Below are 93215 nucleotides of genomic sequence, written 5' to 3'. Positions count from 1 at the left end.
TGGGGCTCGCCGGGCACCCACCAGGCGCGCAACTGGCCGCGGGCCACGGCGAGCTCGACCCACAGCACGAAGAAGGGCCGGGGGGCGAAGTCGCGGATCTCGGCGTCGCGGCGTACCACCAGCCCCAGCACCGGGGTCTGCACCCGGCCCACCGAGAGTACCCCGTCGTGGCCGGCCTGTCGGCCGGTCAGGGTCCAGGCCCGGGTCAGGTTGATGCCGTAGAGCCAGTCGGCCCGGGCACGGGACTGGGCCGCCCGGTAGAGTGACAGGAAACGGCCGTTGTCCTCGATACGTCCGAGGGCGCGCTGTACCGCCGGTCGGTTGAGGTCGCTGACCAGCAGCCGCGACACCGGGCCCTTCCAGCCCAGGTGCTCGATCACCTCCTGCACCAGCAACTGGCCCTCGCGGTCCGGGTCGCCGGCATGGACGACCTCGCTGGCACCCTTCAGCAGCCGACGGATCACCGCCAGCTGGCTGCGTGCCTTGGGTCGCGGGGTGAGCTTCCACCGGTCGGGCAGGATCGGCAGGTGGTCGAGCCGCCATGCCTTGAAGGCCGGGTCGTAGGCATCCGGGGGGGCCTGCTCCAGCAGGTGCCCCAGGCACCAGGTGACCGTGGTCTCGCCGGCGACGATGGCTCCCTCCTCGCGGCCCTGGCGTCCGGGCAGGGCCTCGGCGATGGCCCTGGCGAGGCTGGGCTTTTCGGCGATGATCAGTCGCATCCTGGTTCTCACCGGTTCATGATATGGACATTCTTCCAGTATTCCATGGCCCTCGCTAGATGTAACATCATTCTATTCGTGTACAGTTCTTGTATCGAATGCCCTGTATCCCATCTCCGGGGAGCGACGATATGCGCGAACGCGGCCGTACCCGGCGCCTGCTGGGGCTGGGCGCCCGTACCGGTGGCGCCCTGCTGCGTACCCGGCTGGGCGGCCAGGCCGACTGGCGGGCCCTGGGCGAGGCCCTGTTCGAAGGGCTCTCCGAGCTCAAGGGGCCGGCCATGAAGCTGGCCCAGATCATGGCCCAGTGGGACGACCTGCTGCCCGCGGACCTCGCCGATGAGCTCGCGCGTCTCCAGCGCCAGGCCGAACCGATGCCCTGGGCCTCGATCCGCGAGACCCTGGCCGCCCAGTACGGGGACCTCGACGCCCACTTCCGCGACATCGAACGGCGTCCCTTCGCCAGCGCCTCCATGGGCCAGGTACACCGGGCCGTGAGCCGTGGCGGCGAGACCCTGGTGCTCAAGGTCCAGTACCCCGGACTCGCCGACGTGCTCGAGAGCGACCTGGTGCAGGTGCGACGCCTGATGCGGCTGGGGCGCTGGCTCAGGGTCCCGCAGGCCCGCCTCGATGCCCTGTTCGAGGAACTCGCCGCGAGCCTGCGCGGCGAGCTCGACTATCATGCCGAGGCCGAGGCGCTGGCTCGCTACCGGGCCCGCTATGCCCATCTCGAGGAACTGGTGATACCCGAACCGCTGCCGGAACTCTCGGGCCCTCGGGTGCTGGCCATGCGCCATGTGGCCGGCACGCCACTGCGCGAGCTGGAGGGGGCCGATCCCGAGGTGCGCCAGCGCCTGGCATCGGCACTGGCGGACTGGCTCACCGAGGAGCTCTTCACCCACGGCGAACTCCATGCCGACCCCCATGCCGGCAATTTCGCCGCCGACGCTCAAGGCCGGCTGGTGATCTACGACCTGGGGGCGGTGATTCCGGTGCCCGAGGCGCGGCTGGTGGCGATGATGAGGCTGCTCGAGGCCACGCTGGCCGGCGATCCCCTGGCCATGGACGAGGCGCTGCTGGCGCTGGGCGGGCGCCAGGGGCAGGGGGCGCCGCTGTCGCTCTATCGCGAGGCCGCCGAGGCCGTCACGCCCCTGTTCCGGCCTGGCACCCAGGACTTTGCCGATGTTCGCATCCATCGCCGCCTGCGTGAGCTCAGCCCCAAGGTCTGGGCCGTCATGGATCGGTTGCAGCCACCGGCGGATACCCTGCTGCTGTCGCGTACCCTCAATGGCCACTACTGGAACCTGGTGCGGCTGGGTGCCCGTCTCGACATGCACGCCCGTACCCGTCCGTTGCTGGCCTGGGCGCGGCGCTGAGTGCCTGCCCAGGACGCCACTGGACTGTTAGACTGTGCCGTTTTCTGTCTGCGGAGGCTGCGATGCTGGCGGTATGGGTGGAACAACTGCTGGGCTTTGCCTCGGGTGCCCTGGCGGCCATTCGCGAGGACGAACGCTATCCGACGCTGATGGCCTGGGCCCGGGAGGAGGGTGCCGGCCTGCTGGGCGGCAACCTGGCCCATGCCCAGGCGCTGGCACCGGAACTCTGGTCGCAGACGCCCCTGGAACGGCTCGGCTTCGCCTGTGAGCCCCTCGCCCGTCCGGGGCGCAACGAGCCTTGCTGGTGCGACTCGGGCCGCAAGACCAAGCACTGTTGCGGTGCCGTCTCGCTGCCCGGCCATGTGCCCGAACACCTGATGTGGATGCTCTCGCTGCGCGACTGGAAGGGCGAGGTGCTCAAGGCCGCGCTGGAGAGCGGCCGGGCCCCGGCCCAGGCCCTGCTCGAGGCGGGGCTGATCGCCGCGGAGAGCGGCCAGCGGGGGCGTGCCCAGCAGATCCTCGAGTCGCTGTTCGAGCGCGCCGACTGGTCGCGCCTGCCCGAGCAGGCCGAGCCGGCCTTCGAGATCCTCGTCGACCTCTACCAGGAGCGCGGCTTCCATCGCAAGCGCACCGCCCTGCTCGACGAGGTGCTCGACCGTGGGCCGCTGTTCCTGCGCGGGGTGGCACTCGAGCGGCTGTGCCTGATGCACCTCGACAACGACGACCTGGACAGCGCCCGGGCCGCCTTCGTGCGTGCCCAGCAGGCGCTGCCCGATTCGCCGACCCTGGCCTATATCGAGGCCATGCTGCTGCTCCACGAGGGCCACGAGCGGGAGGCCGCCGAGCGGGCCCGCTTCTGGTTCCGGCGCCTGGCTCGCCAGGGGGACCTGGACCCGGACCAGCTGCAGTTCCTGGCCGACCTGGCCGACAACCCCGGTGCCACCCTGGCCGAGCAGCTGCTCAACGCCGAGGAGGACCTGGCCGGGCCGCTGGCCTCGTTGCAGGCGCTGCTCGAGGCGCTGCCGACGGCGCCGCGGCTGACGATCCGGCGTTCCGACCAGGGCCGCCTGGAGTATCACGCCAGCGCCCGCGAGGACACCCTGTACGCCGCCTGGTTCGAGCACTTCCGGGTGCAGGTGGTGGGCGATGCACCGATGGGCTTCGACGACGATCCCTGGCCCCATGCCGCCGATTGGCTCGCCGAACTCTGTTCCCATCCGGAGTGGCTGGATTCGCCACGGGTGGTCCAGGGCCTGGCGCTGGCCCTGACCAGCCGTTTCGGGAGCCTGCCGTGGATGGCGCCTAGCCTCTTTGCCCCCCTGGCCGACCGGCTCGAGCGTTGGCTCGAGCAGGTCCAGGCCGCGGGTGACGGTACCCTGACCTGGGATGACGCCGACAACGCCGTGCTGCTGCGTACTGGCCTGGCCCTGGTGGTGGGCATGGAGCGCGGGGCCAGGCAGCGTTCCCGAGAGCTCGCCGAGCGTCTGCTGGTGCTGGACGACCAGGACGGCCTGGGGCTGCGCGAGCTGGTCCTCGATCAGTTGCTGCGCGAGGGGCGCGATCGCGAGGCCCTCGAGTTGAGCGAGCGGGCCCTCGAGGAGGAGTCGGAGGAGCCCGCCCCGCTGCTGGGGCTGCTGATGGGGCGGGTGCTGGCCCTCTATCGGCTGGCACGCCGCGAGGAGGCCCTGGAGGCCCTGGCGGCGGCCCGCCGCCACAACCCCCATGCCCTGGCCATGCTCTGTGCCGACAACCCGCGGCCGGTGACCACCGGCGGCGACGGTATCGCCGAGCCCGGCTCCCGGGCCGAGGCCTGGCAGTATCGTACCCTGATGCGCGACCAGTGGCGGGCCAGTCCCGGGGCACTGCAGTGGCTGCGGGAGCAGCTGCCCGGCTGATCGCTAGCCTCGCCGGGGCGTTGGTCAGGCCGCCCGGGCGGCGGGGGGGGGCACCAGCTCGCGGTCGCGGCTGATCCAGATCGCCAGGACGATGGCCGGCAGGCCGAGCGCCGTCGCCACGACGAAGAAGGTGGCGTAGCCCTCGGCCGCTACCACGATCCCGCCGAAGCCGCTGAGGAACTTGCCGGGCAGGGTCATCAGCGACGAGAAGAGCGCGTACTGGGTCGCGGTGTAGGCCCGTGACGTCAGGCTCGAGAGGAAGGCGATGAACACCGCGCTGGCCAGGCCGTTGGCGAGGTTGTCGCCGACGATCGCCATCACCAGCATCGGCAGGCTCTGGCCGGCCAACGCCAGGGCGGCGAACAGCAGGTTGGTGAGGGTCGCCGCCACCGCCCCCAGCACCAGGATCGGGCCGATACCGTAGCGGGCGACCAGCAGCCCGCCGAGGATGCCGCCGCAGATGCTCATGGCGATGCCGAAGACATTGGTGACGTTGGCGATGGTGGCCAGCGTAAAGCCCAGGTCGATGTAGAGCGGGTTGGCCATGGAGGCCATCGCCAGGTCACTGATGCGGAACACCGCGATGAACACCAGCAGCCACAATGCCTTGAGCCGATGGCGGCCGATGAAATCCGTGAAAGGGCAGACCACGGCGCCGATCAGCCAGGCGCCCAGGCGCCTGGTCGACTTGGGCTTGCCGCGGCTGGCACGCAGGAAGGCGCGCACCTTCGGCTCGTGGATCAACTGGGTGTTGAGCGACAGGCGGGCGGGCTCGGGGCGCACCAGCACGGTGATCACGCCGACCCCGACCAGGGCGGCCATGGCCAGGTAGGCGGCTTCCCAGGAGAGCGCCGAGGCGACGTACAGCGCTCCCGCGCCGGCGGCCAGCAGCCCCCCGCGATAGCCGATGATATAGGTCGAGGCCATGGCCGCCTGGACATCGTCGGGTGCCGACTCGATGCGGAAGGCGTCGATGGCGATGTCCTGGGTGGCCGAGCCGAAGGCCACCAACAGCGCGAAGGCGGCGACCAGCCCCAGGTGGCCAACCGGGTCGAGGCCGGCGAGCCCGACCAGGCCCGCGGCGATCATCGCCTGGGCCAGCAGCATCCAGCCGCGGCGCTGGCCGAAGGCCCGGGTCAGCAGCGGCAAGGCCAGGCGGTCGACCACCGGTGCCCAGAAGAACTTGATCGAATAGAGGATGCCGATCCACGAGAAGAAGCCGATGGCGGCAACCTCCACCCCGTCGCTGCGCAGCCAGGCCGAGAGCGTGGAGAAGACCAGCAGGAAGGGCAGGCCGGCGGAGAAGCCCAGAAACAGCATGGTGATGACCGGTGCGCGCAGGTAGATGGCCAGGGCGGCGCGCCAGCTGCGATGGGCCGTGGGGGTGAGCATGACGGGGTGCACTCCTTGCGAACCTCGGGCGACGGGGGGCACGCGGCTCGCCCCAACGATGTTAGACTGGAGAGTGACGGCCGGGCCGCTTCCCATGGGATCGATTGTTGCAGAGCCCCGTCAGTGATACCAGCATGCACCCGATCAGGAGTTCCATGAGCGAAGTCGACGCGAGTTCGGAATATGGCGATGACGCCGTACCCCACTGGTACGTGATTCAGTGCAAGGGCGGTGAATCCTTTCGCGCCGCGGAGCATCTGGGCAACCAGGGTTATGAGGTCTTTCATCCGGTACTCGAGGTGCAGAAGAAGCGCCGCGGCAAGCTCGAGTGGATCAACGAACCGCTCTTCCCCCACTACCTCTTCATCCGTCTCGACCGCCTGGTCAGCAACTGGCGGCCCATCCGCTCCACCCGTGGCGTGCTCCGGCTGGTCGGTTTCGGCGACATGCCACTGGCGGTGGACGATGGCCTGGTCGAGACCCTGCGCCACCACGGCGCCGACCGCCAGGACGCCACGGTCAACCTCTACTTCCGGGCCGGCGACGCGGTGGAGATCACCGAGGGGCCGTTCAAGGACCTGCAGGCGGTCTTCGCCAGCCACAAGGGCGAGGAGCGGGCCATCGTGCTGCTCAACATGCTGCACAAGCAGCAGCAACTGGAGATGCCGGTTTCCCAGTTGCGCCGTCGCTGAACGTCCCGCTCACTCCCGCCGCTCGTTCCAGCCTGCACAGGAGAGCCACCATGACGATCGCCCCCCAGCGGGTCGTGACCCTGCACTACATGCTCAGTGACGCCGACGGCAACGTTCTCGACGACTCCCGGGCCCGGCAGACGCCGTTGGAGTACCTCCACGGACACCACAACATCGTTGCCGGCCTCGAGCGTGCCCTGGAGGGGCGGGCTGAGGGCGCCGAGCTCAGCGTGACCCTGATGCCGGCGGAGGCCTATGGCCTGCGCAACGAGGCCCTGGTCCGAGAGGTGGGGCGCTCGGCCTTCCCGGTGGATGATCTGGTGCCGGGCATGCGCTTCCAGACCCCGGGTGACGACGGCCCGCAGGTCGTCACCGTGGTCGAGGTGCGCGACGACAGCGTGCTGATCGACAGCAATCACCCGCTGGCCGGACACACCCTGCGCTATCGTCTCGAGGTACTGGGCGTGCGGGAGGCCACCCGCGCCGAGCTCGCCAAGGGACATCCGCTGCCGCCGGGTACCGATCCCGGCAGCGTGGAAGACAGGAAACTCTCCTAGATCTGACCTGGGTCAAGGGAAAGCCCGTGTCGCCGACCCGCTCGGCGACAAACTTGACTCAGGTCAGAAACTCCCCGGCGGTGACGGACTACAGTCCTCTCAACACATCGAGACGGGAGGACAGCACCATGTATTGGGATGACGCCGTAGTCTTCGGACTGGTCACCGTCGCGATGATGATCGCTTTCCTGGGCGGCTGGATCGGATTCATCATTCGCGACCATCGCCGGAAGAAGCACTGAGCCAGCCGCTCATCGAGTCGTCAGGGGAGGGGGGGCAACCCCCCAGTCGCCGACCCATATGGGTCGGCTTTTTTTTTGCGAATGTGCAGGCCCCGAGGAAATGTCGGGCAAGGGCTGGCCAGGTGCCGTCGTCAGCTGGAGCGAGTCGGGCGCGACGAGTATCATGAACACTGTTCGATAACCAGGAGACAGTGTCATGAAAGCGCAGCGTCACGCTACCCCTCCCGACGAAGGCAAGCGCCTGAGCCGCCGCCGCCTGCTCGCCACCCTGGGCGTCGGCATCGCCGGCGCCTATGTGGCCCCGACCCTCTTCAGCCTGGGCCAGGCCCATGCCTGGCATGACGAGCCGCGCGACCGTCGCTACCGTCGATCCGGTTACAGCCGTCCCAGCCACTCGCGACCCAGCTACAGTCGCCCCAGCTACTCGCGACCGAGCTACAGTCGCCCCAGCGGCGGCTACCATCGCCACATCTACCATTACCATACGCATGACCATCGCCCCGACTACCTCGAGCCGAGTCGCTGGTGATGTCAGTGGGCACGCGGGTGCTTGACCTGGGCTTCGAGGGGCTGGGGGCGGTGCTGCGCCTGAACGACGCCCCCGAGATGCAGCCCCTGCTCGGCGAGGTCACGCCCGGTTGGCGGTCGTTTCCCCTGACGGCTCGCGGGCCGGCACCGGCGATCCGTCTGGCTCGCGACGCGCGGGGCGCCGGACAGGGGTACCATCAGCACTCGCCCGAGCTGCCCCGCGGGCTGCACCTGCCCACCCCGGTGGCCGCGGCCTGCAGCCTGGTCGCCGACCTGGTCGCTGCCTTCTTCACGCGTCATCCCGACCTGATCGGCCTGCACTGCGGTTCGGCGGAGGTCGCCGGCCGGCTGGTGCTTTTCCCCGAGTCGCACCGTGCCGGCAAGAGCACCCTGAGCGCGGCCTTCGCCGCCGCCGGCCACCGCGTCTTCGGCGATGACGTCCTGGCGCTGACACCGGAAGGCGAGGGCATGGCACTGGGTATCGCCCCGCGTCTTCGCCTGCCGCTGCCCCCCCGTCTCGATCCCCGCCTGCACGACTTCGCCGAGCGTCATGCCGGCCCCGAGGATGAGCGCTACCGCTATCTCGCCCTGCCGGCGCCCCTGCTGGCACGGCACGCCGAGCGTCGTCCCCTGGGCGCCATCGTGTTGATCGAGCGCGACGACATGCTGGCCGCGCCCGAGCTCGTCGAGCTGGCGCCCGGCGAGGGGGTGTTGCAGTTGCTGTGCCAGAACTTCGCCCATGGGCAGCCGAGCGAGACACTGATGGCTCGTTTCCTGCCGCTGATGGCCTCGCTGCCCTGCCTGTTGCTGCGCTACGCCGAGCCACTGGCGGCGGCACGCTGCCTGGCCGCACATCTGGCCGATCCGCCGCCCGGCCGAGGCACGGCGGCGGTATCCTTGACCGCTCATCACGCCGTGCCCCGCGCCGGGGCCAGGGTGCCGACCGGCCGGCGCTGGCGGGCACGGGCAGCCGTGCGCGACTACCCGCTCGGTGAGGAGCTGTTCCTGATTCACGGCCCGAGCGGCGCGATCCATCGGCTCAACGCCAGCGGTCGGGCGGTATGGGCCCTGCTGGCCTGCGAGGCGCTGACGGCCGGTGAGATCGCCGACCTGCTGAGTGAGCACTACGGCGGCGTGCCGGCGGAGAGGATCGAAGCCGACGTGTGCGCATTGCTGGGCATGCTGGCCGAGGCGGAGCTGATAGGGCCCGGCTGAGCGCCGGGGTCAGGCGTCGAGGCGGCGCAGGAAGATGTCCTTCGGTTCGGGGCGTGCCAGGTAGTAGCCCTGCATCAGCGTCACGCCCTGTCGACGCAGGAAGTCGGCCTGGTCGGCGGTCTCCACTCCTTCGGCCACCAGGCGCAGGCCCAACGCCCGGGCCAGGGCGATGATCGAACGAGCCAGGGGGGCGTCCTGCCGCAACTTGAGCGGGTCGAGAAAGACCTTGTCGAGCTTGATCTCGTCGACCTCGAGCTCCTGCAGATAGCGCAGCGAGGAGTAGCCGGTGCCGAAATCGTCCAGCGCGATCGACAGGCCCAGGGCGTGCAGGGAGGCGAGGCGCGGCATGACGCCGGGCGTCACCAGCAGCGACTCCACCACCTCCAGCACCAGGCGATGGGGCGGCAGGGCATGGGACTGCAGCAGGGCCTCGACGCGGGCCGGGAAGTCGGGGTCGCGCAGCTGCTGTACCGAGACGTTGACCGCCAGCATCAGGTCGGTGTCCCGTAGCGGGCCGGCCAGCAGCGCCAGGGTCTCTTCCAGGACCCAGTCGCCGATCGGCTGGATCAGTCGGCAGTGCTCGGCCTCGGCGATGAAGTCCCCGGGGCCGAGCAGGCCGCGCTCGGGGTGCATCCAGCGCAGCAGGGCCTCGGCCCCATGCAGCCGGCCGCCGGCTGCGAACTGGGGCTGGAGGTAGAGCCGGAACTCGCGCCGGGAGATGGCGTCGCGCAGCTCACGCTCGAGCCGGCTCTGGTGGCGTTGCCACTGCCCCAGGGCATCGTCGTAGAAGGCCAGTCGGTGACGGGCCTCGCCGCGTGCCCTCTCGAGGGCCAGCTCGGCCCGCTGCAGCAGGCGATCGATGTTCCGTGAATCTCGAGGGTAACCCGCCAGGCCCAGCGAGAAGTGCAGCGAGGCCGGGGCGTTCTCGTTGAGCCAGGGGTGGGCATCGAGCTCGTCGAGCAGGGTTTCCAGGCAGGCATGCAGGCCCGCGCGATCGTCGCCGGGCAGCAGCAGGCAGAGCCGATTGGCCGGAAGACGGGCCGGAACCCCTTGCAGTTCCGGGGTCGCGAGCCGCCGGCGCAACAGCTCGCCGACCTCGTGCAGGGCGGCATCGCCGAAGGCCGTGCCCAGGCTGTCGTTGATCTGGTTGAGTCCCTTGACGTGGAGGATGCCGACCAGGAAGGGGCCCCGTCGCCGCAGCGACTCGATGTGCTCCTCGAGCCCATGCAGGGTCGGCAGGGCAGTGATTTCGTCGTAGTGGAGCTGGCGGCGCAGGGTGCGCTCCACCTCGCGCCGGCGCAACGACTCGGCGAACTGGCAGAGCAGGCCCGAGAAGCTGGTCAGGGCGTTGATCTCGTCGGTGTGCCAGCGTCGTGGTCGGGAGGATTCGCAGCACAGCACGCCGCGCAGCTCGCCGGCCACGAACAGGCCGATATCGAGCATCGACGCGATCTCGTTCCGGCAAAGATAGTCGTGCAGGCCGGTCAGGCGCGGGTCGGCGGGGGCATCATCGGCCACCAGGGCCGGGGTGCGGTGAAGTTCGACCAGGTAGGCCTCGAGTTCCTCGCCGAAGAGCTCCTCGCCGACCGTCTCGGGGACGAGGCTGGCCTGGCAGATCAGACGACCGTCGTCCCCCTCCAGCAGCCAGAGGCTGATCCTGGGAATATCGAGCAGCTGCGAGCTGCATTCGAGCAGGGCGGCGATGAACTCCTCTTCGCTGGCGTCGCGCAGGTGCATGCCGCGCAGGTCATGCCAGGCACGTTGCTGGGCGGCCAGTCGCGACTGGGTCTGGCGCAGTTCCTCGACGGTCGCCAGACTGGCCCGGGCCTGGTGGCGCAGCCGCTGGAACAGCAGCGCGGAGAAGCCTCCCAGGCCCAGCAGGGTGATCAGCAGCCAGGGCATCGACCGACGCAACATCACGCTGCCGGGCTCGGAGGGGGTCCATTCCAGCCAGGCCAGGGGGTCGCCGGCCTGGGTGCGCAGTGGCAGGCGACCGGGTCGTTCGGGAGTGGCGGTGAGGTGCAGGTCGGGCAGGTTGGTGGCCTCGCGGAGTATCCGGGTGAGGCCGTCGTCGACCTCGAAGGCGAAGAGCAGCCGGTGGGGCGAGGGCGCCTGGACGTGATGGCTGCTTTCGGGGAGTACCGGTGCGGTGGCGAACAGCACCGGCCTGTCCTGCCAGAGGGCGAAGCCCGACGTCATGGGGGCCTCGTCGAGGCGACTCTGGGCCAACAGGGGCCCGTGGTCGGTCGTGGGGGGGCGAGGTTCGCCGCGTTGGACCTCATAGAGTACCTCCTGGTCGATTGACACCAGCAGGGCCAGGTCGATGTCCAGGTTGTCATGCAGGTTGGACCCCATCTCGAGCTCCAGCCACGCCAGGTCCGGGCCGTCGTCGGCGTGGATGGCCAGGTGGCTGAGATCCCAGATCGCGTAGTCCAGGACCTGGCCGATCAGTCGACGGCGGATCTGTTCGAGCTGGGTCTCGATCTGCTCGTGGGTGTGGCGGGCATGCTGCAGGTTCTGCTCGCGGGCGGCCCACAGCAGGATGACGAGTATCACCACCACGGCCAGCGCCAGCAGCGCGACGAGGCCCCGCCTGAGACGGCGGTAGTCGCGCTCGGTGCGGCTCAGGGCCCGGGCGATGCTCGAGGTCGGGTCGTCCTGACTCGCTTCCTTGCCGATGGTGTCGGGCATCCTTGTCTCGCCTCGGTCGATCTCAGCGCCGTGCCGCGGCTCGTGAACCGCCATCACCGGGCTGGCGCCAGTGGCGCTGCCAGGCATGCATGACCCGTTCCGGGTACCAGGTCTGTCCCAGGCTGCCGTTGTAGCGCGCCAGCGCCCGGGTCAGATCACCGCGTTCCACGGCCAGGTAGTGGGCGAGGATGGTGCAGCCGTAGCGCAGGTTGCGCCAGGGATCCTTGAGGTCATCGGCGGGCAGGCCCAGTTCGCGGATCCAGAACGGCATGATCTGCATCAGCCCCACGGCACCGGCGGAGGAGACGGCCTCTGCCTGGAAGGCGCTCTCCACCTGGATCACCGCCAGTACCAGCTCCGGGGGCAGGCCGGCCAGGCGTGCTTCCTGGTAGGCACGATGCAGCAGCTCGGTGCGCAGCGCGGGGTCCTTCACGAAGCGGGTCAGGCGAGGCTCCATGTCGGTGAGCCACTGTCGGGCGGCCCAGATCTCGGCCGGCGAGCGGGGGGCCTCCAGCGAGGCGTTCAGGGTGGTGCGCAGCGAGGCGGGGATCTCGGGCAGGGCCCGCACCAGCGGAAGCGGCTCCACCGCCGGAGAGGGCGCCAGGGCGCTCAGGAAGGTGTCGCCATCGCCGGCGTGGGCCAGTGGCAGCCCGGCCACCGCCAGCAAGGCGGCGGCCAGCCGATGCCTAGCGGCCGATGCGGTCACCGAGGAAGTCGAGGATCTGCTCTGCCGGCACCATGGTGGCGTCACTGTCACGGCGTCCCTTGTATTCGAGTTCACCCTTGTCCAGGCCACGATCGCCGACCACCAGGCGATGGGGAACCCCCATCAGTTCATGATCGGCGAACTTGACGCCAGGGCGCAGGTCGCGGTCGTCGAGCAGGACCTCGAAGCCGGCCGCCGTGAGTGCCTGGTAGAGTCGCTCGGACTCCTCGCGCACGCGCTGCGACTTGTGGGCGTTCATCGGCACCAGTGCGATGTGGAAGGGCGCGATGGCATCGGGCCAGATGATGCCGGCATCGTCGTGGTTCTGTTCGATGGCGGCGGCCACGACGCGAGTCACACCGATACCATAGCAGCCCATCCAGGGATGGGTGGCGCGGCCGCTGTCGTCGAGCACGGTGGCATTCAACGCTTCGCTGTACTTGCGACCCAACTGGAAGACGTGGCCGACCTCGATGCCGCGCTTGATGGCGAGCACGCCCTTGCCGTCCGGTGAGGGATCCCCCTCCACCACGTTGCGCAGGTCGGCGACCTTCGGCAGCGCCACGTCGCGCTCCCAGTTGATGCCGAAGTAGTGCTTGCCGTCGATGTTGGCGCCGGCACCGAAGTCGCTCATCAGCGCCACGCTGCGGTCGATGACGATCGGCATCTCGAGGTTCACCGGGCCCAGCGAGCCGGGGCCGGCACCCACCGCGGCGCGGATTTCCTCCTCGGTGGCCATGGTCAGCGGCGTGGCCACCTCGGGCAGGTGCTCGGCCTTGATCTCGTTGAGCTCGTGGTCGCCGCGCACCAGCAGGGCGATCAGGCCGCCCTCGGCGGCGCGAACCATCAGCGTCTTGAGGGTCTTCTCGATAGGCAGGCCGTGCTGCTCGACCAGGGCGGCGATGGTCTTGGCGTTGGGCGTGTCGACCAGGCGCAGCTCCTCGCTCGGCGCGGGGCGCTGGGGATCGCTGCCGGGGGGGGCCGGCAGTGCCTCGGCCTTCTCGATATTGGCGGCGTAGTCGGACTCGGTGGAGAAGACGATGGCGTCCTCGCCGGAGTCGGCCAGCACGTGGAACTCGTGGGAGTCGGTGCCGCCGATGGCGCCGGTGTCGGCCAGTACCGGGCGAAAATCCAGGCCCAGGCGCGTGAAGATGCGCACATAGGCATCGTACATCGCCTGGTAGGTCTCCTGCAGGGAGGCCTGGTCGACATGGAAGGAGTAGGCGTCCTTCATGATGAACTCGCGCGAGCGCATCACCCCGAAGCGCGGGCGGATCTCGTCGCGGAACTTGGTCTGGATCTGGTAGAAGTTGACCGGCAGCTGCTTGTAGCTCGACAGCTCGCGGCGCATCAGGTCGGTGATCACCTCTTCGTGGGTGGGGCCCACGCAGTAGTCGCGATCGTGGCGATCCTTGAGGCGCAGCAGCTCCGGGCCGTACTGCTCCCAGCGGCCGGACTCCTGCCACAGTTCGGCGGGCTGTACCGCCGGCATCAGCACCTCCTGGGCGCCGGCTCGGTCCATCTCCTCGCGCACGATGCGTTCCACCTTGCGCAGGGTGCGCAGGCCGGTCGGCAGCCAGGTGTAGAGGCCGGAAGTGAGGCGGCGGATCATGCCGGCGCGCAGCATCAGCTGATGGCTGATGATTTCGGCGTCGGCGGGGGTTTCCTTGAGGGTGGCGATCAACAGTTGGGTGGCGCGCATGGGTCCGGCGTTTCCTCGGGCTGTTCTTCTGGAGACGTCTTCTTCGGGAGAAGAGCGCAGGCTGGGCCGCAGCGTCGACGGCAATTGGCGCATTGTACGGCCAAGCCGGGGTGGCGGCAAAAGGCGGTGCTCGCCATGGGGCTCATGCCAGCGACTTTAGCCAGAACACCATGGGCTTGTCGGTCTCGGCCGGTTCGCCGATGTCCTTCCAGCGGAAGGTGGTGGCCAGCTCGGGGTGGCGTTCGTAGCCCCGCGAGTGCCAGAAACCGTGCAGCGGCACGTAGCCTTTCGGTTTCCGCGGGTGGTCATCGGGACGCTCGACGGCGCAGAACGCCACCGTCGCAAACCCCTGGCCCGCGGCATGGCGCTCCCGCTCGGTCATGAAGGCCTTGCCGATGCCGCGACCACGGTACTCGGGCAGCAGCACCGACTCGCCGTAGTAGAAGACCGTGGCCGGCTCGATCCCGGCACGCTCGAAGGGGGCGCGGAACGCCTCGACATCCGCGGCCAGCGGCATGCCGGTGGCCGCGCCGACCAGAGCGTCGCCATCGAAGGCGAGCACGAACAGGCTGTCGGCGCACTCGGCATAGCGGCGCAGGTAGTCCGCCTCGTAGTCGAAGTCGCCGTCGTAGAGATAGGGGAAGTCGCGAAACACCCGGATACGCAGGCGGGCCAGGGCCGCCAGATGGGGGGCAATGGCCTGGCCCCGGCAGGTGGTGAGTCGTGTATCGCCCATGCAGACCTCCGTGGAAGGGAAAACGCTCGTACGAACCTCGGCTATGGTAAGCTCTGGCCGATTTTGCCTGCCGATGCGTGTCCGGACAATGTTCGATATCGGCTGCCCGTTCACCCAGGAGGTGTGTGCATGAATCCTGTACTTCGTCGCGGCCTGACCGGCCTGGTTCTCGGTGTGTCGATCACCGCCCTGGCAGGCTGCGGCACCCTGTTCCACCCCGAACGCAAGGGTCAGGTCAGTGGTCGCATCGACCCGGTGGTGGCCATCGCCAACGGCGTGGGGCTGCTGTTCTTCATCGTGCCGGGAGTGATCGCCTATGCGGTCGACTTCTCCAACGGCACCATCTACCTGCCCAGCGACCGCACGTCCGCCGGCGTCGATACCCTCCGCCTCGAAGAGGGCATGGACGTGGCCCGACTGGAGCGGTTGCTCTCCGAGAAGACCGGCAAGCCGGTCAGCCTCGACGACGAGCTGGTGCGGGTCGAGGAGGTCGACTCCCTGGACGAGGCGCTGGCGCTGTTGCGCATGGCGGGCATCGACGACGAGGCGCGTCTGGCGACGATGTGATCCAAGCCTCGTCCGAGGCCGTTCACTCGCCGTGGCGTCGCTCGATGCCATCGAGGTCGGCGGGCCGGTACTTCTCCAGCAGCGCCCAGAGGATCGCCGCGGTCTCGGCGTCCGGCCGGCCGCGGTAGTCGGCGGGACGAAAGCGCATCTGGAAGGCCCGCAACACCGCGCGGGTCTGATGGTCGAGCTCGTCGGTCGCCTCGATCGGGTGGCCCCAGGCCCGCAGCGCCGCCTGGAGGGTGGCGAGTGCCGGCGGATCGGTCGTGAAGTCGGCCTGCCAGCGTGCCACGCTCTCCGCCTGCGGCCAGGCACCGATGCCGGCCTCGTACAGGCGCCGCCAGGGAAAGGCCGGGCCGGGGTCGATCTTGCGCGTCGGGGCGATGTCCGAGTGGGCGACGACATCCGTGGGGCGGATGTCGTGGCGCGCGATGATGTCCCGCGAGAGGGCGATCAGCGCCTCGATCTGCTCCTCGGGATAGGGCGCCCAGGCGATCTCCACGGCGGCATCCGGATTCTCTTCCAGCAGTCGCTCCACCTCCGCATAGGGCCGGTCCGGGCCGGTGTTGACGATCTCGATGCCGATGGAGGTGTCGTTGAGGTTGGTGCGATTCTGCCAGGCGCTGGCCCCGGCGTGCCAGGCGCGGCGTGACTCGTCCACCAACTGGAAGACCAGCGGCTCACCCCGCCGGCGGCGTGCCGGCAGCGGCAGCACATAGTGGGCGCTGACGTGGGGGCCGGTGAGGACGGCCAGCGACGCGGCCTCATCCACGTCGGTGTAATGCATCACCAGATGACGCACCCGGCTGTGGTGAGAGGGCGCGACACGGGAATGATCCACTACGTAGCCGTCGCGCGGCTCCAGCCGGCTCGGCGCGGCACAGGCGCCGAGCAGCAGGGCGAGGAGCAGGATGGCGGCGAGGGGACGCCACATGGTTCAGGTCTCCAGCAGCAGGCGTAGGGTCAGGCCCAGCACCAGGGTCGAGGCGACGCTCACCAGGGTACCCAGCAGCACGTATTCGGTCAGCTTGCGATCCTTGGAGTCGCGCAGGTCGCCGTAGCGCAACACCGACTTGGCGGTGAGCAGGAAACCCACCGCGGTGAGCTGGTCCAGCAGCACCAGGGAGAGCACCAGCAGGCGTTCGAGCATGCCGATGCGTGCACCGGCCTGGGCCAGGGTGCCGGTGTCCTCCAACTGGCTGCTCCAGCGCTTCATCACCATGGCGATGGCGAACGAGAAGGGGCGCGTCACGATCAGGTAGGCCGCGGCCACGCCGAGCACCGTGGGCGAGAGCAGCCAGGCACCGAGTGACTCGAGCGGCGCCAGGCTGCCGAGCCAGGCCAGCCACAACACGCACAGCACCACCAGGTGCAGCGCCTGGTCGAGCAGGAACCAGCGCAGCTTGCCGGGCAGCCTGGCCTTGATGAGATCGATCAGCCAGTGGCTGGCGGCAACCCCCAGGGCACCGGTGAGCACCGCCGGCAGACCGGGCGAGCCTGGCATGAGCTGGGCCGCGACCAGCAGCGTCAGCGCGGTGAGGCAGCCATGCACGGCGATGTGATAGAGCAGGTGGCGCGAGCGGTGCAACCGGCGTACGCGCTCCTCGACCCAGTGGCGCGGCTGCAGCACGAAGTCGCCGATCAGGTGGGCCAGTACCAGCCCCAGCAGCAGGGAGAGTTCGTTCGGGCTCATTGGCGTGCGTCCTTGTCGGCCAGGCGCGTCTCGAGATAGGCGAGGGTATCGCTGAGCAGCGGCCAGCGTGCCGCCCGCAGGCGCTTGTGCACGCTGGGCTGGCGGATGCCGAGCCGCTCGGCCATGGCCTGCTGGGACAGCTCCCGCTCGAGGCTCAGGTGCACCACCTCCGCCGAGTAGTGCGACCAGCTCGCCACCAGGTCGTCCAGGTAGCGCAGCAGCAGCGCCAGGCTACCATCGTCGGGTTCGTCGAGCAGTGTCAACGCGAGATGATCGGCGCATTCGCTCAGGGCGTCCAGGTGGCGACCCGACGCCACGAAGGGCTCGTCGTCGGCCTCGGCCACCCGCAGGTCGGCGTGCCATTCGGCCGGCCCCACCGCCACGGCGATGCGTGCGTCCCAGCGCTGCTCGGGTTCGGAGTGCTCGATCAGTGCGGCGCGCAGGGCGATGGCCGCCGTCATCGCATGCCGAGCGTGGGGCAGGGCGAGCTGGAAACCGTCGCCGCGAAAGCGCTCGGCGCGGCCCCCCTGGCGTTTGGCCAGGGCGGCCAGGGTGTCGTCCAGCACTCGATAGAGGTGTTGTCGATCGCTCACCTTGCGCGAGTCGATCACGTCGCCGGTGAGCACGGCGATGCGTTGGGTCTTGGCGTTTTGCTGGGGCATGCAGGCGCTCCTCGAGCAAGCGCCTTCAGTATAGCCATGCAAGGCTATGTCGCCAATCAATAACCCTTAAAGGCTATAAATAGGAAAAATAGCCTTTAAGGGCTATTTATCCAGTTCCCGCATGGCCATCTCCAGCCCTTCCAGCGTCATCGGGTACATGCGGTCGTCGATCAGCCGGCGGATCAGTTGGGTGGAGTGGGTGAACTCCCAGGCCCGCGGCGGCATGGGATTGAGCCAGGCCAGGCGCGGGAACTTGTCGGCCAGGCGCTTCAACCACACCGCCCCGGGCTCGTCGTTGAAATGTTCCACGCTGCCGCCGGGATGGGTCACTTCGTACGGCGACATGGCGGCGTCGCCGACGATCACCACCTGGTAGTCGCGCCCGTAGGTGTGCAGCACGTCCAGGGTGGGGATGCGCTCGCTGGTGCGGCGATAATTGTTCCGCCACAGCCCCTCATAGACGCAGTTGTGGAAGTAGTAAGGCTCCAGGTGCTTGAACTCCGAGCGCGCCGCCGAGAAGAGCTCCTCGCAGGTGCGGATGTGGTCATCCATGGAGCCGCCCACGTCGAGCAGCAGCAGCACCTTCACCGCGTTGTGGCGTTCGGGGCGCATGCGTACGTTGAGCAGGCCGGCGTCGCGGGCGGTGTCGCGGATGGTGGCGTCGACGTCGAACTCCTCCGCGGCCCCCTGGCGGGCGAACTTGCGCAGCCGCCTCAGGGCCATCTTGATATTGCGGGTACCCAGCTCGAGCGAGTCGTCGTAGTCGCGGAAGCGGCGCTCGTCCCACACCTTCACCGCGCGGCGATGGCGCGAACCGTCCTGGCCGATGCGAATGCCCTCGGGGTTGTAGCCATAGGCGCCGAAGGGGCTGGTGCCGCCGGTGCCGATCCACTTGTTGCCGCCGGCGTGGCGCTCCTGCTGCTCCTCGAGCCGCTCCTTGAAGGTCTCGATCAGTTTCTCCAGCCCGCCCAGCGACTCGATCCGGGCCTTCTCCTGCTCGGAGAGCTGCTTCTCGAACTCGCGGCGCAGCCAGTCGTCGGGAATCAGCGCCTCGATGGCGGCGTCGAGGCTCTCCAGCCCCTCGAACCAGGCGGCGAAGGCGCGATCGAAGCGGTCGAAATGGCGCTCGTCCTTGACCATCACGGTGCGCGCCAGTTGGTAGAAGGCCTCCATGTCGGCGAACACCACGCCTCGCTCCACGACCGCATGCAGGTCGAGCAGTTCGCGCAGCGACACCGGGACGCCGTGGCGCTTGAGGGTCTCGAACAGGCCGATGAACATCGCTCAGCGCCTCTGGTTGCCCTGGCGGCGCATCATGAACGCCAGCCGCTCGAGGAGTTGGGTATCTTGTTCATTCTTCACCAGCGCGCCGGCGAGCGGCGGGATCGCCTTCACCGGATCGCGGTGGTAGAGCGCCTCCCGGGCGAGCTCGTCGCTCATCAAGAGCTTCAGCCAGTCGACCAGCTCCGAGGTGGAGGGCCGCTTCTTCAGGCCCGGCGCCTGGCGCAGCTCGAAGAACACCTCCAGTGCCTCGCCGACCAGCTTCGGCGCGATGTCGGGGAAGTGCACGTCGACGATGGCGGCCATGGTCTGGCGGTCGGGGAACTCGATGTAGTGGAAGAAGCAGCGGCGCAGGAAGGCGTCGGGCAGCTCCTTCTCGTTGTTCGAGGTGATGACGATGATCGGCCGATGACGAGCGGAGATGGTCTCGCCGGTTTCAAAGACATGGAATTCCATGCGATCCAGCTCCTGGAGCAGGTCGTTGGGGAACTCGATGTCGGCCTTGTCGATCTCGTCGATCAGCAGCACCACCCGCTCGTCGGCGGTGAAGGCCTCCCACAGCTTGCCGGGCTTGATGTAGTTGGCCACGTTCTCGACGCCCTCCACGCCCAGTTGGGAGTCGCGCAGGCGGCTCACCGCGTCGTACTCGTAGAGCCCCTGGGCTGCCTTGGTGGTGGACTTGATATGCCAGGTGATCAGCCGGGTGTTAAGCGAGCTGGCCAGCTCCTCGGCGAGCAGGGTCTTGCCGGTGCCGGGCTCGCCCTTGACCAGCAGCGGTCGCTCGAGGGTCACGGCGGCATTCACCGCCTGCTTGAGGGCCTCGGTGGCCACATAGGTGGAAGTGGAATCAAACGCCATGGGTCGCGCCTCGGCTCGGTCGTCGGAAGGAGGATCAGGAAATCAAACGAGTGTACGTAAGGGGGGCGGCGGCGACAAATTACTGCCGCCGCGACGGGCGGTACGCCTCCACCAGGGTCGCCGGGTCGAGCTCGGCATGGCCCTGGTTGGCATGGGCGCGCATCAGCTGGGCGGCCAGGCCGCTCATGGGCGTGGCGCTGCCGCTGCGCTGGCTCTGGGCCACCGCCATGTCGAGATCCTTGAGCAGGGTACGCAGGTGCCAGGCCGGTGCCTCGAAGTCGCTTGCCGCCATGCGCGGCGTGAGGATCCGAAAGGGCTTCGAGTCGGCGAAACCGCCGGCGAGGGCCTCGGTGAGGCGACCGGCGTCGACGCCGCTGGCCTCGGCGAGCGCCACCATCTCGGCGATCACCGCGGCCTGGCAGCCGACGATCATCTGGTTGCACACCTTGGTGACCTGGCCGCTGCCCACCGGCCCCATATGGGTCACCCGGGCGGCGAGTGGGGCGAGAAGGGGGCGAAGGGCCTCGATGTCGTCGTTCTCGCCACCGCAGATGATCGCCAGCGTGCCGGCCTCGGCCCCGGCCACGCCACCCGATACCGGCGCGTCCACCCAGCGCATGCCGGCCTCGCTCTCGAGGCGGGCGGCGAAATCTCGGGTCGCGGCCGGGTCGCTGCTGGAGAAGTCGACCAGCAGCTGGTCGGGTCGGGCGTAGGCGGCCACGCCCTCGGTGCCGAAGACCACCTCGTCCACGACGTCGGTGTCGGCCAGGCAGAGCATCACCACGTCGACGCTCTCCACCAGTTCACCGATATAGTCCGCCACGCGTACGCCGGCGTCGCGCAGGTCATTGGCCTTCTCCGGCGTGCGATTCCACACGGTGACATCGAAATCGGCCTCCAGCAGCCGACGCGTCATGGGATGGCCCATCAGCCCGAGGCCGATGAAGCCGAGGCGAGGCTGGTTCATGTCGAGTCTCCGGTGCAGTCGGGGAGACACCCAGCATGCGCGACCGAGGGCATTTCCAGCAAGTGGCCGACCGCCAGCCTTCGCTGCGTGTCGATCCCCCCGGCGGATGCGCTACCATGACGCGGTGCGGCATCGAAACGGCTTTGCTGTGGTGCAAAAAACCACCGTGGTCACTGTGGAGCGCGGCGGCGGGTGATGATTGTCTCATTAATTATATGATTTAATGGGGATTTATTTCTTCTGGTATGGGGTTGGCATTGTGTAGGATAGACGGATACCGGACGCGGTTAGATCCCGACTCCGGTCTCCACGTCGTTTGCGGTCATGCCACTGTGCCGCAAGGGATGCAACGAGTGAGCTGGCGTGCTCCAACCTGGTCCCCTTCGGGGGGCCTTTTTTATGTGCCTGCCGGCACGGCGATGCTCGTCGGGGAGCCCGCCAGGCGGGTGGCCATGCCGCCATTCGAGCCGATGGGGCCGCTGCCGGCTCAGCGCGGAGGCCGGCAAGCGGTGCTTCTCGTCCCTTCACCGGATTGCCGCCCGAACTGCAGCTCGGCGAGATGACGGTAGAGCGGGCTGGTCTCGAGCAGTTCCGAATGGCGCCCGGCGGCAACCAGACGGCCCCCGTCGAGGACCAGAAGGCGATCGGCGGCGACCACCGTCGCCAGGCGGTGGGCGATCACGATACTGGTGCGCCCCTGCATCAGGCGATCGAGGGCCTGCTGTACCAGGCGTTCGCTCTCGGCGTCCAGGGCGCTGGTGGCCTCGTCGAGCAGCAGTACCCGCGGGTTCTTGAGCAGTGCCCGGGCGATCGCCAGGCGCTGGCGCTGACCGCCGGACAGCTGCACGCCACCGGGCCCCAGGGGGGTGTCGAAGCCGTGGGGCAGGGCCTCGATGAACGCCAGGGCGTTGGCGTCACGAGCCGCGTCGTGGAGTGCGTCCTGGCTCGCCTCGGGGTTGCCGTAACGCAGGTTCTCGGCAGCGGTGCCGGTGAACAGCGTCGGCTCCTGGGAGACCAGCCCCATGGCACGGCGCAGCGAGCGGGGTGCCAGGTCACGCAGGTCGATGCCGTCGAGCCGTAGCGTGCCGCTGTCGGGGTCATGGAATCGCAGCAGCAGGGCGAGCAGGGTGCTCTTGCCGCCGCCCGAGGGGCCGACCAGGGCGATCCGCTCGCCGGGACGGACATGCAGGTCGAGCCGCTGGAGTGCCGGTACCTCGCGGCCCGGATAGGTGAAGCTCACCCCGTCCAGACGAATGTCGCCGGCCACGGGGTCGGGCAGGGGGGTGGGGCTGGCCGGGGCCTGGATGCACGGCCGGGTATCGAGCAGTTCCAGCAGCCGCTCGGCGGCCCCGGCGGCACGCTGCACGTCGCCGGCGACTTCGGCCAGGGCGGCGACGGCCCCGGCGGCCAGCACCGCATAGAAGACGAAGGCGGAGAGCTGGCCGGCGGTCATGCCGCCGGCCAGCACCGCCTGGCCACCCTGCCACAGCATCACGCCGACGGCGGCGAAGACCACCAGCATGGCGATGCCGGTGAGCCAGGCGCGCTGGCGGGTACGCTCGACGGCGCTGGCGAAGGCCTCCTCGACGCGCCTGCCGTAGTCGCGTCGCGCCATGGCCTCGTGGTTGAAGGCCTGCACGGTGCGGATGCCGGCCAGCGACTCACCGGCGTAGCGGCCCAGCTCCGCCACCCGGTCCTGGCTGTAGCGGGAGAGCCGGCGGACCCGCCGACCGAACCAGAGGATCGGCAGCACCGTGGCCGGAATGCCGAGCAGCACGATGGCCGAGAGCCACGGCTGGGTGACCAGCATCAGGCTCACCGCCCCGAGCAGCATCAGCAGGTTGCGCAGGGCCAGCGAGACCGACGAACCGAACAGGCTCTGAAGCACGCTGGTGTCGGCGGTCAGTCGCGCCGAGATCTCGCCGGCTCCCCTGTCCCCATGGAGGGCGCTTTCGAAGAACCCCGGTTCCAGCTCGAGCAAGTGGTCGAAGACCCGGCGGCGCAGATCGGCGGCCAGGCGTTCGCCGATCCAGGTCACCAGGTAGTAGCGCAGCGCCGAGGCGCAGGCCAGTACGGTCACCACGGCGAGCATCATGACGAGCGCCTGGTTGAGTCGGGTGAGATCCTCGGCCAGGAAGCCCTGGTCGATCACCAGGCGCAGCCCCTGGCCGAGCAGCAACACGCTGGAGGCGGCGGCCAGCAGGGCGAGGCCGGCCAGCACCAGGCGCCAACGGTAAGGGCGCAGCAACCCCAGCAGTCGCAGCAGGATGCGCGGATCCGGCGGTAGGCTCATGAGGCGCCTCGAGCGGAGCGGTGGCGGGAAGGGGCACCTTAGCAGTGTCCGCCACGACATGCATGGCGAACCCGGTGGTGGCGCCGGCATCGCCCCCGGCCTCCGCGGGGGGGATGCCTTCGGCTGCAGATGCCGCGATTCGGGCTACCCCAGCAGCCGGCTCCAGCTGCCGTACTCGCCGCGAATCGGCCCGCGGCGCAGGCTGAGCGCGATCACGACCGCACCGCAGGCCAGGCTGTTGACGGTGGCCAGCATGCCGGCCCCGTGCAGGAAGGGCGTGAAGAACAGCATGGCAGCCAGCGGGATCAGCAGCCAGCGTGCCGGACGGGCCGCCTCGGCCATGGCGATGATGGATACGGTGATGATCAAGGCGCCCACCAGGTGGTCCCAGTTGGCCAGGGCGCCCTCGGCACCGAACGTGATACGAGTGACCATCAGCCAGGCACCGATCAGGATGCACAGCGCCAGGTTCCAGGGCAGGTTCACGCCGGTGCCGAGCGCGTCGCCGACGATGGCCCCCGGCTTGCGCTGGAAGTCCTCGTCCGGCGACTCGTCGGGGCCTTCGTCGGTGTCGCCGGTGAAGAAGATCTTGAGCACCGGGGCGCCGGCCTTGTGGCGCCGCTTGAGGAACTCGCCGGTGGCGACGAACTCGTTGAAGGCGTAGGCGATCTGCAGCAGCATCGCACCGGCCTGGATCAGGCACAGGGTGCACCAGGTGCCGATCAGGATCGGCTGGATGATGATGAAGGTCACCGAGACCACGCCGAGCGGCACGATCAGCACGCCGAACGAGGCGACGATCCAGGGCATGGTGCGCCAGCGGTTGGCGGCGCCGATAAAGCCGAGCAGGATCTCGAGCATGTAGACGATGCCGCCCAGCCCGGCATCCGGCACCGGCCAGGCCTCGGAGGCCTCGGAGGTGATGATGTCCTCGGTACCGTTGAGCCCGCCGCGGGTGCCGCCGAAGAACGGGTCCCATATCGCGTCGATGTGGCCGAGCTGGTAGGCGGCAAGATAGCGCGAGACGAAGAAGCCGACGAAGGCCAGCACGATGATCGGCATACGCTGGAACCAGCTCGAGGGGTTGTTGTTCCAGCCGGGCGGCATGGTGGGGCCGGTCATCGCCGCCGTGGGCGAGATCCCCGGCGCCGGTCGCACCAGGGCCGAGAAGCCGATGGCCAGGGTACCGACGATAGTGCCGTTGAGGTAGGCCGCGGCACTCTCGCTCCAGAACACCAGCGGGGCGAACAGCACCCATAGGCCAACGGCAGCGCAGGCAAAGCGTGCCCAGCTCAGCTTCAGCGACAGCGAGAGGGCGCCGAACAGCGCCAGCAGCAACCCAGAGGCCATGTCGCTGAAGGCCATGCCACCGCCGTAGCCCAGCGTGGCGGGGGAGGCCACCAGCCAGGCACCCAGGCCGACGTTGAAGAAGTGGGCCCACAGGAAGCGGTAGTGCTCGCGCTGAGTGTGGGCCTGGTAATCTTCCAGTACCCGCTCCGCATTCACACCTTTTTCCTCGGCCTCCTCGATCCAGTCGGGCGGGGTGATGCCGTTGGCCTCATACCAGTCGTGGGGGTCGGCGAGCAGGTTGTCGACCATGGCGTCGAGCGTGTCGAAGACCTCGTGGCGGGGCGCCCAGCCGAGCTGCTCGCGGGCACGGCGGATGTCGAGCTCGTAGTGGTCGTCGGCCATGTCGATCATGAAGGGCCGGATGAAGGGCTTCTCGCCCTTGTCGAAGTCGTCCGGCACCAGCGGCTCGCTTATTTCCTCGAGCAGCGCGCCGGTCTTGGCCAGCGGCTTGGGCATCACCACTGTCTTCCACGTCTTCTTGCCGTGGATCAGCTCGCCCAGGCGGTTCTGCAGTGCCTCGTAGCTGACGGCATGCTCCTCGCCGACGAGGATCTCGTTGTGCTCGGGCAGCTCGCGGCGCCGATCGATGGTGCGGCGGAAGGCGTCGATCATGTCTTCCTTGTGCACACAGGCCTGGCCGGCGTTGGTGTTGCCCGAGTAGAAGTGGCTCTTGAAGGTGTGCTCGTAGATGCGTGCGATCTGGTGCGACAGGGTGGGTACGCTGGTCTTCTCGTCGTACATGCCGGCCAGGCGCAGCAGCGTATAGGGCATCGTGGCATGTTCGCGGATCACCGCCTCGGTCTTGGCCTTGGATTGCGGGTAGGGCCAGGTCGGGCCGATCGGCGTGTCCTCGCTGACCCGGTGCCCCGGCACCTGCGGCTCGTGGACCAGCATGGTGCTGGAGTAGATGAAGCGCTCGACGCTCATGCCCTCGAGCGCTTCGAGCAGGTTCCGGGTGCCCTGTTCGTTGACTTTCTCGTAGAGCGGAGACTCCTCGCCGGTGAAGTCGAAGTAGGCGGCGAGGTGCACCACGGCGGCGATGTCCCTGCCGTGGCGGTCGCGGATCTTGTCCATCGCCTCCTTGATGGCATCGATGTCGGTCAGGTCGAACTCGTAGCTGTCGTCGGCCGCTTCGGCGAGCTGCATGTCCAGGCCGATGATCCGGTAGTCGCGCTTCAGGCTGCGCGTCAGGGCGGTGCCGATGCCGCCAGCGGCACCGGTAATCATCACCACCGGCCTTTGCCGAGTCGCTCGTTCCTCGTCCTGCATGGCAAGAGATCCTGCTGCCGACATGTGATAAGCCTTCATCACGACGCATGACGGTCTAGCACTCAAGCTAGTTCGAAACACCGTGACCCGGCAACCACAGCCCGGCGTCGCTGCCATCGTTTCAAGGAGAGTGGAAATGCGCCCGAGAATCCTCTCGGACCTGCACCTCGCGCCCGGCGGTTACCCCGGTGAATTCGAGCCGGCACGGTTCGTGCCGGACCGGCTCATCGAGTTCTGAGGCCGCCATCAGGCCTCCATGGCGGACAGCGAGGGGCCGTGGTGGGCGACCACCACACAGTTGCGGCCCCGGGCCTTGCCGTCGTAGAGGGCCTGGTCGGCACGCAGCAGGGCCGGGTCGAGCCGTGTCTCCCCGGGTTCGACCCGGCTGATGCCCACCGTCACCGACAGCGAATGCCGATCGGGCACCATCGGCAGCGACAGGCTGGCGACCCGCTCGCGCAACCGTTCGGCGATGGTCGTGGCGGTATACAGATTGGCCTTGGGCAGGGCGATGACGAATTCCTCGCCGCCATAGCGGCCGATGATGTCGGTCTCGCGCAGTACCGACTGGCAGCAGTCCGCCACGGTCGTCAGCACGATGTCGCCCACCGCATGGCCATGGCGGTCGTTGAGGCTCTTGAACAGGTCGATATCGACCATGCACAGCACCAGGGGGGAGTGGTCGCGCTGCGCGCGACGTAACTCCCGCTCGGCCAGCTCGAAGAAACGGCGGCGGTTGGCGATCCCGGTCAGGTCGTCGGTGCTGGCCATGTAACGCAGCCGCTCCTCCAGCTGGCTGCGTTCCTCGATCTCGGCCTGTAGCTGCCGATTGATGGCGCGCTCTTCCAGCAGCGAGGCGAACTGTTCGCGTTGGAGCCGGTTCAGGCGGAGCACGCTCATCCAGCCCAGCAGGTTGACGAACCCCAGCAGCAGCAGGCTGGTGGCCATCAGTCCGCCGGGAAGGGGATCCCACAGCGGCACGACGATGGAGAAGCCGGTGACCAGGTAGGCATTCCAGAGCAGCATCCAGGGCAGCCGGTTGGGCACGAACAGGTAGAGCGCCATGCTGGCGACCACGATCGAGGCGAGGTGAATACCGTCGGGGGCAGGTCGCAGCGGGATGGTCAGCAGCAGGGTGCTGATGCCGAGCAGGCAGATCAGGTTGATCGGCAGGGGGCGCTGCGCCAGGGCGGTTCGCTTCCTCAACGCGAGGGCCAGCAGGATGCAGGCCAGTGCCACCGATGTTCGCATGGTGATCAGCACGAAGAAGGCGCTGCCGAAGCCCAGCAGGTGGTAGTCGGCCACGCTGAAGGCGAGAAACAGGCCGGCGGCCACCCACAGGGCGTGGCGCATCTGGCAGGCGTCATGTGCCTGCATGGTACGGCGGAAGAGGGCTTCCAGGGCCGAGTCATGAAACTCGGCACGCCAGCTCAGTTCAGTCGAACCCCCAATGTCGGTCTTGCCAGCAGCCATGCGGCACATTCCTTGAGGTCGCGGCATCCACCTGGATCGGCAACGGTGTGCCGGATGCCTTCCGTCGTGTTGTGATCCTGCGGGTTTGGAGGGCGCCGACATCTAACTTGATTGAGGGCGCCGGAACAAGCATGGCCAAGAACGATGCGGTCTGCCAGCGACCCGAGAGGCCACTCGGGCAGAACTTAACGCAGCTTGTAAGAGAATGCCGACAGCCGATGGGTGAGCGGAGTACTAAGCCTTGTTTCTCATTATCGCCCAGCTTTTCCCGTCGGGTTAAACACTTGCGTCATGTGGGTGTGGTGTCCCTCGGATCGGGGTTCGGTAGATCGGGCTCAGACCGAGGATGAAAAAAATCAGGCGTGTCGATGGCCTCACACTTTGGTCCACTGGCGTGGACGTCATCCACCCTGCCGCTTGAGCTGTTCGCGTAACTGCTTGGGCACCTGCTTGATGATCAACCGGTCGGCGGCCTCGTCGTACTCGATGCTGGAACCGAGCAGGTGGGAGTCGAAGCTGATCGAGACGCCACCGGCGCGGCCGGTGAAGCGGCGGAACTGGTTGAGGGTCTTCCTGTCCGGCGGGATCTCCGGCGAAAGCCCGTAATCGGCGTTGCGGATATGGTCGAAGAAGGCCTTCGGCTGCTGCTCGTCGAGCACCTCCGAGAGCTCCTCCAGGGTCATTGGCTCACCGCGGCTGGCCTGGTCGCTGGCGTAGCCGATCAGCGCCTCGGTCTTCTCGCGACTCTGCTCCTCGGGCATGTCCTCGCTCTCGACATAGTCGCTGAAGGCCTTGAGCAGGGTACGGGTCTCGCCGGTGGCGTCGACGCCTTCGGTGGCACCCAGCAGGTCGGCGAAGCCCTCGGCGAGCTTGCGACCGCCGCGGTCGCGGGTCCAGGAGAGGTACTGCTTCGAGGGCGAGGCACCGCGCCACTGGCTCAGGTTGAGCCGCGCGGCCAGGCTCATCTGGGGCAGGTTCAACTGGTGCACCGGGGCGACGGCCAGGTCGTCGCCGATGCCGAAGCCCTCGCGATGGTGCAGCAGTGCCAGGGTCAGGTACTGGGTATCGCCCTGTCGGGTATGGGCCACCAGCAGGTGGCCGGAGAGCGACAGGTGGGCTGCGACCAGGGCGGTGATGCGCTCCCCCAGCTCACGGCTGAAGGCGACGAAGTCCCGTTCGTCATCGAGATAGGCGACCAGTGACGCGGGAAAGACAGAGGATCCGCTTCCGGCGTCTCCCTCGTCACCGTCGGCGAGAAAGTGGCCCCAGGCCTTGGGCTTGGCGTGGTAGGCCTTGTTGATGCCTTCCAGCAGGTCGTCCAGGGCAGGCGAGGGGGGCAGCTCGGCCGTGGCCGGGGCGAGCGTCGCCGGCGTCTCGCCGGTCTCCTTGTCGATGCGATGGACGATGCTGTGCAGAATCGGCATGGGGGCTCCTGGCGGGTTGGCGAGGCGCGATGATACCCGCCCTGGGGCTGTCGTCGAAACCCGGATCAGGGCTCATATCAAGAACCCCCGCGTCAGGGCTTCAGTCGATAGCCGCTCCTGAAGATCCAGGCCACCACCGCCAGGGCGACGCCCAGGAACAGCAGGATCATGCCCAGACTGATCACCGGGCTGACGTCGCTGATGCCGTAGAAGCTCCAGCGGAAGCCGCTGATCAGGTAGACCACCGGATTGAAGAGCGTCACCACCTGCCAGAAGGGCGGCAGCATGTCGATGGAGTAGAAGGTGCCGCCGAGGAAGGTCAGCGGGGTGATCACCAGCAGCGGCACCAGCTGCAGCTTCTCGAAGCCGTCGGCCCAGACCCCGATGATGAAGCCGAGCAGGCTGAAGGTCACCGCCGTGAGCACCAGGAACAGCAGCATCGTGACCGGGTGGTCGATCGAGTAGGGCACGAACAGGCGCGCCGTGACCAGCACGATGGCACCCAGGATCAGCGACTTGGTGGCCGCCGCACCGACATAGCCGATCACCACCTCGAAGTAGGACATCGGCGCCGAGAGGACCTCATAGATGGTGCCCGAGAAGCGTGGGAAGAAGATGCCGAAGGAGGCATTGGCGACGCTCTGGGTCAGCAGCATCAGCATGATCAGGCCGGGCACGATGAAGGCACCGTAGCTCACGCCGTCGACCTCGGTGATGCGCGTGCCGATCGCAGCGCCGAACACCACGAAATAGAGCGAGGTGGAGATCACCGGCGAGACGATGCTCTGCAGCATGGTGCGCAGGCTTCTGGCCATCTCGGCGAGGTAGAGGGTCTTGACGGATTGCAGGTTCATGCGCGCTCCCGGACCAGGCTGACGAAGATGTCCTCCAGCGAACTCTGGCGGGTATGCAGGTCCTTGACCCGCAGCCCCACCGCCTCGAGGTCGGCCAGCAGCCCAGAGATGGTCGAGCCGTCCTCCTGGCTGGCGGCGTCGTAGCTGTAGACCAGCGCATGGCCATCGTCGACGAGTGCCAGGGCATGGCCGGCCAGCGATTCCGGCACGGCGTCCAGCGGCTCGTGCAGGTGCAGGGTCAGCTCCTTGCTGCCCAGTTGGCGCATCAGGGCCCCCTTCTCCTCGACGAGCACGATCTCGCCGCGACGGATCACCCCGATGCGGTCGGCCATCTCCTCGGCCTCCTCGATGTAGTGGGTGGTGAGGATGATGGTCACCCCCTGGTCGCGCAGCCCCCGCACCACCTCCCACATCTCGCGACGCAGCTCCACGTCGACGCCGGCGGTGGGCTCGTCGAGAAACAGCACCTGGGGCTCGTGGGCCAGCGCCTTGGCGATCAGCACCCGGCGTTTCATGCCGCCGGAGAGCTCCAGCTGGCGGTTGCGACGCTTCTCCCACAGGGTCAGGGACCGCAGCACCTTCTCGATGTGGCCCGGGTCCTTCGGCTTGCCGAACAGCCCGCGGCTGAAGCTCACCGTGTCCCACACCGTGGTGAAGGCCTCGTTGGTCAGCTCCTGGGGGACCAGGCCGATCATCTGGCGGGCGGCACGGTAGTCGAGCACGTTGTCGTGGCCATCCACCAGTACCCGGCCGGCGCTGGCGTTGACCAGCCCGCAGATCACGCTGATCAGGGTGGTCTTGCCCGCGCCGTTGGGGCCGAGCAGGGCGAAGATCTCGCCGCGGCGGATCTCCAGGTCGACACTCTTCAGCGCCTGGAACCCCCCGGCGAAGGTCTTCGATACCCCCTCGACGCGGATCATCGGTGTCTCACTCAAGGGTGATGTCCCCCTCGAACTCGAGATCGAGTTCCAGGCCGGCGACCCTCACCCGCACACTCGCCGGCAGCGATTCGTCACCCTTGAGCCGGCCCTCGGCGAGTGCCTGCTGCACGGCCTGCTCGATCGCCTGCTGGGATCTCACGCCCACGTTCTTCAACAGCTTGCGGATGCTCTGATGGAAGGTATCGTCGTTCATCGGTGAATCCTGTTGGAGTGAGTGGCGAAGCATTCCCATCCTAGCGCGGGATGGTCGGCGATACACTGCCCATTACCCACAACGCCAAACGCCGCGCTGGTCTCCCCGGCGCGGCGTTCGAACGCTGTCGGCAGCGGCGGCTCACGATCGGCTGGTGATCTCCAGCAGGTGGTAGCCGAACTGGGTCTTCACCGGGCCGTGCACCTTGTTGAGCTCACCCGAGAACACTACCTCGTCGAACTCGCGGACCATCTGGCCCGGGCCGAAGCTGCCCAGATCGCCGCCCTGGCGGCTGGAGGGGCAGGTGGAGTTCTCGCGGGCCACTTCGGCGAAGTCGCGACCGCCTTCGATCTCGGCCTTGAGTGCCTGACACTTCTCTTCGCTGTCCACCAGAATATGACGTGCGGTTGCCCTGGCCATGTTGCTCTCCTGAAAGGTCGGCATGGATGCCGGTTGAAGGTCCGGGAAGGATAGCATGACGTTCCCGCCCCGGGTCGACATGCCCGCCCCTGTCTAGTCACCGCTCCCTATCCGTAGCCGCAGCGCCTGCAACCCGTCCAGCTCCATGCGTAGCTCATCGGAGAACAGCGGGTGGCCGGTGAGGCGGAGTTCCACCGTGGCCTCGGCGCCGCGGTAGGTGACGTCGGCCGAGACCGTCGCCCGGGTGCTCAGCGGGGCCAACGGGGTATAGTCGATACGCTCCACCTCGAGGGCGGTGAGGCCGCGGTCGGCCATCGCCTGCTCGACCTCCTGCTTGACGGCCACGCCGTAGTAAACGTAGAGCCCGCCATAGGCCAGGCCGGCGATGATGATGAGAGAGAAGAGTCGTCCCACGGTATGCTCCTTGTGGTGTAAGGGCGTGTCCTTGCGGAGCCGCTCGTTATACCACAACGTGGCGGCCTCCGGGTTGGCGCGGGAACCAGGGACCCTCGCGGATCACGCTGCATCCCGTCACCTCGTGGTTGTAGAGATAGAGCCAGGCGGGCCCGAATGCGGTCGTGTGAATGGCGCGGTCGAAATCGCCGTGCTTCGGATACCTGACGCGGTAGTCTTCCAGCCGGTCGAGCCCGGCCAGTTGCTGGGCCGTGACGCGAAAGACTTCGACCTCGATGCCCCGGGAGGGCTCCGGCTTGGCGCCCGGGAAGGGCCCGAGGTCATAGAGCGTGGCCGTGGTGAGGATATCCTTGCCCAGGAAGTCGGCGCCATGGAGCCAGTGGTGGTTGCGCAGCCCACGCTTCAGCGTGCCATAGACGGCTACCAGCGGCGTTCGGGTGACGGCGATGGCGGGGGTGTTCATGGTCCGGGCCTCCGGGAAGAGAGGGGATGTATCGAGGAATCACAGGGGCCGGCGAGATAGTCGACGTACCAGCGGTGGCGATGTCGATAGGCGGCGCTCAACTGGCCCCGACTATGGCTTCGCGCAGCACCTCGGGGGGCTGGGCACCCGACAGGGCGGTCTGGCCATTGATGATGAACATCGGCACGCCGCCGATGCCGAGCCGGCGGGCGTGGGCCAGCGCGCCACGTACCTCGGTCACCCCCCTCTCTGCTCTCGAGAAACGCTGGCACGTCCACGCCGTACAGGCCTCCGGCATCAGCGGCGTCGGCGAGCACGCGGGCATCGCCGATATCCTCGCCGTTCACGAAATAGCGCGCGAACAGCTCGTCGACCACCGACTGCTGCACGCCATGCCTGCCGGCCAGCCAGATCAGCCGGTGGGCAGCGAAGGTGTTGGGGGTGCGCGTCATGCGCTCGTGGTGGATCTCGATCCCGGCACCGCGGGCGGCCGCCTCCACCTGGGCATCCAGCGCCAGGGAGCGTTCCCAGGAGCCGAACTTGGCGGTGCGGTAGTCACGGCGCGACATGCCGCCCGGTGGCATCGCCGGGTTGAGCTCGAAGGGCTGCCACGCCACGCTGACGGCGATTTCGTCGGGCAAGTCGGCCAGGGCCAGCGCCAGGTGGCGCTTGCCGATGAAACACCAGGGACAGATGGCGTCGGAGATGACCGTGACGTCGACATGGGGCATGGTGGTTACACCTGCGGAGCGTCGTAGTCCACCGGCTCGTCGGTATAGACGCAGACGTTGGCGTCTTCGATGTCGCCGTCGGGGGATTCGAGGTGCACCTCGAAGAACGCGCGGATCTCGCGGCGCTGGCAGTGGGCCTCGAAGGCATCTCGGTTGGCCCAGATCTCGTGGAAGACGATGGGGTAGCTCTGGCCCCGGGCGAAGGGGTTGTCGATATGGCGCGTCACGGTATAGAGCAGGCAGGCGTCCTCGCGGTGGGCGTTGGGTTCCAGCGCCTGCAGCGCCCTGAACACGGCCTCTTCCCTGCCGGGCCTGGGCTTGAAACTGGCGGTGCAGTAGATCTTCTGTGACATGACGCCTCCTGATGGGTGAATGGAGGGGACGATATCACCTCGGTGGGCCGGACCGTAACCGCCGGCCCCTCCTGCCGAGTCCGGGACAACGCGCTATGCTGGTCCGGCGCGGCTACAGCATCGACCGACGGGGAGAACGACGATGTCGCCTGATCAGTGCCTGGGAATCCTGCTTCCCGAGGACGGGCCGACCGATTACGAGTGGTATGGGTTGGGCACGCCAGGGACTTCCGCCGCCGCGGACCTGCCCCGGATCGAGGTGGGAAAGATTCCGAGCGACGGGCACCATGAACCGGCGGCCTTGACGGCGCTGGGGGCGGTGGATCGACTGTCGCCGGTGGGTGAGACACTGGTCCGCCGCTCCGGGGCGCAGGCCGTCGTGTGGGCCTGCACCAGCGGCAGCTTCATCGGCGGGCTCGCGTGGGCCAGGGCCCAGGCAGACGCGCTGGGGAGGGCGCTGGGCGTACCGGTGACCAGTACGGCGCTCGCCTTTCATGAGGCGCTGTCGGCATTGGGCCAGCGCCGTGTGGATCTGCTGAGCCCTTACCCGGAGGACGTGACCCGTCGCCTGGTACAGTTCCTGGGGGAAGGTGGTGTGGACGTCGGGCATCTCGAGGTACTCGACTGCCCCTATGCGGCGGACTCGCATCGGCTCGACATCACCGAAGCGGTGCGCACCTTTGGCCGGGATCATGGGGAGTCCGGTGTGCCGCTGCTGGTTCCCGATACCGCGGTCAACACCCTGCGGTGGCTGGCAACGATGAACCGGCAAGCCGGGCGGGTGGTGCTGACCGCCAACCAGGTGAGCCTCTGGGCGGGCCTGAAGCGTCTGCGGTGGCCCCGAATGCCGGAGCGATACCTGGAGTGCCTGGCCCGGGCATGAGGTAGCCTTGATGTGCGGTGCCAGCGTCACCATCTTGGAGTCGACCTCACTTTCCCGCAGGAGCCGTGCCATGCCCGAATCATTGACCCTCGGATGCCCGCACTGTGGCGCCGTCAACCGCGTCGGTCAGGCACGGTTGCATGACGCCCCGCGGTGTGGCAAATGCAAGCGAGCACTCTTCACCGGTGAGCCGGTCGAGCTGACCGCTGGCAATTTCCGTGCCCTGGTCGAGCGCAGCGGACTGCCGGTAGTGGTGGATTTCTGGGCCAACTGGTGTGGGCCGTGCAAGACGATGGCGCCGATCTTCGCCGCAGCGGCGCGCGAGCTGGAGCCGCGGATCCGTTTCGCCAAGCTGGATACCGAGGCCGAGCCGGCACTGGCCGGGCGCTTCGGCATCCGCAGTATCCCTACGCTGATCGTATTCCGCGAGGGCCACGAGGTGGCTCGCCAGCCGGGCCTGTTGCAGGGGGCGCAGTTGCGACGCTGGCTGGAGCCTCATCTGCTGGCCTAGCCGGCACGGGCCGAGGCAGGCGGGCACCTCGAGCGTCATCGGCCCGACAACCTTCGCTCGGATTGGCTGTCTCGATCGGGTAGCCATCCAGGAGATATTCGATGATCCGATTCGCTCTGAGTGCCCTGGTGCTCACCCTGGGCGTCAACGCGGCATCCGCCCAGCCCGATACCGACGAGCCGGACCCGGGCACGACCGGCGCGATGACGCTGGAAGCGCTCGAGCAGGAGCCGATCACCTTCGAGCTCGACGTGCCCTATGCGCAGACCGACAATCCCCGTCAGCGTCTCGATCTCTACTTGCCGGAAGCCCCGGCCGACGAGCCACTGCCGGTGATCGTGTTCTTCCACGCCGGTGGCTGGTCCCGGGGCGACAAGGCCGATGGCGCCGCCCACGTGATGCCCTTCGTGCGCAGTGGCGAGTATGCCGCGGTATCGGTGGGCCATCGCCTGTCGGACGAGGCCACCTGGCCCGCTCAGCTGCACGATGGCAAGGCGGCGATTCGCTGGATCAAGGCGAATGCCGACGCCCATGGCCTGGACCCCGACCGGCTGGCCGTATGGGGCCGCAGTTCGGGCGGCCATCTCGCCCTGATGCTCGGCATGACCGGCGACGAGCCGAAACTGGAGGGCGATCTCGGCCCCTACGACGAGGTGACCAGCGAGGTCGCGGCGGTGGTGAACTTCTTCGGCGTGACGGACATGCTCGCCCTGATCGATCAGCCCAGCGACGTCGACCGGTCGAGCCCCGAGGCGCCCGAAGCGCTGCTGCTGGGCAGTGCACTGCCGGAGACCGAAGAGCAGGCCGTCGGGGCGTCGCCGGTGACCTATGTGAGCGACGGTGATCCGCCGGTGCTCACCCTGCATGGCGACGAGGACACCGTGGTGCCCTACGATCAGGCCGTTCGCCTGGACGTCGCCTTGACCGATGCCGGCGTGCCCAGCTACTTCATCACCGTGCCGGGCGCCGGCCATGGCGACTTCCCGGAGGAGGCCGGGAAGCGGGTGGCGATCTTCCTGTCCCGGGTACTGCTCGGCGAGGAGGGCGAGATTCCCACCGAACCGCTGGTGACGCAGTCGTCGAACGGCTGAGGCGTCGTCGGCGACATGCCGAGCCGAGATCGCGGAGGTGAGTGCCCGATGAAGAACCTGTTCGCATCGATTCCCGACGACCTCGACGACGAGCTGTTCGAGGAGATTGTGCGTGGCGAGACTGTCCGTGTGGAGCGCATCGTGTCACGCGGGCACCGCTCCCCCGCCGAGGGGTGGCATGACCAGTCATGGCACGAATGGGTGCTGGTGCTCGAGGGCGGGGCCATCCTGGCGTTCGAGGACGGCGAGGAGGTGACGCTCGGGCCCGGCGACCACCTGGAGATAGCGGCTCACCGGAAACACCGGGTCAAGTGGACGGCACCGGAGCGGGCCACCCTATGGTTGGCCGTCCATTATCCGGCATGAGGGCGCCCCCGGAGCGGAGCGCTCGTGCCGACTCTCGTGATCGTTGGAGGTGAATTCATGTTGCTTGAAGGTTCCTGTCACTGCGGTGCGGTACGCTTCAGCGTCGAGTCACCGCATCCCTATCCCTACCAGCGCTGCTACTGTTCGATCTGCCGCAAGACCGCGGGCGGCGGCGGCTATGCCATCAACCTCAGCGGCCGTGCCGACACCCTGAGGATCGAGGGAGCCGTGAACAAGAAGGTCTACCATGCCGTGATCGACGGCGAGGAGAGCCCCGGCGAGCGGCATTTCTGTGCGCACTGTGCCAGTGCGCTCTGGGTCTACGACCCACGCTGGCCGGAGCTGGTGCACCCCTTCGCCTCGGCGGTCGACACCGAGCTGCCGGTACCGCCCGAGCGGGTGCATCTCCTGCTGGAGAGCAAGGCCGGCTGGGTGGAACCCGCGGTGCGTGACGGCGACGAGTGTTTCGACGGCTATCCCGAGGAGAGTATCGCCGAGTGGCATGAGCGGCGCGGGCTGGTCCGCTAGCGGCCCGTCGCTGTGCGACAATGGTGCCGTCCCGGCGCGAGAGGTCGAGTGGTGTCGAGGAGACGAGGAGAGTTGCAGCATGGCGGAGCAGACCCCGGCCCCGGAGGGCATCCCGGTCGGCATCAGTGCCTGCCTGATGGGCGAGCCGGTGCGCTACAACGGCGGGCACAAGCGTTCACGTTACTGCCTGGAGGTGCTGCAGGCGCGCTTCCGCTTCGAACCCTTCTGTCCCGAGCTGGCGGCGGGCTTGGGCGTGCCGCGTGAGCCGATTCGCCTGGTGGGCGTCCCCGGCGAGGCGCCGAGGGTGGTGGGTACCCGGGATCCTGGCCTGGATGTCACCGAGGCCCTGGCCGAGGTGAGCGAGGAGTTCGTTGCCCGGCATCGCCATCTGCGCGGTTTCATCCTGATGAAGGGATCACCGAGCTGCGGGCTGGCGCGGGTCAAGGTCTACCACGCCAACGGCATGCCGAGCCATGCCGACTCGGGCGCCTTCGTGCGTGCCCTGCGCCGCCACTTCCCCGAGCTGCCGCTGGAGGAGGAGGCGCGCATGAACGATGCGGTGCTGCGCGAGAACTTCATCACCCGGGTCTACGCCTTCGACGACTGGAAGCGGCACGTGGAGGCCGACCCCGGCTACCATGCGCTGCTGCAGTTCCACAGCCGCCAGAAGTACCTGCTGATGGCCCACCACATGGAAGCCTACCGCGAACTCGGCCGTTACCTGGCCGGGGCCCATGCGCGACCGCTCGAGGAGGCGATGAGCCACTATCTCGAGCGCTTCATGGCGGCGCTGTCCCGCCCCGCCACCCGCAAGACCCACACCAATGCCCTGATGCATGTGATGGGCTACCTCAAGCAGGCGCTCGATGGTGAAACGCGGCGGGACCTGCTGCGGACGGTGGAGGACTACCGCCTGGGTCATGTGCCCCTGGCGGTGCCCATCCGCCTGATCCATCACTACGTGAAGCGCCACGGCTCGGACTATGTCCGCCGACAGACCTATCTGGACCCGCACCCCTATGAACTGGGCCTGCGCAACGCAATCTAGGAGTTCGAGCTCACGCCGTGCCGATTTCCCACGCCGACCGCCTCACGCGGCTCACAGCGCTGCTCGCCGAGTGGCAGGGTGTCTGGCGGCCGTTGCCGTTCCGGCACCGCCGGCCTCCCTGGGCCGGGCACCTTCCCGGGCTCGAGCAGGCGCTGCTCGCGCTCTCCGATGAGACCTGCGACAGGCTCCAGGCCGACCCCTTCGTGGCATCGCCGCTCTCGTCATGGCTGCCGGTGGTGGAGCTGGGCGAGCTGGTGGCGCTGCCCGAGCTGCCGGCTGGAGATACCGACCTGCCGGGTCCCTGGAGCCAGCATGTGGGCGGGCGCAAGTGGCGGCAGATCGAGGCCTTCGTCTCCCGGCTAGCCTGGTCGCCGGGCCAGTCGCTGGTGGAGTGGTGTGCGGGCAAGGGGCACCTGGCACGGACCCTGGCCCGCTGGCACGGGACCGAGGTCGCGGCGCTGGAGTGGCAGCCGCTACTGTGCGACGAAGGGCAGGCGTTGGCCGACCGCCTGGGCGCGGCGGTGCACCTGCAGCCACAGGATGTCCTGGCGTCGGACGCGGCCCGGTGGCTGACGCCCGACACCCACGTCGTGGCGCTGCATGCCTGCGGCGATCTGCACGTCCGGTTGCTGGAGCTCGCCGCGGAGCACGGTTGTGCGCTGACCCTGGCGCCGTGCTGCTACCAGCGCACCGCGGCCGAGCATTACCGGCCGCTCTCGCGGCTCGGCCGCGACCTGGCCGGCCGCCAGGGCCTCGAAGTTTCCCGTGACGATCTGGCCCTGGCCGTGCAGGAGACCGTGACCGCTCCGCGCCACGTGCGGCGGAGCCGCGAGCGGGCCGGTGCCTGGCGGCTGGGCTTCGATCTGCTGCAGCGGGAGCTGCGCGGTCGCGACGCCTACCTGCCGGTGCCGAGCCTCGCCCATGGCCGCCTGCCCGGGACCTTCGCCGGCTTCTGCCGCTGGGCGGCGGAGCGCAAGGGGCTGACGCTGCCGGCCTCCGTCGACTGGTCAACAGTCGAGCAGGCGGGGTGGCGGCGCCAGGCCGAGGTGCGACGGCTGGAGCTCGTCCGCCACCTGTTCCGTCGTCCGCTGGAGGTGTGGCTGGCCCTCGACCGACTGCACCTGCTGGAGGAGGCCGGCTTCACGGTGGAGCTGGGCACCTTCTGCGAGCGCGACCTGACCCCGCGCAACCTGCTGCTGCGGGCCACGCTACCTGCCAGGACATGCGGCACTCGAACGCCGCCCTCTTGAGCCGCTCAAAAGCGCGACGCCGGCAGCCAGACGTCGGCTCGCGCCCAGGCCTCCTCGAACTGCTCCTCGACGCTGGCGGCCGCTTGCTCCTGTCCCTGGGCGGCGAGGCTCTGCGCCAGGCCCTTCAGCGACCAGCCGTTGTCCGGGTGGATCTCCAGGGCTTCGCGGTAGACCGCCTCGGCCGCCTCGGGCCGATCCGCCTCGAGCAGTACCGCGCCGAGCACATGACGGGCCGGAATCGGCCAGGGCTCGGGCTCCCGATAGGGCAAGCCGTCTTCCAGGACGATCGCGTCGTGCAGCGCTGCCACGGCGTCTTCCTGCCGCCCGTCGGCCGCGGCGATCTCGCCGGCCAGGATGTGCTCGGCGATGCCGAGCAGGGCGCGGCGGTAGGCGGCGTCTTGCGGCGTCTCGTCGCGGACGCGGCGGATCGCCTCCAGCGCCTCCCCGGCCCCGGGTGGGTCGTCCGTGCGCAGGGCGGCAAGCCCACGGGCGAACTGTGCCATGGCGGACGGGAAGTCCTCTTCCGACACGGGCGCCCGCTCGAGCAGCGCCTCCCAGCGGCCGAAGCGGGCGAGTTGCAGCTCGCGGTGGAACGCCATGGCGGGGTGTTCGCGGGCCAGGTCCCGAGCGGCCGACAGGGCCACGCCGCTCTGCCCGTCCATCCAGGCCGCGAAGACCAGCATCGCCGTGTTGTGCGCCGCATAGACGCTGACCGCCTCGCCGTGCCGGGCGGCCTGGTCCATCATCCGCGCCTTCTGGTTGCCGCGCACGGCATCGCCGTAGCGGCCGATGTTCATGTAGATATGCGAGGGCATGTGCTGGATATGGCTCACGCCGGGAATGGCGTCGGCCAGCAAGTCCGCGCAGGCCTCGGCGCGCCGCGGCTCCCAGGCCTCCACCGCGTGGATGTACAGGTGGCAGGCGCCGGGATGCTCGAGGTCTGCCGCCAGAACGGCCTCCAGCTCCGCGATCGCCCTGTGCGCGACGGGATACGGCTGGCCATCCTCGTCAATCAAGTCCCAGGGACGCAGCATCATCAGCGATTCGGCATGGAGGGTGCGCACCTCGGGGTCGTTGCCGTGCGTCGCCGCGGCGGCGGCCATGGCCTCGGCGTAACCCTCGGCCGCCACGTCGTCGTCTGGGTGGTCCGGGTAGCGCGCGGCCATGGCCTCGATCAGCGCCAGTTCCCAGGAGGTGACGCCATCGGCCCGCTCCAGTGCCTGCCGCGCGGCCTGGGCGGCGTCTTCGTGGTCGCCAACGCCGCCGGGATTGTTCTGGTAGGGCCCCAGGGCCCAGGCCTCGCCCCAGTAGCACAGGGCGCAATCCGGATCATGCGCCTGGGCGGCCCGGAACGAGCGAGCGGCCCGTGCGCGGGCGAAACCGTAGGCCAGGCGGAGCCCCTGGTCGAAGTACGCCTGGGCCTGCGCCGACTCGGTGGTCACCGCCCGGCCGTAGTCGCCCCGGCCGACGTGGTGGGGCGCGGCGTCGCCCGCCTGGGCCGGCGGGAACGCACAGCCGGTCGTCGCGACCAGGACGACGCCGGCAACGGCTCCGGTGGTTGAGCGCCGCGTCGAGAAGGCGGTCAGGAATGGCATTGGCATGGTGTGTTCTCCCGCATCGTCGGCTCCTCTCATGGGCTCGGTGCACTGCCGCTCTACTCGCCCTCGCGCGTCGCCAGCCAGTCGCCGAAATAATCGTTGATACGGCCCAGGGTGCGGGCGTACCACGCCTCGTCCTTGGCCAGCGCCCGTTCGGCGTTCAGCGGATGGGTGGGAATGTGCAGGCGCATGTCGACGCCGCTGTCGGGGTGGGTGGTGACCTGGACGGCCGCCGAGCGACGGGCCGGGCCGTAGGGAATGCGCCGTGACAGCTCGGCGAGGCGCTCGGTGGTGGTGGCGAAGCGGATGAAGTCCCGGGCGGCCTCGGGGTAGGGGCTGCCGCGGGGGATCGCCCAGGTCTCGTGCTCCTGGACCTGGCCGTCCCAGAGGATCTCGATCGGCACTCCCCGGTTGACCATGGCATCGAAGAAGCGCCCGTTGTAGCCCGACGCCATGACCACCCGGCCTTCGGCCAGCAGCCGTGGCGGGGTATCGCCGGCCTCCCACCAGTGGATCTCGTCGAGCTCGCCGAGTCGCTCCAGCGCCAGGTTCAGGCCGCGCCGGGTGCTGAGCAGGCCGTAGAGCTCCTCCCGGGGCACGCGATAGGAGAGCAGGGCCCACTCCAGGTTGACCGCCGGGGTGCGTTGCAGGGCCCGGGGCCCGGGAAACTGCTGCTGGTCGAAGAGATCGGCGATGGTGGTGGGGCGCTTGCCGGGGAAGGCGTCACGCCGGTAGGCGACCACCGTGGCGAAGATGGTGTGGGTGATGGCGCAGCGGCCGAAGGAACCGGGCAGGAAGTCCTGCTCCGCCGGGGTGCCATCCGGGGCTGGGGCCAGCAGCGCGGGCGAGAGCGGCCGCAGCAGGCCCTCCTCGCAGGCGGCCATGGCCTCGCTGCGGGTCATGTCGATGACGTCCCAGGGCACCTCGCCGGCCTCGACGGCGCGACGCAGGCCGGCGAGCCCGCCGTCGTACTGCGCCACCTCGACCCGCCGGCCGGTGCTGGCCGTGTAGGGCTCGAAGAGCGCGGCCCGTTGGGCGCGCTCGTAGGCGCCGCCCCAGCTCAGCACGGTCAGGACCTCGTCGTTCGCGGCCTCGGCCGGCGCCGCGAACAACACCGGCCACAGCAGCGCCAGCCACAGCCGCGCCAGCCACGTCAGCGTCGACCCCGGCACACCGGCCGGCCGTCGGTATCGTTCAACCCGTGCCATGTTCCTCCCGTCGCATCTCGTCGCTGTGGCGCAGGTAGGCGCGGGCGATGCTCGCCTCGAAGACCACCCCGAGGAAGGCGTCCTGTGCGGCGGCGTCGACCACCGGCAGGGCCTCGCCGGTGACGTCCTGCAACCGCGCCATGGCGTCCCACAGCGAGGTGTCCGGCCGCAACAGCGGTCGCTGCGCGGCGGTGACCTCGGCCACCGCTTGCGGGCCCCCGCGTGCCTCGCGGGCGGCCTCCAGGTCGGCGAGGGTCACGCAGCCCCGGTAGCGTCCCCCGGCGTCGACCAGATAGGCCTCGCCGTGCCGGGCCTGGCCGAGGACGGTCACCGCCTCGGACACCGGTGTCTCGGGGAGCAGGGTAACGCACTCCCGGGTCAGGTGTTCGATCACCGGGGTGCTGCGCAGCACGGCACGCCCGCGCCCGGCCGAGAGGTCCAGGCCCCGTGTCTCGAGCTGGATGTCGAACAGCGAGCGGCCGAAGAGCTGGGCGGCGATGGGGCTGGCCAGGGTCACGCTGGCCAGGGCAGCGGTGGTCAGCGCATAGCTGCCGGTGAGCTCGAAGACGATCAGCAGCGTCGTCAGCGGTGCACCGATCACCGGTGCCGTCACCGCCACCATGCCGCAGACGGCGTAGAACACGAAGGTCTCCTGGGGCGCGCCGCTGAGCTGGCCGACCAGGCTGCCGCACAGGGCCCCGAACAGGGTGCCGATCACCAAGGCGGGGCTGAACACGCCACCGCTGAAGCCCATGCCCAGGCAGAGCGCCGTGGCGGCGATCTTGAGCCCCAGCACCAGCAGTAGCTCGCCGCTGCCGAAGGCACCGGCGATGGTGGCGAAGCGCAGGGTCTCCTGGCCCATGCCGAGGATGTCGGGCACCCAGAGGGCGGTGAGCCCGAGTAGCGCCCCGGCCAGCGCCGGGCGCAGCGGCGGGGCGAGCGGCAGGGTGCCGGCCAGGCGCGTGACGCCGAGGATCGCGCGCATGTAGGCGCCGGCGACCAGGGCGCCGAGGCCGCCGATGACGAGGAAGACGGCGAACTCCCAGGGCATGGGCACGGCGGTGTCGGCGACATGGAAGAGCGCCCCTCGCTCCAGCACGTTGGTGGCGATCACGTAGCCGACCAGGGCGGCCGCGGCCACCGGGGCGAAGGCACGCAGGGCGTAGTGGCGCAGCACCACCTCGTGGGCGAAGACGATGCCCGCCAGGGGCGCGTTGAAGGCGGTGGCGATGGCCGCGGCGACCCCGCAGGCGATGGCGATGTTGTCGTCCGAACGCCCCAGGCGCAGCAGCCGCGCCCCCAGCGAGCCGAGGGTGGCCCCCAGGTGCACCAGGGGACCGTACTGACCCACCGAGGCCCCCGAGCCCAGCGAGATCAGCGCGCTCAGGGCCGACAGGCCGCCGGCCCTGGCGGGCAGCCGGCCACGCCGGGTCTGGACGGCGGCGATCACGTCGGCGGGCGCGTGGGGGCGCCGTTCGGGGATGGCGAGGTGCAGCAGGCCGACGACCAGGCCGCCGAGCGCCGGGACCGCGACGGTGATGGCCATCAACGCCCCGGCGTGATCGAACATCATGCGGCTGCGCGGCGAGATCAGCAGCAGCTCGTTGAGTTCCAGCACCGCGGTGACGAAACCCACGGCGAACAGGGCGGCGATGGCGCCGATGATGGCTCCCAGGAATACCAGGCCGAGGAAACGGACGACCGCCAGGGGGCCCCGGCCGGGGCCGATGAGTGCCGGAGACGTGTCCATCCTCAAGGTGTAGGCGCGAAGGGCGCGCAGGGCAAGCACCGGCCCGCCGGCGGCCACGGGCCTTGGCTGCCGCTCGCGCCGGGGCTCCGGCGCCGTTCGCGTATCTGTACGTGCGGTCCGGCTGCTACTCTCTGGAACCATGACGCACACCAATGTCCCGCTCGACCCCGAACGCCTGCCCCGGCTGGAAGAGGCACCGCTGACGCCCGTGTCGCCTCGGCTGGCCCCCTGCCAGGCCCTGCAGCAGCTCTGGCGCTGGTGGCTGCTGGCCGTGCTGGCGCGCCTGGTCCCCCTCTCGGAGCCGCCGGTGGCCGACTGGCAGGGGCGGCTGGCCGTCGGCATCGCCGTCCTGGGGCTGGCGATGGCCGTGCTCGCCTGGTTCGAGGCACGGCGTCGCGCCTACGGGCTGCGTGAGCATGACCTCTGCTACCGGCGCGGGCTCTGGGTCCGGCGCACCCAGGTGCTGCCGCTGGTGCGCCTGCAGCACGTGGAGACGCTGAGCACCCCCCTGGAACGGGCCTTCGGCCTGGTGCGCCTGACCTGCTTCACCGCCGGTGGGCGTGGCGCCGACCTGGTCCTCGAGGGCCTGCCCGCCGCGCGTGCCGAGGCGGTCAAGCAGCACCTGCTGGCGCGCCTGGAGGCGGAGCCGGCCGCGCCGGAGGAGCAGGCGCCATGACCCGCGACGCCGCGGGGGAAGACGGGCTGGCCGAGTGGCAGCGCCTCTCGCCCTGGGCCATCGGGCTGACGCTGATGACCACCGGCGTGTCACTGGCCCGCGAGCACCTGCCGCTGCTGCTGGCGGCCGGGGCGGGCCTCGCGGTCAGCGACCGTGTCGGGTTGCGCGAGGCGCTGCTGGGCGGTGGCCTGCTGCTGGTGGTGGCGCTGCTGCTGAGCCTGCTCTACTACCGGCGTTTCCGCTTCCGCTTCGACGCCGACGCGCTGGTGATCCAGAAGGGGCTGTTCGTCCACCGGGAGTTCAAGGTCGCCGCCGGGCATGTGCAGCAGACCAGCGTGCAGCAGCCGGCCTGGATGCGCCCCCTGGGCGTGGTGCAGTGGGAGGTCGAGACCCTGGCCGGCGAGGCGGCGTCCATCTCCCTGCCCGGCATCCGGTGCGAGCTGGCCGAGGCGCTGGAGGCCCGCCTGGGCGGGGCCGCGTCACGCAGCGGCCCGACGACGACAGCGGACGAGCCGCCCGCGCCGCTGGAACGCTTCGCCATCACCCCCGGGGCCCTGGTGCTGCACGGGCTGACCAGCCGCTCGCTGATGGTGATCGCCGCGCTGCTCTCGCCCCTGGTGCGGCCGCTGGAGCGCTGGCTGCACGACCGCCTGCCGCAGCTCGACCTCTGGGCCTGGTTGCCGGCGTCGCCGCCGCTGGCGGTGGGGCTGGGGCTCGTCGCCGCGCTGGCGGCGCTGATGCTGCTCGCGGTGCTGGCCGCCTGGTGGCGCTTCCATGGCTATGTGCTGCGCGACGACGGTGAGCGCCAGGTCCAGATGAGCGGCCTGTTGCACCGCCGCTCGCTGACCCTGACCCTGCGCCGGCTGCAGGTGGTGGAGTGGGTGCAGACCGGGCCCGGTCGGGCCCTGGGGCGGGGCTACCTGGTCTGTCACCAGTTCGGGGCGATGGCGGGCGGCGAGGTCGCCGAGGCCCGGCGTTTCCTGGTCCCCGGCCTGACCGCAGCCCGGGCCGATACGCTGGTGCCATCGCTGTGGCCCGGCCGGGGCGCGTCGCCCTCGCTGACGGCGCCTCTGCAGCGGGTGGCCGGGCTCTATCGCCGGGTGCTGTTCCTGCGCCTGCTGCTGGCCATGGTCGCGGGGCTGGGGCTGCTCGCCGGGGTGGCGGGTGACGGGCTGGCCGGGCTACCGGCCTGGAGCCCGGGGCCGGTGCTGATGGGCCTGGTCGCCCTGGCGGCCGGGCTGGCGCATCTGCGCTGGCGGTCGCTGGGCTGGGCGTGTCGGGGCGACTGGCTGCGGGTGCGCCACGGCCTCTGGGGGCGGCGCACCAGCCTCTTTCCCGCCGCGCACCTGCTGTCGCTGCGGGTTCAGCAGAGCTGGCTGCAGCGCCGTCGCGGGGTGGTGACCCTGCGGCTCTACCTGGCCAGTGGTCGGTTGAGCCTGCCGTTCGTCGAGGAGCGGGTGGCGCTGGCACTGGCCAACCGGCTGCTGGCGAGCGTCGAGGGGGAGGCCACGGCGTGATGGCGGTGGCCGGCCGGAGTCAGGTTTCCCGTTCTCCCCGGGTCGCCCTCAGCAATACCCGGTCCATGCCCCGCGTGGTCAACAGCCGCTTCAGTACCGCGAACAGGTGGGTCGGCACGGTCACGCGGTAGCGCGCCCTGGGGCGCCGGCTCTCCAGGGCATGCAGAAGCTTGCCTACCACGGCATCGGCCCCGAGGGTGAAGGGCGCCGGTGGCCCTCCGCCGGCCAGGCGCGCCTCCACGCTGCGATAGGTTGCGGCGTGGTAGCTGCCGGCGGCATCGATGTTGTCGAGGAAGGCGCGGTAGGCGTTCTCCCGGAAGCGGCTGGTGATGGGGCCCGGCTCGATCAGGCTGACGTGGATGCCGGTGCCGTACAGCTCCTGGCGCAGGGTGTCGGTCAGGCCCTCGAGGGCATACTTGGAGCAGACATAGGCGCCGCGGTAGGGCAGGGCGGCAAAGCCCAGCACCGAGCTGTTCTGCACGATGCGCCCACCGCCCTGTTCGCGCATCGCCGGGATGACGCGGGTGGTGAGCTCATGGGTGCCGAGCAGGTTGGTTTCCAGCTGGGCGCGCAGCACCGCGCGGGAGAGGTCCTCCACGGCGCCCGGCTGGCCGTAGGCGCCGTTGTTGAACAGCGCCTCGAGGCGTCCGCCGGTGCGGCCGAGCACCTCCTCGACGCAGGCGGCGATCGACGCGCTGCAGGCCAGGTCCAGCGGCAGCGCCTCCAGGCCCTCGTCGCCCAGCCTGTGTACGTCGTCCTGGCCGCGGGCGGTGGCGAAGACCCGCCAGCCCCGCTGTCCCAGCGCGTGGGCGGCGGCGTGGCCGATCCCGCTGGAGCAGCCGGTGATGAGCACGCTCGGCGCCGAATCCCTGCGGTGTTCCATGTACTGGCTCCTTCCTCGATACCGGTCGAGGGCACTCTGGCGCTTGTCGCGGCATCGGGCAACCCCTGTCGGCTGTGGCGCCTGACAAGTGAAAGGCCCCGATAGCGTATAGACTGAGAATTGGCCGCATCTCTCATTATCCCTCGGTGGCGAGCTGGCCCCGTCGTGGACGCCGAGGAATCTCCGGATCTGCCGGCGACAGGGAGGGCGGTGCCGCCAGGGGCCGCAGGGAGCCAGTTTCCTATCCAGACGTGAGGAGGAGGCTGTCATGAAACGACTCATCGTAGGGCTTCTGGCGTTGGCCCTTGGGCTCGTGGCGCATCACGCGCTCGCCCAACGTCAGTTCCTGACCATCGGCACCGCCAGTGTGGTGGGCATCTACTACCCCGTCGGCGGGGCGACATCCCAGATCATCAACCAGGCCGATATCGGGCTGAGGGCCACGGTCGAGGCCACCGGCGGCTCGGCCTTCAATGCCCGGGCCCTGGCGGCCGGCGAGCTCGACCTGGCGCTGGCCCAGTCCGACGTGGTGTACCAGGCCTATGAGGGCGAGGCGGGCTTCGAGGGCGAGGCCGTCACCCAGCTGCGTACGGTGATGGGGCTGCATGCCGAGCCGCTGCATCTGGTCTGTGATCGTGACGCGGGGGTGAGCAGCGTACGCGATATCGTCGGCAAGCGGGTCAACATCGGCAACCCCGGATCCGGCATCCGCTTCACCGTGGAGCAGGCCCTGGAGGTGCTGGACATCAGCCTCGATGATTTCGAGGCCCAGAGCCTGACCGCTCCCGAAGGGGTGGACTTCCTGCGTGACGGTCGGGTCGATTGCTTCTTCTACACCATCGGTATCGGTGGGGCGGCCCTGCTGGATATCAGCACGTCCCAGGATGTGGTCTTCGTGCCCATGGACGATCCCGAATTCGAGCCCCTGGTCGAAGAGCTCCCCTACTTCGCCTTCACCGAGGTGCCGGCCGGCACCTATCGCGGCCAGGACGAGCCCGTCACCCTGTTCGGGGTGAAGGCGCTGTTCGTGACCACCACCGATCTCGATGAGGAGGTGGTCTACAACATCACCCGGACGATTCTCGACAACCTGGAGGACTTCACCCAGATCCATCCGGCCCTCAACTTCCTGACCGAGGAAGACTTCCTGAGCGGACTCGGGGCGCCGCTGCATCCCGGTGCCGAACGGGCCTATCAGGAGGCCGGGCTGCTCTAAGGGAGGTCGCCCTGCACGACGCGCATGGCCCGGGGCCGCGACCGGCGGCCCCGGGTCGGTGACGACTTGATCATGGGGGCCAGCATGGTCGAGAACCCTCCACCCCCGGGATCGCCGGATCCCGAGCCGGACGATTCCCGGCACGGGGGCCCCGACGCTCAACGGTCGCGGCTCGATCAGGAGGCCGCGCGCAAGGCGCGTGAACTGGTCGAGGAGCTCGAGACCGGGGCGCGGATGCCCAGCGGTATCCTGCTGTGGGCGATCGTCGCCCTGGCGCTGGCCTGGTCGCTGTTCCAACTGGGGGTGGCCAGCGTGCTGGCGGTCGACGTGGTCATCCAGCGGGCGATCCACGTGTGCTTCGGCATCACCCTGGCCTTCCTGGTCTTTCCCGCCATCCGTGGCCGCCAGCGGCCCACCGTCTTTCAGCGGGTGATGCTCGGCGGGATCAGCCTCGGGGTGGGCGCTACCTTCATGATGCTGATCTCGGTGGTCACACCCCTGAGCGTGCCGGGCTGGCTGGCGATGGGCGTGGGGCTGGCGCTCTGCGCGGTGGTATTGGCATCGCTGCGCCTGGAGCAGGTCCATCGGGTGCCCTGGTTCGACTTCCTGTTTGCCCTGCTGGCGGGGCTGGGCGCGCTCTACCTGGTGTTCGACTACCACGGCCTGCAGATGCGGCAGGGTCTGGCGATCCCCCGCGAGATCTGGATCGGCCTGCTGTTCATGCTGCTGCTGCTGGAGGCGACGCGACGCAGCCTGGGGCCGGCGCTGGCGGTGATCGCGGGGATCTTCTTCCTCTACCAGTTGGTGGGGCCACGCGGCGCCGTTCCCTGGCTGGCCGAGTGGGTGCCCGATCTGCTGGCCCATCGCGGCGCCAGCCTGCAGCGCGCCATCAGCCAGCAGTACGTGACCACCGAGGGCATCTTCGGCGTGCCGGTGGGGGTGTCCACCGCCTTCGTGTTCCTGTTCGTGCTGTTCGGCTCGATGCTCGACAAGGCCGGGGCCGGCAAGTATTTCATCGACGTCGCCAACTCCTTCCTCGGCCATATGCGCGGTGGGCCGGCCAAGGCCGCGGTGGTGGCCTCGGGGATGACCGGCATGGTCTCGGGGTCGTCGCTGGCCAATGTGGTGACCACCGGCACCTTCACCATTCCGCTGATGAAACGCACCGGCTATCCCGACTACAAGGCCGCGGCCTGCGAGGTGGCGGTATCGACCAATGGCCAGCTGATGCCGCCGGTGATGGGGGCGGCGGCCTTCATCATCGCCGAGTTCGTCGGCGTGCCCTATATCGAGGTGGTCCGGGCGGCGGTGATACCGGCCTTCGTGGCCTATTTCGCGCTGTTCTACATCATGCACCTGGAGGCGCTGAAGCTGGGGCTGCACGGCATCCCGCGGGACGAGCTGCCGCCGCGGCTCAAGACCTTCATCGGCGGCATCCACTTCCTGATTCCGGTGGCGGTGCTGGTCTACTACCTGGTGATCGTGCGGCGCACCCCCGGCTATGCGGTAATGGTGGCGATCCTGGCCCTGGCGGTGCTGATGCTGGTGCAGGAGCCGGTCAAGGCCTTCCTGCAGGGGCGCCCGCTGCTGCCGGCGCTAGGACGCGGGGCGGTCACGCTGTTCCACGGCCTGATCGCCGGGGCGCGCAACATGGTGGGTATCGCCGTGGCGGTGGCGGCCGCCGGCATCATCGTCGGCTCGGTCAGTCAGACTGGGGTGGGGCTGCGCCTCACCGAGATCATCCAGATCATCAGCGCGGCCATGGCCGGCGGCATCGGCCTGATCACCCTGCCGGTGGTGGAGTTCTTCGGCGGCAACGTGGGAACCTTCGACACCACCACCCAGTTCGCCATCGTGCTGCTGATCACCGCGGTGGCCAGCCTGATCCTCGGGCTGGGGCTGCCGACCACCGCCAACTACGTGGTAATGGCGACCCTCACCGCGCCGGTGATCTACAACCTGGGCAACGAGTTCGGTTTCGCCATCCCGCTGCTGGCGGCGCACCTGTTCGTGTTCTTCTTCGGCATCCTGGCCGACGACACGCCGCCGGTGGGGCTGGCCGCCTATGCCGCCGCCGGCATCGCCCGCAGCGATCCGATCCGTACCGGGGTGCAGGGCTTCGTCTACGACATGCGCACCGCCATCCTGCCGTTCATGTTCATCTTCAATACCCAACTGCTGCAGATCGATGTCGGCGGCTGGTTCCACATCCTGCATATCTTCGCCAGCGCCCTGGTGGGTATGCTGGCCTTCGCGGCGGGGGTGCAGGGCTTCGTGCGCATCCGCACCCTGATCCCCGAGCGGCTGGTGCTGCTGGGCGTCGCCTTCATGCTGATCCAGCCCAACTGGTTCACCGACATTCTCGGCGTCAGCCTCTACGCCCTGGTCTATCTGTCCCAATGGGTGCGGTTGCGGCTCCGAGCGGGTAGGGCTCGATGAGCGCGGCCGTCGGGAGGTGCCAGTGGCGCGTCAAGCAGGCATGACGGTGGTGGTCGGGCTCGTGGCGGGGTTGCTGGTGCTGGTCCTGCTGACGCTGGGGGGAGGCTACGGGATGATGTTCCAGATGCCAGGGGGTTCCTACCGGGGTACGCCCCCGCCGCTGGACGACGAGGGGCAGGCGCTCCGTGAGCGCCTTCGGGAGCACGTCCGGGTGCTGGCCGATGAGATCGGCGAGCGCCACTACTGGCGCCCTGAAGCGCTTCACGCCGCGGCCGATGCCATCGACCGGGCCTTTCGCGAGGCGGGACACCAGCCGGTGCGGCACGCCGTACCGACCCAGGCTTGGGTCTTCGACAATGTCGAGGTGCGCCTGCCGGGCAGCGGGGCGACGGACGAGATCCTGGTCATCGGTGCCCACTACGACACCGTGCGCGGCACCCCCGGCGCCGACGACAACGCCTCGGGCGTGGCCGTACTGATCGAGCTGGCGCGGTTGCTGGGCGAGGCCGACCTCGAGCGAAGCCTGCACCTGGTCGCCTTCGTCAACGAGGAGGCCCCCTTCTTCGCCAGCGAGGCCATGGGCAGCCTGGCCTACGCCCGCGAGGCCCGGGCGCGGGGCGACGACATCGTCGGCATGCTCTCCCTGGAGATGCTGGGCTACTACGTCGACGCGCCGGGCAGCCAGCGTCACCCGCCACTGCTGGGCCATTTCTATCCTCACCGCGGCGACTTCGTGGCCTTCGTCGGCAACCTGGGCTCACGGAGGCTGGTGCGTGATGCCGTCGGCGCCTTCCGCGAGCACGCCGAGATGCCTTCGGAGGGGCTGGCCGCACCGGAGCTGATCGGCGATATCCGCCGCTCGGATCACTGGGCGTTCTGGGAGGTGGGCTATCCGGCGATCATGCTCACCGACACCGCCAACTTCCGCAATCCCTACTACCACGGCCCCCACGACACCCACGACCGACTGGACTACGAGACCATGGCGCGGCTGACCCTGGCGCTGGCCAAGGCCGTGGAGACCCTGGCGCGGCGTTGAGGGACGGCAAGCGTTGAAAGTGCCGCTCTCGCCTCACGGCCATCTCGCCTACGGTGTGAAAACAGGTAACCGTCCGTGCCGTGGCACGCTCCAGCGGTGACGTGATGCGACGTGTCGTTCCAGTGGCTGCAGCCCTGTTGTTCCTTGCGGTGCTCGCCGTCGCGCTGCGCCCGGCCTCCACGGTCGCACCACGGCAGCCACCGACGCCGGGCGAGGGCATCGACGAAGCCGAGCTCCAGGGGCGGCGCGGTGCCCTCGTGGATCGGGTCGTGTTCACCCGGGAGGCGGACGTGGGCCGGGTCACCGGCCTGATCGAGGCCGGTTCCCATCAGGTCTTCACCCAGGGCATCTCCAGCACCACGGTGTTCAATCGCCTGCGCGACTCGCTGCATACCGCCTATGACCTCGCCTACGGCACCGCCAGCGAACTGACCCTCAACCCCGCCGGCCCGGAGCTGGCCACCGGTGAGCTCAACCCCTTCCATGTGCCGGCCATCCGTGAGGCGCTCAATCGGCTGATCGATCGTCGCTACATCGCCGAGGAGATCTTCGGGGGCCTCGCCGTCCCGCGCTACCTGCCGCTCTCCACCGCCTTTCCCGACTACGCCCGCCTGGCCGACGAGGCCCGTGAGCTGGAGCTGCACTATGCCCATGATCCCGAGGCCGCCCGCGACGTGATCCACCGTGAGATGGAGGCCCTGGGGGCACGCTTCGCCGGGGGGCGATGGTGGTACCGGGATGCCCCCGTGCGCCTGATCGCGCTGATCCGCACCGAGGACGAGCGGCGACGGATCGGCGACTACATCGCCAACCTGATGGAGGACCTCGGCTTCGCCGTCGAGCGGCGCTATCGCACGGCGGAAGAGGCCTCGCGGCTGTGGATCGCCAGCGACCCGCGGGCCGGACACTGGCATTTCTACACCGGCAGCTGGATCACCATCGTGATCCTGCGCGACCAGGCGGAGGGCTTCAGCTTCTACTACACCCCGCGGGGGCGCGCCGAGCCGCTGTGGCAGGCCTATCGGCCGGTCCCGGAGTTCGATGAGCTGGCCGACCGCCTGGAGCGGCGCGACTACCGCACCTGGGTGGAGCGTCAGGCGATGATGACCCGCGCCCTCGAGCTCGCCATGGAGGATTCGGTGCGGGTCTGGCTGGTGGACCAGCTCAATGCCTCGGCGCGGGCCGCCAACGTCGCGGTTGCCGTGGACCTGGCCGGCGGGCTGTCGGGATCGGCGCTGTGGCCCTACACCCTGCGCTACACCGACCGGGTGGGCGGGCAGATGGTGTTCGGCACCCCCAACCTGCTGACCGAGCCGTGGAATCCCGTGGCGGGCAGCAACTGGGCCTCCGACCGGATGATCATGCGCGCGACCGAGGATCCGATGGTGATTCCCGATCCCTTCACCGGGCTCTACCTGCCCCAGCGCATCGAAGGGGCCGAGGTGACCGTGGAGGCGGGGGTGCCGGTCGGTCGCACCCTCGACTGGCTGAGCGTGGAGAGCGCCGAGGAGATCCGGGTCCCCGAGGCGGCCTGGATCGACTGGGATGGCGACGCCGGCCGCTTCGTCACCGTCGGCGAGAAGCACCCGGAGGGCGTCACCGCGCGCACCCGGACGCGGGTGGCATACGAGGAGGCGCTGTTCGAGCGGCGCTGGCACGACGGTTCGACCCTGTCGCTGGCCGATTTCATCCTGCCGTGGATCCTGACCTTCGAGCGGGCCGACGAGGGGAGCCGGCTGTTCGACGTCGCCCACCTGGCCACCTTCGAGGCCTTCCAGCGACACTTCCGCGGCTGGCACATCGTCTCCCGCGACCCGCTGGTCGTCGAGGTCTACAGCGACCAGATCTACCCCGACGCGGAGACCATCGTGGCGGCCCGGGCGCCGGCGCCGATCCCCTGGCATACCCTGGCGCTGGGCATCCTGGCCGAGGGCAGCGACGAGCTGGCGTTCTCGTCGAACAAGGCCGACCAGCGGCGGGTGGACTGGATGAGCCTGGTGGCGGGGCCCAGCGTGCCGATCCTGGAGCGCCAGCTGCGCCGGGCGCGCGAGCGCGGCATCCGGCCCTATCCGGCGGCGCTCGGCGAGCTGCTCGACGCGGAGGAGGTCGCCGCACGCTACCGGGCGCTCGCCGACTGGTACGCCGAACGCGGTCACTTCTGGGTCGGCAATGGCCCCTTCGAGCTGCACTCGGTCCATCCCGTGGCGGGCAGCGTGGTGCTGCGTCGCTTCGCCGAGTTCCCCGACCCGGCCGACAAGTGGCTGCGCTTCTCCCGCCCGGCGATTCCCGAGCTCGACCTCGACGGTCCCCTGGTGGTGGAAGTCGGGGAGGCCGCCGCCTTTCATCTGGCCGTGACCTTCGACGGTGAGCCCTACGCCGCCGAGGACATCGAACAGGTGCAGTTCCTGCTCTTCGACGGCCGCGGCGAGCTGGCCCGACGGGGCGAGGCCGAGGCGCTCGACGACGGCCTGTGGCGCCTGGCGTTGTCGGCGGAGACGGTCGCGGCCCTGGGGGCCGGCGCCAACAGCCTGGAACTGGCGGTGACCAGCCGCCGGGTGGCGCTGCCGGTCTTCGCCTCGCACGTCTTCGCCACGGTACCGGCCGGCGGCAGGGAGGGGGCGCCATGAGCGATTCGCAGCGCATTCCGCCGCCGCGCCGGGCCCTGTGGCGCGACCTGCGCCATCTGCTGGCCTATACCGTCAAGCGGCTGCTGGCGCTGCTGCTCACCGTGCTGGTGAGTGTCTACCTGACCATCGTGATCGCCAACATGGGCGGCCGGGTGGATGAGCTGCGGCTGGTGCAGATCCGCAGCGAGGCCGCCGAGGCGGTGCGTGCCGATCCCGCCTTCCTGGACATGCCCGGCGAGGAGCGCCACGCGCTGATCGAGCGTCGGGTGTCGCTGGAGGTGGAGCGGTTGCGCCTGGACCAGCCCTTCCTCTTGCGCAGCGTCGACTATCTGCAGCGCGCCATGCGCCTGGAGTTGGGGCGTGCCGAGCAGATGCACAGCGACCGCGGCTCGCGGGAGGTCTACGACATCATCGTCGAGCGGTTGCCGGCGACCCTGCTGCTGTTCGGCAGCGCCAACCTGCTGGTGTTCTTCACCTCGGTGTTCGTGGCGCTGACGCTGTCGCGTCGCTACGGCAGCGCGCTCGACCGCGGCGTGATCGCGCTGGCGCCCACCTCGGCGGCCCCGGGCTGGTTCTACGGCATCTTCCTGATCCTGGTGTTCGCCTTCGTGATACCGCTGTTGCCGGCCGGCGGCATGGTCGCCGCGCCGCCCCCCGAGGGGCGCTGGGAGTACGCGGCCAGCGTGCTGCGTCATATGCTGCTGCCGCTCGCGGCGATGTTCCTGTCGTCGATCTTCGTCTCGATCTACTCCTGGCGCACCTTCTTCCTGATCCACTCCAGCGAGGACTACGTGGAGATGGCGCGGGCCAAGGGGCTGCCGTCGCACCTCATCGAGCGGCGCTACATCCTGCGTCCGACCCTGTCGCCGATCGTCACCAGCTTCCTGCTGATGCTGATCGGCCTGTGGAGCGGCGCCATCATCCTCGAGCAGGTGTTCAACTGGCCGGGGCTGGGCTCGCTGCTGTTCCGGGCCATCGGCCATCGCGATACCCCGGTGATCATCGGTGCCGTGGTGATCTTCGCCTACCTGCTGGCGGCGACGGTGTTCCTGCTCGACATCCTCTACGCGCTGCTGGACCCGCGCGTGCGCCTCGAGGGGGGACGGCGATGAACGGCGGACGGTGGCGCGACGGCTGGCGGGAGCTGCGCCGGTATCCGTCGGCCCTGGTGGGGATGGTGATCATCGCCGCGCTGGTGGGGCTGTCGCTCTACACCGTGGTGGCCATCCCGTATCCCGAGGCGCTGGACAAGTGGCGCGGCGGCGAGCCCTGGCGGCTGCACCCGGTGAATGCCGGCCCGGCGTGGGCCGACCGGCTGTCGGGGGGCCGCCAGGCGCGCACCCTGATCGTCGGCCGCGGCGCCGAGGTGGAGGAGGCGCCCTTCGCGGGGGGGCGTCGCCTGCGCATGGCGCTTGCCTTCGACTACGACTTCGACGGCTTTCCCAGCGAGATCAACCTCTTCCTACGTGCCGAGGGGCACGAGCAACGGCCCTTCGCGCGGCTGCTGTGGCAGGCCCCCGACGGGCGCGAGATCTCGCTGGGCGGGCACCGCATCGGCCGCGAGGATCGGGTCTCGATCTCCCAGGACCGTGCCCTGGAGCGTCGGCTGGGGGGGCGGGTGCCGCATATCGGCCTGCTCGCCGAGCCCGATGGCGAGGCCATGCCGCGGGTCCAGAAGGGGCGCCATGTGCTGCTGCTGGATGCCGTGGTGTTCGACGACCGGGCCGGCATCGACGCCGAACTGGTGCTCTACGGCCGCGTCCATGGCATCGCCGGCACCGATCACCAGCGTCGCGACCTCCGCCTGGCGCTGCTGTGGGGCACGCCGGTGGCGCTGGCCTTCGGGCTGCTGGCGGCGGTGGGCACCACCGTCACCACCCTGGTCATCGCCGCGGTGGGGGTCTGGTACCGCGGCTGGATCGACGCCGTCATCCAGCGCCTCACCGAGGTCAACATGATCCTGCCGGTGCTGCCGATCCTGGTGATGGTCGGCACCCTCTATTCCACCAGCATCTGGCTGATGCTCGGGGTGGTGGTGGTGCTCGGCATCTTCAGCGCCAGCATCAAGATGTACCGGGCGATGCTGTTGCCGATCCGCGAGGCGCCCTACATCGAGGCGGCCCAGGCCTACGGCGCGAGCAACCTGCGCATCGTGATGCGCTACATGATCCCGCGCATCCTGCCGGTGCTGATCCCCACCTTCGTCACCCTGATCCCGACCTTCGTGTTCCTGGAGGCGTCGCTGGCGGTGCTGGGGCTGGGCGACCCGGTGTTGCCGACCTGGGGCAAGGTGCTCAACGACGCCCAGTCGCAGAGCGCGCTCTACAACGGCTACTACTACTGGGTGGTGTCGCCGGCGGTGCTGCTGATGCTCACCGGGCTGGGCTTCGCGATGCTCGGCTTCGCCCTGGACCGGGTCTTCAACCCGCGGCTGAGGAGCCTGTGATGAGCGAACCGACCCTGCTGCGCGTGGCGGACCTCGCGCTGCACTATCGAACCCGGCGCGGCGTGGTGCGCGCCGTGGACGGCGTCGGCTTCGATCTCAGGCGCAACGAGGCGCTGGTGGTACTCGGCGAGTCCGGCTGCGGCAAGAGCTCGTTGGCCAGGGCCCTGATGCGGGTGCTGCCGCGCAACGTCCAGCATACCGGCGGGCGGGTCATGCTGGGCGAGACCGAGGTGACGGCGCTGCCCGACGAGCGTTTCCGGCGCGAGGTGCAGTGGTCGCGCATGGCGCTGGTGATGCAGGCCTCGATGAATGCCTTGAACCCGGTGGTGCGGGTGGGCGAGCAGGTCGCCGAGCCGCTGCGGGTGCTGCGCGGCTGGTCGCGGCGGCGGGCACTGGAGCGGGCGGCGGAGGTCTTCGGCCTGGTGGGGGTGTCCACCGACTTCCTGTCGCGCTACCCCTTCGAGCTCTCCGGCGGCATGCGCCAGCGCGCGGTGCTGGCCATGGCGCTGGTCGCCGAGCCGGAGCTGGTGATCCTCGACGAGCCCACCTCGGCGCTGGACGTGCTGACCCAGGCGGGCATCATGAACGCCCTCAAGCGGATCAAGCGTGAGCAGGGCACCAGTTTCATCCTGATCACCCACGACGTGGCGACCTCCAGCGAACTCGCCGACCGGGTGGCGCTGATGTATGCCGGCCAGTTCGTCGAGGTGGCCGACGCCGACGCCTTCTTCAGCCGGCCGGCGCACCCCTATTCGCGGATGCTGATGGCCAGCGTGCCGCGGCTGCGTCAGCGCAGCCGGCCCGAGGCGATCCCCGGCCAGCCGCCCAACCTGTTCGACCCGCCGAGCGGCTGCCGCTTCGCCGCGCGCTGCCCGCATCGCTTCGCCCGCTGCGCCCACGACCCCGAGGCGATCCGTCTCGGTGAGCGGCACCGGGTGCGCTGCTGGCTGCATGACGAGTCCACGCGACGAGGAGGGGCATGATGGCCCAGGCCGTCTTCCACCGGGAGCCTGCCGAGGCGCCGCTGCTCGCGGTCCACGACCTGCACACCTGGTTCGAGCTGCGCCAGTGGGGCTTCTTGCGCGTCGGCGCGGTGCACGCGGTGGATGGCGTGAGCTTCACACTCGCTCGCGGCGAGGCGGTGGCCTTCGTCGGCGAGAGCGGTTGCGGCAAGAGCTCGCTGGCCCGCACCCTGCTCGGGTTGCATCGGCCCACCCGCGGCGAGGTGCGCTTCGACGGGGGCTCGCTGGGCGACCTCGACGCCGGTGGGCTCAAGGCCTATCGCGCCCGGGTGGGCTATGTGCAGCAGGACCCCTATGGTGCACTGCCGCCGTTTCTGGACGTGGGGCGGATCCTCGCCGAGCCGCTGATCATCCATGGGGTCAAGGCGCGTGCCGAGCGCGAGCGGCGCATCCGCGCGGTGCTGGAGGAGGTGCGATTGTCCCCGGCCGAGGAGTACCTGACCAAGTTCCCGCATATGCTCAGCGGTGGCCAGCAGCAGCGGGTGGTGATCGCCCGGGCGCTGATCCTGGCGCCGGCGCTGCTCATCGCCGACGAGCCGGTGTCGATGCTCGACGCCTCGGTGCGCATCGAGATCCTCGACCTGCTGCGCGGCATCCAGGCCAGCCGCGGGCTGACCCTGGCCTTCATCACCCACGACCTCTCCACCGTGCGTCATTTCGCCGAGCGCATCTTCGTGATGTACGCGGGCCGGGTGGTGGAGAGCGCCGCCGTGGACGCCCTGCTCGACCATCCGCAGCACCCCTATACCCAGGCGCTGCTCGCGGCGATCGCCGATCCCGACGCGGCCAACGCCACCCGCCAGCGCGAGGTACCCGGCGGCGAGCCGCCGAGCCTCATTCATCCGCCCGCGGGCTGTCGCTTCCACCCGCGCTGCCCCCATGCCATGGCCGGTCTGTGCGACCACGACGAGCCCCCCGACTTCGAACCACGGCGGCGCCACCTCTCGGCCTGCTGGTTGCATCGGTGACCCGGCGGGCGGTCGCTCAGGGCGTGAGCTCCACTCGCAGCGCCGTGGTGTCGGCCTCCCAGTGTCCGGCGTCCAGGGTGTTGCCCTCGGCGTCCTGCACCAGATAGCTGCGGTGGCCGTGATGACGCAGGGCACGGCTCAGCCGCTCGAGGCCCGGGGCGTCGTCGGCGCTGAGCAGTCCGATCCGGGTGCCCGGCAGCGTCCACAGGCGGGCGTGACCGGCCCGCGCCAGGGAACGCGGCGGGGCCGGCAACTCGCGTTCCACCAGCCAGTCGGCCACCGCCGCCGTGGTGCCGATGACCAGCAGCGGGGCATCGCCGTGGCGATCGCCCGTGAACGCCTCCGCCTCGCGGCCCAGTACCCGCCGGCCCAGGGGGGCGAGGGCGTCGTCCAGCGCCAGCAGCCGGGTCGTCGGGTCCAGGATCAGGGCGCGCAGGATGGCGGGAGGCTCGCTCAGGCGGCGCAACAGATGGTGGTCGGGGTCCACCGCCAGGGCCGTCGGCGGGCGATCGCTGTCGAGCGAGAAGGTCGCGGCGTGACCGTGGAGCCGGAGCGTGGTCTGGATCGGCTCGCCCGCGGTCTCGAGCGTCACCGGCACCTCGAGCGGCCAGGGGGCATGCGCGCCACGCTGGGTCAGCTCTCCGCCGACTCGGAAGCCGGCCCCGCTCGCTTCCAGCGTCACGTCATCCAGCGCCAGCTCCGGTCGCCCCGGGCGGGTCAGCCAGGCGCCGAAGAAGTCCGTCAGGTCGTCGTCGGCGGCCGCCTCGAACGCCGCCTGGAGGTCCTGCCAGGCGGCGGTGCGGAACATCCTGTCGTCGGCGAGGCGGCGTAGCCCCGCAGTGAAGGCGTCGTCGCCGATCCGGCGGCGCAGCATGTGGAAGACCATGGCGCCGTGCTGGTAGCCGATCAGCCGCCCCACCGGATCCGGGCCGCCGCGAAAGCTCGCCAGGGGGCGCTCCTCGGCTGCCGGCAGGGCCGCGAGGTCGGCGAGCCAGCGCCGCCGGGTCTCGCGCGCCTCGCCGCGCGCCTCGTCCAGGGCGTAGTCGGCCAGGTAGGTGGTCAGCGCCTCGGACCAGTTGCCGCTGGCGTGGTCGACGCCCACTCCGGCACCCCACCAGGCGTGCATCAGTTCGTGGGCCAGCGAGGTGTGGGGAATGAAGGGCAGCGGGATGACCCGCTCGCCGAGCAGGGTGAAACCGGGGAAGGCGAGCCCCACCGGCTCGGGGAAGGCGGCCAGGGTGAAGCTGTCGAACGGGTAGGGGCCGAGGCGTTGCTGGAACATCGCCAGGTAGCGGGCCGTGTGCGCCAGGTAGGTGTCGGCGAAACGCTCGTCGAGGGCGGCGGGAAAGAGGGTGCGCAGCCGAATGCCGTCGGCCTCGCGCTCCCGCGGCTGCCAGGGGCCGACGGCGACTTCGATGTCACGGGTGCGAGGGTGCGTGTAGCGCGAGGTCATGCCGTCGCCGCTCGCGTGCTCCTCGACCAGCGAGCCGGTGCCTACCGCACGCTGGCCGTCGGGCAGGTGGATCGTCAGCGCGAGCGGCCTTGGCGGGGGATCGTCGACGCGCGGATACCAGCCGCCGCGGGTCGGCAGCAGGCTGCCCGCCGGCGACACGCGCAGCGGGGTATCGGCCAAGCGCGCCGGCAGGGTGCCGCGCCAGTGGACCGTCACGGCCCCGGCCTCCGGGGGAGAGGCCTCCTCGGGCGAGGGCGGCAGCCGATAGTGCCCCGGAGCCAGTCGAACCGGGGCGACGGGGCGGCCGCCGCGCTCCACCCGCGTCACTTCGAGGCCGTCGAGCAGGTGGAACTCGTCGCCCGAACGCAGCGTCAGCCGCATTTCGCCGCGTAGCTCGCGGCTGGCCGGATCCAGCCACAGCGCCAGCGTGCGGGCCGGCTCGCCGGCGGTGGCACCGCCCCAGGCCAGCAGCAGGGCGAGGGCGATGCACCCGGCGCGGGGGCGTGGCGTCGGGGTCAAGGCGAGGAGGCCGGGAGGCGGGCGAGGAGCTCCCGTACCCGGCCGTCACGCCGGATCTCCAGCGGCAGCAGGGTGCCCGGCACCATGCGCTGCATCAGCCCGGTGAGGTCCCCGGGGGTGACCATGGGGCGGTCGGCGGCCCGCACGATGATGTCACCCTCCTGCAGGCCGGCCTCGGCGGCCACGGAGTCCGGGCCGACGCCATGGATCGCTACGCCGTCGGCGTGGGCGCCGATCAGCACGCCCAGGCGCAGCGCCTCGGGCGGTTCATGGGCCGATTCGTCCCCCAGCAGGTAGTAGGCGTCGGCCAGGCCCGGCTCGGGGGCGCGACAGCCGTCATCCGGCGTCACCGGCAGCAGGGTGCGATGGTCATCCACGCCCAGGTCGTCGAGCTGGTGCGGCACGCCATGACCATGGGTGAGGTGACCCTGGCCGATCAGGCCCACCACCAGGGTACCGTCGTCGGCGCTCTCGGCCAGGGCGGTGGCCATGGCCCGGTCCCAGACCTGCTGGGCGTCGATGAAGCGGGCCAGGTCGTCGCCACCGGGGTGCCGATCATGGATCTCGGCGAGGGACTCGCGGTAGGCCTCGGACGCCGCCGCCGGTGGCGTGATGCCGAAGCGCTGGCCCTCGGGCACGGCGCTCCAGCCCTCTTCCACCAGCCGCCGGCGAAGCTCGGGGCCGACGTTGAGGGCCAGCAGCGGGATCCGCTGCATGCGCGCGAAATGCAGGATGGGGAAGTAGAGCGCCGGATCGAAGCCCCAGGTCTCGTGCCACCGGCTGGCCTCGAGGAAGCCGGCCTCATCGAGCTCGCCGGCCACCCAGGCGTCCAGGGCCGGCTGGGCCTCGCGGGGCAGCATCTCCAGCCCGATCACCAGGCGTGGCCGGTGGGCGTGGAGGCCGGCCAGGGTATGCAGCTGCCAGCGATGATGTGCCAGGCGGTCGTGCCGTTCGCCGAGCAGCACCACCTGGCGCTCGGCCAGCTCGGCCATCAGGGCGTCCGGGGCAACGGGGGCGCCGCCGTCCAGGTACCACTGGCCGGTGGCGAGGCACTCGTCGGCGGTCGCCGGCGGTGCGAGCCAGGCCAGGGCGATGGCGAAGCACGGGGCGAGGCGTCGGGCGCGGTCGAGGCGCGGCATGTCATCTCCAGGCGGCAGGCGACGGTCGTTCGAGCTTACCCCAGGCGAAAAGAGGCCGCGATCGGGGCGATCACGGCCAGGGTAGAGAAAGCGGGGCCGCCCGGGGCTCGGGTCAGTGCCGCCGGCTGATCTGTCCGTGCGGGATCTCGGCCATCAGGCGATCGAACTCGCTGCCGCTCATGTGGACCAGGGTCTCGTGGTCGCCGGCCTCGAAATAGATGTCCGGCTGATGACGCAGCATGTCGTCGAGATAGACCTGCAGGCCGTAGGCCTGGCCTACCGGGGTGGTGGCTCCCGGATCACAGTCGTTGAAGCGGCTCATGATCTCGTCTTCCGAGGCGAGGTCGACCCTCTCGTTGAACAGCTGCGAGAGCTTGTCGAGATCCGCATCGCAGTCGCTCGGCACCACCGCGACATGGTAGCCGGAATCACCGTGCAGCATCACCGCCTTGGCCAGCTGGCTACCGGCGACATGGGCCTGCTGGGCGATGCGGCTGGTCGTCACTTCCCGCGGGTGAGTGACCTCCTCGAAGTCGATATCACAGGCCCGGAGGTACTCGCGTATCGTCATCGGCATGGCCATGACATTTTCTCCTTCGGCCGCGAGGGCCGAAAACGACGGAATTGAAGGTGCCTCCTTTCGCGTCGAACTCCACATCCCAAGCATAGTCCCGTTGGACCGCAGTGGCATCGGGGCCAGCCGGCCATACTCGTGTCGGCCCTCAGGCGCTATCATCGGCCGGTAAAGGGGGGAGATTGCCATGCATTCAGTGAGACGACGACCATTCGCCTGGTCCCGGTGGGGGCTCGCCGCCGCCAGCCTGGCGCTCGCGGCCTGTGGCGACAACGACCGGCTCGTCGAGGTGCCGCTGCCGGTGCTGGCGACGAATCCCGAGGCCCACGACGGTCGCCGGGTGGTGACCGAGGGCGTCGTTCGCCACTTCGAGGATCCGCTGCATTACTGGATCGAGGACGAGGACCTGCATCGGGTCGAGATCTTTCCCCACGAAGAGATCGCGCCCCATCTGGGCGAGGCGGTGCGGGTGGAGGGGCGCTTCCGCTTCTCGACCAGCGAGGGGCGGCGGCTCACGCTGGAGAGCGTCGAGCCGTTGGTCAGCGGCGAGTGATCGGACAGCCAGGGAGGCGGCGCATGCAGGGAAGAGCGGTCATGGTTCGGCTGGGGGCGCCGCCGCTGCTGCCGGCGGGGCAGGGGCGCATCGAGGCGATCGACCTGGCCCGCGGCGTGGCCATCGCGCTGATGATCCTCAGCCATGCGGTCAGCGGGCTGCTGGGCATCCGCCAGGTGCCCGACTGGGGGATGGTGCCGATCCATCTGCTCACCAAGTTCTCCTCGTCGCTGTTCATCACGGTGTTCGGCATCGCCCTGGCGGTGGCCTTCCTGCCGAAGACCGATGCCCCGGACTGGCCGCGCCGGCGCCTCAAGCTGATGCTGCGCGGCCTCGAGGTGCTGTTCTGGTACAAGGCGCTCACCGTCGTCGAGATGCTGCCGCTCTACTCGGCGCAGGATATCCTCGACACCCTGCTCTACCAGCGCTTCCCGATCTGGGTCGAGATCCTCGGTTTCTATGCCATCGCGCTGCTGTGGCTGCCCTGGGTCCTGCCGCTGTGGCGGCGACTGCCGCTCTGGGCGCGCTTGGTGGGCCCGCTGGCGATCGCCTTGCTGTCGGGCTGGCTGGAGCGCCACTTCGACTTCTGGGGCATCGAGCCGCTCAAGGCGATCCTCGTCGAGGACGCGGACCACTACGCCTGGGGCCAGCTCTCGCGGCTGCCGCTGGTGATGGTCGGGCTGCTGATCGGTGAGGCGGTGCTGTGCTGCTACTGGCAACCAGCGGCGCGCCGCCGGCTGGTGCTGGGGCTGGTGGGGGTCGGGGCGGCGCTGCTGCTGGGGTTCGTGGCGGTGTCGCTGCCCGGGCTCGGCGAGGCGCTGGTGGCGGTGGCCTGGAATGTCGGCAAGCACCCGCCGGAGCTCGCCTTCATGCTGTTCAGCCTCGGCGGCGCCCTGGTGATCCTGGCGCTCTGCCTGCTCGCTGGCGAGCGCGGCGCCGCCTGGCTGCGGCCGATCACCACCATCGGCTCCGATGCGCTCATGGCCTTCATCTTCCATATCGTGGTGATCTTCCTGATCCTGCGCTTCCTGTTCGAGGCCTGGCAGGTCTACGCCTATCCGCAGGTGCTGGGCATCGGCCTGGCGCTGATCCTGGCCACCGCGGGCTGGATCGCCCTGATTGGCTGGATCCGGGAGCGACGCTGATGCGTGCGCTGGTCCTGGGGCTCGCCCTGCTGGTGCTGCCGCTCCCGGCGATGGCCGAGCCCGCCTGGTCCGCGCGGCTCGAGGCGAAGCTGGCCGCCCTCGAGGCCGGGTTCGACGGCGAGCTGGGGGTCGTCGTGCGGCCGCTGGGCAGCGACGAGCGCTTCGGCTGGCGGGCCGACGAGTCCTGGTACCTGGCGTCGCTGATCAAGGTGCCGGTGGCCATCGAACTGATGGCGCGGGTCGAAGCGGGAGAGGCGGCACTGGACGAGCGGCTGGTGCTGCACGAGAGCGATTATGTCGACGGTGCCGGGCCCACCAACTGGGCGCCCCCCGGCGCCGAGCTGACGCTGCACCAACTGCTCGTGGCGATGCTCACCGTCAGCGACAACACCGCCAGCGACATGCTGATCCGCCGTCTCGGCCTCGAGGCGGTCAATCGGCGTGCCCAGGCGTTGGCGCCGGGCGGGGAGTCCCTGGGACCGATCACCTCCCTGGTGGACGTGCGCCGACACGTCTATGGCGGGCTGCACCCGCGGGCCGTCTCGCTCTCCGGGCTCGACTTCATCGAGCTGCGAAAGCGCCCCAGCGACGCCGCCCGGCTCGACTGGCTGGCCCGGCGCCTCGAGGTTCCGCACGAGGCGCTGCGATGGCGCTCCCTGGATGATGCCTTCGCGGCCTACTACGCCACCGATCTCAACAGCGGTCGGCTCGATGCCTTCGCCGAGCTGCTCGCCGCACTGGGCGAGGGCAGGGCGCTGGGACCGGCGGCCACCGCCCGCCTGCTGTCGGTGATGGAGCGGACCACCAGCGGCGAGCGGCGTCTCAAGGCGGGTCTCGGCCCTGGCGTGCGCTTCGCCCACAAGACCGGTACCCAGCACCGGCGCAGTTGCGATGCCGGTATCGCGACCCTGGCAGACGGTGCCGGGAGCCACCGGGTGGCGATCGTCGCCTGTGCCCGGGGCGAACTCAACCTGGCCCGCAACGAGCAAGTGCTGGCCGCGGTGGGGCGGGCGATTCGTGAGGTCGGGCCGCTGGCTGCCAGCTTTTAGCCTAAGGTATAAGTCGTCGAGGCGGCATTGTCGTTGACAGTCGCCGGCCCCGCGCCTAGTCTCCTTCATGAGTGTTACCGGTAACATGGCGACATGACACATGGAAAGGTGCCTGGCGCCATCCTGCCGGCCCGACGCTCTATGCCGAGCGAGACGCTCGCAGCAGCGTACGACCCAACAACCTACAAACAGCCTTGGAGGCACACGCCATGACAGCCATCTGGCGCAGCACGCTCACCCTGGCCGGCGCGGCCACCCTGACCCTGGGCATCGCCCAGGCCCAGACGCCCGACCTCTCCGATCCGCCCGCCATCGAGGGCGATGTCGTGGCCGACCACGGCAGTCATACCATCCGCATGGGTATCGGTCTGGCCGAGACCTCGCCACAGTATCTCTCCAGCCAGTATTTCGCCGATATCCTCGAACAGCGCACCGACGGCCGCATCACCGTCAACATCTTCCCCAACAGCCAACTGGGCGACGACGTGCAGATGATGGAGATGCTCCAGACCGGCACCCTGGACATGACCTATCCCTCCACGTCACCGGCCACCACCTACGTGCCGGAACTGGCGGTCTTCGACCTGCCGTTCCTGCTGCCGACCCGCGAGGCGGCCATCGCGGTGATGCAGAGCGACGTCGCCCAGTCGATGCTCGACGCCTTCGACGGCTCCGGCATCAAGGCGCTGACCTTCTCCGAGAATGGCTATCGCCAGCTCTCCAACAGTGCCCGCCCGGTCGAGTCGCCGGAAGACGTCGCCGGCCTCGACGTGCGCGGTCTGACCGTGCGCACCATGGAGAACCCGGTGCACCTCTCGATCTGGGAGACCCTGGGGGCCAACCCCACGCCGATGGCCTTCGGCGAGCTGTTCTCGGCCATGGAGCAGGGCGTGGTCGATGGTCAGGAGAACCCCTGGAGCACCATCCTCACCTCCAACTTCCATGAGGTGCAGGACTACGGCTCCGAGACCCGCCACGTCTACACGCCCTTCATCCTGATGATGTCCGAGCGCACCTGGGAGCGCCTCGATCCTGAATACCAGGAGCTGGTGCAGGAAGCCGCCCGTCAGTCGGCGGAGTACGAGATCCAGCTGGCCACCGAATACGACGACTGGTCGCGCGACCAGCTCGAGGAGCGCGGCATGCAGATCACCCGCCTCGACGACGAGCAGATCGCCGCCTTCCAGGAAGCGGTTCAACCCGTCTACGACGAGTGGGGGCCGCGCATCGGCGAAGACCTGATCGCCGAGATCCAGGCCATCGTCGCCGAGACCACCAACGACTGATCCCCTCCTTTCCACTGACGGGGCAGCGGCAGGGGGCATCGACCCCTTGCCCTGTCGCAGGAGCGCTGCATGTCAACGTCCACACCCCCGCCCGTCGACCCCGGCGTGTTTTTCGACGATCCCAACCGCGAGCCCCTCGAACTCGACATCGAGGCGCGCAAGGGGCCGGCGATCTTCCGCTGGCTGACGGTGATCATGGAGCAACTGATCGCCGTCATCCTGGTCGCGCTGATCGTCTCGGTGTCGGCCAACGTCATCGGCCGCTCGTTGCTCAACCGCTCGCTGCCCTGGGCCGACGAGCTGGCGCGCATGCTGTTCATCTGGCTGATCTTCCTCGGGGCCGCGGCGGCCTTCGCCCGCTTCGAGCACATCGCCGTGGACTTCCTGGTGCGCAAGCTCCAGCCGCGCGGGGCCCATCTGCTCTACATGCTCCAGAACCTGATCATCACCGTGCTGATGGGCATCATCGTCTGGGGCGGCTATCTGGTGATGTCCCGTTCCACCGGGCGTACCGCCATCCTCGGCGTACCCTGGAACCTGATCAATGTCTCGCTGGTGCTGTGCGCCGGTTTCATCGCCGCCGTGGCACTGTGGCGTGCCTGGCAGTGCGTGCGGTTGATCCGCGATCCGTCATCACCCGCACGACGCGGAGGGCACTGAGTCATGCTGTGGATTTTCCTGGGTATCCTGTTTGCCTCCATCGCCATCGGCCTGCCGATCGCCTTCGGTCTCGGCGTCGCGGCGGTGGTCATGGCGGTCATGTCCGATATTCCGCTGTCGATCCTGATCGAACAGTCGATCCGCGGGGTCAACAACTTCCCGCTGCTGGCGATTCCGTTCTTCATCCTGGTCGGTGAGGTGATGAGCGCCGGCGGCATCGCCCGGCGGTTGATGGATCTCGCCGGGGCGCTGGTCGGTTTCGTGCGTGGTGGCCTGGGCCAGGTGGCGATCACCGGCTCGATGTTCTTCGGCGGCATCAGCGGCTCGGCGGTGGCCGACACCGCCGCCACCGGGGCGATGATGATCCCCTCGATGAAGCAGCAGGGCTATTCCGCCCCCCATGCCACCGCCATCAACACGGTGTCGTCGGTGATCGGCATCATCATCCCGCCGTCGATCCCGCTGATCCTGTTCGGTATCGTCACCGAGACCTCGATCAGCCGGCTGTTCATCGCCGGCATCGTGCCGGGGCTCTTGATCGGTTTCGGGCTGATGGTCACGACCTTCATCATGGCCAGCATCGAACACGCCGGGCAGACCCGGAAGTTCCGCCTCGACCTGCTGTGGCAGGCCTTCAAGGCCGCCTGGCTGGCCCTGGTGCTGCCGGTGATCGTGATCGGCGGCATCATCGGCGGGGTCTTCACCGCCACCGAGGCGGCGGTGGCGGCGCTGCTCTACTCGCTGGTCATCTCGCTGCTGGTCTACCGCGAGTTCGCGCTGCGCGAGCTCTGGGGCATGCTGATCCGCACCGCACGCCTGACCGGCATGGTGCTGCTGTTGCTGGCCTTCGCCACCGTGATCGCCTGGTTCCTGACCATCAACATGGTGCCCCAGACCCTGGTGCGCCAGGTGCAGGCGATCACCCAGGAGCCGTTCTGGCTGCTGATGATCGTCGCCGGCCTGCTGCTGCTGGTGGGCTTCGTGATGGACCTGACCCCGGCGATGGTGATCATGGCCCCGATGCTGACCCCGATCGTTACCTCGGTGGGCGTCGATCCGGCCTACTTCGGCGTGCTGATGGCCTTCATCCTCGGGATCGGCCTGCTGACGCCGCCGGTGGGCACCTGCCTCTATGTCGGCTGCGGGGTCGGCAAGGTCTCGATGGAGTCGCTGGTCAAGGCGATGCTCCCCTACTACGCGGCGCTGCTGGTGGTGCTGGTGGTGCTGATCGCCTTCCCGGGCATCGTCACCTGGCTGCCCGACTTCACCGCAGTCCGTGGCAACTGAGTACGGCAACTGACGACTGGAGGTCATGTGAAGGCTGCCACCTATCGTATTCTGGTGATGGGCGTATCGGGCTCGGGCAAGTCTCACGTCGGCCGCCTGCTGGCCAGGCGGCTGGGCGTCGATTTCATCGATGGCGACGACCACCACTCACCGGCCAGCGTCGACAAGATGGCCAACGGCATCCCCCTGGACGACGCGGATCGCGGCGAGTGGCTCGAGACCCTGGCGGGCTTCTTCGCCGACTACCGGCGCCGCGAGGCGTCGGTGGTGATCGCCTGCTCGGCACTGAAGCGTCGCTACCGGGACACCCTGCGCGGGGGCGACGACGGTCTCGCCATCCTGTTTCTCGAGGGCGATCGTGAACGGCTTCGCCAGCGGCTCGGGGGCAGGAAAGAGCACTTCTTCAGGGGCGACGCCATGCTCGACAGCCAGCTCGGCGACCTCGAGCCCCCCGGCCGCGACGAAGCCGTCGTCGTGGATATCAACCAGCCGCCGGAGCAGATCGTCGACGCCTTCCTGCTGGCCCTGAAGGAGCGCTGACGCCGGCCCGTGAATCGTCGCGGAAAGTTGGCTATGGTGGTCGGCTTTCCAGACGCTTCTCCATCGATGGGGCACCGCATGCCGTGAAGAAGAAACGACCGACCCTCCAGGACATCGCCGATCAGGTCGGCGCAACGAAGATGACCGTCAGCCGCTGCCTGCGCAACCCCGAGTCGGTGTCCGAGGGGTTGCGGGAGCGCATCTTCGCCGCGGCCGAGGAGGTCGGCTATATCCCCAACCGGGCGCCGGACCTGTTGTCCAAGGCCACCAGCCGCTCGATCGGCGTGCTGGTGCCCTCCCTGACCAACCAGGTGTTCGCCGACGTCATCGTCGGCATCGAGGCGGTGACCGAGCCGGCCGGCTACCACCTGATGCTCACCCACTACGGCTACAGCGAGGAGCTGGAGGAGCGCAGCCTGGCCTCGCTGCTCTCGTACAACGTCGACGGGATGATCCTCTCCGACAGCCGCCACTCGCCGCGCAGCTGCCGCATGCTGGAGACGGCGGGCATTCCCTGCGTGGAGATCATGGATACCCACCTGCCACCGATTCACCAGGCGGTCGGCTTCGACAACGTGGCCGCCGCCCGCGACATGGTCGCCGAGATGATCCGCCGCGGCCGCCGCCATATCCTCTACCTGGCGGTGCGCCTCGACGAACGCACCCGTCAGCGTGAACTCGGCTATCGACAGGCCATGGAGGCCCACGGACTGGTCCCCTTGACCCTGCAGCGGACCCAGCGCTCGTCCTACAGCGTGGGGGCCGCGCTGATGGCGGAGATCCTCGCCGAGCACCCCGAGACCGACGGCATCTTCTGCACCAACGATGACGTGGCCGTGGGGGCCTACTTCGAATGCCTGCGCCGTGGCGTCTCGGTGCCCGGCCGGCTGGCGATCGCCGGCTTCCACGGCCACGACGTGGGGCAGGTGATGTCACAACGGCTGGCCAGCGTGGTCACCCCGCGCGAGGCGATCGGCGAGCGCGCCGCCCACGAGCTGCTCGCCCGCATCCGCGGCGGGGCAGCGGATGCGCGTGTCATCGACCTGGGGTATCGCATCGAGATCGGCGATACAATCTAGTCTCCCGTCGATATGCGTTCCGGCTATGAGTCCGCTAGCCTATCGCCATTAGCAAGTGGCGCCCAACACGGTAGGCTATGGGGGATATGCCGTGGCGACCCACACCAGCAGGGTCGGCCGGGCTGCCCGTCCCATACAAGGAGTGCCCAAATGTCGTTTGCTCGTCGCCTCGTGTCGCTGCTGGTCCTGACGGCGTTGTTCTGCGTGCCAGCGGTGGCGAAGTCCGACCGCCTGCAACTGGTGGCGACGACGGGGATGATCGCCGACGTCCTGCGCCAGGTCGGTGGCGAGCAGGTCGAGGTGCGTGGCCTGATGGGGGAGGGGGTCGACCCCCACCTCTATCGCCAGACGCGCAGCGATGTCACTGCCATGACGCGGGCCGAGGCGGTGTTCTGGAACGGGCTCTATCTGGAGGCGCAACTGGAGGAGTTTCTCGGTCGCCTGGGGCAGCGCAAGCCGGTGTTCGCCGTGGGCGAGGCGGTGCCGGTGGAGGAGCGCCTGGCCGATGAGGAGTACCCCGACCAGTCCGATCCCCACGTATGGATGGACCCCGGCCGCTGGCGGCACGTGGTGCTGGCCATCCGCGATGCGCTGAGCGAGCTCGCCCCCGAGCACGCCGAGGCCTTCGCCCAGCGTGCCGACGACTACCTGGAGGAGCTCGAGGCGCTGGACGCCTATGCCCGCGAAGTGCTCACCAGCGTGCCGGAGGAGGCCCGGGTGCTGGTGACGGCCCACGACGCCTTCGGCTATTTCGGCGATGCCTACGGTTTCGAGGTGCTGGGTATCCAGGGCTTCTCCACCGAGAGCGAGGCCGGCCTGGCGCGGATCGAGTCGATGGTCAACGTGCTGGTGGAGCGGGAGATCGGCGCCATCTTCGTCGAGTCCTCGGTGTCGGACCGCAACATCCGTGCGCTGATCGAGGGGGCCGCGGCCAAGGGGCATGAGGTGCGCATCGGCGGCGAGCTGTTCTCCGACGCCATGGGGGGCCGCGGTACCTACGAGGGGACCTGGCTCGGCATGATCGACCACAATGTCAGCCTGATCGCCCATTCGCTGGGCGGTGAGGTACCCGAGGGCGGGCGTCAGGGGCGTCTCGCCGCGACCGGGGAGGCACCATGAACCGTGCCGCATGGGTCAGCGAGGAAGTCGCCGCCAGCCCCCTGGCGGTCCAGGGCCTGACCGTCAGCTATGACCACCGCCCGGTGGTCTACTCGGTGGATTTCGTCACGCCGCCGGGCAGCATGACGGCCATCGTCGGGCCCAACGGTGCCGGCAAGTCGACCCTGCTCAAGGCGGCGATGGGCATCACCCGCCGACTGACCGGCGACGTGCGCGTCTTCGGCCGGCCCATCGAGGAGATGTCGCGGCACATCGCCTACGTGCCGCAGCGCAACAGCATCGACTGGGACTTCCCCGCCACGGTGATCGACGTGGTCGCCATGGGGCTGTTCCGCAACCTGCGCTGGTGGCAGTTCACCCGTCGGCGCCACCGCGAACAGGCCATGGAGAGCCTGGCCCGGGTCGGCATGGAGGCCTTCGCCGAGCGGCAGATCGGCCAGCTCTCCGGTGGCCAGCAGCAGCGGGTGTTCCTGGCCCGGGCGCTGACCCAGGAGGCCGAGCTGACCATCCTCGACGAACCCTTCGCCGGCGTGGACGCGGCCACCGAGAAGGCCATCGTCGAGGTGCTCAAGCGGCTGCGCGAGGAGGGCAGGACCCTGCTCTGCGTGCACCACGACCTCGCCACGGTGCGCGACTACTTCGACCATGTGCTGCTGCTCAATGTGCGTCGTATCGCCGCGGGGCCCGTCGAGGAGGTGTTCACCGAGCGTAACCTCCAGGCGACCTACGGCGGTCGCCTGAGTACCGTCCAGCTGACGCGACTGGTCGGCGATCCGGTCGCCGCGGCCCAACGGAGCGAATGATGGAGACCTGGTGGCGCGCCCTGACCTTCACGCTGGGCTACAACACCAGCCTGGTGACCATCGGCAGCATGCTGCTCGGCGCCGCCGGTGGCATGATCGGCAGCTTCGTGCTGCTGCGCAAGCGCTCGCTGGTCAGCGATGCGATCAGCCACGCGACCCTGCCGGGGCTCGCCCTGGCGTTCATTCTCGCCGGCCTGTGGCAGGGCGACGGCCGCTGGCTGCCGGGGCTGCTGCTCGGCGCCGCCCTGAGCGCCGCCGTGGGGCTCTGGGCGGTGCAGACGATCAGCGCGCGGACCCGACTCGGCGAGGATGCCGCCATCGGCGCGGTGCTCTCGTCGTTCTTCGCCTTCGGGGTGGTGTTGATCACCGTCATCCAGTCGATGCAGGTGACCGGGCAGGCGGGGCTGACCGGCTACCTGGTCGGCGCCACCGCCGGCATGCTCGCCTCCGAGGCGCAGCTGATCGCGCTCTGTGCGCTGGGCCTGCTGCTGGCGATCTTCGTGCTGCGCCGCGATTTCCTGCTGGTCTGCTTCGACGCGGAGTTCGCCCGGACCCAGGGGGTGAGCACCGGGCGGGTCGACCTGCTGATGCTGCTGCTGCTGATGGCGGTGGTGGTGATCGGGCTCAAGGTCACCGGGCTGATCCTGATCGTGGCACTGGCCATCATCCCGCCGGTCACCGCACGCTTCTGGACCGACCGGCCATTGCGCATGGTGGCCCTGGCCGCCCTGCTGGGCGCGGCGGCCGGGTATCTCGGCGTGACGCTCTCCAGCGTCCAGGAGGGCTTGCCTACCGGGCCGCTGGTCGTGCTGGCCTCCTTCTCGCTGTTCATGGCCTCCTTCCTGTTCTCGCCGTGGCGTGGGGTGCTCGCCACCCTGCTGGCCTACCAGCGCTTCCGCCGCCGGGTCCACCTGCGCCAGGGGCTGCTCGCGCTGGCCCGGGAGGAGCCGATCTTCGACAACCTGACCCTGAAGTTGCTGCGACGCCAGGGGTATATCCGACGCGACGGTGTGGCGACACTGCCGGGGCAAGCCGCCGCCCGCGACGCCGAGCACGAGGAGCGCCTCTGGTCGCTCTATCGCGAGCGCCATCCGGATGACGCCCTGCAGCAGGAGCACTCCGGGCTCACCCCCATCGCCAGGGTGCTCTCGCCGGATGCGATCATGGCGCTGGAGGCCCAGCTTCCACCGCGGCCGGAGGGCGGGCGATGAGCGATTTCATGATGTTCAGCCTGGTGCCGCTGACGGTGGCGGTGATCATCGGCATGACCTGCGCGCTGCTCGGCAACTTCCTGGTGCTGCGCCGCCAGAGCCTGATCGGCGACGCCATCAGCCATGTGGCGCTGCCCGGCATCGTGGTCAGCTTCCTGCTCACCGGCATGCTCTCCTCCGCGGCGATGATGCTGGGTGCCGGGGTGTCGGCGCTGATCACGGTGGCGATGATCGAGCTGATCCGGCGGCTCGGCCGGGTGGAGATCAGCGCGGCCATGGGCGTGACCTTCACCAGTCTGTTCGCCGTGGGCGTGCTGCTGCTGGAGTGGCACCAGGCCGGCGGGGTGCACCTGGACGTGGAGCACGCCCTCTACGGCAACCTGGAGAGCCTGATCTGGTTCGACGGCACCGGGCCGGCCGCGTTGTTCGACCCCGTGGCCCTGGCGGACCTGCCGCCGCAACTGGCCCGGGTCGCCTGGGTGGGCCTGCTGGTGGTGATCTTCGTGGCGGTGTTCCGCCGTCACCTGGTGCTCGGCAGCTTCGATCCCGACTTTGCCGCCAGCGTCAGGGCGCATCCCGTGCTGGTCGACCTGCTGCTGGTGACCATGGTGGCGGTGGCGGCCATCGCCGCCTTCGAGGCGGTGGGCTCGATCATCGTCATCGCCATGTTCATCTGTCCGGCCGCCGCGGCGCGGCTGATGACCGACCGGCTCGTCGCCCAGATCGCCTGGAGCCAGCTCTTCGCCGTGATCTCGGCGGTGCTTGGCTACCTGCTGGCGGGGCACGGTCCCGGGTGGTTGGGCTTCGATGCCTCGGTGAGCGCCGCCGGCACCATCGCTACCCTGGCCGGGCTGATCCTGCTGCTGGCCTGCCTGTGGGGGCCGCGCCGGCACCGCACCGGTGTCACGGCATCACCCTGATGGGGGGGCTCGGCCGCGATCGCCGCCGGTGATCGCCGCCACGCTGTCGTCACGGCCGCCGTCTCCGCCCAGTGCCGCCAACCAACGTACAGCCTGCCGATTTGCTGAACATGTCGCTGGGGCTCCTTCGAGGTCAGAGGGTACGCCAGGGCCTTGGTGGCGGCTCGTGCAGGGCCTCGGCGACGATCCCCAGCGCCCTGTCCAGGGCCTCGCGGGAGGCGGCGGCACTGAGGCAGAGGCGCAGCGCCTGGGGGGCCGGTTCGCTGCCCACGCAGAAGGGCTCGGCGCTGTTCAGGCGCACCCCGCGCTGCTCGAGCACCTCCAGCAGCGCGGCGCTGCGCAGCTCGCCCGTCAACGGCAGCCAGAGGTTGGCGCCGTGGTCGCGCCCCCGCGGCGAGAAGGCGGCGAGTCGCTCATGGGCGAGCCGCTGACGCGCACCGAGTTCCTCGGTCTGCCAGGCCAGCAGCCGCTCGCCCTCGTCGCTGGCCGCCCAGCGGCAGGCCGCCTCCACCATCAGCGGCGGCACCATCCAGCTCTGGGCGCGCAGGGCGGTGCACAGCCGGTCCTGCAGCGGCGCCGGCACCGTGAGGGTACCGATGCGCATACCGCCGGCGAGCACCTTGGAGGTGCTGAAGATGAACAGGGTGCGTTCCGGTGCCAGCCGGTGGAGCGGCGTGCCCCGTTCGACCTCGGGCAGATATTGGACGCCGTCCTCGAGGATCCAGAAGTCGTGCCGTCGGGCCAGCGTCGCCAGGCGTTCGCGCGATTCCTCTCCGAGCGCTATCCCGGTGGGGTTGTTCTGGTCGGGGGTGACGTAGACCAGGCGAGGAGGCTGCTGGGCGCAGAGCCTGGCGAGGGCGTCGAGGTCCATGCCGGCCTCGGTGAGGGGGACCCCGAGCACCTTGAGGTGCGCCTGGCGGGCCGCGCCGATCAGCCCGGGGTAGGTGAGGGCATCGGCGGCGATGCGCTCGCCCGGGCGGGTCAGCGCCTGGAGCGTCAGGCTGATGCCATGCTGGCCGCCCTGGGTCACCAGCAGGTCCCGTGGATCCGTCGCCATGCCCAGGCGAGCCAACCAGGCGGCCAGCTGCTCGCGATGGGCCGGCACGCCACGCTCGGACTGGTACTCCACCGCACGTTGTAACAGCGCGGCATCGGCGGCGATGCCGCGCAGCGCCCGGCCCAGGGCGTCGGCCCGCAGCGGGTGGGGCGGCGGCAGGCTCAGGCTGAGGTCGATCATGCCGTCCTCGACCCGGCGGTCGGCCATGAAGGCGACCCTGCCGGGCGCCGTGTCATCCCGCACATAGGTGCCGCTGCCGACCCGGGCCTCGACCCAACCCTGGCGCTCGGCCTCGGCGTAGCCGCGGGTCACGGTGCCGACGGTCACCCCCAGCGCATCGGCGAGGCGACGCTGGGGCGGCAGGCGCTCGCCGGGGGCGAGGTCGCCGGCGAGCACGGCAGCGGCGATGGCCTCGGCGATGCCACGGTAGCGGGGCCCCCGATCGGTCAGGTGGGGTGTCCAGATTGTCATGGTGACAATAAAACCTTTGACGCCGAAATTGCACCCATTATGCTGAGAAAAGTCCGCAATTCCAATCGATTCAATCAATATTGTATGGGTGCAATGACATGGAAGCCTTGCCATTCCTCGGGCCGGCGGCCCTCTACATGATCTCGATGACCATCACCCCCGGCCCCAACAACGTGATGCTCACCGCCTCGGGTGCCAACTACGGCTTCCTGCGTACCCTGCCGCATATCTTCGGCATCCTCGGCGGCTGCTTCCTGCTCTTCGCCGGCATCGCCCTGGGCCTGGGGCTGGTCTTCGAGCGCTATCCGCTGGTGCAGACGGGGCTGCGCCTGGTCGGCAGCGCCTACCTGCTCTACCTGGCCTGGCGTATCGCCACCGCGCCGCCACCCGACCTGCGGCAGCGGGGCGAGGGGCGACCACTGAGCTTCTGGCAGGCGGCGGCCTTCCAGTTCGCCAACCCCAAGGCCTGGGTGATGGGGCTGGCGCTGATGGCGGGCTTTCTGCCCGAGGGCGGCGACACCGTGGTGAATGCGCTGCTGCTGGCCGGCTTCGCCGAACTGGTGGGATTGCCGTGTATCGCCCTGTGGGCGGGCTTCGGTACCGCTATCGGTCGCTGGCTCGACGGCCCGCGCGCCTGGCGAATCTTCAACGGTGTGATGGGCGGACTCACCGCCGCCTGCGTCTACTTCATCCTCGGCTGAAGGCGGCCACCCGGCGCGCTCGGGCGACCTCAGGACGTGGCGTCACCGGACTCGCCGGGCCGCCTGGCCATCAGGGTGATCTCGACATGAGCGCCGCCGTAGAGGCGCGGCGACTGGGTGCAGGTGCGGGCGGGATAGCGGTGGTCCTCGAAGAACTCGGCATAGACGGCATCCATCATGCGGATCTCGTCGAGGTCGGTGATATGCACGTCGACCCGCACCGCATCCTCCAGGCTGCAGCCCGCCGACGCGAGCATGCGCTGGATACGCCGCATCACCAGCCGCGTCTCCTCGCGGATGTCGCCGAGCACCGTCTCGCCGCCCTGAATATCCTCCGCGGTCAGGCCGGAGAGAAAGACATAATCGTCATCGATCACCAAATGACTGCCCGGGAAGAGCGGCGCGGGCAGGGTGGGGTCGTTGCGATGGTTCGGCATGTAGGCCCCCTCCGTGCGTCGGGATTCACCGTCACTATAGTCGCTCGGGTGCTTGTCCCCCTGCGGCTATACTGGGCAGGTATCGAGCAGGGGGGACATATGATGTCGTCTTCCGAAACGTTTCGTATCCATACGCTCACCGCTGACGACCCGGCCATGATGGAGGCCCTGTTGACGACTTTCGGCGAGGTCTTCGACGAGGTGGAGACCTACGGCCGTGCCCGGCCCAGCGCGGCCTACCTCCGACGGCTGCTCGGCGGTGATCACTTCATCGCGCTCGCCGCGCTGAAGGGCGGCGAGGTGGTGGGCGGGCTCGCCGCCTATGTGTTGCACAAGTTCGAACAGGAGCGCAGCGAGATCTACATCTACGACCTCGCCGTCGCGGCGGCGCACCGGCGACAGGGCATCGCCACGGCCCTGATCCTGACGCTGAAAGAGCTCGCCGCCGCCCGCGGCGCCTACGTCGTCTTCGTGCAGGCGGACCACGGCGACGCCCCGGCCATCGCCCTCTATGCGAAGCTCGGCGAGCGCGAGGACGTGCTGCATTTCGATATCGCCGTCACGCCTGAATAGCCGGCCGCGCCGCTTACATGAGGTCCTCGCCGCGCCGGCAGGGCCGTTCAGTCGGGAATCTTGGCCTCGACCAGCCCGGCCAGGAGCGTCAGCTATTCCTGTCAGCGAGGGGGGAAATCGACACGCCGCGGGGCCCAGGTGGTCCCGATGCCGACCCTTGCGCTCAACTTCTTGGGCGACGTGCCGATGGGGTTAGCAGAGTAGCCATTCCAGGGGACTCTCATTCTCATCGCATGGGGGCGGTTCAATGAGACATCTATCCATCAAGTGGAGCCTGACGGCGGCTCTGGCGGTGCTGGTCGTGATGATCGGCTTGATCAGCGGGCTGGGGTTCTACTCCAATGCCGCCGGCAAGACAGCCTTGCACGACATCGCCGAAACCAACGTCAAGCTGTCCAACCTGGCCAACCGGATCCAGGTGAACGCGCTGCGGGCACAGACGTTCCTGGATCGTTTCGCCAGCCACAGCGCCCAGGGCGACCCCGATAAAGGACGTGAGAATCAGCAGATGGCGGTGGCGGCCGTGGAAGCTGCACAGCAGCGCTTCATCGAGTTCCAACGGGTGACCATCGACCCGACGGATGCCCGGGCTTCCTATGTCGAGGCCATTGGCGAGGCGTACGAGGCGTTCGTCACGGAGGGCCTGGAGCCGCTGCTCGATGCCATGCCATTCCAGGTGCAGCGTAGCCAGGACCGCTTGGCCGAGCTGGGGGCGGGGCTCGACGATGCCATGGAGGCGTTCATCACCTATAGCGAACACCGGGGGGACGCCGCCATCGAGCGGGTGACCGCCCTGGAGCGCAGCGTGGCGGCGATTGCCGTCACCCTGGTGGTGGTGGCCCTGGCGGCCGCGTTCGCGATTCGCCTGGCGATGATACGCGTGGTGGTTTCCCCGCTGCGACAGGCGATCGGGCACTTCGAGCGTATCGCCGATGGTGACCTCACGGCGCGTATCGAGGATCGCGGCAGAAACGAGATCGGCCAGCTCTACAACGCGCTCGGGCGCATGCAGGAGAAGCTCCAGACGTTGGTGGTCTCGCTGCGCAGCAGTAGCGACGGCGTGTTCATCGGCGCCGGTGAGATCGCCTCGGGCAGCCAGGATCTCTCGGCGCGCACCGAACAGCAGGCCTCCGCCCTGCAGGAAACCGCCTCCAGCATGGAGGAGATGGCCGCCACCGTCAGCCGGAACACCGACACGGCCGTCGAGGCCGACCGGCTTTCCGCGTCGGCGTCGCAGACCGCCGAGGCCGGCGGGCAGGAGGTCGAGCGGACCGTCACGCTGATGCGCGAGATCGCCGACAGCGCACGCCGCATCAACGACATCATCGGTGTCATCGACTCCATCGCCTTCCAGACCAACATCCTGGCGCTGAATGCCTCGGTCGAGGCCGCCCGGGCGGGGGAGCAGGGCCGCGGCTTCGCCGTGGTGGCAAGCGAAGTGCGCTCACTGGCCAGTCGCAGTGCAGCGTCGGCCAAGGAGATCCGCACCCTGATCGAGGCGACCACGAGCCAGATCGCCAGTGGTGCCGAGCAGGCCGAGCGCAGTGGTGGGACGATCCGCGAAACCGTCGATTCGATTCGCCGGGTCAGCTCCCTGATGGGGGAGATCTCCACCGCCACGCGAGAGCAGAACGGCGGCATCGAACAGATCAATACCGCGCTGACCGAGATGGACTCGGTGACCCAGCAGAACGCCTCCCTGGTCCAGCAGACCAGTGCCGCTGCCGCCTCGCTGGAGGAGCAGGCCAAGCGCCTGGCCGACCTGATCGCCACCTTCCGGGTCGGTGGCGAGGCAGCAGAGGCGGATCCGGTGCCCGCGCGGCTCGCCCATCGGGCACCCGCGGCCCTGGCTCCTGGCGCCGGCCGGCCGCATGACAAGGTGGCCGCGGAGGAGTGGGGCGAGTTCTAAGCTTTGTCTGAAAAGTCGGCGAGCGCAGGCAGTTTTCAGACAACGCGTAGCGGTGCTACAGGAACGCCTCGAGCTCCTCGCCGCCCAGGTTGCCGCCGGTGATCACCACCACGACATCGCCTTCCGGCGGCAGCGTCACGGCTGCTTCCAGCAGGGCGGCGACGCCCACGGCGGCGCCGGGTTCGGCGGCGAGCTTGGCCCGGTAGAGCAGGTGGTGCATGGCGCGGTGGATGGCGGCCTCGTCCACGGAAGCGAGCGCCTGAACGTTCTGCCGGCTGAGCGGATAGGTGTGCTCGCCGACGATGGAGGCGGCCAGGCTCTTGGCGCAGGTGCTGATTCGCTCGAGCCTCGCCGGGCCACCCTGGGCCCAGGCGTGGGCCATGCTGGCCGCCCCGGCGGGCTCCACACCGATCAGTGAAAGCGATGGCCGCAGGCTGGCGGTGGCCACGCCGATACCGCCGATCAGCCCGCCTCCGCCGACGGGGCAGAGGATGGCGGTGGCCTCCGGGCACTGCTCGAGGATCTCCAGGCCCACGGTGCCCTGGCCGGCCACGATGCGCTCGTCGTCGTAGGGGTGCACCAGGGTGAGGCCGCGCTCCTCGACCAACCGATGCATCAGGTTCCAGGCGTCGTTGATGTCGCCGTGCAGGATCACCTCGGCGCCGAGCTCACGGCTGCCTTCCACCTTGAAGTGGCTGGCGTTCTCGGGCATCACGATGGTCACCGGCACCCCGACCTGGCGCGCCGCCCAGGCCAGGCCCAGGGCGTGGTTGCCGGCGGAGACGGCACCGAGCCCACCCGCGAGCTCCTCGCTGCCGGCGGTGCGCAGCCAGTTCAGGGCGCCGCGCGCCTTGAAGGACCCGGTGCGCTGGAAGAGCTCGCCCTTGAGCCACACCCGCCGTCCCAGCCGCTCGGTGAGGGGGTGGTCGAGCATCAGGGGCGTGGGGGAGAGGGTGTCGGCGATGCGTGCCTGTGCCTGTTGAAGCCGTGCCAGATCGATCATCCTGCCTCCTTCGCCGGGCCGCCCGGCGCGGGTCGGGCGGCCCGGTTTCTCCCTCCAGTGTAACGCTCAGGGCCGGCAGACGAAGTAGTCGTTCATGATGTCGTGCTCGAGCTGGTGGACCCGGATGTCGCGGAAGCCGGCCTCCTCCAGGTAGGCCAGGGCGCGCTCGCGGCCCCACATGGTGCCCAGCCCCTCGCCGCCCTGGGCGAGCGACACCGTCATGCAGTGGCTCAGCGACACGGCGTAGAGCATCGCCCCCAGCGGGTGCTGGCGGTCGAGGTGATGATGGCTGGAGGCGTGGATGTCCTGCACCAGGTAGACGCCGTCCGCGACCAGGGTGCGGTGGATGCCTGCGAGCAGCCGGCGTGGCTGGGCCTGGTCGTGGATGCCGTCGAAGGTGGTGACCAGCTCGAAGGCGCCGGGCGTGGCGGTGGCGTCGAAGTCGCTCAGATCGCGCACCTCGAAGCTCAGGTTGGTCAGCCCGGTGCGTTCGGCCTGCTCCCGGGCCCAGCCGATGGCCTCCTCGGAGAGGTCGTAGCCGACGAAGCGGCTGCTCGGGAAGCGCTCGGCCATGGCGAGCAGGGCCCGGCCGCGACCGCAGGCGCAGTCGAGTACCCGGATGCCGCTCTCCAGGCGTTCGATCAGCCCCGGGGCCAGTGGCAGGATGGCGTCGAACAGCGCCGGCAGCACCGTCTGGCCGCTATCGCTGGCCATCACCTCCTGGAAGCGCGGATAGCGGGAGTAGGGCACGCCGCCGCCTTCGTGGAAGCAGCGCACGACGTCATCCTCCACGTTGCCCAGCAAGGGGATAAACTGGGCGTACACGGCCAGGTTCACCGGCCCCCTGTCGGTGAGCAGCTCGGCGCGCTCGTCCGGCAACCAGTAGCTGGCGCTCTCTGGGTCGGTCTCGACCACCTCGGCGGCCACCATGCCGCCGAGCCACTCGCGCACGTAGCGCTCCTGGAGGCCGGTACGCTCGGCCAGGGCCGGGCTGGTGAGCGGCGACTGACCGGCCAGGGCCTCGAGCAGTCCGGTGCGGTGGCCGATGGAGGTCAGCAGCAGCAGGCCGCTCTCGTTGAGTGCCTGGACCAGCCGGGATTCGAAGTCGCTGGCCCCGGCCTGTTGGGATGTCGTCGTGACGGCGATATCGCACATGATCATGCTCCTCTTGTCGTTGTGGGATGGCGATGGGTCACAGGAGCACGATACGCCTGGCGTGGCGGCGTCACGCAGGCGGATTGCGACGCAATCGGGGGTTTTCTGCCATGACTCAGCTTGTCGGACCTTCCAGCACGGCGGTTACCATTGCGCTTCTGGCCGGACCGGATGCGACCGCCTCTACGCTCTATGGCATGTACGACCTGTTGGGCTCGGCCGGTCGTGACTGGGAACTCCTGACGAACGGCCGGATGGGTGAGCCGCGGCTGAAGCCGGTGATCGTTTCCCGAGATGGCTGCGGCTTCCGAGCCGCCAATGGTGCCTGGATCGAGCCGGATGCCACCCTGGATGAGTGCCTGGCGCCAACGGTCGTGTGTATTCCCGATCTGTTCGTCGCGCCCGAGGCCAGGCTGGAGGGGTATGCGGAGGAGATCGCCTGGCTGCGGACGTGCCGTCGGGACGGGGCCTTGCTCGCCGCGGCATGCACCGGCGCCCTGTTGCTTGCCGAGGCGGGCCTGCTCGACGGCGAGGACGCCACCACCCATTGGGCCTACTGCGACGCCCTGGCGCGTCGCTTTCCACGGGTGCGGGTGCACGCCCACCGCAGCCTGGTGGTCGCCGGGGAAGGGCAGCGGTTGATCATGGCCGGCGGGGGGACTTCCTGGGTCGATCTGGCACTGTTCCTCGTCGCCCGGCTGGTGGGCGTCGACGAGGCCATGCACCTGGCACGGATCCACCTGATCGACTGGCATCAGGACGGCCAGCAGCCCTATGCCGCCCTGACCCGCTCGCGCCAGGTGGCGGACGCCTGCATCGCCCGCTGCCAGGTATGGGTCGCCCAGCACTACGATACCCCCTCGCCGGTGGCCGGCATGGTCAGGCTCAGCGGCCTCTCCGAGCGCTCCTTCAAGCGCCGCTTCAAGGCGGCCACCGGCATGACACCCATGGAGTACGTACACACCCTGCGCCTGGAGGAGGCCAAGCAGATCCTGGAGAGTGGCGACGCCCCCATCGACGAGGTGGCCGAACAGGTGGGCTACTCCGACCCGAGTTTCTTCCGTCGCCTGTTCGGCCGCCGGGTGGGCCTGACGCCCAGCCAGTACCGGCGGCGCTTCCGCGCCATGCGCTTGCGCCTGCAGTGACGGGCCGAGCGAAAAAGTCCCGAGCCCGGTGTCGATTTCCCCGCCCGCCGTTCGACCCAGCAGAGGACACCCCGACATCCCGATCCACAAGGAGGAGAGAACCGAATGAAGTACGTCGCACTGGTCTACTACCAGGAGAGCATCATCAACGCCATGACCGAACAGGAATGGCACGACCTCAACCAGGAGTGCGTGTCCGGTGTGGAGCGTCTGACCCGCCTGGGCCACTACCTCGCAGGCCAGGCCCTGCAGCCGGTGGACACCGCCACCAGCGTGCGGGTACGCGACGGCGAGGTGCTGGTCGCCGACGGCCCCTTCGCCGAGACCAAGGAGCAGCTGGCCGGCTTCTACCTGCTCGACGCTCGGGACCTGGACGAGGCCCTGCAACTGGCCGGCCGGATTCCGCCCGCCCGCTTCGGCACCATCGAGGTGCGCCAGGTGCGAGAACTGCCCCCCAAAGACGAAGGAGAGCCCTCATGACCTATGTAGATGGATTCGTTGCCGCCGTCCCCACCGCCAACCGGGACAAGTACATCCAGCACGCCCGCGACGCCGCGGTCGTCTTCAAGGAGCACGGTGCCCTGAAGGTGGTGGAGTGCTGGGGGGATGACGTGCCCGAGGGCGAGGTCACCTCCTTCCCCATGGCGGTAAAATGCCGGCCGGACGAGACCGTGGTCTTCGCCTGGCTGATCTGGCCCTCCCGCGAGGTGCGCGACCGGGCCATGGCCAAGGTCATGGAGGACCCCCGCCTGCAGCCCGACGTGAACCCCATGCCCTTCGACGGCAAGCGGCTGATCTACGGCGGCTTCGAGGTCATCGTGGAGGAATGAAGCGACGCCGCGGACGGAAGCTAGATCCGGAAGGCCGGCAACCGCACCGTTCTGATGCTGACCTCGCTCAGCCGAGGGCTCTTTGCCTGCGGCGCTGGGTCTTGTCTTCGTACATGCGATGGTCCGCCAGGGCAAGCACCTCCTGGGCGGGGACTTCGGTGGAGCTGGCACTTCCCAGGCTCAAGCGAAGCTCCACCTCCACAGGCTTGCCGTGTTGGGAGGTAATGACGCACCGCTGGCCTTCCAGGTGTGTTCTGATCAGCTCGGCGACACGATTGGGGGCGGCCAGGTCCGCGGAGGGAAACAGGATGACGAATTCGTCACCACCATAGCGCGCGAGGATATCGGTTTCCCGGCACTGCATCTTCAGGCGTTCGGTGACGGTGGTGATGAACTGGTCGCCTGCCACGTGACCATAGTGGTCGTTCACCTTCTTGAGCCCGTCGACATCCATCATCAGCACGGCAAACTCCAGCCCCGGTGGCTGGGTCTTGCCCTCAATGCTCAACTGAAGTACCGATTCAAAGAAGCCCCGGTTGTAGAGTCCGGTCAGGCCGTCGCGCTCCGCCGTCTCCTTCAGCGCCAGGTGGAGCAACTTGTTCTCGGTAGCTGCCGCCAGCTGATCGACGCACAGGGTCAGCATTCGCTCCAGCGCGCCGTCCAGCTTGGGCGCGCTCACGATCAGCCAGCCGTCGTAGCTGCTGAGGCGCCCGGCCATGGGAGTGGCATACAGAGGCTCGCCGACGGCTGTTTCGCTCAGCTCGAGGGTGCCTGCGTCTGTAGGTGGCTCATGCAGTGTGGCCAGCAGGCTGCCCAGGCGGCGCTCATCCTCAGGGTGCAGCCGAAGGCCGGCGACGGCTGCGTAGCGAGTCACCTCGGGGCGGCTGCGCTCCTGCAGGAACACGGCAAACCCGTACTCGGGAAAATCGGCATGCAGATGCTTCAAGGCGTCATCCAGCAGGGTATGGATGTTCGATGCGCGATTGGCGACGACACCGAGGTCGAGCAGGGCGTGAAAGACCCGGTTCTGGTACTTGATCTCGCCCATGCTGCGACCGATCTTGCGATTCTGTCCGTACATCACTTGGGCGATCGCCAGAAAATAGACCACCGCGCCAGCGCCCTGGTAGATATCCACCCCGGCGCTGACGTACGGCCGGAAATCGACCCCCGCCAAAGCGCTCCAGCCCAGGGCACCGCCAGCGAACAGTGCCATTGAAGCGGCCATTCGGCGTGGGCCGCCGACCACCATGTTGTTCATGAAGCAGGCAAGGCCGATGCATAGGGTGGCCAGAACGTAGAAATCCAGCACGCTGCACCAGACGCCGAATAGCAGGCTGTCGCACAGCAGGTTCTTGAACTCGGCGTGTTTCGAGTCCTGGGCCCTGGCAGCGTGGAGGTATGCTACCGCCGGCCATAACAGCAGGAGTAGCCCCGGCAGAATCAGCGACCAGCCGTTGCCGTCCGCCAAGGCGATCCATACCGTGAGCCCGAAAGTATGGCAAAAGGCGAAGGAGCGTGGGGCCAGCGTCGCCAGGGCGAGGCGGTGGGGGGCCTTGAGAGGGAGCCGTGCCCGAGTTGAAAGAGTTTTGATAGTTAGCATGCCCACCTGGGTCGTCTTGCCTGCCGTAGACAGGCAAGACGACATCGACTCGTTAGGGGTATGAGCTGTTTATAACGATCTTGTCAGTAGACTAGCACCGGCAGGGATGGCTAGCATTAACTTGGCCTAATACTGTGGTATCGGAGCCATCAGCTTCTCGTGTGGTACTGCATTGGCCCCAGGGCTGGCTTCGTACCGAGACGGAGCCTTGAGCCGAGAGCGACTTCAGCCTACGCCTGAAAGGGCGCTGATCGTGCATTCCATCGACGGCGGTGATACGGCTCTATCGGGCGTGTTGCCGCACCGACCCGGACGGCAGCAGGAGGAATCACGTTGAAGAAGATCCTGGTGATTACCGGAGGGAGCCGAGGGATCGGCGCGGCCACCGCGCGCCTGGGGGCCGCTAGCGGCTACACCGTGTGCATCAACTATCGGCAGAATGAAGCCGCCGCGCTTGCCGTGGTCGAGCAGATCAACCATGCCGGCGGCGAGGCGATAGCCGTGGCTGGCGATGTCGGTTCCGAGGCCGATGTGCTGAGGCTCTTCGAGCAGGTCGATCAGACACTCGGGCCGGTCACGGCGCTGGTCAATAATGCCGGCATTCTGGAAGGGCAGATGCACGTCGAGCAAATGGATGCCGCGCGCCTGAGCCGGGTTCTTGCCACCAACGTGATCGGCAGCTTCCTCTGCGCACGCGAGGCCATTCGGCGCATGTCGACGCACCACGGCGGGCAAGGGGGAGCGATCGTCAACGTCTCCTCCATCGCCTCACGGCTTGGCGCGCCCAACGAGTACGTCGACTATGCTGCGGCCAAGGGCGCCATCGATTCCTTCACCATAGGCCTGGCCAAGGAAGTCGCTGCGGAGGGCATTCGAGTCAATGCCGTGCGTCCGGGAGTGATCTATACCGAGATTCATACCAGTGGCGGAGAGCCCGATCGAGTCGAACGCGTCAAGGCTTCCGTGCCCATGCAGCGCGGCGGAGAAGCCGAGGAGGTCGCTCGGGCGGTACTCTGGCTGTTATCGGACGACGCTTCCTACTCGACCGGCACCCTGCTTGATGTGACGGGCGGGAGATAGTGTGTTGCTGACCGCTGCTCAGTGCAGCGTACAGTCGATAGGAGAAGCATGGTGTTGAAGACCTATGAAGGTAGCTGCCACTGTGGTGCTGTCCGCTTTGAAGCGGACCTGGATCTTGCGCAGGATTCATTTCGGTGCAACTGCTCGATCTGCCGAAGAAGCCGGTTCTGGCCGGCTGTCGCCAGGGAGGACGGATTTCGTCTTACCGCAGGACAGGAGATGCTGACAGAATATCTCTTCAATACGAAGAAGAACCAGCACTTTTTCTGCAAGGTCTGCGGTATTCGGCCCTTCGGTGTCGGCAATGATACCCAGATCGGCAAGATGTATGGCATCAACATCGGCTGCCTGGAAGGTGTCACCGAGGAAGAGTTGTCAAGGATCCCCATTGTCTACGTGGATGGTATCAACGACCGCTGGCAAGAGGCTCCTCGGCATTGTTCGCACCTTTAGGGAAATGCTGAACAAATCGACGAGCGGCCCCGGCGACCCGGGTGAACCGCAAGGCACGAAGCAATGCAGGTACAGGTAGATCATGACGGATCCACGAAACCCCCTGTTCTGGCGTGACCCGCGTATGCCCCATGTGGAGCTGCGCAGGGTCGAGGACGGCCGCAAGGTCTGCTATGCCCTGCATAGCCATACGCAATGGTCGCTGGGGGCGATTACCGCGGGGGAGAGCACGTTCCGCTACCGGGACGACCGCTACCACGTGAGCGCCGGCACCCTGGTCATGATGAATCCCGACTGGGCGCACGCCTGCAACCCCATCGACAACCGGCCCTGGGCCTACCTGATGCTGTACGTCGATGCCGACTGGCTGACCGAGCTTCGCTACCAGGCCGGGCTACTCGAGGCGCCACGTTGGCAGGACATCGCCACCGCCGTGATCCCGGATCCCGAATGGTACGAGGGGTACTGCCACATGGCGGCCTGCTTGCTGGACCCCCGGCGTGACCTGCTGGACAAGCAGACGCTAGTGGTCGAATACCTTTCCGCCTTGATGCACGAGCTGGCTGACCAGCCGACGCAGCCACTGCCGATGGCGCCGGCCACCCTGCAGGAGCTGGCCGCCTACCTGGACGAGCACGCGGCGCAGGACCTGTCCCTGGACGCCCTGTGCCAGCGCACCGGCTACAGCCCCGGCCACCTCATCCGTGCCTTCAAGCAGCACTTCGGTTTCACGCCCCATGCCTACCTGATCAACCGCCGCATCCAACTGGGCCAACGCGAGCTGAAGGGCGGTACACCCATCGCCGAGGCGGCCCTGAACGCCGGCTTTGCCGACCAGCCGCACTTCCAGCGCACCTTCAAGCGCCTGGTAGCCGCCACGCCCAACCAGTACCGCCAGCCCTCGCGCGAGCAGTAGGTGTGTTTATTAACTTGCCATAACCCGATGTGGCGATCCGTTTCAACAGCCCAGGACTCAGGTGTTACGGCATGTTGAAGTTCGTAAAGTTTGCGGACTTAGCGGTAGCGAGAAAGATACACCGGGCGGGTACTCATCGCCGACGATGTTAACGGAACGTATCGGTAGCCGGTTCAAAAAGGGCGTTACCTTTACCAATGCCTCGTAGTGCCGATGCGTGGCTTCCCCAACACCCTCAACAGTCCATTCCGACACGCCCTGAGCAGTGGATAGATCCGTGCAGCACGACCGGGGCTGGCAAATAGCCGATACATTAGCCGGTTGAACACACCGCTGCGGGTGCCGAGCAGGGTGAGGCGATGCAGGGCTTCGCTACCGTGGTACCAGCGCTTGCCGATCTGCAGGGCGAAGCCCTGGTCGAGGTCGATGCCCAGGGCCGTGAGTTCCTGGCGCGCTTCGCTGTCCTGCCTGGCGTCGATCAACTCGAGTTCGCCGACCTCCTTGCGGATGCGCTGCCAGCGCACGTAGCGTCGGCATATCGGGCATTCGCCGTCGTAAACCAGGCGCAGTCGAGGGGAAGAGGCTATTTCCTGGCTTGCGCCGGTTGCCGATTCCTCGCTGAGCGTCTCGAGTCGGGACAACGCCAGACGGAAGGGGCCATCGCGTCGGTCGGCAATCAGCAGGCCGATCTGCTGGATATCGTCCGGCGCCAGTGGTGGGGCATCCTCCAGCAGGCGGCCACGAAAGACCGGCTCGAAAGCGTTCCAGGGCAGGGCGATGCGCCGCCATTCACCCGCGGGGGGCTGAAAGACGGCACGATAGGCGGCGCCGTCGATCAACTGGTTGTTATACAGGCGCAACTGGTAGCGGCGCCCGTCGCCACACGCCTCGAGGCACAGCCCCGGGTAGTCTGCCAGCCGATGGGAGTGCGGCTCGCGTCGTAGCGAGGCAAAGCCGCCGCCGTCGCTCAGCGAAAGCTCGCCCGAGAAGACGCTGTTGGCCGGCTCCGCGTGCATGGCGCCGTGAGAGACGCCGCCCATCACGCCATCAGTGATGGGGTGCCAGCGTGCGGCCTCATCCGCGGCGTGAAAATCGATCAGTGTTGGCATCGTGCTTCCCGGCCTTCGTCGCGATTCTGCACGCCTCAGCATGACGGTGATAGGGCACCGTTGCCAGGCTGGGCCGTCGTTTCGATGGGGAATGGTCGCTCACGCAAGGCACCTCGAGCCGGCCGAGGCCAATGTTGGCGCATGCGCGGCTGCGCCGGGCAGCGCCGCTTCGCTTTCAGCGGCCGATTGTCAGGTGATACCATCACGCCCCATACGGCGGCAGCCTCACGCCCTTCCCCTGTTCAAGGTTAAACACCCGGTACCCAGTTAATGGAAATCAAAGTCAATTTTCTTGAAAATCTCAGGCTTGAAGCCAAGTTTGACGATTTCACCGTCATCACCGATCAGCCCATTCGCTACAAGGGCGACGGCTCGGCGCCAAGTCCCTTCGACTACTTCCTGGCGTCTTCCGCACTCTGCGCGGCCTATTTCGTTCGAGTGTATTGTCTGGCGCGTAATATTCCCACCGAGAACATTCGCCTGTCGCAGAACAACATCGTCGATCCGGAAAATCGTTATAACCAGATCTTCAAGATCCAGGTCGAGTTGCCGGAAGATATCTCCGCGAAAGATCATGAAGGCATCCTGCGCTCGATCGAGCGTTGCACGGTCAAGAAGGTGGTGCAGACCGGCCCTGAGTTCCAGATCGAAACGGTGGAGAACCTCGACGAGGATGCCCAGGCCCTGCTGATGGTCAAGCCCGACGAGGAGGCCAACACCTGGATCGAGGGCAAGGACCTGCCGCTGGAGCAGACCATCGCCAACATGTCGACCATCCTGGCGGACCTGGGCATGAAGATCGAGATCGCCTCCTGGCGCAACATCGTGCCCCACGTGTGGTCGCTGCACATTCGCGACGCCGCATCAAACATGTGCTTTACCAATGGCAAGGGGGCCACCAAGGAGAGCGCACTCTGTTCGGCGCTGGGCGAGTTCATCGAGCGCCTGAGCTGCAACTTCTTCTACAACGACCAGTTCTTCGGCGAAGAGATCGCCAATAGCGCCTTCGTCCACTACCCCGACGAGGAGTGGTTCAAGCCAGGGCCGAACGACGCGCTGCCCGAAGGCATCCTCGACGCGTACTGCCGGGAGATCTACGACCCGGAGGGCGAGCTGCGCGGCTCGCACCTGATCGATACCAACTCCGGCAAGGCGGAGCGTGGCATCGTCGCCTTGCCCTTCGTGCGCCAGTCGGATGGCGAGGTGGTCTATTTCCCCTCGAACCTGATCGAGAACCTGTACCTCAGCAACGGCATGAGCGCCGGCAACACGCTGCAAGAGGCGCAGGTGCAGTGCCTGTCGGAGATCTTCGAGCGGGCGGTGAAGAGGGAGATCCTCGAGCAGGAACTCGCGCTGCCGGACGTGCCCATGGCGGTGCTGCAGCGCTACCCCGAGATTCTCGAAGGCATCCAGGCGCTGGAGGCGCAGGGCTTCCCGGTGCTGGTCAAGGACGCCTCCCTGGGTGGCCGGTTCCCGGTCATGTGCGTGACCCTGATGAACCCGCGCACCGGCGGCGTGTTCGCCTCCTTCGGCGCGCACCCCAGCTTCGAGGTGGCGCTGGAGCGCAGCCTCACCGAGCTGCTGCAGGGCCGCAGCCTGGAAGGCCTGAACGACTTCCTGCCGCCGACCTTCAACTCGCAGGCCGTTTCGGAGCCGAATAACTTCGTCGAGCACTTCATCGACTCCTCGGGGCTGGTCTCGTGGCGCTTCTTCAGCGCCAGGAGCGATGTCGAGTTCAGCGACTGGGATTTCTCCGGCACCAACGAGGAAGAAGCGGCGACCCTGTTCGGCATCCTGGAAGGGTTGGGCAAGGAAGTGTACATGGCCGTGCATGAGGACCTGGGTGCGCCGGTCTGCCGGATCCTGGTGCCGGGCTACTCCGAGGTGTACCCGGTGGATGACCTGATCTGGGACAACACCAACATGGCCCTGGATTATCGAGAAGACATCCTCAACCTCCACGCCTTGAGTGACGATCGGCTGGCCGACCTGCTGGAGCGCCTGGAAGAGAGCCAGCTCGACGACCACATGGACATCATCACCCTGATCGGCATCGAGTTCGACGAGAACACCGACTGGGGGCAGCTGACCATCCTCGAGCTGAAGCTGTTGATCAACCTCGCCCTGCAACAGCATGAAGAGGCCCTCGAGCGGGTCGAGATGTTCCTGCAGTACAACGACAACACCGTCGAGCGCGGGCTGTTCTACCGTGCGGTGAATGCGGTGCTGGAGATCGTCCTCGATGACGAGCTGGCGCTGGACGACTTCCTCTACAACCTCAGGCGCATGTTTGGCGAAGCGACCATGGAGGCGGTGGTCGGCTCGGTGAGAGGCGAGGTGCGATTCCATGGCCTGACGCCGACCAGCATGCAGCTGGAAGGCCTGGAGAAGCACCAGCGCCTGGTCGAAAGCTACAAGAAGCTGCACGCCGCGCGTGCCGCCAGGGCCGGTGGCGCATAACAGAATGGCGTTATTGCATGATCATTCGCCAAGGGATCGTTTCGCCGTGCCTGAACTTCATGCGATGCAAAGGGAGGACGTGCATGATCTTCGACTTGCCTGCACCGGAAGCGTATGAATCTGATTCGTTGGTTGGCTGGATTGAGCGCCGTCGCAGCATAAGGGAATACTCGAGTGCGTCTGTCTCGATGTCATCATTGTCTCAGCTACTCTGTATCGGGCAGCAGCGTAGTCCTTGACCATGCATGCCCAGCTTGCTTCACGAGAGTGACCGTTCTTCGCGAAGCTCACCCTAAGGCAAAGGAAACTCAGCGAAATGAGCTTCGGCAAGACGACACCGATACTGCGGATCTTCGATGAAGAGAAGGCCAGGGAATTCTACGTTGGTTTCCTGGGCTTCAAGGTGGATTGGGAGCATCGCTTCGCGGAAGGCATGCCGCTGTACATGCAGGTCTCCAGGGACGGCTGCGTTCTGCACCTCTCCGAGCACCACGGCGACTGTAGTCCCGGTGCGGCGCTGCGGATCGAAACCGACGAACTCGGGGCATTCCATCAGCAGCTGCATGCGGCCGACTACAAGTACGCCAAGCCGGGGCTGGAAGAAATGCCGTGGGGCAGCAAGGACATGACCATAGCCGATCCGTTTGGCAACAAGCTGACCTTCACCAATGCGATCAGCACCTGAGCGCGGATTCCCTTGATGGTTGGCCTGACAGGAGTGCTCCATGGACGACTCGACGAAGCGCGAGCTGATACAGCGATACCTCACCGCCTACAACCACTTCGACATCGCAGGGATGCTGGCCGTGCTTGCCCAGGACGTTGGCTTCGAGAACTACTCACATGACCTCGGCCTAACCCGTACTTACTCGACCAGCAGGTAGACGCAGCTGGCGGCGAGCAGTACCGCCAGCGTGCGGTTGATCGTGACCAGCACCGCGGGGCGGTGGACGTAGCGGCGCAGGAAGGCACCGGCGTAGACCCAGCTCCCCAGCGACAGCCAGCAGATGGGCAGATAGAGCAGGGCAAAGATGATGACCTGTTGCAGGTCGCTGCCACTGGTATAGGCGCCGATGCCTGAGGCCGAGGCCAACCAGGCCTTGGGGTTGAGCCACTGCATCAGGGCCCCGCTCAGGAAGCCCGGCGCCTCATGGCTGCCGCCCTCCGGCAGGCGGCCGTCGTCCCGGGCCAACCTAACGCTCAGGTAGAGCAGGAACGCGACCCCGGCCCAGCGCAGCGCTTCCTGAAGCCCCGGCACCACCGCCAGCAGCGAATAGAGCCCCAGCCCCACGGCGATGAACAGGGCGACAAAGCCCAGGGTGGCGCCGGTGACGAACACCAGCCCCTTCGAAAGCGGGTAGCGGGTACCGCTGCTCAGGCACACCAGGTTCACCGGCCCCGGCGAGATCGAGGCCGCAAGGGCAAACGCCGACATCGGCAGCATCAAAGCAAGGCTCATCGTCACTCTCCTGGGTGGCAATGGCCGAAGTGTGCAATGGCGGCTGCGCGCCGTATTGAACGAAATTGAGGTGCCCGTGCAGCCGAAGGGAGTCTCCCCGGTGCGGTTCAGTTGGGCGTTGAGTTTTTCTACTATCTTGGTGGGCGAGACAGGCGCCACGAAACCAGGATGGCTGAGCGATGCGAACCCAATACTACACGGCCGCGAGCCTCGACGGCTTCATCGCCACACCCGAGGACTCGCTCGAGTGGCTGTTCCCGCTGGGGGATATCAACCAGACGGGCTACCCCCAGTTCATCAAGGCGGTAGGGGCCCTGGCGATGGGCTCTACCACCTACGAGTGGATGCTGCGGCACGTCATCAGGCCAGGTTCGGCGAACCCGGGCGAGTGGCCGTACGAACAGCCGGCCTGGGTCTTCTCCAGTCGTGAGCAGCCAGGCATACCCGGCGCCGACATCCGGTTCGTGCAGGGTGATGTTGGCCCCGCGTATGAGCAGATGCGGGCGGCGGCAAATGGGAGGAATCTCTGGCTGGTCGGCGGCGGTGGGCTGGTGGGACAATTCTACGACGCTGGCTTGCTCGATGAGATCATCGTGCAGGTTGGCTCGGTCACGCTGGGGTCCGGCAAGCCGCTGCTACCGCGCAGGATCACCTCGCCCTCCCTCCGGCTGGTTTCGGCCCTGCGGCTCGGTGAGGGCTTCGCGGAACTGCGGTACGAGGTCCCGGGCCGTGAAACGGCAAACACGGGCTCCGACGGGAGCCCATAGGGGCGCCCGATTCGTCAATGATCGGTCGCCCCACCCGCTGTACCGGCAGGGCGGCGCTCATGCTTCGAATGTGGTGGCGAGTGACGCTGCTGCTGAACGGGCTGCTTCGAGAGGCATTCGCTGCATCTCCCAGGGGCTGACGAGGCACTGCAGAACGAAAATGCTTCGCCGGCTACCCCGTCTGCCTCCTTCGAGCAGTAGGCACACGCAGCTGACGGCGAGCAGCACCGCCAGCTCGTCGGTATCAATCCCCTATTCTTCCGTGATCGGACGGTGGTTCGGGTGGGACGCAACTCGCTCCAGCCATCGGCAAACGTTGGGATAGTCCGCCAATGTGAATCCGCCCTCTTGCGCCACATGGGTATAGGCATAAAGGGCGATATCCGCGATGGTGTAGCGATCCGCGACGAACCAGGCCTGTCGCGCCAAGTGATCGTCCATCACCGCCAACGCCGCCCGCCCCAACGCCTGCTTGCCGGCCAGCTGTGCCTTGCGTTCCTCGTTCAGACCAAGATGCGTCAACCAGAAGCGCGGTGTGGCGATGTTGGGCTCGTGACTGTATTGCTCAAAACTCATCCAGCGCAGGACCTGGGCCTGATCCCAGCGGCCCTCCGGCCAATAGTCGGTCCCTTGGGCCAGGTAGTAGAGGATGGCGTTGGATTCGCTGAGAAAGCGGCCATCGTCGAGTTCCAGCACCGGGACCTTGCCGGCCGGATTCTTGCGCAGGAATTCGGGGGTTCGGGTTTCTCCACGAACGATATCGTAATGACGATATTCATAGGGCTGGTCCAGCAGGTCAAGCAACAGGCGCACTTTATAGCCGTTGCCGGAGGGCAGGTAGTCGTGCAAGATCATCGTCGTCTCCAGTGAATTGAACGAGAAGGCAGCCGGTCTGGCATCCAACCCCGAACACCGGACGACAGTGTTCCGTGTTTCCCGAGTATCGACAATCGAATAGAAATAATATCAGCCATAAGTGGGGCTGATGGATAGAGGAGCCCCCGTTACATGGATATCGATCTCCTTCGCA

Annotated in this window: 90 protein-coding genes (1 of these 90 only partly in view); 51 read left to right on the top strand and 39 right to left on the bottom strand. The window is 68.4% G+C overall.

The window, feature by feature from the left end; translation table 11 throughout:
• On the bottom strand, positions 1-719 hold a 719-nt coding region (locus tag C1H66_RS15160), incomplete at its 3' end, for a DNA topoisomerase (RefSeq protein WP_240618349.1).
• A 131-nt stretch (positions 720-850) separates the two neighbouring features.
• Between C1H66_RS15160 and C1H66_RS15155 the strand changes: the two genes are divergently transcribed.
• Positions 851-2095: an ABC1 kinase family protein gene (locus C1H66_RS15155; RefSeq protein WP_102628711.1), complete on the top strand. Its 1245-nt coding sequence runs from the start codon at positions 851-853 to the stop codon at positions 2093-2095.
• Between the two features lie 62 nt (positions 2096-2157).
• The gene (locus C1H66_RS15150) at positions 2158-3990 is read left to right on the top strand and encodes an SEC-C domain-containing protein (RefSeq protein WP_102628710.1); all 1833 of its coding nucleotides are present in this window, start codon (positions 2158-2160) and stop codon (positions 3988-3990) included.
• Positions 3991-4014: 24 nt separating this feature from the next.
• Here C1H66_RS15150 and C1H66_RS15145 read toward each other — a convergent pair whose 3' ends face one another.
• Positions 4015-5382, bottom strand: a complete 1368-nt coding sequence (locus tag C1H66_RS15145) for an AmpG family muropeptide MFS transporter (protein ID WP_102628709.1) — start codon at positions 5380-5382, stop codon at positions 4015-4017.
• Positions 5383-5537: 155 nt separating this feature from the next.
• Between C1H66_RS15145 and rfaH the strand changes: the two genes are divergently transcribed.
• From rfaH to C1H66_RS15125, 5 genes are all read left to right on the top strand, one after another.
• On the top strand, positions 5538-6074 hold the full coding sequence (gene rfaH, locus C1H66_RS15140; protein WP_102628708.1) for a transcription/translation regulatory transformer protein RfaH: 537 nt from the start codon (positions 5538-5540) through the stop codon (positions 6072-6074).
• Between the two features lie 50 nt (positions 6075-6124).
• Complete coding sequence (locus C1H66_RS15135) at positions 6125-6631, top strand: FKBP-type peptidyl-prolyl cis-trans isomerase (RefSeq protein WP_102628707.1); 507 nt, start codon at positions 6125-6127, stop codon at positions 6629-6631.
• Between the two features lie 128 nt (positions 6632-6759).
• Positions 6760-6873 (top strand): cytochrome c oxidase subunit CcoM, encoded by a 114-nt coding sequence (gene ccoM, locus C1H66_RS23435; RefSeq protein WP_276308844.1) that lies wholly within the window; start codon positions 6760-6762, stop codon positions 6871-6873.
• A 196-nt stretch (positions 6874-7069) separates the two neighbouring features.
• Positions 7070-7402 carry a hypothetical protein gene (locus C1H66_RS15130; protein ID WP_181423488.1) on the top strand — a complete coding sequence of 111 codons (333 nt, stop codon included), beginning with the start codon at positions 7070-7072 and terminating at the stop codon, positions 7400-7402.
• Positions 7402-8616 (top strand): PqqD family protein, encoded by a 1215-nt coding sequence (locus tag C1H66_RS15125; protein ID WP_102628706.1) that lies wholly within the window; start codon positions 7402-7404, stop codon positions 8614-8616. Before C1H66_RS15130 ends, C1H66_RS15125 begins: the two co-directional genes overlap by 1 nt.
• Before the next feature lie 9 nt (positions 8617-8625).
• Here C1H66_RS15125 and C1H66_RS15120 read toward each other — a convergent pair whose 3' ends face one another.
• The 4 genes from C1H66_RS15120 to C1H66_RS15105 form a co-directional block, all read right to left on the bottom strand.
• Positions 8626-11307, bottom strand: a complete 2682-nt coding sequence (locus tag C1H66_RS15120; protein ID WP_170064160.1) for a bifunctional diguanylate cyclase/phosphodiesterase — start codon at positions 11305-11307, stop codon at positions 8626-8628.
• 22 nt (positions 11308-11329) lie between these two features.
• Complete coding sequence (locus C1H66_RS15115; RefSeq protein ID WP_370741345.1) at positions 11330-11878, bottom strand: transglycosylase SLT domain-containing protein; 549 nt, start codon at positions 11876-11878, stop codon at positions 11330-11332.
• Between the two features lie 115 nt (positions 11879-11993).
• Positions 11994-13715 carry a proline--tRNA ligase gene (locus C1H66_RS15110; RefSeq protein WP_102628704.1) on the bottom strand — a complete coding sequence of 574 codons (1722 nt, stop codon included), beginning with the start codon at positions 13713-13715 and terminating at the stop codon, positions 11994-11996.
• Between the two features lie 142 nt (positions 13716-13857).
• Positions 13858-14451, bottom strand: a complete 594-nt coding sequence (locus tag C1H66_RS15105; RefSeq protein ID WP_102628703.1) for a GNAT family N-acetyltransferase — start codon at positions 14449-14451, stop codon at positions 13858-13860.
• 129 nt (positions 14452-14580) lie between these two features.
• Between C1H66_RS15105 and C1H66_RS15100 the strand changes: the two genes are divergently transcribed.
• Entirely contained in the window at positions 14581-15018 is a 438-nt protein-coding gene (locus tag C1H66_RS15100) for a hypothetical protein (RefSeq protein WP_102628702.1), read from the top strand.
• 22 nt (positions 15019-15040) lie between these two features.
• Here the strand turns inward: C1H66_RS15100 and C1H66_RS15095 are convergent, their stop codons facing one another.
• From C1H66_RS15095 to C1H66_RS15010, 18 genes are all read right to left on the bottom strand, one after another.
• On the bottom strand, positions 15041-15949 hold the full coding sequence (locus tag C1H66_RS15095; protein ID WP_102628701.1) for a peptidoglycan recognition protein family protein: 909 nt from the start codon (positions 15947-15949) through the stop codon (positions 15041-15043).
• 3 nt (positions 15950-15952) lie between these two features.
• Positions 15953-16708: a DUF3307 domain-containing protein gene (locus C1H66_RS15090; RefSeq protein ID WP_102628700.1), complete on the bottom strand. Its 756-nt coding sequence runs from the start codon at positions 16706-16708 to the stop codon at positions 15953-15955.
• A complete protein-coding gene (locus C1H66_RS15085; RefSeq protein WP_102628699.1) occupies positions 16705-17370 on the bottom strand; it encodes a hypothetical protein in 666 nt (221 codons plus the stop codon). The genes C1H66_RS15090 and C1H66_RS15085 overlap by 4 nt, the downstream gene beginning before the upstream one ends.
• Positions 17371-17472: 102 nt before the next feature.
• On the bottom strand, positions 17473-18651 hold the full coding sequence (locus C1H66_RS15080) for a vWA domain-containing protein (RefSeq protein ID WP_102628698.1): 1179 nt from the start codon (positions 18649-18651) through the stop codon (positions 17473-17475).
• 3 nt (positions 18652-18654) lie between these two features.
• A complete protein-coding gene (locus C1H66_RS15075; protein WP_102628697.1) occupies positions 18655-19509 on the bottom strand; it encodes an AAA family ATPase in 855 nt (284 codons plus the stop codon).
• 79 nt (positions 19510-19588) lie between these two features.
• The gene (locus C1H66_RS15070) at positions 19589-20506 is read right to left on the bottom strand and encodes an NAD(P)-dependent oxidoreductase (protein ID WP_276308843.1); all 918 of its coding nucleotides are present in this window, start codon (positions 20504-20506) and stop codon (positions 19589-19591) included.
• A gap of 457 nt (positions 20507-20963) precedes the next feature.
• Positions 20964-22769 carry an ABC transporter transmembrane domain-containing protein gene (locus tag C1H66_RS15065; RefSeq protein WP_102628695.1) on the bottom strand — a complete coding sequence of 602 codons (1806 nt, stop codon included), beginning with the start codon at positions 22767-22769 and terminating at the stop codon, positions 20964-20966.
• A 144-nt stretch (positions 22770-22913) separates the two neighbouring features.
• Positions 22914-25388: a vitamin K epoxide reductase family protein gene (locus C1H66_RS15060; RefSeq protein WP_102628694.1), complete on the bottom strand. Its 2475-nt coding sequence runs from the start codon at positions 25386-25388 to the stop codon at positions 22914-22916.
• Between the two features lie 246 nt (positions 25389-25634).
• Positions 25635-26861, bottom strand: coding sequence for a GGDEF domain-containing protein (locus C1H66_RS15055; protein WP_170064159.1), 1227 nt, complete (start codon positions 26859-26861; stop codon positions 25635-25637).
• 401 nt (positions 26862-27262) lie between these two features.
• Positions 27263-28285, bottom strand: coding sequence for a nucleoid-associated protein YejK (gene yejK, locus C1H66_RS15050; RefSeq protein WP_102628692.1), 1023 nt, complete (start codon positions 28283-28285; stop codon positions 27263-27265).
• Positions 28286-28377: 92 nt separating this feature from the next.
• Complete coding sequence (locus tag C1H66_RS15045) at positions 28378-29139, bottom strand: ABC transporter permease (RefSeq protein ID WP_102628691.1); 762 nt, start codon at positions 29137-29139, stop codon at positions 28378-28380.
• Positions 29136-30059: an ABC transporter ATP-binding protein gene (locus C1H66_RS15040; RefSeq protein WP_102628690.1), complete on the bottom strand. Its 924-nt coding sequence runs from the start codon at positions 30057-30059 to the stop codon at positions 29136-29138. Before C1H66_RS15040 ends, C1H66_RS15045 begins: the two co-directional genes overlap by 4 nt.
• 7 nt (positions 30060-30066) lie before the next feature.
• The gene (locus tag C1H66_RS15035; protein ID WP_102628689.1) at positions 30067-30273 is read right to left on the bottom strand and encodes a DUF6494 family protein; all 207 of its coding nucleotides are present in this window, start codon (positions 30271-30273) and stop codon (positions 30067-30069) included.
• A 141-nt stretch (positions 30274-30414) separates the two neighbouring features.
• On the bottom strand, positions 30415-30693 hold the full coding sequence (locus tag C1H66_RS15030; protein ID WP_102628688.1) for a peptidylprolyl isomerase: 279 nt from the start codon (positions 30691-30693) through the stop codon (positions 30415-30417).
• A 93-nt stretch (positions 30694-30786) separates the two neighbouring features.
• Positions 30787-31107 carry a hypothetical protein gene (locus C1H66_RS15025; RefSeq protein ID WP_102628687.1) on the bottom strand — a complete coding sequence of 107 codons (321 nt, stop codon included), beginning with the start codon at positions 31105-31107 and terminating at the stop codon, positions 30787-30789.
• A gap of 46 nt (positions 31108-31153) precedes the next feature.
• Positions 31154-31570: a gamma-glutamylcyclotransferase family protein gene (locus tag C1H66_RS15020; RefSeq protein ID WP_102628686.1), complete on the bottom strand. Its 417-nt coding sequence runs from the start codon at positions 31568-31570 to the stop codon at positions 31154-31156.
• The gene (locus C1H66_RS15015) at positions 31567-32301 is read right to left on the bottom strand and encodes a DsbA family oxidoreductase (RefSeq protein ID WP_205738673.1); all 735 of its coding nucleotides are present in this window, start codon (positions 32299-32301) and stop codon (positions 31567-31569) included. Before C1H66_RS15015 ends, C1H66_RS15020 begins: the two co-directional genes overlap by 4 nt.
• A gap of 5 nt (positions 32302-32306) precedes the next feature.
• A complete protein-coding gene (locus C1H66_RS15010; RefSeq protein WP_102628685.1) occupies positions 32307-32654 on the bottom strand; it encodes a putative quinol monooxygenase in 348 nt (115 codons plus the stop codon).
• A 142-nt stretch (positions 32655-32796) separates the two neighbouring features.
• On the opposite strand from C1H66_RS15010, the gene C1H66_RS15005 reads away from it, so the two are divergent.
• From C1H66_RS15005 to C1H66_RS14975, 7 genes are all read left to right on the top strand, one after another.
• Positions 32797-33537, top strand: a complete 741-nt coding sequence (locus C1H66_RS15005) for an aspartate racemase/maleate isomerase family protein (RefSeq protein ID WP_102628684.1) — start codon at positions 32797-32799, stop codon at positions 33535-33537.
• A 70-nt stretch (positions 33538-33607) separates the two neighbouring features.
• Positions 33608-34048 carry a thioredoxin TrxC gene (trxC, locus tag C1H66_RS15000; RefSeq protein ID WP_102628683.1) on the top strand — a complete coding sequence of 147 codons (441 nt, stop codon included), beginning with the start codon at positions 33608-33610 and terminating at the stop codon, positions 34046-34048.
• Between the two features lie 101 nt (positions 34049-34149).
• A complete protein-coding gene (locus tag C1H66_RS14995; RefSeq protein ID WP_102628682.1) occupies positions 34150-35139 on the top strand; it encodes an alpha/beta hydrolase in 990 nt (329 codons plus the stop codon).
• Positions 35140-35187: 48 nt separating this feature from the next.
• Positions 35188-35505 (top strand): cupin domain-containing protein, encoded by a 318-nt coding sequence (locus C1H66_RS14990; RefSeq protein WP_102628681.1) that lies wholly within the window; start codon positions 35188-35190, stop codon positions 35503-35505.
• A gap of 57 nt (positions 35506-35562) precedes the next feature.
• Positions 35563-36033 (top strand): GFA family protein, encoded by a 471-nt coding sequence (locus C1H66_RS14985; protein WP_102628680.1) that lies wholly within the window; start codon positions 35563-35565, stop codon positions 36031-36033.
• A 79-nt stretch (positions 36034-36112) separates the two neighbouring features.
• Positions 36113-37081 (top strand): YbgA family protein, encoded by a 969-nt coding sequence (locus tag C1H66_RS14980; protein ID WP_102628679.1) that lies wholly within the window; start codon positions 36113-36115, stop codon positions 37079-37081.
• A gap of 17 nt (positions 37082-37098) precedes the next feature.
• Complete coding sequence (locus C1H66_RS14975; RefSeq protein WP_102628678.1) at positions 37099-38331, top strand: methyltransferase; 1233 nt, start codon at positions 37099-37101, stop codon at positions 38329-38331.
• A gap of 5 nt (positions 38332-38336) precedes the next feature.
• Here C1H66_RS14975 and C1H66_RS14970 read toward each other — a convergent pair whose 3' ends face one another.
• The 3 genes from C1H66_RS14970 to C1H66_RS14960 are packed head-to-tail and all read right to left on the bottom strand — an operon-like array spanning position 38337 to position 42944.
• Positions 38337-39932 carry a tetratricopeptide repeat protein gene (locus C1H66_RS14970; RefSeq protein ID WP_146010734.1) on the bottom strand — a complete coding sequence of 532 codons (1596 nt, stop codon included), beginning with the start codon at positions 39930-39932 and terminating at the stop codon, positions 38337-38339.
• Positions 39933-39985: 53 nt separating this feature from the next.
• The gene (locus C1H66_RS14965; protein ID WP_102628676.1) at positions 39986-41137 is read right to left on the bottom strand and encodes an extracellular solute-binding protein; all 1152 of its coding nucleotides are present in this window, start codon (positions 41135-41137) and stop codon (positions 39986-39988) included.
• A complete protein-coding gene (locus C1H66_RS14960) occupies positions 41124-42944 on the bottom strand; it encodes a chloride channel protein (protein ID WP_240618347.1) in 1821 nt (606 codons plus the stop codon). The genes C1H66_RS14965 and C1H66_RS14960 overlap by 14 nt, the downstream gene beginning before the upstream one ends.
• A gap of 82 nt (positions 42945-43026) precedes the next feature.
• Between C1H66_RS14960 and C1H66_RS14955 the strand changes: the two genes are divergently transcribed.
• Both C1H66_RS14955 and C1H66_RS14950 read left to right on the top strand, forming a co-directional pair.
• A complete protein-coding gene (locus C1H66_RS14955; RefSeq protein ID WP_102628675.1) occupies positions 43027-43563 on the top strand; it encodes a PH domain-containing protein in 537 nt (178 codons plus the stop codon).
• Positions 43560-45080 (top strand): PH domain-containing protein, encoded by a 1521-nt coding sequence (locus C1H66_RS14950; RefSeq protein ID WP_102628674.1) that lies wholly within the window; start codon positions 43560-43562, stop codon positions 45078-45080. The genes C1H66_RS14955 and C1H66_RS14950 overlap by 4 nt, the downstream gene beginning before the upstream one ends.
• 19 nt (positions 45081-45099) lie before the next feature.
• Here the strand turns inward: C1H66_RS14950 and C1H66_RS14945 are convergent, their stop codons facing one another.
• Positions 45100-45963 (bottom strand): SDR family oxidoreductase, encoded by an 864-nt coding sequence (locus C1H66_RS14945; RefSeq protein WP_102628673.1) that lies wholly within the window; start codon positions 45961-45963, stop codon positions 45100-45102.
• A 268-nt stretch (positions 45964-46231) separates the two neighbouring features.
• On the opposite strand from C1H66_RS14945, the gene C1H66_RS14940 reads away from it, so the two are divergent.
• The 8 genes from C1H66_RS14940 (at position 46232) to C1H66_RS14905 (ending at position 57720) form a co-directional block, all read left to right on the top strand.
• Positions 46232-47179 carry a TAXI family TRAP transporter solute-binding subunit gene (locus C1H66_RS14940; RefSeq protein ID WP_102628672.1) on the top strand — a complete coding sequence of 316 codons (948 nt, stop codon included), beginning with the start codon at positions 46232-46234 and terminating at the stop codon, positions 47177-47179.
• 24 nt (positions 47180-47203) lie between these two features.
• Positions 47204-49618 carry a TRAP transporter permease gene (locus C1H66_RS14935; protein ID WP_205738672.1) on the top strand — a complete coding sequence of 805 codons (2415 nt, stop codon included), beginning with the start codon at positions 47204-47206 and terminating at the stop codon, positions 49616-49618.
• A gap of 22 nt (positions 49619-49640) precedes the next feature.
• Positions 49641-50657, top strand: a complete 1017-nt coding sequence (locus C1H66_RS14930; RefSeq protein ID WP_240618346.1) for a M28 family peptidase — start codon at positions 49641-49643, stop codon at positions 50655-50657.
• A gap of 122 nt (positions 50658-50779) precedes the next feature.
• A complete protein-coding gene (locus C1H66_RS14925; protein WP_205738671.1) occupies positions 50780-53284 on the top strand; it encodes an ABC transporter substrate-binding protein in 2505 nt (834 codons plus the stop codon).
• A complete protein-coding gene (locus C1H66_RS14920) occupies positions 53281-54396 on the top strand; it encodes an ABC transporter permease (RefSeq protein WP_102628670.1) in 1116 nt (371 codons plus the stop codon). Before C1H66_RS14925 ends, C1H66_RS14920 begins: the two co-directional genes overlap by 4 nt.
• Positions 54393-55730, top strand: coding sequence for an ABC transporter permease (locus C1H66_RS14915; RefSeq protein ID WP_102628669.1), 1338 nt, complete (start codon positions 54393-54395; stop codon positions 55728-55730). The genes C1H66_RS14920 and C1H66_RS14915 overlap by 4 nt, the downstream gene beginning before the upstream one ends.
• On the top strand, positions 55730-56713 hold the full coding sequence (locus C1H66_RS14910) for an ABC transporter ATP-binding protein (RefSeq protein ID WP_102628668.1): 984 nt from the start codon (positions 55730-55732) through the stop codon (positions 56711-56713). The genes C1H66_RS14915 and C1H66_RS14910 overlap by 1 nt, the downstream gene beginning before the upstream one ends.
• Entirely contained in the window at positions 56710-57720 is a 1011-nt protein-coding gene (locus C1H66_RS14905) for an ABC transporter ATP-binding protein (RefSeq protein ID WP_205738670.1), read from the top strand. Before C1H66_RS14910 ends, C1H66_RS14905 begins: the two co-directional genes overlap by 4 nt.
• Positions 57721-57736: 16 nt before the next feature.
• Here C1H66_RS14905 and C1H66_RS14900 read toward each other — a convergent pair whose 3' ends face one another.
• The 3 genes from C1H66_RS14900 to C1H66_RS14890 form a co-directional block, all read right to left on the bottom strand.
• Entirely contained in the window at positions 57737-59692 is a 1956-nt protein-coding gene (locus C1H66_RS14900) for a M1 family metallopeptidase (protein ID WP_102628666.1), read from the bottom strand.
• Positions 59689-60831 carry a ChaN family lipoprotein gene (locus C1H66_RS14895; protein WP_102628665.1) on the bottom strand — a complete coding sequence of 381 codons (1143 nt, stop codon included), beginning with the start codon at positions 60829-60831 and terminating at the stop codon, positions 59689-59691. Before C1H66_RS14895 ends, C1H66_RS14900 begins: the two co-directional genes overlap by 4 nt.
• A 112-nt stretch (positions 60832-60943) precedes the next feature.
• Positions 60944-61414 carry an aminoacyl-tRNA deacylase gene (locus C1H66_RS14890; protein WP_102628664.1) on the bottom strand — a complete coding sequence of 157 codons (471 nt, stop codon included), beginning with the start codon at positions 61412-61414 and terminating at the stop codon, positions 60944-60946.
• Positions 61415-61592: 178 nt separating this feature from the next.
• Here C1H66_RS14890 and C1H66_RS14885 point away from each other — a divergent pair, with 178 nt between their 5' ends.
• The 12 genes from C1H66_RS14885 (at position 61593) to C1H66_RS14830 (ending at position 73057) form a co-directional block, all read left to right on the top strand.
• On the top strand, positions 61593-61958 hold the full coding sequence (locus tag C1H66_RS14885) for a hypothetical protein (protein ID WP_102628663.1): 366 nt from the start codon (positions 61593-61595) through the stop codon (positions 61956-61958).
• A gap of 23 nt (positions 61959-61981) precedes the next feature.
• Positions 61982-63103, top strand: coding sequence for an acyltransferase family protein (locus C1H66_RS14880; protein ID WP_240618344.1), 1122 nt, complete (start codon positions 61982-61984; stop codon positions 63101-63103).
• Positions 63103-64152 (top strand): serine hydrolase, encoded by a 1050-nt coding sequence (locus C1H66_RS14875; protein WP_102628661.1) that lies wholly within the window; start codon positions 63103-63105, stop codon positions 64150-64152. Before C1H66_RS14880 ends, C1H66_RS14875 begins: the two co-directional genes overlap by 1 nt.
• Positions 64153-64361: 209 nt before the next feature.
• A complete protein-coding gene (locus C1H66_RS14870; protein ID WP_102628660.1) occupies positions 64362-65438 on the top strand; it encodes a TRAP transporter substrate-binding protein in 1077 nt (358 codons plus the stop codon).
• Between the two features lie 69 nt (positions 65439-65507).
• Positions 65508-66098: a TRAP transporter small permease gene (locus C1H66_RS14865; RefSeq protein WP_102628659.1), complete on the top strand. Its 591-nt coding sequence runs from the start codon at positions 65508-65510 to the stop codon at positions 66096-66098.
• A 3-nt stretch (positions 66099-66101) separates the two neighbouring features.
• A complete protein-coding gene (locus C1H66_RS14860) occupies positions 66102-67385 on the top strand; it encodes a TRAP transporter large permease (RefSeq protein ID WP_102628658.1) in 1284 nt (427 codons plus the stop codon).
• 27 nt (positions 67386-67412) lie between these two features.
• On the top strand, positions 67413-67925 hold the full coding sequence (locus C1H66_RS14855; RefSeq protein ID WP_240618343.1) for a gluconokinase: 513 nt from the start codon (positions 67413-67415) through the stop codon (positions 67923-67925).
• Between the two features lie 83 nt (positions 67926-68008).
• Entirely contained in the window at positions 68009-69004 is a 996-nt protein-coding gene (gntR, locus tag C1H66_RS14850; protein WP_102628657.1) for a gluconate operon transcriptional repressor GntR, read from the top strand.
• 150 nt (positions 69005-69154) lie between these two features.
• Positions 69155-70123, top strand: a complete 969-nt coding sequence (locus C1H66_RS14845) for a metal ABC transporter solute-binding protein, Zn/Mn family (protein ID WP_102628656.1) — start codon at positions 69155-69157, stop codon at positions 70121-70123.
• On the top strand, positions 70120-70926 hold the full coding sequence (locus tag C1H66_RS14840) for a metal ABC transporter ATP-binding protein (protein WP_102628655.1): 807 nt from the start codon (positions 70120-70122) through the stop codon (positions 70924-70926). Before C1H66_RS14845 ends, C1H66_RS14840 begins: the two co-directional genes overlap by 4 nt.
• Positions 70926-72137: a metal ABC transporter permease gene (locus C1H66_RS14835; protein WP_102628654.1), complete on the top strand. Its 1212-nt coding sequence runs from the start codon at positions 70926-70928 to the stop codon at positions 72135-72137. The genes C1H66_RS14840 and C1H66_RS14835 overlap by 1 nt, the downstream gene beginning before the upstream one ends.
• Positions 72134-73057, top strand: a complete 924-nt coding sequence (locus tag C1H66_RS14830; protein ID WP_102628653.1) for a metal ABC transporter permease — start codon at positions 72134-72136, stop codon at positions 73055-73057. The genes C1H66_RS14835 and C1H66_RS14830 overlap by 4 nt, the downstream gene beginning before the upstream one ends.
• A 133-nt stretch (positions 73058-73190) precedes the next feature.
• Here C1H66_RS14830 and C1H66_RS14825 read toward each other — a convergent pair whose 3' ends face one another.
• Positions 73191-74585, bottom strand: a complete 1395-nt coding sequence (locus C1H66_RS14825; protein WP_102628652.1) for an aminotransferase-like domain-containing protein — start codon at positions 74583-74585, stop codon at positions 73191-73193.
• A 98-nt stretch (positions 74586-74683) separates the two neighbouring features.
• On the opposite strand from C1H66_RS14825, the gene C1H66_RS14820 reads away from it, so the two are divergent.
• The gene (locus tag C1H66_RS14820) at positions 74684-75286 is read left to right on the top strand and encodes a LysE family translocator (protein ID WP_102628651.1); all 603 of its coding nucleotides are present in this window, start codon (positions 74684-74686) and stop codon (positions 75284-75286) included.
• Positions 75287-75315: 29 nt separating this feature from the next.
• On the opposite strand, the gene C1H66_RS14815 is transcribed toward C1H66_RS14820, so the two are convergent.
• Positions 75316-75723, bottom strand: a complete 408-nt coding sequence (locus C1H66_RS14815) for a RidA family protein (RefSeq protein WP_102628650.1) — start codon at positions 75721-75723, stop codon at positions 75316-75318.
• 102 nt (positions 75724-75825) lie between these two features.
• On the opposite strand from C1H66_RS14815, the gene C1H66_RS14810 reads away from it, so the two are divergent.
• Together C1H66_RS14810 and C1H66_RS14805 are read left to right on the top strand one after the other, a co-directional pair.
• Entirely contained in the window at positions 75826-76296 is a 471-nt protein-coding gene (locus tag C1H66_RS14810) for an AAC(3)-I family aminoglycoside N-acetyltransferase (protein ID WP_170064161.1), read from the top strand.
• 247 nt (positions 76297-76543) lie between these two features.
• Positions 76544-78205, top strand: coding sequence for a methyl-accepting chemotaxis protein (locus C1H66_RS14805; protein ID WP_102628648.1), 1662 nt, complete (start codon positions 76544-76546; stop codon positions 78203-78205).
• 55 nt (positions 78206-78260) lie between these two features.
• Here C1H66_RS14805 and C1H66_RS14800 read toward each other — a convergent pair whose 3' ends face one another.
• Both C1H66_RS14800 and C1H66_RS14795 read right to left on the bottom strand, forming a co-directional pair.
• Positions 78261-79208, bottom strand: a complete 948-nt coding sequence (locus tag C1H66_RS14800; protein ID WP_102628647.1) for a threonine ammonia-lyase — start codon at positions 79206-79208, stop codon at positions 78261-78263.
• Between the two features lie 66 nt (positions 79209-79274).
• Positions 79275-80363, bottom strand: a complete 1089-nt coding sequence (locus C1H66_RS14795; protein WP_102628646.1) for a class I SAM-dependent methyltransferase — start codon at positions 80361-80363, stop codon at positions 79275-79277.
• 197 nt (positions 80364-80560) lie between these two features.
• On the opposite strand from C1H66_RS14795, the gene C1H66_RS14790 reads away from it, so the two are divergent.
• The 3 genes from C1H66_RS14790 (at position 80561) to C1H66_RS14780 (ending at position 82338) form a co-directional block, all read left to right on the top strand.
• Positions 80561-81508 (top strand): GlxA family transcriptional regulator, encoded by a 948-nt coding sequence (locus C1H66_RS14790; RefSeq protein WP_240618342.1) that lies wholly within the window; start codon positions 80561-80563, stop codon positions 81506-81508.
• A 105-nt stretch (positions 81509-81613) separates the two neighbouring features.
• Entirely contained in the window at positions 81614-81988 is a 375-nt protein-coding gene (locus tag C1H66_RS14785; protein WP_102628644.1) for a YciI family protein, read from the top strand.
• On the top strand, positions 81985-82338 hold the full coding sequence (locus C1H66_RS14780; RefSeq protein ID WP_102628643.1) for a DUF1428 domain-containing protein: 354 nt from the start codon (positions 81985-81987) through the stop codon (positions 82336-82338). Before C1H66_RS14785 ends, C1H66_RS14780 begins: the two co-directional genes overlap by 4 nt.
• A 67-nt stretch (positions 82339-82405) precedes the next feature.
• On the opposite strand, the gene C1H66_RS14775 is transcribed toward C1H66_RS14780, so the two are convergent.
• A complete protein-coding gene (locus C1H66_RS14775) occupies positions 82406-83941 on the bottom strand; it encodes a sensor domain-containing diguanylate cyclase (RefSeq protein WP_102628719.1) in 1536 nt (511 codons plus the stop codon).
• 333 nt (positions 83942-84274) lie between these two features.
• On the opposite strand from C1H66_RS14775, the gene C1H66_RS14770 reads away from it, so the two are divergent.
• The 3 genes from C1H66_RS14770 to C1H66_RS14760 all read left to right on the top strand — a co-directional run bounded on the left by C1H66_RS14770 (position 84275) and on the right by C1H66_RS14760 (position 86390).
• A complete protein-coding gene (locus C1H66_RS14770; protein ID WP_102628642.1) occupies positions 84275-85021 on the top strand; it encodes an SDR family oxidoreductase in 747 nt (248 codons plus the stop codon).
• 48 nt (positions 85022-85069) lie between these two features.
• Positions 85070-85474, top strand: coding sequence for a GFA family protein (locus C1H66_RS14765; protein ID WP_205738669.1), 405 nt, complete (start codon positions 85070-85072; stop codon positions 85472-85474).
• Positions 85475-85556: 82 nt separating this feature from the next.
• A complete protein-coding gene (locus C1H66_RS14760) occupies positions 85557-86390 on the top strand; it encodes an AraC family transcriptional regulator (RefSeq protein ID WP_181423487.1) in 834 nt (277 codons plus the stop codon).
• A gap of 191 nt (positions 86391-86581) precedes the next feature.
• Here the strand turns inward: C1H66_RS14760 and C1H66_RS23270 are convergent, their stop codons facing one another.
• Positions 86582-87499 carry a CIA30 family protein gene (locus C1H66_RS23270; RefSeq protein WP_240618341.1) on the bottom strand — a complete coding sequence of 306 codons (918 nt, stop codon included), beginning with the start codon at positions 87497-87499 and terminating at the stop codon, positions 86582-86584.
• A gap of 270 nt (positions 87500-87769) precedes the next feature.
• Between C1H66_RS23270 and C1H66_RS14745 the strand changes: the two genes are divergently transcribed.
• The 3 genes from C1H66_RS14745 to C1H66_RS22925 all read left to right on the top strand — a co-directional run bounded on the left by C1H66_RS14745 (position 87770) and on the right by C1H66_RS22925 (position 90843).
• The gene (locus tag C1H66_RS14745; protein WP_102628640.1) at positions 87770-89959 is read left to right on the top strand and encodes an OsmC domain/YcaO domain-containing protein; all 2190 of its coding nucleotides are present in this window, start codon (positions 87770-87772) and stop codon (positions 89957-89959) included.
• Positions 89960-90275: 316 nt separating this feature from the next.
• On the top strand, positions 90276-90644 hold the full coding sequence (locus tag C1H66_RS14740; RefSeq protein ID WP_102628639.1) for a glyoxalase superfamily protein: 369 nt from the start codon (positions 90276-90278) through the stop codon (positions 90642-90644).
• Between the two features lie 40 nt (positions 90645-90684).
• Positions 90685-90843 (top strand): hypothetical protein, encoded by a 159-nt coding sequence (locus tag C1H66_RS22925; protein WP_170064158.1) that lies wholly within the window; start codon positions 90685-90687, stop codon positions 90841-90843.
• On the opposite strand, the gene C1H66_RS14735 is transcribed toward C1H66_RS22925, so the two are convergent.
• Positions 90825-91418: a LysE family translocator gene (locus C1H66_RS14735; RefSeq protein ID WP_102628638.1), complete on the bottom strand. Its 594-nt coding sequence runs from the start codon at positions 91416-91418 to the stop codon at positions 90825-90827. The genes C1H66_RS22925 and C1H66_RS14735 overlap by 19 nt on opposite strands.
• A gap of 179 nt (positions 91419-91597) precedes the next feature.
• Between C1H66_RS14735 and C1H66_RS14730 the strand changes: the two genes are divergently transcribed.
• Positions 91598-92185, top strand: a complete 588-nt coding sequence (locus C1H66_RS14730) for a dihydrofolate reductase family protein (RefSeq protein WP_102628637.1) — start codon at positions 91598-91600, stop codon at positions 92183-92185.
• 252 nt (positions 92186-92437) lie between these two features.
• On the opposite strand, the gene C1H66_RS14725 is transcribed toward C1H66_RS14730, so the two are convergent.
• Positions 92438-93040 carry a glutathione S-transferase family protein gene (locus C1H66_RS14725; protein WP_102628636.1) on the bottom strand — a complete coding sequence of 201 codons (603 nt, stop codon included), beginning with the start codon at positions 93038-93040 and terminating at the stop codon, positions 92438-92440.
• Between the two features lie 153 nt (positions 93041-93193).
• Between C1H66_RS14725 and C1H66_RS14720 the strand changes: the two genes are divergently transcribed.
• Positions 93194-93215: the 5' end (the start) of a LysR family transcriptional regulator gene (locus tag C1H66_RS14720; RefSeq protein ID WP_102628635.1), read on the top strand. Its footprint extends 845 nt past the window's final position; 22 of the gene's 867 nt are visible here — the first part of the coding sequence; its start codon is at positions 93194-93196; its stop codon lies beyond the right edge, outside the window.

Origin of the sequence: Halomonas heilongjiangensis (assembly GCF_002879645.1) — a bacterium.
GTDB classification, from domain to species: domain Bacteria; phylum Pseudomonadota; class Gammaproteobacteria; order Pseudomonadales; family Halomonadaceae; genus Halomonas; species Halomonas heilongjiangensis.
Note: the sequence above shows the minus strand (reverse complement) of the source record. Positions and strands in the feature narration are given on the sequence as shown.

Excerpts from the sequence above, each read along its gene's own strand:
- C1H66_RS15155 (WP_102628711.1), top strand. The coding sequence starts at position 851 with ATGCGCGAACGCGGCCGTACCCGGCGCCTGCTGGGGCTGGGCGCCCGT.
- C1H66_RS15150 (WP_102628710.1), top strand. The coding sequence starts at position 2,158 with ATGCTGGCGGTATGGGTGGAACAACTGCTGGGCTTTGCCTCGGGTGCC.
- C1H66_RS15145 (WP_102628709.1), bottom strand. The coding sequence starts at position 5,382 with ATGCTCACCCCCACGGCCCATCGCAGCTGGCGCGCCGCCCTGGCCATC.
- rfaH (WP_102628708.1), top strand. The coding sequence starts at position 5,538 with ATGAGCGAAGTCGACGCGAGTTCGGAATATGGCGATGACGCCGTACCC.
- C1H66_RS15135 (WP_102628707.1), top strand. The coding sequence starts at position 6,125 with ATGACGATCGCCCCCCAGCGGGTCGTGACCCTGCACTACATGCTCAGT.
- ccoM (WP_276308844.1), top strand. The coding sequence starts at position 6,760 with ATGTATTGGGATGACGCCGTAGTCTTCGGACTGGTCACCGTCGCGATG.
- C1H66_RS15130 (WP_181423488.1), top strand. The coding sequence starts at position 7,070 with ATGAAAGCGCAGCGTCACGCTACCCCTCCCGACGAAGGCAAGCGCCTG.
- C1H66_RS15125 (WP_102628706.1), top strand. The coding sequence starts at position 7,402 with ATGTCAGTGGGCACGCGGGTGCTTGACCTGGGCTTCGAGGGGCTGGGG.
- C1H66_RS15120 (WP_170064160.1), bottom strand. The coding sequence starts at position 11,307 with ATGCCCGACACCATCGGCAAGGAAGCGAGTCAGGACGACCCGACCTCG.
- C1H66_RS15110 (WP_102628704.1), bottom strand. The coding sequence starts at position 13,715 with ATGCGCGCCACCCAACTGTTGATCGCCACCCTCAAGGAAACCCCCGCC.
- C1H66_RS15105 (WP_102628703.1), bottom strand. The coding sequence starts at position 14,451 with ATGGGCGATACACGACTCACCACCTGCCGGGGCCAGGCCATTGCCCCC.
- C1H66_RS15100 (WP_102628702.1), top strand. The coding sequence starts at position 14,581 with ATGAATCCTGTACTTCGTCGCGGCCTGACCGGCCTGGTTCTCGGTGTG.
- C1H66_RS15095 (WP_102628701.1), bottom strand. The coding sequence starts at position 15,949 with ATGTGGCGTCCCCTCGCCGCCATCCTGCTCCTCGCCCTGCTGCTCGGC.
- C1H66_RS15090 (WP_102628700.1), bottom strand. The coding sequence starts at position 16,708 with ATGAGCCCGAACGAACTCTCCCTGCTGCTGGGGCTGGTACTGGCCCAC.
- C1H66_RS15085 (WP_102628699.1), bottom strand. The coding sequence starts at position 17,370 with ATGCCCCAGCAAAACGCCAAGACCCAACGCATCGCCGTGCTCACCGGC.
- C1H66_RS15080 (WP_102628698.1), bottom strand. The coding sequence starts at position 18,651 with ATGTTCATCGGCCTGTTCGAGACCCTCAAGCGCCACGGCGTCCCGGTG.
- C1H66_RS15075 (WP_102628697.1), bottom strand. The coding sequence starts at position 19,509 with ATGGCGTTTGATTCCACTTCCACCTATGTGGCCACCGAGGCCCTCAAG.
- C1H66_RS15065 (WP_102628695.1), bottom strand. The coding sequence starts at position 22,769 with ATGAGCCTACCGCCGGATCCGCGCATCCTGCTGCGACTGCTGGGGTTG.
- C1H66_RS15060 (WP_102628694.1), bottom strand. The coding sequence starts at position 25,388 with ATGCAGGACGAGGAACGAGCGACTCGGCAAAGGCCGGTGGTGATGATT.
- C1H66_RS15055 (WP_170064159.1), bottom strand. The coding sequence starts at position 26,861 with ATGGCTGCTGGCAAGACCGACATTGGGGGTTCGACTGAACTGAGCTGG.
- yejK (WP_102628692.1), bottom strand. The coding sequence starts at position 28,285 with ATGCCGATTCTGCACAGCATCGTCCATCGCATCGACAAGGAGACCGGC.
- C1H66_RS15045 (WP_102628691.1), bottom strand. The coding sequence starts at position 29,139 with ATGAACCTGCAATCCGTCAAGACCCTCTACCTCGCCGAGATGGCCAGA.
- C1H66_RS15040 (WP_102628690.1), bottom strand. The coding sequence starts at position 30,059 with ATGATCCGCGTCGAGGGGGTATCGAAGACCTTCGCCGGGGGGTTCCAG.
- C1H66_RS15035 (WP_102628689.1), bottom strand. The coding sequence starts at position 30,273 with ATGAACGACGATACCTTCCATCAGAGCATCCGCAAGCTGTTGAAGAAC.
- C1H66_RS15030 (WP_102628688.1), bottom strand. The coding sequence starts at position 30,693 with ATGGCCAGGGCAACCGCACGTCATATTCTGGTGGACAGCGAAGAGAAG.
- C1H66_RS15020 (WP_102628686.1), bottom strand. The coding sequence starts at position 31,570 with ATGAACACCCCCGCCATCGCCGTCACCCGAACGCCGCTGGTAGCCGTC.
- C1H66_RS15015 (WP_205738673.1), bottom strand. The coding sequence starts at position 32,301 with ATGCCCCATGTCGACGTCACGGTCATCTCCGACGCCATCTGTCCCTGG.
- C1H66_RS15010 (WP_102628685.1), bottom strand. The coding sequence starts at position 32,654 with ATGTCACAGAAGATCTACTGCACCGCCAGTTTCAAGCCCAGGCCCGGC.
- C1H66_RS15005 (WP_102628684.1), top strand. The coding sequence starts at position 32,797 with ATGTCGCCTGATCAGTGCCTGGGAATCCTGCTTCCCGAGGACGGGCCG.
- trxC (WP_102628683.1), top strand. The coding sequence starts at position 33,608 with ATGCCCGAATCATTGACCCTCGGATGCCCGCACTGTGGCGCCGTCAAC.
- C1H66_RS14995 (WP_102628682.1), top strand. The coding sequence starts at position 34,150 with ATGATCCGATTCGCTCTGAGTGCCCTGGTGCTCACCCTGGGCGTCAAC.
- C1H66_RS14990 (WP_102628681.1), top strand. The coding sequence starts at position 35,188 with ATGAAGAACCTGTTCGCATCGATTCCCGACGACCTCGACGACGAGCTG.
- C1H66_RS14985 (WP_102628680.1), top strand. The coding sequence starts at position 35,563 with ATGTTGCTTGAAGGTTCCTGTCACTGCGGTGCGGTACGCTTCAGCGTC.
- C1H66_RS14980 (WP_102628679.1), top strand. The coding sequence starts at position 36,113 with ATGGCGGAGCAGACCCCGGCCCCGGAGGGCATCCCGGTCGGCATCAGT.
- C1H66_RS14970 (WP_146010734.1), bottom strand. The coding sequence starts at position 39,932 with ATGCCAATGCCATTCCTGACCGCCTTCTCGACGCGGCGCTCAACCACC.
- C1H66_RS14965 (WP_102628676.1), bottom strand. The coding sequence starts at position 41,137 with ATGGCACGGGTTGAACGATACCGACGGCCGGCCGGTGTGCCGGGGTCG.
- C1H66_RS14955 (WP_102628675.1), top strand. The coding sequence starts at position 43,027 with ATGACGCACACCAATGTCCCGCTCGACCCCGAACGCCTGCCCCGGCTG.
- C1H66_RS14950 (WP_102628674.1), top strand. The coding sequence starts at position 43,560 with ATGACCCGCGACGCCGCGGGGGAAGACGGGCTGGCCGAGTGGCAGCGC.
- C1H66_RS14945 (WP_102628673.1), bottom strand. The coding sequence starts at position 45,963 with ATGGAACACCGCAGGGATTCGGCGCCGAGCGTGCTCATCACCGGCTGC.
- C1H66_RS14940 (WP_102628672.1), top strand. The coding sequence starts at position 46,232 with ATGAAACGACTCATCGTAGGGCTTCTGGCGTTGGCCCTTGGGCTCGTG.
- C1H66_RS14935 (WP_205738672.1), top strand. The coding sequence starts at position 47,204 with ATGGCCCGGGGCCGCGACCGGCGGCCCCGGGTCGGTGACGACTTGATC.
- C1H66_RS14920 (WP_102628670.1), top strand. The coding sequence starts at position 53,281 with ATGAGCGATTCGCAGCGCATTCCGCCGCCGCGCCGGGCCCTGTGGCGC.
- C1H66_RS14915 (WP_102628669.1), top strand. The coding sequence starts at position 54,393 with ATGAACGGCGGACGGTGGCGCGACGGCTGGCGGGAGCTGCGCCGGTAT.
- C1H66_RS14910 (WP_102628668.1), top strand. The coding sequence starts at position 55,730 with ATGAGCGAACCGACCCTGCTGCGCGTGGCGGACCTCGCGCTGCACTAT.
- C1H66_RS14905 (WP_205738670.1), top strand. The coding sequence starts at position 56,710 with ATGATGGCCCAGGCCGTCTTCCACCGGGAGCCTGCCGAGGCGCCGCTG.
- C1H66_RS14895 (WP_102628665.1), bottom strand. The coding sequence starts at position 60,831 with ATGCCGCGCCTCGACCGCGCCCGACGCCTCGCCCCGTGCTTCGCCATC.
- C1H66_RS14890 (WP_102628664.1), bottom strand. The coding sequence starts at position 61,414 with ATGGCCATGCCGATGACGATACGCGAGTACCTCCGGGCCTGTGATATC.
- C1H66_RS14885 (WP_102628663.1), top strand. The coding sequence starts at position 61,593 with ATGCATTCAGTGAGACGACGACCATTCGCCTGGTCCCGGTGGGGGCTC.
- C1H66_RS14880 (WP_240618344.1), top strand. The coding sequence starts at position 61,982 with ATGCAGGGAAGAGCGGTCATGGTTCGGCTGGGGGCGCCGCCGCTGCTG.
- C1H66_RS14875 (WP_102628661.1), top strand. The coding sequence starts at position 63,103 with ATGCGTGCGCTGGTCCTGGGGCTCGCCCTGCTGGTGCTGCCGCTCCCG.
- C1H66_RS14870 (WP_102628660.1), top strand. The coding sequence starts at position 64,362 with ATGACAGCCATCTGGCGCAGCACGCTCACCCTGGCCGGCGCGGCCACC.
- C1H66_RS14865 (WP_102628659.1), top strand. The coding sequence starts at position 65,508 with ATGTCAACGTCCACACCCCCGCCCGTCGACCCCGGCGTGTTTTTCGAC.
- C1H66_RS14860 (WP_102628658.1), top strand. The coding sequence starts at position 66,102 with ATGCTGTGGATTTTCCTGGGTATCCTGTTTGCCTCCATCGCCATCGGC.
- C1H66_RS14845 (WP_102628656.1), top strand. The coding sequence starts at position 69,155 with ATGTCGTTTGCTCGTCGCCTCGTGTCGCTGCTGGTCCTGACGGCGTTG.
- C1H66_RS14840 (WP_102628655.1), top strand. The coding sequence starts at position 70,120 with ATGAACCGTGCCGCATGGGTCAGCGAGGAAGTCGCCGCCAGCCCCCTG.
- C1H66_RS14835 (WP_102628654.1), top strand. The coding sequence starts at position 70,926 with ATGGAGACCTGGTGGCGCGCCCTGACCTTCACGCTGGGCTACAACACC.
- C1H66_RS14830 (WP_102628653.1), top strand. The coding sequence starts at position 72,134 with ATGAGCGATTTCATGATGTTCAGCCTGGTGCCGCTGACGGTGGCGGTG.
- C1H66_RS14825 (WP_102628652.1), bottom strand. The coding sequence starts at position 74,585 with ATGACAATCTGGACACCCCACCTGACCGATCGGGGGCCCCGCTACCGT.
- C1H66_RS14820 (WP_102628651.1), top strand. The coding sequence starts at position 74,684 with ATGGAAGCCTTGCCATTCCTCGGGCCGGCGGCCCTCTACATGATCTCG.
- C1H66_RS14815 (WP_102628650.1), bottom strand. The coding sequence starts at position 75,723 with ATGCCGAACCATCGCAACGACCCCACCCTGCCCGCGCCGCTCTTCCCG.
- C1H66_RS14810 (WP_170064161.1), top strand. The coding sequence starts at position 75,826 with ATGTCGTCTTCCGAAACGTTTCGTATCCATACGCTCACCGCTGACGAC.
- C1H66_RS14805 (WP_102628648.1), top strand. The coding sequence starts at position 76,544 with ATGAGACATCTATCCATCAAGTGGAGCCTGACGGCGGCTCTGGCGGTG.
- C1H66_RS14800 (WP_102628647.1), bottom strand. The coding sequence starts at position 79,208 with ATGATCGATCTGGCACGGCTTCAACAGGCACAGGCACGCATCGCCGAC.
- C1H66_RS14795 (WP_102628646.1), bottom strand. The coding sequence starts at position 80,363 with ATGTGCGATATCGCCGTCACGACGACATCCCAACAGGCCGGGGCCAGC.
- C1H66_RS14790 (WP_240618342.1), top strand. The coding sequence starts at position 80,561 with ATGTACGACCTGTTGGGCTCGGCCGGTCGTGACTGGGAACTCCTGACG.
- C1H66_RS14785 (WP_102628644.1), top strand. The coding sequence starts at position 81,614 with ATGAAGTACGTCGCACTGGTCTACTACCAGGAGAGCATCATCAACGCC.
- C1H66_RS14780 (WP_102628643.1), top strand. The coding sequence starts at position 81,985 with ATGACCTATGTAGATGGATTCGTTGCCGCCGTCCCCACCGCCAACCGG.
- C1H66_RS14775 (WP_102628719.1), bottom strand. The coding sequence starts at position 83,941 with ATGCTAACTATCAAAACTCTTTCAACTCGGGCACGGCTCCCTCTCAAG.
- C1H66_RS14765 (WP_205738669.1), top strand. The coding sequence starts at position 85,070 with ATGGTGTTGAAGACCTATGAAGGTAGCTGCCACTGTGGTGCTGTCCGC.
- C1H66_RS14760 (WP_181423487.1), top strand. The coding sequence starts at position 85,557 with ATGACGGATCCACGAAACCCCCTGTTCTGGCGTGACCCGCGTATGCCC.
- C1H66_RS23270 (WP_240618341.1), bottom strand. The coding sequence starts at position 87,499 with ATGCCAACACTGATCGATTTTCACGCCGCGGATGAGGCCGCACGCTGG.
- C1H66_RS14745 (WP_102628640.1), top strand. The coding sequence starts at position 87,770 with ATGGAAATCAAAGTCAATTTTCTTGAAAATCTCAGGCTTGAAGCCAAG.
- C1H66_RS14740 (WP_102628639.1), top strand. The coding sequence starts at position 90,276 with ATGAGCTTCGGCAAGACGACACCGATACTGCGGATCTTCGATGAAGAG.
- C1H66_RS22925 (WP_170064158.1), top strand. The coding sequence starts at position 90,685 with ATGGACGACTCGACGAAGCGCGAGCTGATACAGCGATACCTCACCGCC.
- C1H66_RS14735 (WP_102628638.1), bottom strand. The coding sequence starts at position 91,418 with ATGAGCCTTGCTTTGATGCTGCCGATGTCGGCGTTTGCCCTTGCGGCC.
- C1H66_RS14730 (WP_102628637.1), top strand. The coding sequence starts at position 91,598 with ATGCGAACCCAATACTACACGGCCGCGAGCCTCGACGGCTTCATCGCC.
- C1H66_RS14725 (WP_102628636.1), bottom strand. The coding sequence starts at position 93,040 with ATGATCTTGCACGACTACCTGCCCTCCGGCAACGGCTATAAAGTGCGC.